We start from the raw sequence: 88,053 nt of genomic DNA, 5'->3' as shown, positions 1-88,053 counted from the left end.
CCCTTCCCAATCCAGCAGGGTCAGCGGAGTGCGGGTGAGGTTGGCCCAGTGCAGGTCCGCGTGCGAGGTCACCCAGGCGCGAACGGCCAGGTCCACTCCTGCTTGGCCGATTTCGGGAAGGTGGGTGGGTAGGCGTTCGATGAACCCGGGGGTGTGGCTGTGTCGGCCCGCAAGGGCGGGGACCTGTTGGAGCTGGTGCAGGGTCGCGCGCAGGCTCGTCCACCAGGCGGAGTCGAGGGCGGGCGGGCCTTGCAGGTCCGGTGTCGGGGACACCGGGAGCGCGTTCAGGCGGGAGAACACCAGCGCTTGGAACACCGGCCCCGAGCCCCACTCGTGTGCGGCCAGCAACCGGGGTCGGGGAATGTGGGCGGGCAAGGTCTTCTCAGCCACGAGGTTGCCCTCCCACATCCGGCCGCCCGGCCGGGGCGCTGACGCCACACGCAGCCACGCCGAGGACCCGTCAGTACGGGTGACGGGGCCGCTCAGGGTCCGGCCGCCCACACCCTGGTGCGGTGTGTGCGCAGGTGGTGTGGTCAGCTCCAGGGCGCTGAGCGCGTGCTGCCAGGCCTGGTGCAGGTGGGGTGGGGTCACTGGTGTCCTTCGCCTCCTGGGCGTCGACTGGCGCCATCGACTGTTCGATGAGGTCGAGGTGGTCTCTCGCTGGTGGGTGGCCCGCAGGTCGCCCTCAGCGACAGGGCTTCGGCCTGACGGTCACGGCCTCAGGGCAGCGGGTGTAGTGGCAGGACGCACACGGCGTACGCCACCACACCTCGCTGGGCTACATCGAAGATGTGAGGGCTCGGTGGTGACCTGTCTTCTTCAAGCCAACCGGTAGACCGACAGCTGCCGATCAGCGATCAACTCGGTGAAGACGTGGCGACCTGTACTCTCGGGTTCGACGGCGGATCCGTTCATTTTTTCGAGAAGCTGAAACCCTTCGGCCGTCACAGTGAGATTGCTCAGAAAGATGCCCTTCTCCGCGTAGGAGTGGACCTGGAGTCGGTGTAGGTGCGTGGAGTCCAGGGTGCGAAGGACCCTGGCTAAGCGCCTTTCCTGAAGTTCTGCGCGTAACCAGCGGGGAACCACGGGCTGGTCCAGGGGGCGGCGGTGACCAGTAGCTGATCGGGTGAACGGGACCGGAAGAAGGCATGCACCTGCCGTCGTCGGCCCGGCCAGCTGACCGCGGTGTTGGCCACATACGCCTTCAACGCGGCCCAGACGCGTTCGGCCGGGTTGTCGTGCGGGCTGTAGCGCGCCCCGAACCACACGTGCAGACCCCGATGGGCGGCCACGAACTGCCGCACCAGGCGGGCATGGTGGATGCTGTCGTTGTCGCAGACCACCACGATCGCCGGAGCGGTCGGGAAAGCGGCCACCACCTGTTCCAGCAGGGCCACGAAGTCGGCCGCGCTCCGCTTCCCCAGCCGGTAGACCCAGGTGCCGGTCCTCACCTCCAGCGCTCCCAACACCGTGATCTGCCGGTTGCGGCCCGGGGTGAGGATGCGGGGACGGTGTCCGCGCAGTGTCCAGGTCGCGTGCAGGGTGGGCAGCAGATGTAGGTGGGTCTCGTCTTCGACCCAGATAACCGCCCCGGCCGGGAGCAGACGCATGCGGGCGGTGAGGGCGGCCAGCACGGCTGCGCGTGCGGGGTCGCCGCGGGCGATGGCTTTGGGTCGGCGCCACAGGGCGACCTGGCGCACCCGGCGGTACAGGGTGCGCGCACTCATGCGGGGTCGGCCCAGGTAGCGCCACAGGCGCATCAGCGTCCAGGGGCCGGGGCGCCTGAGCAGCGCGGTGATCCGCGCGCACAGCCGTGGCCCGCCCAGGCGGGGGCGCCCCGTGCGGGGCCGGTCGGCCAGGCCGCGGATGCCTTCGTGGTTGTAGTGGTTGATCCAACGGCGCACGGTGGCGGGGTCATAGTCCAGCAGGGCGGCGATCTGGGCGGGTGGGAGGCCGTGCAGGGACAGCAGGACCATCACCGCTCGCAGGGCCACTCTCCATCGACCTTTGAGCTCGTGGTGCAGGTGGGTGATGTCGCTGGTGGGGGCTTGGGCGAACACGGTGGGCGGGCGCATACTGATCACGACCTCGCCGGGTGGTCAGACGATGGCTACAACCTCGATCCAACCCCCAGCGAGGTCCTTGTCAACACGCGCCCGCTGCCGCGTTCTGGCCTGGGGTTACGCGCAGAACTTCAGGAAAGGCGCTTAGCATCAGGAGTTCCTCGGCATGTTGACCGGCCTGGTAGTCCCATGAGGTTGGAGGGCACCACGTCTGGTCTTTCATGGGCCCTGTAGTCACGGTGAGCTTCACGCCCTGGAAAAGGGTGGTGAACGATTTGCGTCCTGAGGGATCGGTAAGCGCCTCCGCACCAAGGGCGTCAGCGAAGATGTCCACCGAACGTGTCCGGTCGTCCTGGTCCACCACTGCATCCAGTTGGAAAGAGATCTCCGGCTCTGGCGAGTTCACGTTTTCCATGTACAGGTTGACCGGTGTTGGATACAGCGGGGCCACGGTGTCGAGGAGCTGCGCGGCTGTGTAGATCAACGACAACGGGCTGGGGGTGAACCTGAGGGTGGGAAGGTCCGCAGCACCGTGGGGTTCGCTTGTGCTGGCCTCCTGGCGGGGTTTCCAGCGGTGCTTCTGCCCGGAGGTCTCCCACTGTTTCTGGTGATCGGTGTAGGGCTGTTTGCCATCATCGATGACTTCGACGTTCCGCTCTCCGCCGCATGCGGCAGCTGCGGACTCATAAGAGGAGTGCATCAGCCGGGTGTACTGCTCGTCGGTGACCGTGTCCGGCAGGTTGATGGTGTAGGACCTCATGATTCCTTTTCAGGGTCGGGGAATGCTCTGTGCCCACTGCGTCAGGACGGCGCAGGTTTGGATCAGTTCTGCGTAGAGTTCTTGCGGGTCCTCGGTCGCACGCGCCTCGCACAGCTCCTCGAAGGCCAGGTCCCACCAGGTGAGGCCTTCACCGGCCGTGTCAACCCGAGCCTGGGCCTGGGCGGCCTGGAGTTCGTGTTTGGAGTCGGTGCCCGAGGGCAGGCGCTGGATTCCGTACAGGGTCTGTTGGCGACGGCGTTCATCGGCGATGTCGCCGAGCACGCGGGCCAGAGAACCAGGAACGCCTGCGTCTCCCAGCTGTGTGGTCTGGGGCTCAGGTGAACGGTGTACGGCGTGGGCAGCGTTGGGCGGGTACTGGGAGAACCGGGTGCCCGACAACAGGAGTGCGACAGCCTGGGCGCAGTAATCGACCGTGTCCGCAGGCAGTTTGTGAGCGGGCCACCAGCTGAGGTGCGTGTACTTGTGGGGTTCCCGGTTGACCGGTGTGCCTTGCCAACGTCGACAGACGAAGAAGAAGTGGGCCCAGGCCTGGTCCCGGCTTTCCTGGCTGTGAACGACGTGGGCGAACTGCAGGTCCGATGGCTCAAGAACAACGCCCAGTTCCTCGTGTGCTTGGCGGGCCGCAGCGGACAGCAGGCCCTTCCCGAGCTCAGCCCTGCACGCCACGCTGGCATGCCAGAGCCCTGGGGCATAGGCGTCGTCGAGGGCACGACGCATCATCAGCACCTTGCCGCCATCGAGGAGGAGTACGTGTGTGCTCAACGATGTCGTCGCAGGCCCGAACGGTTGTTTGGCCATGGGCCCATCCTGGCCCGCCCGTGGCAGCGCTGGGTGCGGTTTCCGGAAAGTCCGTGCGGCGTTCCTGGGCTGTGTTGTGAGTCTGGAGGATCACGTGTGGACCAGCCGAGGCCCAGGTGCTGCGCCACGACTCCGGCCAGGATGGATGACCTATTCCGTGGGCATGAGCCAGGCGCCTCTTTTAAGCCCCAGAGCGGCTACGGCATGATCCAGACCTGCACCGGGGAGCAGGTACCGCCCAGAGCTCACCCCACGGGGCTGCACCACGTCCGTCCACAGCTCCATACCCTGGGCACCGATGCGCCCTCAATCCTGGTCTTCCTGAGGGTTCCCACGTTGGAGGGATCTCGGTCGCGCGGCTACTGGGGAAGCAGCTGAGGCTGTTTCCCCGTCCCTGCGTAGCTACACATGCGAGGCTGCCGGTGGCCGCTCTCGGCCGAAAGCCATAACAGTGGGTGATAGGAAAACTACGCTCACAGAGACGTGCTTTTCCGCTTCCAAACCACTGAGGAAACCCCCATGGCAAAGCATGACGACCCGTCCCGCTGGGACGGCCAGAAGGACAAGCCGCCGCCCCCACCCACCCCCAACGATGGCGGCTCCGTCGGCGGCAAGCACGAGCGAGACGACAAGTGAGCGACCCCGACCTCCTGCAGTCCCGCCTCGCCGATCAGATGCCCGCGGCGTGGCGGGACAGCTTTCTCCAGGTGCCCCGCCACCGGTTCATCCCCGACACGATCTGGGTCCGCGACGCTGACGGCAAGCCCGCGCCGCTCTGTCGCGGCGATGATCCCGCAGCGTGGCTGCGCGCCTGCTATGCCGACGCTCCCATCGCCGTGCAGCTCGACGACGGGGAGGACTCCGGGAACGGATACGTCAGTTCCACCGCGTCCATGCCCACCGTCGTCGCCATGATGTTGGAGAGCGCTGATCTGTCTCCTGGCCTGTCCGTGTTGGAGGTCGGCACGGGAAGCGGGTACAACGCGGCTTTGCTGGCGTCGGTGGTGGGAGCCGAGAACGTCACCACGGTGGAGATCGATACCCAGTTGGCCGAGCAAGCCACCGTGGCGTTGGAGCGGGCAGGATGGCCGGTCAAGGTCGTCACCGCGGACGGAGAGAAGGGGTACCCGCCGCGGGCCCCGTTCGATCGGGTTGTGGCGACTGCGGCCGTCGGCACCGTCCCCTATGCGTGGGTGGAACAGACCCGATCAGGCGGGATTGTGGTCGTTCCGTTCGGCACGGCTTTCCACAGTGGGGCACTGCTGCGGCTCAAGGTCGACCGCGGGGTGGCGGTGGGTCGCTTCGACGGCGATGCCGCGTTCATGTGGACGCGGGCCCAACGCCCCCCGCACGGCTCCGTCGAGGACCGGGTACGGGCCGAACACGACGTCAGTGAGGCGAGTACGCGGTTGCACCCCTATGAGCCCGTGGGTGACTTCGACGCCGGTTTCGCGATCGGCCTGCGTGTTCCGGGAATGACGTCGACTCTGGTCTACGACCACGACGATTCCGCCTCTGAGCGGTACACGGTCTACCTGATGGACCCGGGTTCGCGGTCGTGGGCGTCATGGCGCGTCGAACCTGAGAGTGCCGAGTATGCCGTGCGCCAGCACGGATCACGAAGGCTGTTCGCGGAACTGGAGTCGTCCTACCGTTGGTGGGTGGATGTGGGTAAGCCCTCGCACACACGGTTCGGTGTGACGGTCACACCACACGGTCAGCAGGTGTGGCTGGACGCCCCGGGAAACGTGGTTCCCGCGCTAGAAACAGAACGACAAGTACCAGTTCGTCGATCCAGCCACGATCCTGGCAGGTGAGCAGGAGAATCATCGCCACGACCCTCAGTTGCGGTGCCATGGAAAGGGCCCTACGAACTATACGAAAGGGCGTGTTCCTAGCTCCGGGATCCGAGGGAGCCGATCTCGTAGTCTCTCCTCCCATTGCGCGGTGGCGTCATAGACGATCGGTTGCTTCGTCTCACGGGCAAGGAACACGGTGGCGGAAGGGGCGGCATGGAGGCGCGAGGGGAAGAGGAAGGGTACCGGCCACCAGAGGACCCTGCTGGCGGTTGAAGCAGAGAGTGAGGCGCACGCCCTCAGGCCAAAGGGGCCCGGTGCAGTGCCGACGTGGTGTGGCTGGACCAGGAACCCCGAGCGGTGGAGGAAATGGTGATCGCTGAGGTGAGCGAGTGCGGTACCTGGTTCGCTGGCCAGCGAACCCTGTGAACACTCACCGCAGCGGCCCTGGTGCCGAGGCCAAGCTGGGGCCGGATATGCGTTCTCTGGTGAGAACATGGTCCGCCGGGTACGTATCAGGACGAGGCCGACACGCTGTTGTCCGTGTCCCGGATGCGGGGTCGTGTGGACCGGGGTCAGGCGCCCCGAGTGGTGGACCTCGACCACTCCTGGATCGTCTGCTTCGACTCCTCGGTGAGATCGCTGTCCCCAAGCTGGTCGGGCTGCACCCAGCGGTAAGCGGTGTGCTCGTCGGACAGAACGACCTCCGCCCCGTCATAGGGCAGGGCGAAGGTGTACTGCCGGGCCCGGCGACCGCTCCCCGATACGTAGTCGAACACCGACACGAAATCTGGGTCAAGGTCGAGGCCACGGACCCGTCCCACCTCCTCGGAGAGTTCCCGTGCCAGCCCCTCAAAGAGGGTTTCGCCCGCGTCGACACCGCCGGAGGGCAGCTCCTCGATCCCAGGGAGGAAGTCATCCGAGCTGCTGCGCCTCAGGATCAGTACCTGGCCGAGGTGGTGGATGACCGCCCCGACAACGACCTTGCCGATCCCGTCGCGGCGGGCACTCTCCGACAGGGCTTGAACGTCGATACTCATGAGCCTGACACTAGCCTCGCCCCAGCCTGTCCAAGGCGGTTTCCAGGGCATCGACGACCGCTTGGGTGTGCCGATCGGCCTGGTCCGAGTCGTCGGCTGGCACGGCCACGCGCAGGGAGTGGGCGGCGATCCACTCCGCCCCGCTGAGGTCGCCATGACGCGGCGTAGGCGGGTAGGTGGCCACGGGGGAACGCAGCTGGGTGAAGGCCGGGTAGGTGTGCAGGGGACGCATCGCATCGCAATCACTCACGTCGGTGCAACCCAACAGGAGCAACTCGCCGAGCAGGTCCTCACGGGTGAACCCAGCCCGGCCCGGGTCGATGGTGAACACGAAGGCGTACAGCGTCGGGGTGTGCCCAGGACCGACCGGTGTCAGAATCTCGATCCCCGCTCGCCCGGCGAGCACGGCTTCGATCCGTTTGGCGTGCTGGCACCGGTGCTCCAGCCAACCGTCCAGGCGTGACAGGTACACCTCGGCCATCGCCAAGCCGAGCGGGTGCGCCCGGTACTTCAGGCCCAGCCCGGTTTCGGCGTAGCGGTACAGCGGCGAGGCCGTGTCCACCTCGGCCAGGGCGCGCTTGTTGAAGTGTCCCAGCAGCGTCGCCTTCTCGTACACATCCTGGTGGCGTGTGGCCAGCAGGCCCCCTTCGCCAGCGGTGATGGTCTTGCGGCCCTGCAAGCTCCAGCAGGCCGCGTCAGCGAGCTGCCCCACGGAAACACCCTCTCGGGCGGCGCCATGGGCGTGGGAGCAGTCCTCGACGAGGGCGATCGTGTTCTGGTCGCAGAACTGCCTAAGGCGCAGTGTGTCCTGGGGGTGCCCCCACATGTGGGTGATGACCAACGCCTTGGTCCTGGGGGTGAGGAGCCTGGCGGCTTGGTCCAGGTCAACGGTGCCCACGGAGTCCACGTCCACCAGGACTGGCACCGCTCCGAGCTGGAACAGTGGGGTGGCGGTGGCGAAGAAGGTGTAGTCCTGCACCAGCACCTCGTCCCCGGGCCCGATGTCCAGCGCGTAGTAGGCCGAGTGCAACGCCGCCGTTCCCGAACTGGTCAGCAGGGCGAAGCTGACGCTGTGCCGGGCGGCGAAGGCGTCCTCGAAGCGGGCGATGATTCCGGACCGGTCATAGATCGAAACGGTCTCGCCGAGCTGTCGGTCGACGGCGGCACGGACTTCAGCATCCACAGGCGGCCAGGTGAATCCCATCAGGCCGCTCCTTCCATGTGCGTTGTGACAGCGGGAAGCGGTTCGGGGCTGCCCGACCTCAGGGAGGTGTAGGCGGCCTGGATGAGGGAGACGCTGAGCACCCCGATGCGGGCTTCGGAGCGGTCGACCGAGGCGTCCCCCAGGCTGTTGGTGTGGAAGCGCAGCATCTGCGCCCAGGGATGGTCAGCGGCCTGAACCGACATGGTGTGCTCCAGCCCGCCCGGTGCGTGGACGCTGATTCGGGCGTGGCTGTCGGTGATGGTGATACGCCCGTGCTCAGCGATCAGGTCGATCATGTCCTGGCGGTCATCGTGGCGTGAGAGGTACATGGTGCCCCTCACCCCGTCGCTGTGGGCGAGGAGTACGTGCGCGGACTCCTCCACCTCCACGTGGGGACGCCAGGTGGAGGTGGTGGGGCTGAGCGCGTAGACACTGGTGACCGGTGACGGCACCAGGCGGGTGATGGCGTCGGCCGCGCAGATCGAAATCGACCGGGCTGCCGCGATCGTGTTTCCACCTGACCTCGACGCCGTGCCCTTGGTTCTGCTCAACCCGAGGATCATCGATTCCTCACCCGAGTTCGATTCCCAGTACGAGGGATGCTTGAGCTTCTTCGACGTGCGTGGACTCGTGCCACGCCCACGACGCGTCGAGGTGGAACACGCTCTGGTGGGCGGCGGTACGGCGATCACGGTGTTCACTGACGCTCTGGCCCGTCTGGTGGCACACGAGGTCGACCACTTGCACGGGCTGCTTTATACGTCCCACATGCCCGAGGGGGTGGTGCCGATACCGGTCGAGGAGTACCGGGGCACGGGGCAGGCCTGGAGTTATCGACGCGCTTGAGACCTTGGCGGCACGGTTGCGCATCAGACGATGCCGCTGAGGTGGTCCAGGCTGACCAAGCCGCGGCCGCCGGTGAGAAGGATGCGCTTGGCGATTCTCGGCTGGAGTGCGGCCGGGGCGGTCGGTCCCGAAAGCGCACACCTGCCCACGGGTGCCCCCACTGCGGTTTCCTTCCGGTCCTTGCCCGGTGTCGCTGCATGCAAGGGCGCAGGCACACTTTGTGGACACAAGGCTCCATTGCACCCAAAACGCCTGAAGTTCGCGTTATTCATTATTGGCATTATTTCCCCTAGTCGCCTACAGGCCACCACGCGAGCGTCATGGAATGTCCTCGCCGTGCTCTATCGTCCTCGTGCCCGAGGAAAGGAAAAGGTCATGCCACCACGAGGACCCCAAAAGCCCAAAGCAGGGTGTTCTCTCGCAGAGAAACTTCCTGAACTGGCCGTTGAGTGGCACCCCTCTCTGAACAGTGTGACCCCGTGGGATGTCAAGGCCGGCGCTGGCACTCACGCATGGTGGCTGTGCGGCACCTGCGGTCATGAGTGGAAGGCCCGCATCGGTAGCCGCGCTGAGGGGGCAGGGTGTCGGCCCTGTTCCCTCAAGCGTGCAGCAGAGAAGAAGCGCCGTCCTCTCACCAGATCCTGCCTTGCAGAGGAATCGCCTGAACTGGGTAAGCAGTGGCACCCTACGAGAAACACGACCTCACCAGAGAAGATAGGAGCGGGTTCTTCTCAGAAAGTATGGTGGCTATGTTCGTGTGGCGATTCCTGGCAGGCACGCGTCTCAGACCGGGTCCGCAACGGGTGCACCGAAGGCTGCCCCGCCTGCGTAGCAAAGTCCGTTGGCGCCCGGCAGGGTTTGATCACCATAGGACACGATTCTGGGCCTGGTGAGCCGCGCCGGTCGCTGGCCCACACCCATCCGCGTCTGAGCGCCGAATGGGATCTCGTCAAGAACGAGGACTTGAAACCGACGATGGTGCTCCCTGGCTCGAACCGTACCGTGTGGTGGAAGGGCCTTTGTGGGCACGAATGGTCGACCAGAATCTCGCACAGAGCAGTCCAGGGAACTGGTTGTCCTTATTGTGCCAAGCGTCGCCCTCACGCAAAACACAACCTGGCTGTGGCGCATCCGGCTGTGGCGGCCCGGTGGCACCCCACTCGCAACGGCGACGTACGCCCTGAAGACCTCTCACCGCACTCTGGGCATCGTGCTTGGTGGTTGTGTCCAGACTGCGGAAACGAGTGGGAGGCCGTCTGCCGCTCGCAGGCCGAGGGGCGCGGTTGCCCGCGTTGTGGGCGAGAGCGATCCGCACAGGGTTCCCGTATGCCGCGCACTGGCGTGGGGGGCTCCCTGCTGATCCAATCCAGGCCTGACCTTGCTCAGCAGTGGCATCCGACGAAGAATTCCGGCGTGGAGTTGGCGACGGTCGCTGCCTCCTCGAACCTGCGAGTCTGGTGGCTGGGCCCCTGTGGACATGCCTGGGACATGACCATCAGCCATCGCAACAAGGGGCTCGGGTGCCCCTACTGTTCAGGACACCGCACGGGCTTCGGCAACGATCTGGCAACCCTGCGGCCAGACTTGGCGAAGGAGTGGCACCCCACCCGCAACGGTGGGTTGTCCCCGTCCGATGTCGTGCCCGGGTCAGCTCGAAAGGTGTGGTGGAAGGCCGATTGTGGTCATTCATGGTCCACACTTGTCTTCGTACGCTCCAAGGGGTCGAACTGTCCTCGTTGCGCACCAACTCCCAACTCCCGCCAACAGACTGATATGGAACTGGCGCTCTCGCTCGCGCTGCCAGGGCTCGACGTTCACCACCCTTCGGTACGCACATCTGCGCGGCTCTACCGGTGTGACATGGTCTGGCCCGCACAGGGCCTCATCGTGGAGTTCGATGGGAGTTACTGGCACCGCGGTTTCGAGGGCCGGGACCGTGAGAAAGCGACCCATCTCCGAGAGTGCGGATGGCGGGTGGTACGAGCCCGTGAAGAGCCGCTCTTGCCACTGCATGAGGACGATGTCTGCGTGCTCGACGTGCAAACGCATGGGGTCATCAATGCTGCTGAGACGATCGGCGTGCACCTACGGGGACTTGGCTTCCCGGCCGTCACAGGCAAGGATTGGGCCGAGCAGGCCGCCAAGGAGTGCAAGCTCCGCGGTCGGGACTACCACGCCCTGCGCAACCAACGCCCCGTTGCTTCTCCTCCTCCGACAAGTCACTGGGAACAAGGCACACTGTGGCCCTGAAGACACCGGTACGAGGTCACTCGTATCTTCTGGCGCCGATGCCACCCCATGCTGTAGTGGTCGCACGGGGCCGAACCGGGCGGCTGGTCGGGTTTTTCGTACTCGCTAGGGTGTGTCCGGCATAAGAAGCCGCCTTGGTGGTTGGGGAGGTCCTATGATTCGGTCGGTGGTATTCGATGTAGGTGAGACGCTGCTGGACGACACCCGCGAATGGGGGCGTTGGGCCGACTGGATCGGCGTGCCCCGCCACACCTTTTCCGCTGTACTGGGCGCGGTGACCGCCGAGGGTCGCAACAACGCCGAGACATTTGAGTACTTCCAACCGGGCTTCGACCTAGCGGCTGAGCGGCAGCTGCGCGAGGACGCCGGGCGAGGTGAACTCATCGAGGACGAGGACCTGTACCCGGACGTGCGACCGAGTCTGAAAGGGCTGCGGGAGGCGGGCCTGTGGGTGGGGATCGCCGGGAACCAGACGTCCCGGGCTGCCGAGCTGCTGCGCGCCCTGGAGCTGCCGGTGGATGCGGTTGCGACGTCGGGTGAGTGGGGTGTGGCCAAACCCGACCCGGACTTTTTTGCACGCGTGGTCGACATGGCGCCGGGGCGGCCGGAGGAGATCGTGTACGTGGGTGATCACCGTGACAACGACGTGGTGCCCGCCTGCGCGGCCGGGTTGCGCACTGCACTGATCCGTCGGGGCCCGTGGGGGTATCTGTGGGCTGAGGACCCGGTGGTGCGCGAGCAGGCGGACTGGGTGATCGACTCCCTCAACCAACTCCCCGACCTGCTGGTCAACGCTTAGGGCCTCTTCTGGGTTTCGGTGACGGTGCGGGCATCCGGGCCTGGCGGGTGCTTACTGTCAGTACGCAGGCGTGATGCCGCCCTCAGGGCACTGTCCGTCCCAGCTGTTAGGCCAGCCCTTGAAGGCGGCTACGACCTTCCAGTAGTTCGACGATGGCCTCGAACCAGGCCACATCACGACTGAGGAAGGTAGCGCGTGCGCGTGAGTGTTCGTATTCCACCAGCAGCGCCCCGTACCCTGCGGCAGCTGGGTTCCCAACGTGTTCACGCGCCACACGCTACGCAAACGACCGCTCTGGGTGCGCACCCTGCGTGATTTCACTGCATTGGTGTGTGTCGTCGTGCCCACCGTCGGTCGCCTTCGCCTTGTTGAGGTTGCTCCAGGCGTTTCTCCGGATCCCCCGCTCTTGCGGGGACGGTGATTGGTAGGCGTGATCGGTGTTGGTGTGATGCCAGGCACTTACTCCGCAGGTGACACAGGCATTGGGGACAGGAGGAACCATCAGTTGTCCTTCACAGAGGTGTAGCGGACGGGCGCCCTCGGCGATTCGGTCTGAATGATGCAGGGCAAGTGACAAACCCACATCGAACCCAGGAACGCCAGTAGCCAACTGCCCAGAGCCTAGTTGCGTAGGGGGATACCCGTAGTCGTGGTGAACGCCGTCACCGCGGAGCGTTGACAGCTCGATCCCCGCACCAGATCGGTGAGTAGGCTGCGCACCTGCGGGTGCACCCGGGTGTGCTCGGGAGCGGTCTGCCAGGCGCTCTCCAGCGCGGACAGGGCCAGCTCGGGGCGGCCAGTGCTTGCTTGGGCGCGGGCGAGGTCGACGTAGAAGTGGGAGCGGCGTTCGGCGGGCAGCGTCAGGGGAGGCGTCCAGCCGGCCGCGGCGGCGAGGGCGTCAACAGGCTCTCCCGAGTCGACCGCCAAGGTGACCTCGTGGATGCGCACCGAGGCGGGGCCGAACGCGGTCCCGGCGTAGACGCCTTCGGCTGTGGAGGCCGCAGCCTGGCGTGCTTCGGCCAGGTGCTCACGCCCCCGGTCCAGGTCTCCCCCGCGGGCGGCCAGCACGGCGGCGCGCATGTGCAGGGCGCCGTAGGTGGCTTGTGCGTGTGGGGACGCGAGGGTGAGTCGGTCAGCGACGGTGTCGAGGTGACGGCGGCCGAGTTCGAAGCTGTGGGTGGTGAAGAAGGTCTCCGCGCGCACGTAGGCGACCATGGCTTGGACGATCTCGTCGTCGGTCTGGGCGGCGGCCCAGCGCATGATGTGAATCAGGTGCGCCGACAGGTCATGCAGGCCGCGTTTGTCGGCGATGGCGTCCGCTGCACGGTAGGCCTGGACCAGAAGCCGGGCCGCGTGAGCACGTTGGGTGCCGTGGTGGGTGTGCAGAGCACGTGTCAGCTCGGGCAGCACGGTGGGCAGCAGGTCCAGGAGACGCTCGTAGCGCGAGTTCAGGCGGTCTTGGACCACAGCAGCGACGCAACGTCGCAACTGTCCTAGAGGGCGAATCGGCCCGTCCTCAGGCAGATCGTAGGTATGAACAGTCCGTCGCAGTGCCGCGAGTCGTGTGTCCGCTACGACGTCGGTCCCCGTGGCCGGTGGCACTGGAACAGGGTGTGCTGCGTCCTCTCCAGTGACGTCGGCGGTTGGGGCGCCCAGGCCTTCGAGTACGCGCTGTGCCCGGGTTCCTTCCAGATCACGGCCGGACTCGACACGGCTGATCGTGCTCTGGGACAGATCACACATCGTGCCGATGTGTTCTTGAGTCAGCCAGCGCACGCGGCGACGCAATAGACGGATGACCTCAGCAGCTTCGCCTCGCTCTACAGCATGGGTTACGTCCGGTTCAGCCCAAAACCACACGGGGATGCATGCGCACGCTGAAACCGAGGCCTGGTGTGGGCGACCACAGTTGGCGCAGCTGGCCGTCCCCATGTGGGTGACTCCTCCATATGCAGGGTGAACCCTGTTCGGGTTGTGCCAGCGTAACCAGTAGCCTCCGGCCAGGCTCGGGACTTTGGTCCTGAGGATCTTCAGCCGCAGTGTCGAGGCCATGGTGGTGTGGCACGCCAGCACGTGGTGCTGCGTCGCGTTTCACTGAGCTTGGAGGTACGGGTGCAGTGCCGGGATGGTCGTTTTCTGTTCGGTGCTCAACGCCTCGGCGAAGATGCCCTGGGGTCGGCGTCGGGGTGGGCAGGTGAGGGTGCGGGTCGGTGTCACGATGAGGTCGACGCTGGCGTCATGGGGTCCTTCGGGCAGGTCTTCGTCGAGGACTTGAAGGTCGTGCACGGTGGTGACGATCAACGTCTCAGGTCCCAGGAGCCCGGCGTCAGCGAGTAGGCCCATTTCGATGTCGCTGTAGCCGGCGCCCTTGCCGAGGCGGACCCCGGCGGTGTTGACGGCGACGCTTCCGCACACGACCACATCCACGGGGCGCATCTGGGACACCGTCACCCGCGGGGCGTGTTCAGCGGCCCACGCCTTCGTCGCGGAAACCCTCCCCGGCGCTCCCAGGGCAAGGTCCAGGGAGTAGAAGGGCTGGAGGCTGGCCAGGCGGGGCACGGCCATGTACACCTGCTTGCCCGCGTCGATCGCGGCCTCTCGTACTTCGGCCTGGGCTTTGTCGGGGTTGGACTTGACCACGTGCGCGGTGCGCCACCGTTCATGCTTGCTCAGGCGTTGAGCGGCTTGCGGTGCGCCGTGGAAGTCGGGGATCTTGCCTTGGACGCTGCCGGTCCGGCCGGCACCTGCGGTGTCCATGTGTTCCCAGACACGCTGGCGTACCTGCTCCTTGCTGGTGTTCATGTGCTGCTTTCGGTCTCAGGAAGCGAGGAAGATGAACAGCCGGTCGTGGACGTCAGCGACCCAGGGCTCGCGACGCCATGGCCGTAGTTCGCGTGAGGCTGTGGCGACCAGGGGGAGGGCACCGCCAGCCCGAGTGGTTTCGACCATGCCCAAGGCCTGTTGGAGGGACTGTACTGCGTGATCGGGGCGGCGTTGGCGTATGTGGGCCAAGGCGAGGTTGGCGACCACGATGGCTTGGGATTTGACACGCCCGTCCAGTAGAGGAACGGCCTGCTCCAGAAGGGCTTGAGCCCGGTCAGGGCGATCGAGGGCGAGGTAGATGGAGCCGGCCATGCGCAGGCGGCGCCCCGACCATTCGTCGGAGTCGAGGTCGGCTTGTTCCGCGTAGGTGTCGGCGGCATCCAAGTGGTGTTCGGCCTCGGCACGGTTGCCCATGCGGGCGTGGGCCTCGCTGATGTGCAGGGCCACCGAGGCTTGGGTCGCGGGGTGGCCCTCGGCGGCGTGGGAGGCGCGTTGCGCGCTGGCCAGGGCTTCGTGAAGGTCTCCGCCGCTGCTGTAGAGAGGGATGAACGCGCGCCGCAGAAGCGCTTTCGCGGCAACCGTGCGGTTCCTGCTCTCTTGGGCTGCCAGGACCGCTTCGTTCAGGTACATGGCCGCGGTGGAGCTGTCCTTGCGGTGGGAAGCATCCCAGACGAGTTGTCCCATGAGCAGGGCTGACCTGCCTCTGAGACCCAGCAGTGTGTGGAGTTGGGACGCAGAGCTGGTGCTGGTCCTGATGAGGGCGCCGTGGAGTTGTCCGGCCTCGGCGAGCACAGAGGCGGAAGGCAGCACGTCGTAGTCGCGTTCCAGGCGTTGGAGTTCGCTACTGAGCCAGCTCACTGTGCTGGTATCCGCAGAGGTCCAAGGCTTCCATAGAGGGTCGGACTGCTGGGGTGGGGGTGGTTGCGGGGACAGCGGAGTGTGGTCCCAGGCGCCGAGGCCTTCGAGAGCGGTGTGGGCGAGGTTACGGTCGAGGGGGCGACCGCGCTCCACGCGGCTGATGGTGCTCTGGTGGACGCCACACATCCGCGCGATGGCCCACTGCTTCAACGCGGGTACCCGACGGCGGAGTTGGCGGATCACCGCGGCGGCGTCTGTCTCAGCCACAGCACGCGCTACCTGAGGTTCCGTCCAGAACCAGGCGGGGACGCATTCGCACAGCGGCACTGAGGCCTGGCGTGGGCGACCACAGTTGCCACAGATGGCCGTCCCCATGCGGATGACTCCTCCATACGTCAGATCCAACGGTGTGGATGTGGTGCCAGCGTAGCCAGTGCCCACGGGCCAAGATCGGGACCTTGGTCCCGAGGTCACCGCGATACTTGCGTTGCGGCTACTTCGACCTGAGTTCAGGGTTTTGCAGACGGCCGGTGTCCGGGACCTCACTCGAGGTGCGAAACAATGAGCGCGATGGACACCGAGACCTTCGACGTAGCCAGCAGCCTCAAAACCCTTCGCCTCGCGTGCACTGCGGTCGGCCTTTCGATGGCACAGGAGCCTGAACTCATCCGGTTGGGTGAGAACGCGGTCTGGCGCTTGCCTGAGCACCGTCTGGTCGCTCGTGTGGCACGCTCCAGCGATCGTTGCCCCCTCGTGGAACGCGGCGTTCAGCTCGCCCGGTGGATGCACAGTCACCACGTTCCCGCGGTGCTGCCTTCCGACGAGGTGACCAACCCCGTACGCACCGGTGATGATCGTGTGGTCACTTGGTGGACCGAAGTCCGACACCACAGGCCCGCCACCCCCGCACAACTGGGAGCCGCGCTCCGTGCCCTGCACGACATGCCGCTCCCCACCCCCGACCTGGTCAGCCTTCCGGAGGCATCGACCGTCGACAAGGTCGACCAGCGCCTCGCCGCAGTGACCTTGACCGAACCCGACCGGACCTTCTTGCAGAGCATGGCCGCCCACCTGCACAGGCAGTACACCGATCTCACCTACGACCTGCCCTACGGGCTCGTCCACGGTGACGCCCACGCGGCGAACCTGCTAGTGACGTCGGACAGTCAACTGGGATGGGTGGACCTGGACGGTGTAGCGATGGGACAACCGGAGTGGGACCTGGTGCTCACCCCCATCGAACACGAATGCGGCTGGGTCACCTCGGACGCCTGCCAGGAGTTCGTCGACGCCTATGGATACGACGTCACCACCAGCCCCGCTTACCCGGTGCTCCGGGAGATCCGGCTGCTGAGGATGACGTCCTGGTTGGCCCAACTTCCCAGCGCACAGGCTCGTGATGAAGTGACGCGTCGCATTCAGGACCTGCGCGAAGGCACTCCCATTCAAGGGTGGCAGGCGTTCTAACTGGGGAACTCCTGCAACGTCTGTTCCACGTTGTGGCGCAGGCGGCTCGCGACCGGGTCATTGCCGAACGCGACCGTAGCCGAGCTCAACTCCAGCAGGTCTTGACGTACATGTGCGGAGTGGACCGTGGTGGCGGCGTGCAAGAACGGCGCGAAGGCCGCACTTGTGCATGAAGGTCCACCGTCCGAGGGTTAGCGGTAGGTCTGCCACCTCACGGAGGCGTCCCCCGCGCGCAAGCTGGCGAACCGGTGTTCCCACTGGGGACGAATGGTCGGCTGGCTTCGCAGGATCGGCAGAACGCTCGTGACGAGCTTGAGCTCGCGTACCTGCCGCAGTACGTCGAATCCCGGCCAGGTGGTGACGTCGAACCCGTACTCCTGGACCAGCGGCGTGTGAGCGTCGTAGTCGTAGTCCATACGCAGTTTGCCCACCGCGACGGGGGCCAGGTCCCATTCGCGCGGTCCCCAGCACACGGAGTCCAGGTCGCAGATTACGGGGCCGTGGGGGCCGGGGATGAGGTTGCCCAGGAACGGGTCGCCGTGGATCACCCCTGGGGCAAGGACGTAGTCCAGGGTGTGGAGCTGCTCTTCCACTTGGGCGCACCGCTCCAGGAGCCAGTCACGGTCGTTGTCAGCGAGAGCTTCCGCGTCGGAGATGCGGGTCCGTACCTGGGTGAACGGTGACCACTGCGGAAGGGCGAACTCTGGGGTGGGGAGCTGGTGGATCTGGGAGAGGATCTGCCCTAGTCCTGCTCCGGTGGCCTGTGGTCCACTGTCTGGTACCAGGTGCCACAGGGTGGCAGCGTATCCGTCGGCGACCACCGGTTGGGCAACCTCTTCAAGAAGGCGGACCGCGGGTACCTCGTGCTGGGCGAACCACTGCGCGGTCGCGATGACTGTGTCGATGCGCTCACTCACTGCTCGCGATCCGGCGATCCGCACCACGACCGGAGCCGATGCGAGCCGGAAGACCGCGTTGTTGGTGAACTTGATCAGGTGAGCGTCGCGCGGGTCCAGGCCGGCTTGGGCACAGATCCCGGCCAAGACGGCGTGTAGGCGCTCCGGGGTGAGACCTTCGGTGGGAGCTGGGGCCTGGGCCGCTACATGGGAGGTACTCATGGTGAGCGCAGCCTAGCAATCGCTGTGGCCACCTCGGCGAGGTCGGAGTTCGAACGGTGCGTGTGCGCGGCCCGCCGAAGTGGCTCCAGGCGGTCCACCACGCGTGTGGAACGCAGCGTGGTGGCGGCATGGATCGCCCGGTGGGCCACGGTGATTCCTTCATCGGCGTCGCCGCCCATGATGTGGGCAGTGGCCAAGGCCGTCAGCTCGAAGGCCTGGCTACGGCTCATCTGTTGTCCGCGGACTGCTACTGCTCTGCGCAGGCGCGTGGTTGCTTCGTCGTAGGTGGCGGCGGTGGAGGGCAGGGCCGCGCAGGCCACTCCGGTCAGCGCGTCCAGGTCGGCCTCCTGAAAGAAACCGATCCAGGCCGGTGCCCGGTTGGGGTCGGCGCGAGCGAACTCGTCTTCGGCGCGTCCGAGGGATTGACGGGATCGTGCGACGTCCCCGGCTACCGCGTAGGCCCATCCCTCGTTGGCGCACAGCAGGGCCACGGTGAGTTGGCACCCGGAGTCTTGGGCGGCGATCTGTCCGAGTTGCAGGAAGCGCAGTGCTTCGGCCGGCATGTCTCGGTGCAGGTGCAGTCTTCCCATTCGGTAGAGGATGTTGGCGACCAGGGAGGGCTCACCAACGTGTTGGGCTTGTTCGAGGGCGCGGGAGAAGTAGCCGCGGGCGGCACGGTACTGACCGGCGTCGAAGCAAGTCCAGCCGGCAAGGTTGTGAAGATCGGCCAGAGCACGGTACATCTGGCGGCTGACCTGCGTAGACATCTGCATGCCCAGGAACTGTTGGGCATGGTGTAGATGTCCGATGATGGCGTCCAGGCACGCTCCTGACCCGAACTGATAGTCAGCGGCACGCAAGGCTTGGGTGACGGCTTCGATTTGCTGCACATCAGCGGTGGTGATGCGGCGCGGCAAGTTGCTGGGGGCGAACGCTGCCAGAGGGGCGGCCCAAGTACGTGGGTCGATGTCCCCGGCACCCACAGTGACCTGAGCGGCGTGAGCCAGGAGATCACGGACGTGCGTCCGCTCTTGTTCCAGGTCCATGCGGTCCACAGCCATCACCACAGGTTCGTGTTGGCGAAGGTCAGGCCGTGACGCATCGTGGGTACGTTCCCGGGCGCCGAGGCCTTCGAGAGCTGCTTGTGCGAGGTTGCGGTCGAGCGGGCGGCCGCGCTCAACCCGGCTGATGGTGCTCTGGTGAACACCGCACATCCGCGCGAGGGCCCACTGCTTCAAGGCGGGTACGCGTCGCCGTAGCTGACGGATGACCTCGGCGGCGTCTGCCTCAGCCACAGCGCATGACACTTGGGGCTCATCCCAGAACCAGTCGGGAACACAGGTGCAACCAGTCACCATGGTGCTGCGGCTACGGCCACAGTTAGCGCACGTCATTCGATCAGGCTCCGCAGGGGGTTCGGTGGCGGAACGTCGCCAATCAGAACGAAAGTTGGGCAAACAAGGCAATCGCAAGCTCCCTCTGGGAAAGGGAGGGCTGAGAGACGTTGATATCACGTCCAGTGTTCCCTTCTGATGCGCAATCCCATAAACGGATCAACGGCGCGGATCACCCTTCCCGGATACGGCAGCGGCCCTACAGTGACAGGGTGGACGCTCCTTCTTCGCCCGATCTCACAGCCGGCTTCGCTCTCAGCCTCGCCGCGCGGGCAGCCGAGATGCTGGGATGTTCCTCCCAAGGTGCAACAGTGCTCGGCCCGGTGGGAGACAACGCCACCGTGCTCCTGCCCCAGGAACGGACGGTGTTGCGCATCAGCGCCGCCTCCCAGTACGACCGTGCGTGTCAGGAGCTGCGTCTGGCGCGATGGCTGACCGAATCCGGCATCCCCGTCACCCAGCCCATCAGCGGTGCTGGCCCGCTGCGGTGTGAGGGGTGGGTGGTGACCGCTTGGCGGGAGATCACCGGGCTGCGTCCGGCGAGCACCGAGGTGATTGGTGCGGTCTTGGGCCGATTGCACCAACTGCAGGAGCCGCAGTTCGGATTGCCCGAGCTCGATCCGTTGGAAGGAGTGGAGGGTTACCTACATGTCAGCGACCTACCCCAGAGCGACCTGTGCTTTCTTCGACAGACACTGGTGGAGCTGCGCCAGGCATGGGGAAGGCTGGAGTCCGCACTGCCGGTGGGGCCGGTGCACGGTGACGCCCACCGCAAGAACATCGTCCAAGACAGTGCCGGGCATCCGGTAGTGCTGGACCTGGAACGGTTCAGCATGGGCATGCGCGAGTGGGATCTGGTGATCGCTGCGGTGTACGAGCGCCTGGGCTGGTTCAGCCCAGGCGAGTATGCCCGGTTCATCGACGCCTATGGGTGGGACGTACGCACCTGGGAAGGGTTCGAGACCTTGGTTGCGGTGCGGGAGCTGCGGATGACAGCGTGGTTGTGCGCCCGCACCAGGCGCGAACCGCGCTTGTTGCCCGAGGCCCGGCGCCGGGTGGCTTCGCTCCGCTCCCCTGAGGGCTCACGCGATTGGCGTCCTGGGGTGTGAATCAGGAGCTGAGAGTGCGCTCGGTGACATGGTCGCGGAACTCGCGAACCGCCGGCGTTCGGGCGTAGGGCTCCAGTTGCTTCTGGAACCGGTCGAGGTAGGCCTTGACCCGTGCGGACCGCAACCGTCCGGCCTCGTTGAGGACGCGGGTGGCGGTGGCACAGGCCGTTTCTAGGTCGGGGCCGCCCGGGCGCATCAGGTGGGCACCAGCGTGGATGAGACCGGCGAAGGTACGGCTGCGGCGGAAGGCGGCGGGCGCGAGGTCCACGGATTGGCAGGCGTGCTCGGCCGCTAGGGCTCCGTGGCCCAGGTCGTGGAAGCAGTGGGCGAGTTCGTCGGAAAGTTCGGAGGCGTCGAAGTAGGACATCCACGGCGGCTCTTCGTCTTGGTGGATGCGGGAGAAGGCGGTCTCCATCTCCTGTAGAGCGCGCGAGCAGGCGCGCTCTTCGCCGAGAGAAGCGAGGGCTCGGGCTTCCATGGCGGCGAGCATGGCCTGGATGGCGGGGGTGCTGTGCCCTTGGGTGCCGGTTTTGGCAGTGCGGGCGAAGTCGACCGCGGTTCGGTATTCGCCGAGGAAGTTGGCCTGATGGCTCAACAGGGCCAGAGCCTTGGCTCCCAGGAGCCGGTTCGAGGCCAGATGTGCCAGGTTCAGTGATTGCAGAAAGTAGCGCCGTCCCAGGGCGTGCAGTCCGGCGTCGTAGGCCATGGCACCGACCTTGGCAGCGAATCTGGCCGCCGCGCTGAACAGGGAGCGGCCGATTTCGGGGGTGAAGTTACCGTGCAGGAGAGGTGTGACCTCGCTGTTGAGGTACTGGACCGCGGCCGTGCGCGCGTGCCCCCCTCCGAACTCGTGGTCCAGGGCTTCGAACAGGTCACAAGCACGGGTGATCGCTAGGACGTCGTCGGCTCCCACACTCAACGGCGCCTGGTCGTTGGCCTCGAGTAGGGCGGGAGGGGCCACGATCCAGCGCAGCACAGGGGCGCTGAGGTGGTCGGCGGGGGGCAGAGCCCAGGTGAGGGGGTCTTCGTGGTGCAGGTCGGCGCGCCAGAGCCGGTGTGCACTGGTCACAGCGCTGCGGCTGGACTCGGTGAAGAGCTCAACATCCACCAGGGTTGCTGTGTCGGGGCTCTGCGCGGACGGGGTTGGCTCCTGTACCGCGGACAGGGCTGCCTGGCCGGGGGTGGGGGCTCCCAATCCATGCAGTACACCGTGGACCACGTCGGGATCGGTGAGAGGGCGGCCCTGGCCAGCGCGGCTGATGGTGCTCTGGTGAACACCGCACATCCGAGCGATCGCCCACTGTGTCAGGCTCGGTATGCGGCGCCGTAGCTGGCGGATCACCTCCCCGGCGTCGGCGCTCTCCACCGCACGGGCCACTGCGGGCTCGTCCCAAAACCACACGGGAACGCATGCGCATCCTCGTGTGCCATCACCACGGGACCGTCCGCAGTTGCCGCAGATCATCACCCGGTTCACCTGGGCTTTCGTGCTCATAAAGGGGGTGGTATGACGGAAGCTCCCGCGTGCATACCCGTTTATGCACAGGGCATCTCAGAATATGCACAGATGCATAGACCTGGGCATAGCTTTATGCACATGCGCGCGCAACAGTGGCCTCATGACACCTCGGAACAGCCCCTCTACCCAAGGGGATGACACCGGCAGCGACCCCCTGCCCGAGCTGTTGTCCTCGTTTGTCCACCACCATCCCGGTGTGGAAGGTGCTCTGGTTTTCACGCGCGATGGCCTTATTCGTGCCTTTTCGTCCACCATGCCGTTGGAGGACGCGGAGCGGTGGGCGGCGATCGCCAGCCAGCTGTTCTCCATGGCGGGCAGTTTCGCCCGCTACGCACAGCGCGGCACGGTGGAACAGCTGCTGCTGCGTATGAGCGACGCGTTCCTGCTGGTACTGGAAGCAACACCTGCCAGCGGCCTGGTCCTACTCGCCAGCCGCGACACCCAGTTGAAGCAGGCCGCCTTCGACGCGACCCGGCTCGTGGAGAACCTGCAGGATGCTCTGCCCCAGGAACTGTCGTCGAAGGTGGGGGCACCGTTGCTCACCGGAGTGGCCGCATGAACTCTCTTCTCCAAGCGCCTGAAGTTCCGCGCCAGAGCGTGCAGATCCGCTGCCCCCAGGTGCAGGTGATGGTGCACTCGATCGTTGCTCGCATGCCCCGCTCGACGCCGCCTGGTCCGGGCAGCGCCGAGTTGGTCCGCCGTGTCTACGACGCCTGCGCCCAGATCGGTCGCCCGCTCTCAGTCGGAGAACTCGCCGAGCAACTCGCCTGCCCGCCCGCGGTGGTCGGGGTCGCGGTCAGCGACCTGATCCACCAGCACCGCCTGTGCCTGTACACCGGATCCCACCAGCGTCGCACGGGCCCTGGCCGGTACGTGCTAGAGCGGTTGCGCGACCGGCTGCGTGAGCGCGCCCCCTACAGCGCCGACACCGTCAAGTTCGTCGTGGTTGGTGAGGACGACCGCGACGTCACCACCTTTCTCACCCACATCAGCGGTGAGCACCCCTTTCCTGTGAGTTCCCAGGAAGGACGCACCGAGGTCGAGGGCGTGGTGAGCCGCATCGACGCCGACCTGTACCTGGCCGTGTTGGGTGTGCATCAGGTACAGGTGCTGCGCGAGCAATGGCCCGACCTGATGCGCGAAGCCGACGGCGCCCTGCTGCTCACCCGCTCTGATGAGCTGGCCCGCTCACGCTCAGCGGCCCGGCTGCTGGCCAACCAGGCGTCGGTTCCCTACATCACCGTCGTGCACCTGGCCGACGAGGACGACCTCGACTCTCCCCGGGTGCACGAGGAACTGCAGTTGGAGGAGATGGTGCCCGTGGTCATGGTCGACATCCACTCCCCCGCCTCGGCGACCACCGCGCTGGCCGACCTGTGCACCTGGGCCCTGGACGAAGGAGAGCGCCGATGACCCGCATCATGGTCGCCGGCTCCGGCCACGCCGGGTTGGGCGTGGCCACCGGCCTACTCGCCGCCGGGGTGGACGTGGACGTGTTCACCACCCACACCACCGAGGAACTCCTGGGCGGCCACCCGCGGCTGACCCAGCTGACCTTCCCCACCGTGCACGCGGCGGAGAAGAAGGCGGGCCTGGACCTGTGGGAGCAGATCTCCCCGGTCTTTTCCACCATCGGCTTCACCGTGGCTCCGGGGCAGGGCGAGACGCAGTCATTCGTGGGCCACCAGCGCCAGTTGGGCACGGCCGTGGACCACCGGGCCAAGACTGCGTACTGGCTGCAGGAGGTCGAGCGCCGCAAGGGCCGCATCCACGTCAAGACCGTCACCCGCGAGGACCTGTTCTGGTTCGCCAACAGCGGCATGTATGACCTGGCCATCGTCGCCACCGGCGACAGCGACCCGCATCTGGCACCGCTGTTTCCCGCCCAGCCTCAAGAGCGCCCGGCCACCGTGCGCGCCGTTATCCAGGCCCACTTCGAGGGTTCTCCGCCGGGCCCGGACGTGCAGGTGACCACCACCCCGGGCGGGGAAATCTTCTGCTATCCGGTGCTGACCGCGAACGGGTCGGCCACCTACCCGGAGGTCTACCCGGGCACCGCGGTGCAGATCTACGCGCGCGCTGGCGGCCCGCTGGACCCGGCCACCGAGAACATCGAACCGGGACAACGCCCGGAGAACCTGCAGCGGATCGGGGACTTCGCCCACCAGGTTCTGGCCACCTACACCCCCGAACTGGCCGAATGGTGTGCCGGGGCCGACCTGGTCCCGCGCTCCCAGCTGCTGCGGTACGTGCACCCGGTGGTGCGCCAGCCCGTCGTCACCGTAGGCACCACCCCCGTGCTCGGGGTCGGTGACGCGGTGCTGACGGTGGACCCGACCTCGGGCCAGGGCGCCAACGCCTCCACGCTCGCGGCCACCACCGTGGTCGACAAGATCACCGAACGCCTGGCTCAGGGCGGTGCGCTCGCCGACACGCACTTCCTCACCTCGGCCTACGGCGCCTACTACGCCTCCCACGGTCGCTACACCAGCGTGTTCAACAGCCTGGTCACCGACTTCTGGAGCGGTACGCTCCCGCCCCACATGGGCGAGAGGTTCGGCCGCAACTTCGCCGACCAGGCGCAGGCCGACCGCATGGTCGTGGGCTGGGACGACCCCTCCACCCTGGGGTGGCTGCTCAACCCCTAACCCCCCGCCATCACCCTTTTCCATCCCTAGAGCGGCCGAGCCGCCGATTCGAGGTACCCCCATGCCCAAAACACCCCCCGCCACCACCAACGAGGCCAACCCCAGCGTCTACAACCGCCTGGTCATGGTCGTCGTCTACACCATCTGGGTCCACGGGATCTGCCACCCCCTGGCCTGGGGCATCTCCAACCGGTGGATCCGCCACGCCTACCGCGTCTGGTCCGGCCCGGTGCACCTGACCATCGGCCCCGGCAACGGCCGCTTCCTGCGCCACCTGCCCGCGCGGGTGCGGGTGCTGCACCTGATGGACCTCAACCCGCAGTGCCTGGCCATGGGGGCGCGCGTGGCCCGCCGTCGCAGCCGGGTTCTGCACGCCCACTTGCAGGACCTGCTCGCGCAGTGGAAGGACCTGCCCGACAACAGCGTGAACAGCATCGACATCATGATGGTGCTGCACTGCCTGCGCGGGGCGTCCTTCGCCGCCAAGGCCGCGTTCATCGCCGAGGCCTACCGGGTCCTGCAGACGGGCGGGGTGCTGTTCGGCGCCACCATCGTCGCCTCCGGCACCGGGGTGCGGGTCAACCGCTTCGCCCGCCTGCTCATGGGCGTCTACAACGGCGCCAAGAACGTCTTCTGCAACGCCGGGGACACCTCCGACGAGCTCTTGGCCCAGCTGCGGATCCACTTCCCCGACGTGGACTTCCAGGTGCAGGGCTGCACCGCGACCTTCGTGGCGGTGAAGCGATGAACACCTCCACACACCCCGAGGTGCCCGAGTCAGCGGTGGCCGTGGTCGGCATGTCCTGCCGCCTGCCCGGCCACATCCGCTCCCCGCACGCGCTCTGGGACGCGCTGCTCGATGGTCGGGACCTGGTCACCGACCACGCCGAAGACCACCCGCGCGCCGACATCCTGCCCGCGGCCGTCCTCACCGACGACGAACAGGGCTTCGACGCCACCCACTTCGGCCTCTCGCCTACTGAGGTGGCGGCGATGGACCCCCAGCAGCAGATGCTGCTGGAGCTGGTGGATGAGGCCTTCCAGGACGCCGGTATGGCCCTGGCCGACTGGCGCGGGAAGCGGGTGGGGCTGTGGGTGGGCTCCTCCTGCCTGGACCAGGCCCTGCTGCGGCTGGGCCCCGGCCAGGGCGGCACCATGGTCGACACCGCCGGCGCCCTGCCCTCCATGCTCGCCAACCGCATCTGCCGCCACCCCCACTTCAACTGGACGGGCCCGTCCGAGGTCATCGACACCGCCTGCTCGGCGTCGCTGGTCGCCGCGCACCGTGCCCGCCAGGCGCTGGTGTGCGGCGAGGTGGACCTGGCCGTGGTGGGCACTGCCAACACGCTGCGCCTGGACACCCACACCCGCATGTTCGCCCGCTCCGGGGTGCTCTCCGATGACGGGCGTGTGCACCCCTTCGACCGGCGCGGCACGGGGTTCGTGCGCGGTGAGGGCGCCGGGGCGGTGGTGCTGCAGCGCGCCGCCGACACCTCCGCCACCGGAACGCGCCCGCGCGCGCTGGTGGTGGGCAGCCTGACCAACTGCGACGGTGCCGGGGCCCCGATCGGCACCCCTAACGTCGCCGGGCAGGTGGACCTGCTCACCCGCGCCTACGCCCAGGCCGGGCTGGACCCACGAGACGTGGACTACGTCGAGCCCCACGCCACCGGCACCGCGGTCGGCGACGCGGCCGAGTCCCGCGCTCTGGGCAAGGTGCTGGGCCGGGCCCGTGATGAGGACGATCCGCTGCTGGTGGGCGCGGTCAAGCCGAACGTGGGCCACCTGGAGGGCGGTGCGGGCCTCGTCGCGCTGATCAAGGTCGTCCTGTGTCTGGAACACCAGGTCATCCCACCCGTCATCCACCACACCACCCCGCTGCCGGTACTGCGCCGGATGGGAGTGGCCGTGCCCACCACGGCCCGCCCCTGGCCCCTCCGCGGGCACACCCCGACCGCGGGGGTGTCGGCGTTCGGGTTCGGCGGCACCAACGCCCACCTGATCCTCCAGCAGGCGCCCGCTTCGGGCGCTGAGGCCGAACTCACCGACGGGGCCGACCGCTCGCACGTCGTGCCGGTCTCGGCCAGCAGCCCTGCGGCGCTGCGCCAGACCGCGGCCACCTGGTCGGCAGCCGTGCAGGACGAGGTGGCGGTGCGGGAGGTAGCGGCCACCGCCGCGCACCGGCGCGACCACCACACTGGGGCGCGCGCGGCCGTGGTCGCCTCCATCCCACCCCTGGTGCGCTCCGGACTGGACGCCCTGGCCCAGGGCCACACCCACCTGTGCCTGGCCGGACCCCGCCAGCCGGTGCACAAGCCGTTGGTGGTGTTCGTCTACCCCGGCCACGGCGCCCACCCCAGCACCCCGGCCGGCCCCCACGGCATGAGGGCGGAGCCGGTGTTCACCGACGCTCTGCTGCAGGCGCGCACGGCCCTGCTCGTCGAGCGGCTGGAGATCGATCCCGCACCCGGACTGGCGCGGATACAGCCCTCCCAGTGGGCATGGCAGGTGGCCGCCACCGCCCTGCTGGGGTCGTGGGGCATCACCCCGGACGTGGTGGTGGGCCACTCCCTGGGTGAGATCGCCGCCGCCCACACCGCCGGGGTGCTGAGCCTGAAGGACGCCGCCCTGGTGGTGGCCCAGCGCAGCCGCCTACTGGAACAGACCGCCAGCAACGGAGAGCTGTTGGCCACCTCGTTGGATCCGGTGCGAGCGCACGAGCTGGTGCGGTCCTGGCCCCGTGTGGCGGTAGCCTCGATCAACGCGTCCCACGCCACCGTCCTGTCCGGCCCGGTCTCCGATCTGGCCGCGGTCAACGACCACCTCACCACACAGGGGGTGTGGACGCGCCGCATCGCCGACGCCCCGCCCGCACACGGCCCTCTGGTGGCCGAGCAAGCCCAGCAGCTGCCCGACCTGGTGAAGTCCATCCGGGCGCGCCCGGCCAGGACGGCGCTGTGGTCCACTGCCACCGCCGCCCGCGTGCAGGGACAGGAGATGGACGCCGCCTACTGGGGACGCCAACTGCGCTCTCCGGTACTGCTGCACCAGGTCATGCGCCACCTGGCCGAACAGGAACGGCCCATCGTCGTGGTCGAGATCGGTGCCCGATCGGTGTTGGCCGGCGCGCTGGCCGCCACCCTGTCCCAGGCCCAGCGCCGCTACGAGGTCGACCCACCCCTGGTCACCACGGCCGGCCCCCACGCCCCGCGCGAGAACTTCCTGACCGCGCTGGCGCACCTGTACACCTTTGGTCTCAACCCGACCTGGCCCACACCCCGAACCGCGTCCGCTGTGCGGTTGCCGTTGCGGGCCTGGACCCACCAGGACCCCAGCGCGCCCCCGGCGTCGGCTGAGGCGGTTCGGTTGGGTCCGCTGGATCCCGACCAGGCGCGCACGGTCATCGCTGAACAGGTCCTCGCGCTGGTCCGAGGTCTGGTGCCCCAGGGCGGGCCGGACCTGACCGCGGGCACCGTGCTGGCCGAGGTGGGGCTGGAGTCCCTGGCGCGGGCGCACCTGCACACCCAGCTCATCGCCCGCCTGCCCGACCTGGCGGGCCTACCGGCCGCGGCCGTGCACCGGGCCACCACCACGGGCGAGCTCATCGACGCGGTGATCGAACACTGGTCGCCCTCCCACACCCACCTGTCCACCTCCTGAACCGGAAGAACGAGATGACATCCCGGGTCCAGCAGCAGACCGCCACCAACGCGGCGCTCATCGGCATGAGCTGCCGCCTGCCCGGCGCGAGCACCCCGGCCCAGCTGTGGCGGCTGCTGCTGGACCCCACCCAGGCCCACCAACCGGGGGTGGCGCACGGGCCCATCACCGCCGAGCTGCTGCGCCAAGTGGTCGCCGAAGCGCTGGCCGATGCCTCCCTGCCCACCCGCACGCTGAAGGGCTCCCCCACCGGGGTGTACGTGTGCACCCACCCCGACTCCTACGCCGACCCCGATCTGGCCGGGTCCCTGCGCGACTATCTGGGTCTGGCCGGGCAGGCGCGCACCGCCTCCGAGGCCACCGCCGTGGCCCTGCTCCACCAGGCCCACTACGACCTGCGCGTCCACGCCGTGGACCGGGCCATCGTCGTCGCCCTCGACGAACGCGACGACCTCACCCGCGCGATCGCGCTGGTGTTCACCGCCACGCCCCTGGTCGCTCGGCACCGGGCCTACGCCCACATCACCGGCACGTGGAACACCGCCACCCCGCTCCAGGACGGTGGGCACGTGCAGGTGATCAGCCACGCCCTGTACCAGGCCCGGCACGGCTTCGACCGGGTGTGGTTCTGGCACTCCCCCACCACCGACCCCCTGCTTCCCGGTTCGGCCGTCCTGGCCTCCGACCAGCGCGGGCGCCGCCCCCAGCTGTGCGCCCTGCCCGAAGCACTGGCCGTCCCGGGCAGCGTGTCCGGTCTGGTCTCGGTGGCGGCCACAGCGCTGGCTCTGCACCACCGCGGTCTGCCCGTTCCCGACGGCGCGGTCGACGGCGCCGTGCCCCCTCCTTTCGACCCCTGTGAGGTGCATGTGGCCGGGTCCTACGACAACTCTGCCCCGCGGCTGTCCGCGACCGTGCTCACCAGCGCGCCCCGCCTGCCTCTGCCCGCCCACCACGATCCGGTGTCTCTGCCTCAGATGTGTCCCGTCTCTGCCTCCTCCCTGACCGCCCTGACCCAGGCCGCCCGTGCGTGCGCCGAAACCACCCCAGCCGCCGGCAACATGGCCGCGCTGGCCGACACCGCCCTGGAGCACACCGACCACCACCCCCTGCGCGCGGCCGTGGTCTCCGACAATCTCGGTGAGGCGATGCAAGGCTTCCGCTCGATCGAGGATGGCGCTCCCAACCACCACGTGATCGGCCCGCGTGCGGTACCTGCGGTGCCGCCGCGGCTGGTCTACGTCCTGACCGGACTGGCGGACGTGCATCCCAACGCTGGCACCGAGCTCATGCGGCTGAGCGAGTACGCCGAGGCGGTGGAGGAGGGGCGCGCGGCGCTGGCCGAGCACACCAACGCGCCGGTGTGGGGCCCAGGTGAGCGCATGACCACGGTGCAGCACCGCCACCAGGCCACCTTCCTCACCCAGCTGGCGCTCACCGCGGCCTGGCAGGCGCGCGGCCTGGTTCCGGACGCGGTGGTGGGGTGCGGCGCCGGGGAACCGGCCGCCGCCGTGGTGGCCGGGGCGCTGTCGGTGCGCGATGCCGCCCGGGTCGTGGTGGCGCGCAGCACTGCCTTGGCCAGCCTGTCCGCAGCCTCGGTGCTGCTGGTGTACGCCTCGCGGGAAACGGTCGCGTCCCTGCTCGCTCCGGTGCGCGCGCGGGTCCATGTGGCGCTGCATCTGCATGCACAGGCCTGGTGTCTGGCCGGTCCCGCTACCGAACTGACCGCGCTGGCGCACACGCTCCAGAGCCGGGGCGATCACGCTCGGCTGCTGCGGGGGGATGCGGCCCACACTCCGGCCGCTGTGGGGCTCGGCCCTCGGTTGCGGCAGGCACTGCGCGGGCTGCGCCCCCGCCCGGCCGACCGAGCCCACCTGGTCACCGCGACCCCGCGCCCAGCCGGACGCCCCCTGTTGGACGCCGCCTACTGGGCCAGCCAGGTCGCCACTCCCGCGCACCTGGGCGCGGCACTGGGCCTGGCCACCGAGGCCGAGCGCCCCAGCCTGCTGGTGGAGGTCGCCGCCCGGCCCACCCTGTCCCGCGCCGTGCTGGACACCGTCGCAGCCCGCCACGACGTCGTCTCGCTGACATGCGACCCGCGCCAGGTGGCGCACGCCCTCGGCGAGCTCTACACCCGCGGGCACACGCCCCAGCCCGCGCACAGCCGCGCCAACGCCCACCTCGTCCTGCCCCCCGCATCCGGCGCAGCCGACGAAGCCGCTCCACTCCTGGGCGCGCCCGCCCCCGAGCACACGCAGGACCACCTGATGGACCTGGTCAGCCGCATCGCCGACGCCGACGGAACGGTCACCCCGGCCCGTACCTGGGCCGGGCTGGAGCTGGGCGAATACGACCTGGTGCGGCTGGTCTGTGACCTACGCCAAGTCTCGGCCTGGCGTGATCTGACCACCGCCGACCTGGACCCACACCAGCCGCTGGCGGTGTGGGCCAAGGGCTTGGCCACCCGCCTGGAGGCGGCGTGAGAACACCCCTGACCACCTCTGAGAGGGCGCTGACCGTTCTCCCGTGACCCCGGACGGCGCCCCGGGTGTCCTCGCCCCGACGTGGGATCCCGGGGCGAGGACACCCACCACCCACTCCCGCTGGAGGTAGACCATGACCCGGCCCCTGGCCGTGACCACGCTCGTGGTCGGCTACGACCGCACCCTGAGCGCAGAGACCGACCACGCCTACCGGCCGCACGGCGGCCACCTGCGCGCGGTGCTGGCCGCGCACGACGTGGACCTGCCCGCCCAGGTGCTCTCCGACTACGACCAGCACCTGGTCATCTGGCAGCGCCTGGCCCACGCCACCGCTCTCACCGACCTGATCGACCTGGTGTTCACCCGCCACGGCATCGACTGCCCCCTGCCGGTCGCGGAGCTGGCGGTGCAGGTGTGGGAGCGGGCCGGGGACGCCCCGGTCACCCCGCAGGCCGCCTACCTGCTCGCCCGGCTGGCCGAGCAGGGCTACCAGGTGCTGGTGGCGACCAACACCTGCCGCCCCCACACCCAGCGCGCCAAGTCGGTGGCTGACGCCGGGCTGGGTGACCTGCCCCTGATCACCTCCAGCCAGCTCGGCGTGGCCGCCCCCGACCCGGCGTTCTACGAGCACGTCCTGCGCCGCTGCTCCTCGGCGCCGTCGCGGGTGGCGTGGGTGGGCGCCGACCCCATGCACGACGTGGCCGGGCCCCGCGCCCACGGCATGCACGCCGTAGCCCGCCTACCCGCGGACGCCACCGCCGAGCGCCAGCAGGCGATGCGCTGCGGCGCCCACACGGTCCTGGCCGACCTGGCTGAGCTGCCCGACCTGCTCCTGCCGCTCCCGGCACGCCCCTAACCCCCGAGCCCCTTCTCCCCCAGGATCTGGACAGCCATGGACGCACCCTTCACCGCAGAGGCCAAGTGCAAGGACCTAGACCCCGACGCCCTGTTCGTGCGGGGAGCACGCCAACACGACCTCAAGCCCATGTGCCGCAGATGCCCCGTGCAGACCGACTGCCTAGCCGAGGCGCTAGACGGGCGGGTCGAGTTCGGTGTGTGGGGCGGGATGACCGAGCGCGAGCGCCGCGCCCTGCTGCGCCGCCGCCCCGAGGTGACCAGCTGGCAGAACCTGCTGGAGAGGGCACGGTCGGCCTACGAGCAGACCCACCCGGCCCAGACCCGCAGTCCGCTCTCCGCCACCGCTGTCTGAGAGGAGCCGTAGCCGTGACGCCGCGCCCTACCGCCAGGACCCATGTTCGCCGCGTTCCCTCCCGGGGGAGCGCACGCTCGATGCCGACCAGTACCACCACGCCGAAGACCTGGGTGCTGAGTACCCGCACTGGTGGATCCTGTGGGCTCCCTACCTCGCTTTCTTCCTCGGTCCCCACCCCGTGGGCCCGGTGGACGCTGGCACGGTCGAGGAGCTGCGCGAGCAGTTGGCGCGCGCTGAGCACCAAGCTGCCCTACCGCCCGCGGCTGTGTGGCGCTCGGGCCCACAACAACCGCTCGTCGAGGGTGGGTGAGTGGTGATGGCGGGCTTCAACCAACCCCAACGGCACCCCACAACCCCACTGGCCTCCGCCGCCTACCGAGCCGGACTGACCCTGCACCAGGACGGCGGCCAGTTGTTCTTGTCGCGGTTCGGACACCACGTGCGCATCCGCCCGATCGCGGGCCAGTGGTGGATCGACGCTCCCGACGCCCCGAGCAGTAAGGCTGTTGGCCCGATCGAGGACGAGGACGCGCTCATGGTCGCCGCCTCTGAAGCGCTCGCCGCCGCCAGCGCGCGTTCGCGCCAGTCGCTGGTACAGGGCCGGTGACCCCATGACCACGCATCCTGCGCCCGCATCTGGGAGCGCCCATGACCGCCGCGCGGCGGCCCACCAACCTGCCCCGCGCACCTGCCGAGCCGTCCTGGAGGATGCGCGCACGGTGTGGGGCCGCCCTGGCTACGCCGAGGCGGCGCCCCGGTGAACGCGCACACAGCCGACCCCGAGACCTGCAGCGTCGCCGAGGTACAGGCAGCGCTGCTTGGCGCCTCCACCACACCACGCGCCGAGGCCTACGCCCGCATGATGCACCAAGTGGTGCCGCGGGCATGGGGCCTGGCCCATGCCGGACGCGACTGGGTCGGCGCCCTCCTGACCCAGCTCCGCCCCTGGGGCCTGACCCAGGTCGCTGATCTGGGGTGCGGGATGCCCCGCCGCACTCCGGGGACCGCGTCGCACCCGGTCGACACCCACGAGTACGCGCTCGCGGTTCGGATGCGCCGGTGCGCCTACCTGGACATCGACCCAGCTGTGGTCGAACACCGCCGCGCAGGGCTCGCCTCCTACCAGGGCGGCGCCGCACTGGCAGATCTCACCGATCCTGCCCAGGTGCGGGCCGGGCTGGCCGCCTGCGGCATCGACCCGCATCAGCCAACTGCGCTCATCCTGGGATGGGTGCTGGCCCTGCTCGACGACGGTCAGGCGCTCGGCGTGCTGGCTTCCCTGCCCACCCTGGTGGCCCCCGACAGCTACGTGGCCGTGTCCCACCCCAGCGGATATGGACTGTGGTCAGCGCAGATGACCCGCACCACCGGCGCGCGCGTGCAGCCCCGTTCCACCCAAGACCTGCTCGATTTGATGGTGCGAGCTGGGCTGGCCCCACACCAGGGGCCCACCCCCGTGGCGGCCTGGCCAACGCCCGCCTGCCCAACCCCGGGCACCGACGTGCTGTGCGCCCTAGCCCGTATCCGCCCACCCACTGTGGCTGTCGGTGGGAGCGACCGATGATGCCCACCCTGCCTCTACCCCGTCGCGCTGTTGACGGCGGGCCACTGCGGTCCTGCGCTCGGATTCGTGTGAGGGCGCCGCCCCCGGCCCTGTGCCCCCTGTTGGCCACACGCCCTCTTTCCTGGCTCGACGGTCCCGCTCGGTGCCGTTTGCTTTCACTCACACGCATCGCAGAAATGGTTCGATGACCGCTCCCCTTGGCTCCCCTGTCGGCCCGCCCGCCGACCAGCCCGCTGTTCCCGCCACCGCCTCACGCGCGCGGCGTTGGCTTCCGGAGCCCACTCCCCAGACGTTGCTCCCCCAACCCGGAAGGATGGCAGCCTGGGCCGCCTACGCCGGCCTGCTGGTGATCTACGTAGTCGTGTTCAGCAGATCGCTGGGCCAGACCATCACCCTGTTCCTGACGGACCGCCAGTTCGTGTCGATCCCTGCCCCCGGACCCGACACCTACTGGGCGATGGCCCTGCCCGGGTGGATCATGCACGCCGTCCTGCTGGCACTGACGCTGCTGTGGCTGTGGATCGTCACCCGCGTGCTGCGTCTGCGGATCGGCCAGGTCTTCGCCCCCGATCGGGACGAGACCCTCATGGGCGCTCGCCAGCGCCGCGTCCAGGGCTGGCAAGTCTTCACCTGGGCGTTCGTAGCCCTGCTGGTGTGGATGGGCGGGTCCACCCTGCTGGAGTCGCTGCTGCCCACCGAAGCCGTCGGTGGCTTCATCATCGACGACCGCGCCGACGCGGTGTGGACCTCGCTCATGCTCGGCCCCGCTCAGGTCACCACCGCGCTAGTGGAGGAGCCCATCGTGGTGGGCCTGCTCGTGCTGGTGCTGATTGCGGCCCGCCGCCCGGCCTGGGAGATCTACACGGTCGCCGTCGTCGCCAAGGTCGCCTACCACGCCTACTACGGGCTGCCCGTGCTCGCGATGGTCCCGGCGGCACTGGTCATCGTGTGGCTCTACCACCGCACCGGACGGCTGTGGCCGATCATCGTCGCCCACGCCGCCTACAACCTGTGCTTCTCCGCCTTGGTCATCGCGCTGCCCCACCACCTGGGCTAACTCGAACCTTCACCGACAGGACGCCAACGTGAACACCCCACACACCCTCACCGACCGCTCCGTGAGCATCCCCCAGCGCCAGCGCGCCTGGCAGGAACAGGAAGCGGTCAACCCGACCCGCGGATGGACGCACACGCTGGTGCCCGGTATCGCCCAGACTTCCGCCTACACCCGAGGCCTGCTTAGTGCGCGCTGCAGCGAACCGGAGTTGGAGGAAATCGTGCAGGGACGTCTGCGGCGCGGCCAAGCGGTCCTGGACGGCGGACCCCAGCGGCGCTATGTCTTCTCCCAGTCCGCGCTGGACATGCCCTGGCTCTCGGCCGGACACCGACACGAGCAACTGGAGCACCTGGCCGTAGTCGCCAACCTGGCGCACGTGCAGATGCTCGTCCTGCCTGCTTCCACACCGGTGCCCCACGGCCCCTTCATGCTCCTGCGCGAGTGGGTCTACATCGAGGGCCCCGGCGGACTGAACAGGCTGCCCCAGGAGGTCACCGCCGAGTACACGGCGTGCTTCGAGGCGCTGTGCGCCGCCGCCCATCCCTACGCCCTTGAGCACACGCCCGTGACCTGACCGAACCGGCCGTTCAGGCGCGGGGCCCGCCTGCAGGGCTCCGCGCCGCCACTTCAGGAACCCCTTTTGCGATGACTACGACACAGCACGCCTTCCCAGCAACGGACTCGGCCTTGGCACCGGCCGCTGATGTGGTGTGCGCCTTGGACCGAGACGGGGGTGCTCGGTGATGAAGAACGCGCACCTGGTCGACTCGCTGTCCAGCTTGCACCGCCACAGCACAGCCGAGGAACTACGCGCCGCCTACGAGCAGGACGAGACGATCACCATCGACCGGCTGGCCACCGCCACAGGCCGCTCCCCGGCGTGGGTGAGGCGACGGCTGCAGGAGGCCAACACACCGATGCGTCCCAAGGGACGGCGAGCACAAACCCGCACCGACCCCACCCCTTCCCCCACCCCCGCCCCTGCACCCCAGCCTGGGCCTGGGTCTGGGGATCAGCGCCATACCTCCCCTGTTCCAGGCGCCTCCGCCACGGTGCACCATCACCTGCTCACCCAGCGGTTGCGTGAGCTACGCGCCCAAGCCGAACTGACCCAGCTCGATGTCGCACGCGCGGTGCGCGTCTCAGAAGCCACCATCATGCGCGCTGAGACCCCGCAGGCGTCCCTGACCCTGCAGGTACTGCACTCACTGTGCACCCTCTACGCTGCGCCGCAGCCCGTGCGCGACGAACTCGTCGACCTGTGGCGACAGAGCCGCGCCCCCGAATGGTGGGCCCGGCTGCACCTGGACGTGCCCAAGGCGGAACGCCTTGCTGTGGGGCTGCGAGGCGATGCCCGCCGCGTCTACGGCTGGTCCGATCGCATGGTGCCCGAACTGCTGCAGACCGCAGGGTACGCGCGAGCCATCGAACGCCTTGCGATCAAGGACGAGGCCGCCGTCGAGATGGCGGTGTCGGTGCGCCTGGCCCTGCAGCGGCGCGTGCGCCGACGCGGTATCGACCAGCACTACGCCATCGACGAGACGATCCTGCGTAAGTGGTGCGGCGGCACTCAGGCGATGGCCGAACAACTTACCGCCCTGCGCGCGCTAGCCGCTCGTGGACGGCTGCGGGTGCTCTCCCACGCCAGCGGCCACTTCTTCGAATCACCGTTCGAGCTGTGCTCAGTCCCCGGACTCGCTGATGAGGCCCTCTACTTCCCCGGGATCAGGGAAATCCACATCGGTGATCCACCACCTCCCACCTACTCACTGCGGTTTCTGCGCAACGCTCTGGAACGGCTGTGGGGGTGGGCCGAAGACACCCCCGGCAGCGTGGCGTTGATCGACGACGCCCACGCCCGCCTGCTCGCCGCAGGCCCCGTGCCCGCAACCGCTACGACCTGAAAAGAACCATGCCTCACTTCTCCCAGCACCGCACCGTCGACCCCGTGTCCGAATCGCCCGCAGACATCGCCGCGACCACGCACACCACCCTGACTGGATGGGGTGTGCCCACGTCGCAGGTGGAACTCCTCACTGCCCGAGTGCGCACCCTGATCACGCTCCTGATCGCCTGCTCGGCCACGGAGATTCACCTGCACCTGCTCTGGGCCGACGGGCGCCTGCGCACTGAGATCACCACCCCCGCCATGGTGCTCTGCCACCGGCTGCCTGCCTGGCAGGGGCGGCCTGGTGAGGCGCACACACGCTACGCCACCCACGTCGACCTCCAGGTGAGAACCGGCGAGGACGCTGAACCCGGTCCCGTGGTCGCTCAGGACCTCAGGAGCGCGTGAACCACCGCGACGAAGCCCGCCCGGCAGGTCTCATCAGGCGCCCGAGCGCCCCGTACCGAGGAACCAACCGACATGACCCATCCGTCCACACCGGACGCCGACAGCGCGGTCCGCCTTATCCGGCACCTCATCGCCCCCGACCGTGACGCGGCCGTACTGCTCACCGCGCACCCTGGACCGCACTGGACCGCCAGTCTGGCCGCAGCCGTATGGGGTCTTCCCCTGCCTGAAGCACAGGACCGGCTCGACCGGCTGGTCCACTCCGGTGTGTTCATCGCTCACGATGACGGCCGTCACACCATGCCCGTCCAGGTGCGCGCCGCCCTGGAGCGCGCGGGCGCGACGGTATTGCTGCCCGGATGCCGCCGTGCCCGCGCCCGGGTAGTGAACTACTACGCCGAGCACACCATCGCCGCCGACCTAACCCTGGATCCGGGACGATGGCGGTGGCACCCGCCCGTGGTCGAGCAGGTGCGCCGCACCGCTCAGGATCGATTCGACTCCCGTGCCCAAGTTCAGATGTGGTTTCACGACGAACTGGCCAACCTGCACGCAGTGACCGCCCTGGCTCACCGCACCTCCCACCATCAGCAAACTGTGCTGATCGCAGAGGCTCTCAGCGCCTGGAACGAACTGCACCACCCCGGCGGCACACGGCACATCATCGACCTGGGGTTGGCTTCAGCTGAATCCATGGGCGATAGCGGCGCCCAAACCGTGATGCACTATGCGATGGCTTCCTGGCATCTGCACCAGGGTAACCACGACAAGGCGTTGTCCCTGGCCCACTACGCGTTCGCGCTGTGGGCTAGCGAAGAGCCCCGACGCGCCCACCCCTACCACGGGCGAGGGCTCGTGCATCTCTACCTCCTACTCGGTGAGATTTACAGCCACGATGCCTCTTTCCTGCTCATGGCCGCCCGGTACGCCGATCTGGCTCTGGGGCTGAGCGAAAGGCTCCTCCACCGCCGTGACATTGCCCTAGCCCGATACCGGCACGCTCTGGCCCTAAGCGTGAACGACCACTGGAGCGAGGCTGCAGCTCTGTTGCGTTCAGCCTTGCCACTGCTGCTCGAGGATGGTGAGGAGCTGTGGGCGTCGCGCGTGCACCGGCAGCTGTGTGAGGTGTTGCTGGACATGGGCGACTACAAGGCCGCACGCGAACACGGCCTTGCCGCACTTGCTGCAGCTCCCTCGGAAGAAGCGCCGTTGGTGTGCGGGCAGGCTCATGAGTCGCTGGCCTGGCTGGCCGAAAAGCAAGGCCACCTCGAGCAGGCACGTGAGCACTTCGAGCAGGCGCGGTCCTGCTACACCCCCATGGACCCGGCACGGGCCGAGCAGATGCTCGCCACCAGCCACGAGTGCCGTCACCCGTCCACATGAGCGCTCGCTCCCCCCAACGACTCCGACAGGACTTTGGTGTGAACGCGTCCCAGGCCTACGCCGCTCTGTCCCCTGCCGCCCGCACCCTGCACCAACTCCTCACCCTGCTGCCCGGTGAGTCCTTCACCGCGGAGGCTGCCGCTGCCCTGGCAGGCACGCCCAACGCACGCACCCAGCTGCTGCTGGACGACCTCGCCGACCAGGGCCTGCTCACCCGCACCGCGGGCCGCTACCGCCAGCACGCCCAAGCCCGCGCACACGCGCTGAGCACGGGCCATGACCCGCACGCCCCCGACGCCGACGCGGCCCTGCTGCGGCTCCTGGACTGGTACCTGCACACCGCCCGGGCCGCTGCCCAGGCCCTGGATCCACACCACTGGCACACCGAGCTGTCCCCACCTGCGCCACCACCCCGGGTATTCACCGCCCACCGCGCCCGCACGTGGTTCGCCGAGGAACTGGACGCGCTGCACCTGGCGGTGCGGCTGGCCGCCGGCACCGGCCACCTTCGGCTGTGCTGGCACCTGCACGAGGCGCTGGAGCCCTACCTGCGGCTGCGCCGGGCCCACACCCTGTGGGGGGAGACGCTCTCCTGGGCCCGCGGCGCCGCCCGCACGGCCGCCGACCCGGTAGGCCTGGCGGTGACCGCCACCAGCCAGGCCACCCTGTCACGGTACCTACGCCACCTGGAGGGCGCGGCGCAGCACTACGCCCACGCCCTGGAGCTGTGGGAGGCCACCGCGCACCTACCGGGCTACATCAACGCGCTGATCGAGTACGGGCACCTGGAACTGCACGCCGACCGCAACAGCCGAGCCCAGATGAAGCTCACCGACGCGCACGAGTACAGCCGTTCTCTTCCTCAGGACACGCGCACGAACCTGGCGTTGCGGGCGCGGACGGGGCTGGGGCAGGCCGCCCTGGGCCAGGGCCAACCCGGCGTTGCGCTGGACCATTTCCACAGCGTCATCGAAAACCCTGTCGCCTGCCCGGATCTGCGGCTGCAGGCGCTGACCGGCATGGCCAGCGCCCACCTACTGCGCGCCGATCCGATCGCTACCGCGCAGGCCCTGCAACGCGCCGACCTGCTGATCCCGCTGGTCGCGGACCCGGTCGTCTCCGCCGAGCTGAACTTGGTGCGTGCCCATCTGCATGCCCACGACCCCGCGCGTCGGCGCACCCACCTGGTACGCGCCCACAGTGTGCTGCGCAGCGTCGGTGACTGGCGCGCGCATGCCATCCAGGCCCAGCTCGACGCGTTGGGTGCGTGATGCCGATGCCACGCCCCGCACTCACTGGCCCCTACCAGCAGCCGCACTGCACCACCACACAGGCCCCACCGGACCCGACGTCCTCACCGTGGGCCGGCTACTGCACTCTGGCCCAGGCCCGCACCCGGCTCGGTATCTCCCGAGACCAGATCATCACCTGGGAGAGCCAAGGCCTGGTGCGGTGCGCCCGCGATGCCCGCGGCCACCGCCGTGTGTGGGTGGCTGACCTCGATGCCCTAGCTGAACACCAACCTGGGCCGCTGCTGGCCCCCGCCCAAGCCGCGCTCGTCGTGGGAGTGCAAGCCGAGTACCTGACCCGTATGGCCCGGTCCGGACTCGTCGGCTGTGTGGTGCTGCCCAGCGGGCAGCGTCGGTTCGCTATGGCCGAGCTCCAGCGGGTCGTCACACGCCGATCCGTGACCTCCACGCGGGCAGATCACGATCAGGCCTTGGCGCCGCCACCCGCGACGACGCCTGAACACACCCATCTCGTGCCTGGGCTGGCCTGTGCCCCGCACGCCCGTGTCACGCCGAGGAAGGCCAGCTGATGAGCGCGCACCATCGTGCCTTGAGCACCTATGGGCTGTTGCTGGCCACGCTCGTCGTGGTGTTCTTCCCCGCCTGGGCGCTGGGGGTCTGGGGAGTGCTCGCCACCGGCGGTTCCACCACCCTCTACCCCCCGGTCCGAGACGAAGCCTGGCGCGTGCTCGTACCGTTGTGGGCCAGCGAACTCCTTATCGGCGTGCTGGCCGCGGCCGCGATCTGGTGGTGGTGCCGTCGGCTGGGCATCGGCGTGCGCGACGGGCTCGGCCTGTTGCGCCGCCGTTCCCTCCTCCTGCCCGACCACAGCCGCCTGCGCACCGAGATCAGGATCGGTGCGTCCTTCCTCGCGATGGTCACAGCCTTCGCATTGAGCTGGGTCGCCCTAATCGTGGCCGCGTCCTGGTGGCCTGAGCTGGTGCGCGTCGGGTTCGCCATCGGCACCACCCACGAAGCTCTGTGGGCGCTGGCCATCACCGGGCCGCCGCAGGTCATTACCGCGGTGGTCGAGGAGGCCGTGCTCGTGGGTCTGGTGGTGGTCGCCTTGGGCTCCGCGCGCCGCCCCGCCTGGGAGATCTACACCGTCGCCGTCCTAGCCCGGGTACTGCTGTATGCGCCCTACGGATGGGGACTGCTGCTATTTACCCCGGTCGCGGTGGTGGGGGTGTGGGTCTACCGGCGCACCCACCGCTTGGCTCCACTCATCCTCGCCCACCTGTGCGCGAGCTTGCTCTACGCGGTGATGGTCGCGTGGTGGCACTGGATGACAGCCGCCCTCGCACCCTGGCCACTCGCGCTGGCTCGCCTCATATACATCCTCTGAACAACCTGCTTGGCACCTAGTCGCTGCCTATGCGCTGTGCCTTCGTTCTGAACGGTGGGCCCCCACCCTGTCCCAGGAAGAATTCTTCACGATGACCATGCCCTCGGCTTCTCCTGTGTGGCTGCACCCGATGCGCCCCAATCCCGCCGCACCGGTCGCTTCGGCACGCATCGAACTACGCGACCACCAGATCGAAGCAGTTACCAAGGCAGCGCCTCTCCTGGCAGCCGGTGCCTTACGACGCGGCATCCTGACCATGGCCTGCGGTACCGGCAAAACTCTCACTAGCGCTGCAATTGCTGACCAGCTTGGCGCGCACACCACCCTGGTAGTCGCGCCTACACTGACTCTGCTCACCCAACAGGCACACGCCTGGGCACGTTACTTGGGCAGCCAGCTCACCACAGTAATCGCGGTGTGCTCTGAACCCCAGGTGTTGAAGTCACTCGCTGGACCACGGTGTCTGGTCACCACCGACCCGCACTCCCTGGCCTACATGGTTCCCCAACAGCCCACTCAGGGACGCACCCTGGTGGTGGCGACCTACCACAGTCAGCACACGATCGCCGCCGCTCACCAAGCAGGACTCCCCCGGTGGCCATTGATCGTGGCTGACGAGGCTCATTGCACCACCAGCACCCGTCGAGACAGCCGGTGGTCACTACTACACCACGACAACCACATCCCAGCCGACCGGCGCCTCTACGTCACTGCCACCCCACGAGTGGCCAAGGTACGCCAGGCCTACAAGCAAAACGATGACCGCCGCTCTCACGACATCGCCTCCATGGACAACCCAGACGTCTACGGGCCGGGGCTGCACTCGCTGTCTGTGGGGCGCGCCATCGAACAAGGCATCTTGTCGGACTACATTGCGGTGCTTGGCGTGGTTGACGATGACGACATAGCCCGCCTTATCGGCTCCCGAACTGTGGTCCACGTCAACGGCTATGACGTGACGGCGTCCATGTTGGCCGCGCAGATCTCCTTCATCAAAGCCTGCGCTGCCCACCAGGTGCGTTCTGCTCTGACTTTCCACTCCGGAGTCGGCAACGCCCGCACCTTCGCTGCGACGCTTCCCATCGCTTTGGAGCTCATCCCCAAGCATGAGCGGCCCACCCGCCCGGTACGGGCTTACCACCTGAACGGGACGAGTTCGCTCCAGGAACGCGACCACGTGCTGAAACACCTAGGCGCCCCTGAGGGTGCCCTGGTCGTGGTGAGCAGCGCCGACTTGTTGAACCAAGGCGTGGACGTGCCCGCCGTGGATGGGGTGGGGCTCATCGATGCCAGTGAGTCTCAGATCAAGACGGTGCAGCGGCTTGGACGCGGTCTGCGACTTAAACCCGAAGGGCCTGATCGGGCGATGTTCTTCGCTCCCATCTGGTTGAGCAACCACGCTGACGCGGCCATCGCCACAGAGGCCGATACCCCGTTTCGGACAGCGTGGCAGATGATCGCCGGTCTGCGGGCCCACGACAGCCGAGTCGCGGCAGACCTGGACGCACGCTATGCCGCCCGCCAACGCACTGCGGCCAAGGGGCAAGAACCCCTCCAACAACAATTGCCGCCATGGCTGCGCATTCAGGGTGAGACAGAGAAGGTCGACGAAGCGTTCGCCTCTGCCGTCTTGGCGCGCACGGTGGGTGCGACCGCGTCGCCATGGGACGCCACTTACTTACTCCTGAAGCAGTTCCACACTGAGTACGGACACTGCCACGTGCCCGCCTCCAGCGGCTTGACCACCTCTACCGGGGCCAGCCTGGCCTCGTGGGTGGGCTATATACGCCGACAGTACGTTGCAAATGACCGCCGATTGACCGCCACCCGTCGGGCTCTGTTGGAAGAAGTGGGAATTGATGAGCCCAGCCCTAACGACCTGTGGGGACGTGTTGTGCGTGCGATCGAAATGTCCCCTGCAACCCCTTTAGATCCCCAGCTGAAGATGCGCCTGAGGATTTCCCGCGCCAATGGGCATCTGACCAAAGAGAAACAACAATACCTGCGAGAACACGGAATAGATATTGATCCCCCTCGGGGCTACGATCTGCAGATTGAGCGCGTGCGTGAGTTCTTGGACGAGTACGGCCATCTGAGTGTCAGCTCCGAATCAGCAGACCTGGAAGAGCGAGCTACGGCAACTCGTCTGAGCAAACTCCGACGAGCGTTCGGCAGGCGCCAACTCAGCTCTTCGCAAGAGAAAACGCTGTGGGACATGGGGGCAATCCGAGCCCCTAAGGAGTACGCGCTCATTCGCGCGCTCGTCGAAGCACGAAAACCCCTCACCACTTTGAGTATAGAAACGCGCACTTGGCTAAGCAATAGTTTATCTTGTGCAGCTAGGGGTGAGACTTCCCTCGAAAGAACGCGTCTCCTGCTTGACGCATTGGGCACTCTGGACTTCAGTCTGAATGATTACCAGTGGGGTCTGACTCTCGAATCTGTGGTAGCACAAAAGGGCTCTATGCATTCCAGGAGCAAGGAGTTCCAATGGCTATTTAGCCAGCGGAAGAGGTGGGGTTCTCTTACTGATATGCAGCGACGAAGATTGCGCCAAGTTGGCGTGTACCCCGGCTGTGACCTGTCAGCGTTTCGCCGCCCCCGATGCGCGCGCACAGAAAAGAAAAGCACGCAGTAGTGCCGCGCCCTCTATTGGCAAGTATGCATTCTTCCTTTCAGTTGCCCAGACCACGCGGGTCTGGTGCGCACCGAGAAGAGAATAGAACATGATGATTGCGCCTCCCACCGTTCCTTCCCCGGATCCCATGTCTGCCATCAACGCGCCGCTGCGCTTGGCAGTGGTCAACATTCAAAACGGCGGTGCCCAACACCGGCTCGGCCTAGACCACGTGATCAATGAACTGTTCGCGACGGTCCCGGCCGCCCCATCGCTCATCGTGGTCAACGAGGCGCGCGATTGGGACTCAGACGGCACCAAGCTGGGATGGCGGGCCGCCGCCGTCCTTCGCGAGCGTTTCGGGCCGCGCTACCAGATCCGTGTTGGCCACATGGAGCGCGCGCCCGTCCCACCCGCAGTCCTCTGGGACCCCGACCAGCTCGCCCTCACCCGATTCGACACACCGCACACCACCCCCGAGGGGGGCGACGTGTGGAACCGGGCGATCTTCGACACCGCCTGGTGGACGGATCCGCTCACCGTCATGCCGATCCACTGGAACCCGTGGGATCGCGACAAGCGGATGAGTGCGGCCCGCGACCTGTCCGGATTGCTGGGCCCTCAGAAGCGAACGATCGTCGCCGGGGACTTCAACTGCTCCCCCTCCGGAGACCCGGCCCTGTGGCCGTTCACCGACTTCGAGCAGATGCCGGAGCACCTACGCCACCACAAGGGCTGGCAACCCCACGGCGAGGACGGCCCGTGGGAAGCACACACCGCTCCCTTGGACCACCTCATCGGCCGCTGGAACCCCGCCACCGGCACCCGTGTGGGGGGCATCCGGTGGAGCACCGCTTTGGAAGTCGCCTGGGAAAAACTCGGCCGTCCCGCCACACCCTTCCCAGCCACGGTCAACGACGACGTTGACCCGGGTGGCGGGATGGTCATCGATCACGCTCTGCTCAGCGCGGTGCTCGCCGAGACCGTGGTCGCTGAGGAGACTGCTGTCCACCTACCCCGGGGGCCGATGGTCACCGACCACAGGCTGGTCACCACCGCCCTGCGCACTCGGGCCGAAGCCGCCACCCGAAACAGTGCGGACGCGCCGGAGCCGGTGACGCCATGACTACCCCGACACGGCAGGGAACACCGTTGGACACCGCAGTTGGTGTCGACATTCCGTACGCGCACACTGCCCAGGCATTGGCCAATAAGTTCAAAGAGGGTTTCCATGCTTGATCTCCTGACTGATGTGCGTGGCGAATCGTTGAGTCTGGATGCCTACGGCAAGGACTTCGAGCGCCGCTTCAGCACACTGCGCAACGCACATGTGTGGAAGCTGGAAAGACGCCAGGCGTTTCACCAGCCCGAAAGCGCCAGCTGGATGCGCTATCGGGCTGGCCAGACCGACGAGGCCCTACGGATGCTCGAGCTTGACCGCCCTGGGTTGGTCGAACTGTTCTCCGGTTTGCAGAACCGCAACTCTCAGGTACTGCGGGTACGGGTGGTGGACTTCCCACTGACCCCTTACCTGCACTGGGAGCTGCACTCTCTGCACATCCGAGCCCAGTGCGGCGAGCACATCCGCGTGATCGGTCCGCAAACCATCGCGCACCTGGAGGGACAGGAGGAGGTCCCCGAAGTCCTGACCTTAGGTGACCAGGTGACTTACCGCATCTGCTACGACTCCGACGGTGTCCTGGCCGGGAGTGTGCGCTACGCCGACCCGGTCCTCACTAGACGATGCAGCGAGCAGATCGCTGCCCTGTACCGGGATGCCGAGCCTTTGGAGACCTTCTTCCCCCGAGAAGTCGCCGCTGAGGAAAACGACTGTGCTCCCACCAGCAGGTTGGGGTGCGGGTCGATACCGACGACAACTGTGCTGGGGGAGGAGGACCAGTGAGCAGCCTCAACAATTTCACGACGGCACTGGCCGTGACACCGGTGGGTGTGTCCATCCGTCCCACCCCAGCAGGATGGGGATGGGTCATCCTCACCCCGACCTGCCAGGAGAAGGGCGTGTTCTGGGGGGCACGTGCGGCCCTGAGCGCTCACCTGACCGAACGTGCAGACAGCCTCACCGCCCCCCATCCCTGCCTGGTGGTGTGGGCGGGCGTGCGCGGGAGTCTTCAACAAGTGTTGCTCCAAGCCCTGGGGCATCGAGCAGCCCGTCACGACGGCACCGACGTGGACGAACCGCTCCGCGCGGCTGTGCGTTTGTCGGGGATGGCTTACCAGAAGGCCCAGGTCTGCTGGCCACACCGTCTCCACGACGCCGTCGACCTTACCCTCGACCCACCCCTGGCCTGGCCATGGCAACCCAGCGACCAGGTCGGCCGTATCGCCTGCGACGCCTCACGGGATCCAAACAATCTCTGGGGCGGGTGGGCTGTAGTCATGGAGTCAGGGTGGCACGCCGCCGGTAGGGTCCACGACTCCCACGCACAGCTCGACAGCAGCGTCCTTGAGTTCATGGCGGTGTGTCAGGCTGTGCGCCTGATCAATGATCTGCCCTACGGCGTGGACATCTACAACGACAACCAGCCGATCGTGGAGATGCTGCGAGCGGTGAGCACTGCGCCCTCAGCTGCCCGCGCTTACCGATGCGCCCCCCACGTGCCGATCCGGATCATTGACCCCCTGTGGCAGTTTCTGCGGCGCCGCAAGGCACCAACACGGGTGCGGTGGCGGAGCCGCAACAGCACGGCGACGCTGTCCTGGGCCGATGATCTGTCCCGTCAGGCCCGTCAGGGGCTGGTGAGCACGACCGGGACCGTGCTCGACCTCACCGGGGCCCAAGGGCAACTCGACCGGTTCTCCCAACCCCCAGCCCCGGCCATGCGTTTTCTCGACGCAGCCGCTGCCAAGGATTGGACGGTGCAGTCCACGCAGGTACGTCCGGTCGGCGGCGGAGGCCAGCGATGGGCCTACACCGTCGTGCTTGGCCAGGGCCCACGCCAGGTCACCGCGACCTGGACCCGTACCCACGGCAAATGGTCCCAAGGCCGATACCGGGTCGACGACGGCCAGGGCCTTCGGCCCTACACGGTGCCGTGGCAGCAGGCGAGGAGTGTTTTGCAATGAATGAGCTCGTGCACGGACAGTTCCTCGCACTACCCGGTTTCCAGACCTCTTCGAGCGAACACGGTGGCGATCCAGCCACCCCCTCAAACGAGGGGAACAGGCCGTTGGTCAGCGCTGTGGGTGTCGCCGTCGCCCCGCACGTGTCCGGGTCCTGGACGTGGAGCGTGCACACCGACACCGCCCGCTGGCGCGGCACCCACCTCGACGCACGACAGGTCAGCGACCTCGCGCCCCACATCCTGGACCAGATCCACGACCGCTTCGGCGAGCAGGTGTGCATCGTCTGCCCGCCCGAGCTGGGCCTGGCGCTGCCCACCGGGCGGGAGGAGGTGCTGCGCCGGGCCGACGAGCACGCCCGCCGCGCCGCCCAGGATCTGGCCACAGGGCACCTGCGCACCCTGGCGATACGCCGCTTGCCCGAAGGGCACCACCTGCTGCCCGGCCAGGAGTGGACGGTGAGCGTGCACGCCGTGGTGGATGACGACGGTTCGGACTGGGCCTGGGTCACCGGCGCGGGCTGGTACGCCACCGGCCGCTCCTCCTCCCCTGACCTGACGCAGGTGGCGTTCGAGGCCATCGACGCCGCGGCCACCGTTTCCCCGTTGGGTGGGCGGGTGAGCGTGGAATGCGACGAGCCCGTCGCCGTTAAACGAGCCCAAGCCCTGGTGGAGGCCATGCGCCAGGCCCAGCACAGCTCCACCACCGGCATCGTGCCCGACCAGGTCGAGATCGCCCATGTCCAGGTCGACTCCACCCCGCGCCACCGGGCCGCGGTGGATCTGTGCGCCCAAGCCCCCGACCTTGCGCCGGTCAGCGACCGTCCCGGAGAGCTACGCCCCTACCAGCAACGCGGCGTGGACGCACTCGTCCGTGTCTGGGAGAGCGGTGACCGCGGCCAGCTGCATTGGGCGTGCGGAGCAGGCAAGACCGTAGCCTACGCCGAGAGCGCCGCGCGTGTGGGGGCGCGTCGCATGTTGGTGCTGGTGCCCTCGTTGGACCTGGTCGCGCAGATCGCCCAGACCTGGATCAGCCGGTGGGGCGACCGGTTGCGCCAGGTCGTGGCGGTGTGCGGTGACGATGAGACCCTGGCCACCGACACCATCGAGGAGGCAGCCGCACGGCACCGGATCCACACCCTCGTAGTCGCAGACCCCTCAGCCCTGACTGCCCTGGTGGACCTACTGGCCCCGACACTGGTGGTGGCCACCTACCAGAGCCTGCAGGTTGTAACAGACGCACACGCCCAGCACGGCTTGAGCGCCTGGAACACGCTCTACCTGGACGAGGCCCACCACACCGCGGGCGCGGTCACCAATGCATGGACCAGCGCCCATGACGTGCCCGCCCACAGGCGCTGCTACGGCACCGCCACCCCGCGCCGTGTGGTCTCCAGTGACGGCAGCCCCGTGGCGTCGATGGACGACGAAGACCTCTTCGGTCCCATCGCCGACACCTACACCGTGGGTGAGGCCATCGACGACGGATACCTGGCCGAATACCAACTGGTGGGCGCTCTGGTACACGCCGACCAGGTCGCCGAGGCGATCGGGGCGCGCGGCACGGTGACCTTGGACGGTGTCTCGGTACCCGCCGGTGTGGTGGCCGCGCAGATCGCCGTGCTGCGCTCGATCCGGCTGCACGATTTGCGCAGCATCATCTGCTACGCCCCCACTCTGGCCTGGGCCCAGGCGTTCACCGACACCCTGGGGGTCACCACCGACCTCCTGGGCTCCCAGGGGCCCGAGCGTGTGATCACGGCCGTGCACATCAACAAGCACTCGCTTGCTGAGCAGCGCCGCACCGCCCACGCCGCCTTGAGCGCCCCCGGACGAGGGATATCGGTGGTGGTGGTCGTGGGGTGCTTCGGTGAAGGAGTCGATATCCCCGCGGTGGACGCGGTGGCATTGATGGCCTCCAACCGGTCCCGCACCCAGCTCATCCAGCGCATCGGACGAGCCCTGCGCACCGGCGGCAAGAAGAACAAGGTCGCCCGGATCATCGCGCCGATCTACGTGCCCCCTGGCACCGACCCTGAACAGCTGCTGGACACCCCCGCCTACGCGGCGTTCGCCCGGGTCGTGCACGGCCTGCGCTCAGTCGACGCCCGCTTCGCCCACGCGCTGACCACGGCCACGCACACCGTCACCACCCCCGGCGCCCCCGCCTCTACACCGGTGGCCTCGCGATGGCTGCGCGTGGTGGCCGCGCACCCCGTCGCGCCAGCAGTCGACTTCGCACAATCCATCACCACCATCGTCTTCAGCGACGGCGCCTCCCGGTGGTGGCGCAGCTACCGCCTGGCCGAGCAGTGGTTCAACGAACACGGCCACCTGGACGTCGATCCCTGCGTACCCAACGCCAACGGTGCTTCCCTGCGCCGCTGGCTCGGGGAACAGGCTCAACTGTTTCGCCATGATCTGCTCGCGCCCCGCTACTACGACGCGCTGTGCCGGATCGGCATGCAGTGGGACTCCCGCGGTATGGGACCGCTGTGGCCGCGCCTGCAAGCCGCGGTCAGCCAGTGGCACGGCGAGCACGAAAACCTCCTGCCACCAGTGGGTCACCCGCTGTACAAGATGCTCACGCGGACTCGCGTCAAACGCAACGCCGGTGAGCTCACCGCTGAGCAGATCGCCTGGTTGGACGAGCACGACATGGTGTGGGACCTCTACCACGCGCGCCGCACCAGCATGATCCACCGCTTGGGCCACTTCATCGACACCCACGATCGGTTGCCCTTCTTCGAGGAAAAGCACGCCTACCGCATGCTGTACCTGCTACGCGCCGGTCACCGCAAACACCAACTGGACCAGGAGCAGACCCAGCTGTGCCACCAACTGCGTATCCCCCTGAGCGAGGATGACCCCCACGCCCAACCCCCACCGCTGCACGGTCCCCGGCAGATCACGCTCACCGGCTCCACCGGTGAGCACCTGGCCGCGGCCATCGGCGCGGGCGCCACCAAGGACGAACTCCAACAGCTCAGCGGACGCACCAGCGCCTCCATCGAGTACCAGCTCGCCCACGCCGGTTTCGACAGCTTCCTCACCTTGCGCAACCAGGCCATCGTCAACCACGTGCGCCGCGGACACGACTGGACCGACATCGCACGCACGTTCCGCATCCCGGTCCTCGCGGTCGGCGCGATCCTCGCCAAGGCCGAGACAGACCCTCAACCAGAGGTGCCCCCGCCCGTCCCGACAGATCCAGGACAGGAGTGGGTCACGCCCGCCCATGCGGCCCGCATGCTCGACATGCCCTTGAGTGAACTGTCGGCGTGGGCGGCAGCTGGCCATCTGAGCAGCACCACCACGGCTTCCAAACGGGTCCGCTACCAGAGCCGCTCCGTCACCGACTTCGCGACGCTCCTGCAGGGGTACTACACCCTCGCCCAAACCAGCGCCCTGCTGGGCGTGCGCCCTAAGACCGTGCACCAACTGGTCAAGAAGGGACGGCTGCGGCGCCTGCGCGCTGGGCGCCAGGCCAACCGCTACCTCAAAGCCGACGTCGACGCCCGACGGGCGCGCCAAAGCACACAGGTCACAACCACAGAGCGGGGAACAACCACGCCGTAACCGCGACCCGCCTGCACACCGACACCCGCTTGGAGCTCATCCGTGACCTCACTTCCTACGCCTGATGACGGCTCCGCCGCCTCCGACACTGGACTGGACGAGGAACTCACCGCCCCCAAATGGCGGCACTTCGACGCAGAACTGGTGCGCACCAGCCTGTGGACCAAACTCGCCCGTATGCCCGCGCTCACCGCCTCCGCACTGAGCTGGGCGTGGAAGGCCAACCCCCGTGACCTGGTCCTGGCACTGGCAGCGAGCACGCTGGCCGCCGTCTTGGGCGCTGTGAGCCTGGCCTCGGTCACCTGGGTACTCGACGCCCTGCTGGCTGAGGGACCTCTTGCTGAGCGGGTGCGCGCCGCCCTGCCCGCGGTGGCGGTGGTCGCCGCCGTGTCCGCCGTGTCCGGGTCCATCCGCCTGGTCTCGGACTGGGCACTGGCCCGCCTAGGCACCCAAACCGAACGCCTGGTCGAGCTGGAGTTGTTCGACCTCACCACCAGAGCACGTCTGGAAGCCTTCGACAACGAGGACTGGGCCGACGCGATGTATCGCAGCCGCGACCGAGGCCTGTACGAGGTGCCCCACCTAGTCACCGCCTGCCTGGAGGTCCTCTCCGGCGTCGTGGCACTGCTGTCTTTGGCCGGAGTCCTGGCCGTGCTGCATCCCCTCCTGCTCCCGCTGTTGGTGGTCAGCGTTGTCCCCGCTGGCTGGGCGGCCACCCGCGCCGCCCGCATGGAATACGACGCCCAACGCCGCCTGAGCACCGGACGACGCAGGAGGTGGATCCTGGGCGACCGCATGGCGGCCCGCGACTCGGCTGCCGAACTGCGCTCTTACACCATGCGCCAATCTCTGCTCGCCGACTACACCGCCCTGGCCGACCACGAGCGCGACGCCATGCTGGGCGTGGCCTGGTACCAAACCCGCATCCGCGCCCTGGGCGGGACCATCGGTGGAGCTGCCACCGCCCTGACCTACGCCACCTTGGGCACGCTACTGGTGGTGGGGTGGATGCCGCTGGCGGCCGTGGGCACCGCCGTGCTGGCCCTGCAACGCGCCCAGGGACAGATGCACAACCTGCTGCACTCCCTCAACCGGGTCTACGAGAGTGGTCTGTACTACGGCGACTTCCTTGACTTTTGCGACCAGGCCCGCGCCCAGCTGCCCCCAGCCGCCACCGCACCGCCTCCAGCACAGCTGGAGCGGGTACACGTCCGGGAGGCGACCTTCACCTACCCCACCGGGAAAAAGCCCGCGCTGAAGGAAGTGACGGTGCACGTGGACGCGGGCGAGACGATCGCGCTGGTGGGTGAGAACGGCTCAGGAAAATCCACCCTGGCCCGCCTGCTGGGCGGTCTCTACCAACCCCAGCACGGCAGCGTGCAATGGAACGGGGTCGACTACGTCGATCTGGGGCCCGGGGTGTGTGAGCGCATCAGCGTCATCATTCAGGACCACACCCGCTGGCCGATGACCGCGCGCCGCAACGTCACCATGGCCCAGGATTGCGACCAGGCCAGGTTGGAGGAGGCCGCCCGGTTAAGCGGCACCGACCAGGTCGTCTCCCCCCTGGTGAAGGGATGGGACACGCTGCTTGACTCCACGTTCGCCTCCGGCGTCAACCTGTCGGGGGGCCAGTGGCAGCGCATCGCCGCTGGCCGCGGCATATACCGGAAGGCGGATCTGCTCATCGCCGACGAGCCCACCTCCGCCCTCGACGCCAAGGGCGAGGCCCGCTTCTTCACCACGATCCAGAACTACGCCGACCGCACAGGCGCGGCCGTCGTGCTCATCACGCACAAAATGGCGTCAGTCCGTATGGCCGACCGCATCTACGTCCTGGACCAGGGACAGGTCATCGAACACGGCACTCACACGGAGTTGATGGCTGCTCAGGGGCGCTACCACGAACTTTTCACCCTGCAGGCCAGTGCTTACCACGACAACCCCGACCCCACTGTAGGGACCGCGAATGAGTGCGCACTGTCCGCTGAAAATGAGCGCCGTCCACACAACTCCAGTTGTGAGCGCGCAACCGGTCTCACGACCAGCGACAATCCCGAGAGCACACTCCCGGCGGGAGACGGCCACGGAGACGAAGTGCGCACACCCAGCCGACAGGACGAGTGCGCATCAAGCCCGGACGCCGACGTTTCCGCAGGAACCAGTGCGCACGAAGACACGGATCCTACACCCACCCCCACGTCCTGACACTCGGAACGTGCCCACGACGCCCCCTTTGGTTCTTCGAACAGGAAAACACCGCGTGCCCAACACGAGTCTGCGCTGCATGTCTGTCAACGCCTGGCGCTCCGGCATCCACAACCCGGACGGCACCTACGACAACCGACTCCCCGCCCTGTGCGAGTCGATCGCCGCCCATTCCCCTACCCTGGTCGGGTTCCAGGAGGTCAATGAGTGGGCTAAGAACGACCGAAAGCTGTTGCGCGAGGTCGAAGAACGACTCGGCCTCACCGCGGTCGATGACGCGTTCGTACCCGGCCGGTCCACCGGCCTGCTCTATGACCCCGCCGTCATGGAGCTGGTGGAGTGGGAACCGATCACGGGCAGCGAACACACGTGGCAGGGCTTCGGCGGAACCGCGCGTTTCGACATCGGCCTGCCCTTCTCCCTGTCGGTCGTGGTGGTGCACCTGTCCCACCAAAGCGCCCCACTCGCTCTGCACCAGGCGTCCTTGGTCAACGATCGAGCCCGCCGGGTCGCGGACCGCGCCCAACCCCCCGGCGCCATCAAGGCCGAGGCCGCCGTAGTGCTTGGCGACGTCAACCAGCCCCGATTGCACCACCCCGCCGCTCCTCCAGAGCCCCTCCCGCAGGAGTTGCCCGCGGCCAACCTCGCCTACCGGTACATCGGAGCGCCCGGTCATGAGGTCGTCGACCGGACCGTCGCGGAGCTGTTCGCCCGCTGCCGGTGGACCGACCTGGCACTGCACCTCGCGGACCTGACCACCGACCCCCGAGAGCAGGCCGCTCTCCTCGCGCCGACCGGGCAGGGTGGGTTCGCGGTTGACCGGGTCTACGTCACCGAGTCCGTGGTGCCCGCTTCCCGTGGGCTGCGTCAGGTGTCGGTTCCCAGCGACCACAAAGCCCTGGTCTGGGACCTGGTTCCGGTCCTGATCGACCCCTCGTTGACTACCCGGCTGCATCGGTGAGCCCAGGATGCCGCCGGGCGCCGACCCGCGCGGGCTGGATGCCACTCCAGGATGACGAGGGTGTTCTGGCCGCTGCTTTGGCACCCCACGACTGATCCCTGCTCCGGAAAGGGACCGATGACTACCCAGTCGGCAAAAACTGCCCGACACCACAGGTGGAGCACTCAGGCCACCGCTTCGTGTGTGAGGGAGGAACCGTGAACGGCAGCCCATGGTCCTGGTATCAGATGGTCCTGGCCTTGAGGTTTCGCGGGTTTCGCCTCTTTTGGATGGGCAAATCCCTCTCTTATGTGGCCGGGGGCGCTTACACCGTCGCCCTGACCTACTTGGTCTGGAACATCACCGGCCAGGCCCTGCCCACAGCCATGGTGCTCACCGTGCAGTTCCTGCCCACCATCGTGTTCGGCCCCTGGCTTGGAGCCCGCGTGGACCAGTGGGACCGCCGACGGGCGATGATCTGCCAACAGGCACTGAGCGCTGTGGTCTCAGCGACCATGTCCGCCCTGGTGTTGACCGACACCGCCCAACTGTGGAGCGTCTACACGCTGTTGTTCCTCAGCGGTACGCTCACCGCCCTGAGCAACCCCCTCCAGGCCGCGCTGATCACCGAGGTCCTACCCAAGGACGACCCCGCGGGCCGGGGGCAGCCCCGCAAATCCGGGGGCTCGCTGAACTCCCTGTCCTGGCAGGGAGGCAACCTGCTCGGGGCTGGACTGGCGGGGCTGCTCATCCCGGTGTGGGGTGTAGGAGCGGTGATGGCGCTGGCGCCCGTCGCCGCGACGGTGCCCATCGTGCTCCTGGCCCGCATCCGCCCCCAGGACCGCCGCCCGGCCACCACCGCGACCCGCACAGCGCGCGCACGAATCCTGGAAGGCGTGCGGCATGTGAGCGCGGACCCTCATCTGATGGTCGCGCTCGTGCTGGGCGCCGCCGTGAGCATGATGGCCATGGGCTCCCTCCAGGCGGGCGCGCAGCTCCTGGTGCTGTCCGAGTACGCCACCACAGCAGATGAGGAAGCCCGGGTGCTCGGGTGGGCGGGGGCGGCTGTGGCCGTGGGCGGGATCAGCAGCCAACTGCTCACGGGAGGAGGCGGGTACACCCCCTCGGGGCGACTGCTGGTGCGCGTTGCCACCGCCTTGGGGGTGGTGATCGTCGTCATCGCGGTGGCCCCCGCCCTGTGGGGGGTGTTGGTGTTGCTGGCTGTGGCGTCGGTGTGTGCCTACGCCCACCAGACCATGGCCCAGCTCATCAACTTGTCCGCCGCCGGGCAACTCCAAGGCCGCATCGCGGGGTTGTGGTTCGCGTTGGGCAGCGGCGGCAAAGCGCTCTCCGGTCTGCTCGTGGGTGGGTTGGCCCAGGTGTTCGGGGCGCGGATCGGGATGGTGGTGTGCGGTGTGCTCCTGGTGGTGATCGCCGCGCTTACCGCCCTGCTGTACCGGCGAGCACGCCAGCCGGGCACGGTCGCTCCTTCCCCGTAGCTGGAGGTAGGCACGAGAATGTGGGTCTTGGTCGAGGTGGAGGTGGTCGTGGTGGTCGGCGTACCGGTCCAGATGCGCGGTACTACAGGCCTCGCGCACGCCCCGACGGGGAGAGGGGAGTGAGCTGTGGCCGCACGTGTGGGGTTGGTGCGCCGGGCGGGGATCCCGCTGTATCGCGCCGATGACCTGCTGGTTCGTCTGCGCCAGGACGAGCGTGTACAGGTCGACATCCTGACCGTGGGCACGGGCCTTGGGCGGGCGGTGGACGCGCTGCCCACACTCGACTGGCCCGGGGCCCGGTGCGGCTATGACGTGGTGCTCGGCCCGGCCCTGGACAACCCGGTGCGGTGGGAGGTCTACGCTTCGCCCTCACCCGGCCAGGCCCGGCCTGGCCGGGTGGTCGACAGCCTGTTGGGGGATGTGACCCTGGACCGGATCCGGGCCGGGCGCAGCCACCGCGAGCACTACCGCCGCCAGTGGGGCACCGACCAGCGCTCCCTGGTCCTGGTGCTGTGCGACCAGGGGCCCGCTTCCCTGCTGGCACATCAGCCAGACCTGCCACAGCAGCTGGTGCGGCAGCTGCCCGTGGACGAATACCAGGTCGTGGTGGCCCTGCACCCCGGGCTGTGGCACACCTGGGGACCAACGACCATGGCGGGGTGGGCCAGGGAGCTGTTGCGGGCCGGGGCGCTGCTGCTGCCCGCCGAGGCGGGCTGGCAGGCCGCGATCGTGGCCGCCGACCACGTCATCGGCGATCAGGGGCCGATGAGCGCCTACGCCCACCGGATGGGCCGCCACACCATGACGGCCGTGCCCACCCCGCAGCGCCCCGGCCCGGCGTTGGGGGTGCTGCACGCCGGCGAGGCGGTGCACGCCCAGCTCGCCGCGGACGCCACACGCCCCAACGCGCACCTGTTCGAGCACGCGCACCGCCGACGCAGCATGCCTGCCCAGTGGGGTGGGGAAGCGGTCCTCACCGGCCTGTACGCCCACACGGGCTTGGACCCGGATCCGGCGTTGCCCCTGGTGGCGCCCGCCGGTGTGGCCGGGATCGCCCACACCGACCCCGACCGCATCATCCGAGCCCGCATCCCCCTGGTGGTGAGCGCGGAGGGCGATGACCGCGAAGTGGTCCTGCGCCGCTGGCCTCTGGCCGCCCCGCCCCCAGACCTGCACAGGCCGATCGTGGTGATCGACGTCGACGAGCCGCACTCTCGCTACCGGGAGATGGCCGACCTGGTGCTGTGCCCGCCCACCCCCGGCGCGGACCCCTGGCAAGTGCTGGATGCGACGATCGATGCGTTCGCCCACCCCGGGCTGGGCTCTGGGCCACTGGTCGCCGTCCTGCACCAGGACGGGTGCCTGCTGGGGCTGGCGGACACAAGCCGCTACCAGCTCAGCGCTGTGCACAGCGGTGCGGCGATGGACCCGGCGTTGTTGGCCTGCGCGTTTTGGGCGGTACGCCGCTACGCGTACCAGCGCGCGCACGCGCTCACCAAGGAACTGACGCTGCTGGTACGGGCGGGACACCAGTGTGTGCCCGTACGCATCACCCCCGTGAGTACACGCACACACACCTGACGGAAAGCATGGAGCATGGACGTCTTCATCGGCCACCACACCCCGCGCTGGGAGCCGGGGCACACAGTGCTGCACTTCTACGCGATACCCGAGCTCGCCCAAGAGCCGGGCCTGGCTGACCTGGTGGCTCGGGGTCGCCAGGTACTCACCAGCCTGGACGGCCTCGTCGCGCCCGTGGCCGATCAGTGGCTACACGCCACCGTGCAGATGGTCGCAGGGCGCAGCACGGCCTCGGTCACCGAGACAGAACTCGCCAGCCTCATCGCCCAAGCGCGCACAGAGTTCTCACACGTGCCAGTGTTCACCACGACGGCGGGCTCGCACCTGGCCTCCCGAGCAGGGACCCTGCTGGATCTGGGTCCGGACGAGCCGTGGCAGCAGGCCCAACAGGCCGCGGAGCGGGCTATCGCGTCGGTGTTCGGCCCCAACGCGTTGGCCTACCAACCGCCACCACCGCACATCACCACGGGGTATGCCACCCGCGCGGCCGACTCAGGCCCCGTTACCAGCGCGTTGCGCCGCACACGGCCCACGCACGCGACCTGGCGCGTGCGCCACATCCACCTGGTGGATGTGACCCAGGACGCCAACACCCACACCTACCGGTGGCGCCAGATCGCGGCGTTCGCTCTGTCCGAGGAACTGTGACCTCTCGCAGGTGGGGGCGAAGCCGCGGCGCGCGGGTAGCACGAGCTGGCCGTTGCGCACCGCACCCGCCACGAAGCGGGGCCAGCGCCACACCCTAGTCTGGCTACCCGCCCTCACAGGAGGTGGTTGTGTTCCCCGACGCGGTGCGACACGCTTTGCTCGGCCCCTCCCACGACAGCGCATGGGCCCACGCGGTGGAGCACACCGTTGCGTGGCTGCCCCGCGAGCGCACCCACGCTGTGCCGCGGGCAGCCCTGCTGGCACTGGTGCGGTACCTGCACCCCGACCACGACCGTGACGGGGTACTGGGACACATCGCCCGACCGGATCTGCCGGTGTATCTGGAGATGGCCACCGCCCAGGACCTGCCTCCCGCCGCCAGCCGAGCTCTGCGCCTGGTCCGCGCAGCCGACACCTTCGCGGTGGACCCGGTGGTGGGGGTGGCCGCCGACGCGCTGGCCCGCACCTACCTCAGCGATCGCCTCCACGATGAACGACTGACGTCTGAGCACCTTGAGGGCACGGTGTGGGTGCGCGCCCACTTCACACCCCCCGGCCGGGCCCGCGTGCAGGTGGAAACCAGCGAGGATGCGCGCCCACCCCTGTCCAGCGGGGTGTGCGCCGTGCCTCGCGCCGGAATGGTCACGTCCCTGGACCGGGTCTTGCTGCACCACGGGAAACTGCCCTGGCTGGACCTGGTCCGCACCGCCGTACGCGGTGGCGATAACACCCTCGTGGCCTCGATCGATGCCGCAGGAGGGGGGCGTGCGGTCTACCACGCCCCCATCCTCATGCGCTCCCCCAACGACCCCTGGCACGCGGGCAAACTACCGTGGCTGTCCTATCTGAGCGTGTCCCCCTCACGGGTGCAGGCGCGCGTGTGGGCCGGACTCCTTGCCCAGTGGCCTTTCCACTACGTGCGTCAACGCCTCGCCGCCCTACGCGCAGCCTCCACCATCGAAGACGCTCTGTCCCCACACCAGGGCGACGAGATCGACCCGCGGGTACACGATCGTGTGCTAGCCGATACGCCGCTGGCACCGTGGCAGGACCTAGGACCCACGGTGCAGGTACACGAGGGCGAACGGATACAGATCACCGTGCACCCACACCCCTGCGCCGACGAAGGATCCCACCACCGATCCTGACGGCAGCCACCGCCCAAGCTCACCCAGGACGATGGGCACCTGCGCACGTTGTTCCCGGGCAGGGTTTCGGACAGGCCCCTGGGGGTGAAAGGCTGATGCCCGTGCGCGTGCCCGCTTCCCAGAACCCACCGCCGGCCCACCCCTCGCACGAGGCCGTGTGGGTGTCCGTGCGCGTCGATGCGGGCCGTGTGCTCATCCACCGTTTCCCCGCCGCCGTGGACCACCCGACCCTTCACCTCGACGAGGAGCCGCGCTACCTCACCGCGTGGGATACCGACGCCAACCAGCATCTGGTCAGCCTGGCCAGCACGCTTCTTCGCCACACCGACGACCTTCCACGCGACCAAGACGGGTACCGGTGGGCGCAGTCCGTGTTCGCGCACCACGTGGCGACCTTCACCGCCACCTGCTACAACGCCACGGGATGCGTCGGCTACACACGCCGGGGTCAGCGGATGGCCTACGCCCTCCTGCGTGCCCCACACGATTTCGATCCGTCCCTGCTCGCGACCCTGGTCCACATCGCACGCTACGACGCCGACGTTGCCGTGGCACTACACGGATCGCTTCGCGGCTCGGGGGCGGTACCGGTGACGGTCACAACCGGCGCCGTGACCAGCAACCTGCTCATCCAACCGCTGTGACCTACCAAAGACGCGCCCTGCCCTTTCGACATAATCACCCGCCTTCGCGTGTGCAGCAGGAGGGTCTGTTCGAACGCTAGGTCCCCGTCGTCATCGACCGCCCGGTACCTGCCGGTTACTCACCTAACTGACCGCAGTGATGCGGGACGGTCCAGGGAACAGGGACACGGTGGAACAGGTGGCGGAGCTCGTCCCCCGAGCAACGATGCGTGCGTTGCAGGTGTAGGGGCATCTGCTTCCCCGTAGGCCGTCAGCGACGCTGAATGGCCACCGCACGCAGCCAGCTACGGGAACCATGGGTTTCTCCGTCGTCTCTGGGCTCACAGTTGACCAGGTCTGCAAGGTTGATGGGAGAGCGAGGGTCTTTCCCATCCGGGTTACGCTGACAGCCCCGAAGAACCCGCCCCCGAGACTGCTGGGAAAGGTGTTGTTGTGCGCGAGCTGATGGAAGCGCTGGTCTGTGACCAGTGCGGGGAAGCGCTGTCGGCACCAGCTTCCCGTCTGGCCGAAAAAGCTCAGCGCTGCGGGTGGCAGGTGCGGTTCTTGCTCGGTGCGTGGGCCAGCGAGGACGACGGTGGGGAGTTCCGCACCGACCGGTGCCCGTCCCATCCCGCCACTTCCTACGCTGAGGGCGAATGGGAGGTGTGGGCCGTGACGCAAGAGCAGAAGAACTTCGACGCGGCCAGAAAACAGCTCGCCGCCGCGGGGTTTGCACCGACGAGCACCACAGCAGAGCAGGACGAGCATCGGCGGCTGGAGTTGTCCTGCGCTGGGCAGGTTCGCGCTGAGGAAGCGGTGCGGCTGCTGCGCGGTGCTGGTGTGCTCGCCTCGGGCGCACCCGTGCCCCAGCCCTGTAGCTGACACGCCAAGACGCGCCTGTCCTAGACGGGGGCGGTACGCAGCCGCCACACGGTGTGGCTGTGGGCCAGCACCGGGGCCAGCGCCAGCCCGAACACCGCTCCCACCGAGAACGCGGACGCCTCCCCGGTGCTGAGCCATGCGCTCACCCCGCTGGTGAGCGTGTTGAGCGCGACCATGCACCAGGCCAAGCCCGGCCTGAACGGCCCTGGCGCCCATCCCGCGGCCGAGGACGCCTCCAAACCGACCACGCACAATCCCAGGGTCGGGGCCAACACCGCCACGTACCAGCTGCCCATCATCTGCTCGTTGGTGGCGGCGGCACCGGCCGCGCCAAGCAGCGCCACACCCCACGCCCCCACCCACACCAGGGCACGCACTCGGCGGGCAAGAATGGACCACGAGGGCGGCTTTGCACTGGCCAACGGAGGGCTCCTTCGCTTCCTGGCCCCAGGCAGGCACAGCGGGTGATGCCGGGGGTGGCGTTGTGTTGCAAGCCAAGCAGCTCACCGGCCCCAGCGTGGGGGTTTCTCCTCATCCGGTCGCGACAGGACGTGCCGCTACACCGCTTGGCCTCCTGCCAGGGCAAAGGTGACGCAGAGCAGCTGGACCTGTCTTCTCCCGGCATCAGAGCTCGACGTGCTCAAGGAATTTGCAAAAGCGCAAACGAAAGACATCTGAGACATGCGTTTGCGTTAGTGCTAGCGTTCGTTGCAGGCGCAAACGTCATATTCAGTCGCAGGTGCGCACGAGCACGGACCCCGAAGAGCATCAGGCTCGCCCGTTCCCGACGGCCTGCGCATTCCTCGCCTGCCAGCCCCTCCACCACGGAGCCCCCATGACACCTCTCGGCCAACACCCCACCTCTGCGGCTTCCTCCATCACCCTCACCTACGGGCCCTTCACGACGGTGGCGCGCCCTGACCAACTCACGCCGGAGACCATCCTGTGGTTCCGCAACGGGGCCTGCCCGCTCATGGCCTGGGCGCTGGTCCACCAGGCCGCCGAACACGGCTACACCTGGTACCCGGCCATCGTCGGTGACGAGCACGACTGGGGCGACTGGTGGCACATGGGCGCCCTCACCGAAGACCAGATGTTCGTGGACGTCACCGGCGTCCACGACGTGGACGCGGTGTGCCACTGGTGGGAGCAGCACCGCACGAACCGTCGCCATCCCGACAACGCCACCGCCGTCCACACCGTCACCGACCTGTTCTACGCGCTGATCTGGTACGACCCGCGCCAGGTTGACGTCGGCACCCGCGCGGCTTCCCTGGCGCTGGCCGACCAGGTGCTCCTGCGCGAAGGACTCATTCCCGCTCCGACCACCCCGAGCGACGAGGAACGCCCATGACCTACTCCGCGGTGAACGCCGAACTGTGCCAGTGCGGGTGCGAGTACGAAACCCACACCCGGCAGGTGGGCACTCGCCCCACCGGGTGTGCCGAGCACCTGTGGTGCGGCCGCCACCGACCCCCGAGTACCCGGTTCCAGATCGGGCCTACACGGCCCCCGACACTGGCCCCGCCCATCGACTCTGCGCAGGAGGTTCGGTGACCGCGCCGCCCACCCTGTTCACCCTGGCCCAGCTGGCCCGCCGCAGCGGCATCTCCCCGGGATACGCCCGGATGCTCAAGCAGAGCACCCGCCTGCCCTCGCCGGACGCTCGCGACGCCGATGGCGGACCCCTGTGGCTTGCCGAGACCATCGACCACTGGTCCACGACCCCCGTCGCTCCCCGCGACGCCCAACCCGGCGCAGATGGTATCGGCTGGCTGTTCACCGTGCCCGAGGCCACCGAACAGGCCCCCATCAGCTACTGGGGCATCGTCACCCATCCCACGAACTCTGCGCGGCGAGTCCACGTGGTGCGCTACGACACCCCCCACGGCCCGCTGCTGTGGGTACGCGCCCTTGATGACGAAGCCGCAGGATGGGAAGGGCTCGACGACCGCGCTGCGGCACAGATCGCCGCCCAAAAAGTCAGCGCGGCCCTGTGGTCGGATGCGCTCATCGCCGTGCACAACAGCCTTCTGAGTACAAGCGAGCACGAGCCCACGATCCGGCTCTTCCGCTTGGAGGCTGAGACCGCTCCTCACCACGGGGAACCCGGTGAGGAACACCGGACCGGGTTCCTACGCGTGCTGACCGACATGCTGCGCAGCTCTGGACCGCGGCACGAACTACCGGCCACCGCGGCCGTGCGCCCCCGGGCCCGGGTGAGCGCCTCAGTCCTGGCCCCGGCCGACCTGGCCCGCCTGACCGGCACGAACTTCCCCATCTGGCCTGAGGGAACCTGCCTGGCAACGCGCGTCCCAGCCACTGCCCACCACAGCGAAACGCTCGCCCTGACCGAGCCCACCCCCACCTGGAACACCAGCGTGCAACGCCTGCGCACCGCACTACACCACGACCTCGCCACCACCCACCCGGCGGCCTTCGCCCTCCTGATCGCCGACACACGCGATGACCTGGAGGCCGAACAGGCCACCTACGAAAGCCAAGCCACCCGAGGAGAGGGCTGGTACCTGGCCGTGCGCCCCGCACCACCCCGCCTGCCATTGGACGTGGACGCGCAGCTGCCCGCGGACGCGCCCCGCGTGGATGCTGACGCGGTACGCACCGACCTGGCCGACCTGCTGGAGATCGAACCGAAGACGGGCCTCGACCAGCCGATGGGAGAGGTCTACGCCCACACCATCAGCCTGCTCACCCGAGCGTTAAAGGCAGCCGACCCCCACGACCCGCTGCTGTCCCGACGCCCCTACCTGGTCGAGGACTCCTACGCCACCGACAGCGGGGCCGAGGCCACACGCGCCTGGATCGACTCCCTGGACAAGGTGGACACCACCGCGTTGGAACATATCCGCCGCGGGCGGCGCCTTCGCGGTGACCACGCGGAGCCGCCCGTATGGGTGGGGCAGGACCGGGACGGAACACTGACGGCGTTCTACACCCAGCCCGGGGGACAGCGGTATGTCACCGAGTGGCCCGCCAGCTTGGACGTCGTGGCCGAGTGGGGCGAGGACACCCTGATCGTGGCCGACCCCGACCCTCTCCATTTCAGCGGTCTGGTGTTCGCCCGTCACCGATCCGGACGCCTGGACCGCATCCCTCATCCCAGCCGCCACTGCACGTTCCGGTACGGCTATGCCAGCGGAGGTCCGAGCGACCTGTACCGGGCGCTGGTGCGCGCGGCCCTGGAATGCCCCGGATCGGGGTTGTCCTTTGAGGCCCCAGACACCAGCGAGCTCTGGAAAGCGGTGAGCACGCCCCAAGACGGGCTACGCCTACCTTGGCCCCAAGTGCGCGCCTGGGCCGAACAAGACCAAGGAAGCACAGAAAACAGGCCGTGACACCAGACCTGAAGCACCCATATTCCGGCTCCCACCCATGGCTCACACAGGAAGGAGGATCATGGCATCCCAGAGTTTTCCACACCGCATCACCGGAGCCTGGACCGGTGACGGCGACGTCCACGCCGCCCGCACACAGGCCAGCGAACCCTCACGGCTGCACACCGCCTGCCAACGCCGGGCCTGGCGTGTCGCTCTGCGGCGCCCTGCCTACACCCCGGTGACCTGCCCGCGGTGCCATCAGGCACTCAAAGGATGAACCTTCACCGCAGTGTTGCCCTACCGGCGCTCCTGACCCCCTGCGAGGTAAGACCATGTCAACCGTACCCCACCGCACCTTTCCCTGCACCGAATGCCCTTGGCGCAAAGACTCACCACCCCAATTCACCGAGGAGCAATTCGAGCACATGGCGCCCAGCTGCGCCGACCGCGACCGCGGCTACCAACCCGCTATCGGCGACACCTGGTTCGCCTGCCACAAGGGTCAGCCCGGGGACGAATCCACCGATGTAGCATGCGCAGGCTGGCTGGCAACCGAAGCCCACAGCCACATGGGTGTGCGTTTCGCCGTTATCGAGGGGCGGCTGCCTGCCCAGACGCTGGAGCCTGATCAGGGGTGGCCTGAGCTGTACTCCTCCTTCACGCAGATGAGGGAGAGCCCTGTCCGCTCCGAGCGCACCTAGACCACAGCCCCCGAAGACCAATCCTCATCCCCTGGCACCGAAGGCGTGTTCCACACAGTACGGCACGCCTACCGGCGCCTCCACAACCTTTCCGCGCTCCTCCTCGCTCACCGCTGTGCGGTGACAGCCACCACACGCTTCTCGTTCCTGCTTACTGAGCCAGCAGGAACGTCAGACTGGGGCTACGGGGGTGTGCGGGGGCCACCCCCACCCACACTGAGCGATTCTCGGTAGCCAAAACCAGTTGGCGCATGACGCGATCGGCTTGATCATGCTGAAAGCGCAGCTTGTATGCTTTCTCTGAAGCTGCGCTAATTTCGGCGATTTCCGCACCACTGCAGGTCATGAGGCCACCCCTGAAAAGTCAGCAAAAAATGATGCTACGATGCCAAAAGTAGGCATCGCACACATTATCAACATAGACGAGTCTTGTTCTCTCTGCCCTTGGAAGGAAAACGTCATGAAATGGTGGGAGAATCGGCGCGAAAGAAAGATCGAACGCGATATATCCCGCATCATGGTTGCGATCTTGACGGGCAACAACGCGCCCATGGCGGCCATCGAGCTAATGAAAAGGACCGGCCTGGGGACAGGCGCACTCTACGTAGCAATCGCCCGAGCCCGTAGCCAGGGATGGTTGGAACGCATATTGGAGGATCCCACTACGCCCGGGGGTCATCGACGCGCACGGTATGCACTCAGCGAGCGAGGACATGAGCAACTTCCCCACGTGCTGGAAAAGGTCCGCCAGGAGCCGATGCCACGCCGGTGGCGCTGGTCTTGGCTCTCCCGTTAACCGTCATCAGCTATCTCTTGGCCCGGGAGTGTGATGCGATTGCGATATACCACCCACTCTGTAGGTACATGATAGCGGCTGGAATCAGCCAACTCCCCCACCGTTCCACTAAAGGCTGGAGGACAAGCCAGAGGGCCAGGAGGTGCTCGAGGTTTCTATTTTGGTTTGCCTACTCAGTGCATGTAAGATTGTCCCATGACGCCAAAATTCATTTCAGATCTACGCGAAAAAGTAGGGCCCGATCACCTGTTGTGGCTTCCTGGGGTCAACGCTGTGGTTGTCGACCAGCGCAACCATGTCCTTTTGCAGATGCGATCTGATACCCGGGAATGGTCTCTGCTCAGTGGCATTCTCGATCCAGGGGAACAACCAGCGGCGGGGGTCGTGCGGGAGGTCCGAGAGGAGACCGGGGTCGAGGTGGTGCCGGAGTGCCTGGTCAGCGTCACGGTCTCCCCGCCGGTACGGCATCCTCACGGGGATCGCGCCCAGTACCTGGAGTTGACGTTTCGGTGCCGCCCGGCGGACGACGCTCAAGAGGCCTACGCCGCTGATGACGAGTCGCTCCAGGTCGCTTGGTTCGCTCCGGACGGGCTGCCGCACATGCGCAGCCGAGTCCGAGAGCGGATCGAACTGGCGCTCAGCGGCCGCACCACGGCGTGGTTCACTCCTCCTGTGGCTGAACATGTCGTACAAGGGTGAACGCCTCTGCCGCCTCGTGGCCGATCTGGGTACCGCGCGCCTGGGCGTGCACATGGATGCCCTGGTGGGAACGGGGGTGGGGCCAGGGCCGCATCTCCGAGTCGTAGATGTGCAGCGCCTGCTCCTTGAGGTGCTGGGCGGCCGGGGAGAGTGGTTGGAACCAGGTCGGCGCAAAGGGCGTGGCGGCCCACTCGGTGGCCGAGCGGATCTCCCACGCCAGCAGGGTCCGCACGCTCGCCCCGGGCAAGGGGCGGGTGGCCGTCGCGGTGCAGTGCGCCGTGATCTGGTGGTCCATGCTCAGATCGGCCGTGGAGTGCGAGTAGACCCGGGTGGGCCGCCACTGTCCGACGACCTCCTCGATCTGCTGGACGATGCTCAACCGCTCGACGGTGTCGAACCGGTTGTCGGGCAGCGTCCCCAGGTGCAACTCGGCGCCGTACAGGTCGGCGACCTTGCGGGCGCATTCGGCGCGGTGGCGGCCCACCCGGGTGTGGTCGGCGCCGGGGCGGCTGGTGGCGGTGCTGCTGAGGATCAGGATGCACAGCGCATGGCCGGCGGCGGCGTGCATGGCCAGGGTGCCGCCCGCGCCGATGATCTCGTCGTCGGCATGCGCGGCCACGGCCAGGACGCGTTCTGAACTGGTCATGGGTTGTCCCTTCGGATGTGGGTCGACGCGGCCTACCAGGTGTGGTGCCGTGTCCTTGGAAGGTTGAGGAAGGTGTCGTGGAAGACGTCAAGGCCCAGGTGCGCGCGTCGCGTTCAAGCATCAGCGAGCAGGCGCGGATCGATCCCACGGCGGTGATCGTGGCCGATGAGTTGGTCGTGGAGGACGGAGCGGTGGTGGGCCCCGGATGTGACCTGCGGTCGGCCCGGGTGCACCTGGGCGCGGGTGCGTCCGTGGGCGCGGGCTCGCAGGTGTTGGCCGCCGACGTGTTCCGCCTGGGCGAGGGCACACGGTTGGACGCTCACGCGCAGGTGGTGTGCCGGGAGTTGGTGGTGGGCGCGGGCACCTACCTCGGCCCCCGGTTGCAGGTGGGTGCCGGGGCGAGCATGGAAGAGGAGTCGCTGGTGTCGATCGGGGATCGGTGCCAGATCGCCCCGGATGTGCTCATCAATCCCACCCAGCCGGTCAGGATCGGCTCGGACGTGGGAATCAGTCCCCAGGTGGCGCTCTGGACACACGGTTACCATTCGGGGCACCCGGTCCGGGAGGGCCACGCGGCGACCTTCGCGGGGGTCGAGATCGGCGACGGGGTGTGGTTGGGTTTTCGCTCCACCGTGCTGCCGGGGGTGCGTGTGGGCGCGGGCACGGTGGTGGCGGCGACCGCCACCGTGACTTCCTCGCTTCCCTCCCAGGTGTTGGCCGCAGGGGTACCCGCGAGGGTCAAGCGCGCGCTGACCGCCCAGAGTCTGGCCCCGGACGCGCGTGCGCAGGCGGTGGAGGACCTGGTGCACGCCTGGGTGGAGCGTTTGCGCTTCAAGGGGATGGTGGTGGAGCGCACCGAGAGGGGATGGAACATCGACGAGGGCCAGGGCCGGGCCTGGAGCGTGTCCCAGCAGCGCGCCCTGACCAGCATGGTCGGGATCCTCCCCACCCGCCCCCGGTTGGGGGCCGAGGTGCTCTTCGACTTCGGTGAGCCGCTGCGGGTGACGGGCAAACTCGACGAACTGGGTCATGACCTGCGCGACTTCTGCCGACGGGCCACCTGGTACTTCCCCTACCCCATCAACTCCACCGGGTTGGTCCCGCACCGGTTCGCGCGCCTGATGGACTGACCCCACCTGCCCCGGAGGAGCGGGCGCCGACGGCTGTTGCCTCATCACCCTTTCACCCGGCCAGGTACGCGAGTGCGGCGGCCGACAGGTGCACGTTTGCGACCTGCCACGCCTCGCGCACCTGCGCCGGGGTGCGCGCTCCCATGATGGGAATCACCGCGGCGGCGGTGGCCGCACGCAGGTAGCTGATCGCGGCCACGGTGGAAGTGGTGCACAGGTCGGCGGCGACCTCGCGTAGGCGGTGCAGCCGTGCGGTGTTGGCGTCGGTGCGGTAGGTGGCGTGGGTGTGGGCGTCATGGCGGCCGCTGTGGTGGGTGGCCAGGAATCCCGCGGCCAGCACACGGTAGGGCAGTACGGCCAGGTTCTGTTCGATGGCCAGGTGCAGGTGGTCGTCGTCGGCCTCGACCAGCCACGGCTCGCGAACGGGGCGTGTGCGGCGTGCCAGGCTCCACAAGGGCTGGGTGCACACCGGGATCGTCAGGTCGTGTGCGCGCGCGTAGGCGATCCAGGCACGCAGCCGCGGTGTGCTCCAGTTGGAGGCCCCTACCCGCACCGCCGTGCCGGTCCGGGTGATGTGGTGCAGGGTGTGGGCGACTTCGGCGACCGGGACGGCTGGGTCGTCCCGGTGCAGGACCAGTACGTCCGCCGGGCGGCCCAGTCGGTGTGCGGAGCGCTCGGCCGAAGCGGCGAGGTGGTCGGCGTCCAGTACCGCGCGGTCGAGACGGGCCGGGTCCAGTCCGGCCTTGGTCACGATGCGCACCGGTGCGCCGCTGCGTCGGGCCCAGTCGCCGATCAGGGTTTCGGCGTGCGCTCCCCCGTAGGTGGGGGCGGTGTCCAGGAGTTGACCGCCCCGTTCGGCGAACGCATCGAGCAGGGCATGGGTGGCCGCGGTGTTCAGGGTGGAGCCGAATTCGAAGGTGCCCAAGGCCAGCGGGCCCCAGGCGAACAGATCGGACATGGTGGAACCTCCCCTAGGGGCGGCCTCGCCCGGAGGCCGCCCGAGGCGGGTGTGTTACGCGGGCAGGCTGGCCAGTTCTCGTAGCCGGGAGCGTTCACGCCAGGTCTGGGCCAGCGCCTGTTCCCAGGCGCGGTGGGGGATGGACCCGTAGGTGTCGGTGAACAGGCGCGTGTCGGCGGTGAAGGAACGGATCTCGTTGGGGCGGGCGGGGCCGTAGGTGATGTTGCCTCGGCCGACCAGTTCCAGAACTGTTCGGGCGAGCTGGCTCACGGTCGTGGGGCGGCCGGAGCCGAGGTTGACCACAGGCAGCAGGGCGGGCTTGTCCAGGATCCGCTGGAGCATCAGCAGGGCGTCGTCGATGTAGGTCAGATCCCGTGCTTGGAAACCCTCACCCTCGATCGTGAGGTCGACGTTGTTGTCGGCGGCGTCCAGGAAGGCGGGGACGACCGCGTCGGCGCCTTCGGCGGGGCCGAAGATGTTGAAGAACCGGACGACGCCGATCTGTTGGTCGGCGCGCAGCAGGGGTCGGTACACGCAAGCCAGGAACTCGCTGGCGGCCTTGCCGGTCGCGTACGGCGAGCGGGGCGCGCATCGGTAGGACTCGGCCAGCGGGCCGGGCCGGTCGCCGTAGACCTCACAGGTGGAAGCCATCACCAGCCGCCGGGCGGTGGAGGCGGCGAAGGTACGCAGCAGGTGGTGATCGACGGAGAGGTTGTGCGTCAGGGCACCGGGGTCGGTGAAGCTGGCGGGGACGGACTTGCGGGCGGCCAGGTGGACGATGGTGTCGATGCCCTCCAGGTCTTGGGAGTGCAGGGCGCGCACGTCGCGCCGGTCCAGCCCGGCGGGTGGGGACGACAGGCTGGGCACGGACAGGTCGTCCACGGGGTGGACAGTGGTGCCGCGCCGGCGCAGCAGGTCAGTGAGTGCGCCGCCGATGAAGCCGGCGGCGCCGGTGATCAAAACCGGGTTCACAGGTGTGCTTTCTAGAGGGTGTCGAGGAATCGGGCCAGGTGGGGCACGGTGCTGTAGTGATGTGCGCTCAGGCCGAGATCGCGGGCGCTGTGGACCACCACGGCGATGTCGTCGACCAGTGTCAGTTCGTGTCGGCCGACGTGGTGGTGGGCGGCGATGTGGTCGAAGAAGGCCGGTTGGGGTTTGGTGGTGCCGATCTCGTGGGAGCACACGATGTGGTCGAACACCATGAGCAGGTCGCTGTAGCGGCGCTTCCACTCCTGGGCGTGCAGGGTGTTGGTGTTGGAGACTCCGACCAGCGCCCGCACCTGGGGCTTGACGGTGGCCAGGAGGTCAACCAGGGCGGTGTTGCCGGGGCCGTAGATGGCGTTCCAGCCTCGGGTCAGGTCGGTGTCGGACAGGTCCACGTCCAGGAGGTGACGCAGGTGGTCGAGATAGTCGGCGGGGTTGAGTTGGCCGCGCTCGAAGGCGTCGAACTCCTCGTCGATACGCCACCTCTGCACGAGGGAGACGGGGTCGGCGTCTGCGGCCTCGGCCCAGGCCCGCACGGCGCGGTGGAAGGAGTAGTCGAAGACAACTCCACCCATATCGATGACGAGCACCGGGCGGGTGGGGGCGGTGGTCTGGTTCATGACGGGGCTCCCAGGGGTGCGGCTTGTCGGAGCAGGTCGGCGTAGTGTGCGCGCAGGGGGCCGCGGCGGGGTTTGCCCGTGCTGGTGGCCAGCCCGCTGGCTTCGTCCCAGATGTCGCAGAGCACCAGCACCTGGTGCAGGTCGCACCAGGGCAGGGCACCGCGCCGCTGTTGGGCCGCCACGGCCTCGGTGAGGTCCTCGGCCAGGGCCTGGCGGCGTCGGGTGTCCCACGGGCCGGTTTGGGGTGCCGAGACCAGGGCCACCGTGTGCGGCAGCCCTTCACCGATCAAGCAGGCCTGTTCGACGTGGGGCAACGTGGCCAGGTAGGCCTCGACGGGTTCGGGGCTGACCCAGCGCCCGCGAGCGGTCTTGAACGTGCTGGCCACACGTCCGTCCAGGTACGGCTGGCCTCGGTGGAGGTGGGCACCGTCGCCGGTGTGCCACCACTGGTCGTCCGCGACGACCGGCCGGGTGTGGGGCCAGCGTGTGACGTAGCCCGCCGCCAGGTGGGGAGAGTCGATCACCAGCTCCGAGTGGTCGATGCGCCAACGCACCCCGACCGGCACGCCGAGTCCGGGTCGGCCGGCGCGAGGTTGGTGGAAGGCGGGCACGGTCGTCTCGGTGGAACCGTAGGCTCCGGCCACACGTAGCCCCACCCGAGCCAGAGCCCGGGCTAGGGACGGGTCCAGGGCGGCGGCCCCGTTGACGGCCAAGTCGATAGAGCCCAGCGCACGGCGCAACGCGCCTCCGGGGGTGCCCTGGGCGGCGCGGGCCAGGCGGGCCCATACGTGGGGCACGCCCAGGAGCGCCTGAGGGCGGTGGTGGATCAGATCGCCGCCGAGTCTGTGCGGGGTGGAGGTGTGCACGAGGGTGCCGTACAGGCACATCAGGTAGTGGCCCATGATGCGCTGGGCCACGTGGGAGACGGGCAGGTAGCTCACCGTGTTGCGCGGGCGCCTGGCCGAGCGAGGCCAGTGCCGGTTCCAGGCGCCCATACCGTCCAGGAGCCCCTGGTGGGTGAGCACCACCGCGCGGGGGGCACCGGTGGTGCCGGAGGTGAACACCACCGCGGCGGCCGGATGTGTGAGTTCGGCCGCGCGTGCGTGGGCCCGGTCGCGCACCTGCGAGGGTGCCACCGCGGCTGCGGGAGTGGCCTGCCAGGAGTGGACGGTGACGGCGCGGTCGGCCGCCGCCCGGGTCAGGGACGCGGACAGGGGTTGTTCGGTCAGGATCAGCCGGGGGCGCACCGTCTCCAGCACGGTCCAGACGTGGGCGGGCAGCAGTTCGGGTACGACCGCGGGGACAGCTCCGGCCAGCAGCACCGCCAGGTCGGCGATGTGGAAGCCGGGACCGCCCGGGGTGGACACGAGCACGAGGTGTCCGGGCCTGACTCCGTGCTCGAAGAGCTGCTCAGCCAGATGCACGGCCGCCCCCAGAACGGCGTCGAAGGACCACGGTCGCCGCTGCAGGTCGGTCACGGCGGTAGCCGATCCGGGATGGGCCAGGAACCGGTGCAGGAGCGTGTCCATCACAGCTCCGGGGCCGCAGGGCGGCCCAGGAGGGCCGCGCCGGCGAGTTGGCGCCCCCGGGAGGCGACCAGGGCATGGCGGGAGGCGACCAGGCTGTCGCGCCAACACCGTTCCAGGCCGGTGGAGCGGTGTACGGCGCTGCTGCCCGCGGCGTCGAACAGTTCCTGGCACACCTGCCGGGCGGTGGCCGCCATGTGACAGCACGCTGCCCGCACCCGTGCGCGGACCTGACCGTCGACCGTTGCGGTGCGGGCCTGGCCCCAGGCGTGGGAGACGGCCGCCTGCACCAGGGTGTGGGCGGCGTCCAGGGCGGCGTGGGCGTGGGCGTAGATCTGTTGCGGGTGCGCCTGGTCGGCCAAGGCGCCGCGCGCGTGCCGGGTGTGGGTGTGGTCGGCGATGTCTCGGAACAGCGCGAGGGCGCGGTGGGCGGTGGCGTGGCTGACCTGGGCGATGCACGCGGCCAGCAGCCCGTAGAGGGGGAAGCGGTACAGGGCGTCCTCGACCACTGCGGGTTCGGTCAGGTCGAGGCTGTGCGCGGTCTCCACGGTGGTGTCGACCGTCACCGAGCACGAAGCGCTGCCGCGCAGACCCAACGCGTCCCAGTCGTGGTGCACGGTGGCCTGTGCGGCGTCGATCAGGAACCAGCGGACCGTGGGCGTATCGGTGTGGACCCGGGCGGCCATGGCGGCCAGATCCATGTGGTCGGCACCGGTGACCAGTGGCCACGTCCCCGACAGCGTCACCTTGCCCGGTCCGGCGGGGAGGGCCTGCCCCATCGGTGCCGATCCGCCGGCGATCACTACGGTGCCCGGCAGGGCCGGACACACCTGACGCGCCACCTGGGGCCCCACCCGGGCCAGGAACGCCCCGGCCGGGGCGTGGATGGCCGCGGCCCATCCGGCCGCCGGGTCGGCCGAAGCGACCTGGTGCACCGCCTCCAGGATGCGGGGAACCTCCCACTGGTGGCCGCCGTAGTCGGCGGGGACGGCGGCCAGTGGCAGTGGGCTGGCGCGCAGGGCCTGCCATACCTGCGGTGCCAGGGTGTGGTGGCGTTCCCCGTGCTCGGTGTGGGTGCGGGCCTGTTCGCACAAGGTGCGCAGTGCGGTGTCCGACGTGGTGGTGTTCATGACATCCTCATCTGTGTGAGCGGGTCGGTGGCCTGGGGCGACCACAGGTCGCGCACCGGTCCGGCCAGGGCGTCGACGAGTTCGTGGGGCAACCATCCGGGCCCGGTGTGTGCGGTGAGCTGTTCACCGGCGCGCCCCAGCAGGTGGCACCCCAGGGCCGCGGCCTCGGAGGCAGGGACGGTGTGGGCTACCAGGCCAGCGACCAGGCCGGCCAGGACATCACCGGTGGAGTGTTTGGCCAGCGAGGGGTGTCCGTCATGGACCTGCCAGTGCTCGCCGCATGCGCCCACGATCTGGTCGGGGTCACCCTTGGCGACCACCACGGCGTTCAAGTCGTCGGCCAGCGCGACGAGCTGTTCCAGGCTCGGGCGAGCGCGAGGTCCTGCGCGATGGCCGGTCAAGGCGATGGCCTCGGCACGGTTGAGCAGCACCACCTCGGGGGCCAGGGCACACAAACGGTCTCTCCCCGTTACCCCCTCGCCCAGGTTGCCGTCGATGACCACCTGTACAGGCGCGGCCGTGCGCACTCGGGCGAGCGCGTCCACCACCACCGACGCACGGGGGTTGCCGCCCAGCCCGGGTCCGATCAGCCACACCAGGTGACCGTGGGCCCCGGTGTGCTGCATGCGGGTGTGCAGCGCCGTGGTGGCCCGCACCAGCGCGGCCACGTCGGAGCCGTCGAGTTCGACGCCCGCGGCGCGCTGCAGGTGGACCTGGAGTCCGATGGTGGCAGCCGCGGGCACATGCGGTGCCAGTACCCGCGCTGAATGGGTGCCCGCGCGCAGGGCTCCCAACGCCGCCAGGTAGGGCGAGGACCCGTAGGCCTGGGAACCACCGATCACGAAGACGTGGCCGCCATCGCCCTTGATCTCCCCGGGGTGCAGGTGTTGGCGCGCCACCGTGTACGCCCAACCGCGGTCGATGTGCTGTGCTCTCATCGACTGCTCCCGAACCGGCCGTGGAGCGGGGGTGAGGTGGCTACTGTGCTGAGTGCATCCCGGCACGCCCCTAGGAGATTCTCGTGACTACTCGATCCTGGCGAGAGCTGTTGGCCGCGCTGTTGTGCGGCCAAGACCTGACCGAGACCGACACCCGATGGGCGATGGGCCAGGTCATGGACAACGCCGCCGACCCCGCCGAGCTGGCCGGGTTTCTCATCGCTCTGCGCGCCAAGGGCGAGTCGGCCTCTGAGATGGCGGGTCTGCTCGGTGCCCTCATGGCACGTGTGGTGCCCCTGCCGGTGGACGGGTCCACCGTGGTCGACATCGTCGGCACCGGCGGCGACGGCGCCCACACCGTGAATGTGTCCACCATGGCCGCGATCGTGCTCGCCGCGACCGGTACCCGCGTGGTCAAGCACGGCGGCCGATCGGTCTCCTCCCGAGCGGGCTCCGCCGATGTCCTCGAAGCGCTGGGCATCCCCTTGGACCTGAACCCTGCCCAGGTCGCCCGCTGTGTCGAGGAGGTCGGTATCGGTTTCACCTTCGCTCCGGTCTTTCATCAGGGTCTGCGCCACGCTGCCCCGGTGCGCAGGAAACTGGGGGTGCCCACGGCCATCAACTACCTGGCGCCGCTCACCAACCCCGCCGCCCCGCACACCTCGTTGGTGGGCTGCTCCAACACCGATCTGGCGCCGGTCCTGGCCCAGGTGCTGGCCGAACGGGGGTCCACCGCGCTGGTGGTGCGTGGCCAGGACGGGTTGGACGAGATCACCACCGCAGCACCCACCCAGGTGTGGACCGTTGCCGACGGTCGGGTGGAGCGCACCCTGCTCGACACGGCCGAGCACGGGCTGCCCCGCTGTGGTCCCGACGCCCTGTGCGGAGGGGACGCCACCTTCAACGCCAGCGTGGTGCACCGGGTCGTGGAGGCAGAACGCGGGCCGATCCGTGACGCGGTCCTGGCCAACGCCGCCGGAGCCCTGGCCGCCCACCGCGGGTGGCCACACGGGTTGGACACGGCCTTCGCTGAGGCCATGGAGACCGTTTCGGCGGCCGTGGACTCCGGTGCCGCCCACACCCTGGTGCAGGACTGGATCAAGTTGGCCCGGTCCCTGTCCACGTCCTAGGAACCCAACGGGACAGGTCACCGGCTTTCCTCCCGCTGTGCCGCCTCGGTGAGCAGCGGTACCCGCGCGGACCAGGCGCGGACCGCTGCCCACCGAGGGGTTGCTTCGACGTTCTGGATGTCGTTGAGCATGCGCTTCAGGCCACCGTGCCGGTCGACCCCGAAGGTGACGGTCTGGCCTTCGGTGGCCGGCACAGGGATGGGGTAGCACTCCTGGATACGGCGCATCTGCTCGGGCCAGTCTTGGCACCACCGTTGGGCGAGCAGACGCCGCCAGGCCTGACCGATGATCTGGACACGTTGTGTCCAGGGCAGGAAGAGCCCCAGTTCGCGGACCACGTCTGCGGGGTCGTCGGAGGCGTGCACCATCGTCAGCAGGCGGTTGGGGCTCTGGGCCACAGACCTGAGTTGATCATCGCTACGCCCACGGACGGTGTTGGGGCCCTTGAGCTGGTTCATGATGCGGGTGGGCTCGTTACCGGGATGGTGGAGCCAGACCAGCATGCCCGGCCCGAGAGCGACCACCGCGTCCAGCAGCAGCAACCGTTCGGCCGTGGCCCGGTCCAACTCCGACCACCACAGCCCGCGTACACCGGCCCGGTCTAAGGAGGCAGGCGTCGAGGCCAAGACTTCGAACCCTGCTCGACCGATTCGGCTGAGCACCGCGCTCGCGCCGCCCGAGGCGAAGCAGTCCGGACGTACCCACACCAGGGCCGTCGTCGTCGCCAGACAATAGGCCTGATCAGTTCCCACCTGGGCGCGCAGTGACGCCCAACTCTCCCGAAGGTAGGGGTCGTTGCCGTACCTGGTGCGCTTGCCGTGGTCGGCCGTCAGCCTCCACAGCGCAGGAGGGGCCATGTCCAGACTGTGGGAGAGGCCGTGTCGCACCTGGTGCTCACGGCTACGCAAGCCGTACCGTCGGCCCTCCACCGATGGTTGCGCACGATCGACTGTTTCCTGGGTCATGATGCCCTCCAGCGTCCAAGGGGTACACGTGAGGCGGTAGGTCACCCGAGCGAGCAAGACCAGGTCCCGTGCGGCGGGACGTCCTGTGAAGGGGTGGTCCACCAATCGGGCCCGGCGGTGAAGTCTGACTGTGCAGAGGGGCTTACACAGCGTCCTGGGCTCAGCCGATTCTGCGCAGCGGGGGGTAGCGTTCACAATTGCCATGGCGCGACAAGAGGACTTACCACCACGTGGTAAGTCCTCTTGTCTTTTCTCCGGGGTCGGAACGGATTACCGTCAGGGGGTGACCCCCCACGCCCGCGCGAAGATCGCCGCCCGCCTGCGGCAAGAGGCTGAAGACGGTCAGTGGTCTCGCGCGTACCTCGTTCAGCGAATCCACGAACAAGCGCGCACACCAACCGTGCTCATGGCCTGGCGCCTGTCAATGGGTTGGAGCCAGCTCGATCTGGCTTGCGAGATACAGCAGGCTGCCGAGGCCACCGCCGACCCCTGCGCCCCAGCGCCCAGCCCCCACCAAATTTCACGTTGGGAGAGTTCGGGAGGGACGGTCAGCGCCTACTACCGTTCGTTGCTAGCGACGGTCTACGGCGTCACCCCGGGACGTCTGGGTGCCAACGTGTCCGGTTTTCACCCACTCGCCAACCCTGAGGGAGACGACGTGCACCGTCGACAATTCCTGACCACCGCCGCATCCACCGCCGCCGTGGTGCCTTTGGCCGACATCCGACAGATCCTGGATGCACCCCTGCGACGAGTGCTCCCGACCTCCGACATCCAGCACTGGTCCGCAGTGGTCGAGGGACATGTCTCCTCCTACGGAACCACGAAACCGGCGAACCTGATCGAGGCCCTCACTCCCGATCTGGCCGAGGTCAGCCAGCTCGCGAAGAGGTTTCCCCATCAACGCGACCTCCAGATGATCACCTCCCGCCTGTGCGGGCTCACCGGAGCGTTGCACACCGACCTGGACAACAGCACCGAGGCCCAGGGGTGGTTGCGCACAGCCACGGGGTACGCCGAGTTGGCTGATGACGCTGTGATGCGCACCTGGTCGGCGATGGCCAGCGCGATGGACGCCTACTACGCGCACCGACCGGCTGAGACCGTCCGCATATCGGTCAAGGCCCGCGAGAGCATCGGAGATGAGGGGGGCTGTGCCTTGGCGCAGCTTGTGGGGTTGCAGGCACGGGCACATGCGTTCGAAGGCGACAAGGAGGCTGCGGCAGAAGCGCTCCATGCCGCCTGTGACATTCACCAGAGCGCCCCGATCGACGACGGATTCTTCGGCTTCCCGGAGAAGCAGATGGTGGCCTACTCCGCGTCGGTACTCAGCCATACAGGTGATCCTTCGGCCTGGGATGTGCAGGACCAGGCGATCGAACTGCACCAAGACGCCCCGTTGGACCTAGCCGTGTTGCGCCTGGAGCGAGCCACCTTCCAGCTCCTGACCGGAGATGTGGACGCCTCTGCTGTTACCGCGACGGATGCGGTGCGAAAACTGGACCCATCCCAACGCATTCCGCTCTTCCTGGACCAGGCCAGCGCCTATGCCAGCAGGCTAGAGGAACACAGTCCGCAGGCAGCCTCCACCTACCGTTCCCATCTGACGCTGTAAGCCTGCTCTAGAAGTTAGAAGCTCTGTTCGCTAGACAACTCCGGTCAAATTTTGACCACCAAAGCAACGCCTCCTGGCCAATCCCCGGGCCTCCTTGCACCCGCTCAGCCAACTGGCCAAACTTGCCGACGATCCCCTACTTCCAGCGAGGAGCGTCTGGCCGCGGCGCCCACTGCTTACGGTGAGAAGGAAGGCGTGTGCCCTGAGCAACCCGTTGCCGGGCTACGCCTTGGAACCCGCTGTCACGAGCGACACATAGGCGCAACCGTCGAACTTCTCCGTCGAGCAGTGTGTCCGTGGAGCCACCATCACTTTCCACGTCCTGGACGAGCGACCATTACCGAGTACAGACCCACCCAACACAAGACATACCTGCGACCGGTCCCAGGCCCCGACGCAGCTTGGGACAGGTCCACCTATTCTGGGTAGACCCTTTACTGGCGCTTTCCCCTGCTATGGGCGGGCGGGATCGTACGGTGCCGCTTCACCCACCGAAGGGAAGCGCCTGTGTCCATGCCTCTGTCCACCGACCCCACCGACATCGCCCTCATCCAGGGCATCCGGGACCTGGGCAGCATCGCGGCCGCCGCACGCAGCATGCCCCTGAGCCCTGCGGCAGCTGCCCGACGCCTCACCAGACTGGAAAACCATATTGGAGGCCTCCTCGTGAACCGAGGATCGCGCACCACCACACTCACCCCGCTGGGAAAGCGGTACGCCCGCTGGGGCGCCGAGGTCCGCGCCCTGTGGGACTCCCTGCCCGACCATCCTGATGACCCCGGCACCGACACCGTCCACGTCGCGGTCCTGGGCGCCGCCCTGGGCCCGCACGGCGGAGCCATCCTCGAAGAGGTCCGCCACCGCTACCCGTCGGTGCGCCTGGTGGAGATGCCGGTGACCGCCCTCACCATTGGTGACCCCATCGCCGGAGGCGCCGACTTGGTCTTCGGTCAACTGCTCGGGGACGAGGAACGCGAACTGGGCTGGGAGACGCGGGTGACCGGTGAATGGGACCGGGCCGTGGTCGTTCCGGCCTGGAGCGACTACGCCGACGCCGACCGGCTCGCGCCCACCGAAGTGCAAGGCCCCTGGCTGTACGCGCCCGCCGGGGACCGCCGGCACGCGAAATGGATGGACGACACCCCGGTGGCCGAGGCGCCCCGCGACATCGTCGTGGACACCCCCTGGCGGGTGGCTGGCGCGGTGGAGGTCTCCGGCCGCCCGGGCCTGCACACCATGATGGCCGCCCCCTCCATGCGCACCCCTGGCACCGCGTGGGTTCCGCTCCAGGGGCGCCGGGTCAAGATCGGCGTCGGTATCCGCGCCGGAGACGCGCGGCCCGTGGTGCGCACCGCCTTCGACCTGGCGGGCATGTGCCACGGCGCCGCCAATCTCGACGACCTGGACGAGTAGAGGCTGCTCCGCATTCTGTCAAGAGGTCAGCGGCGCACACTGTGCGCCGCTGACAGCTACCGGGCGGCCACAAGCCGTGGTGACCTGGAGATGGCCGCCCGGCCCACTCTCCTCCACCGTCCGGGCGGCCACCCAGGCCGTCACAGACCGGAGGTAGGAACAGGATGCTCGCCGACGCCACGCTCACCCGCACCCACCACACCCACAGCCCCAACGCGCCGACCCTGTCTCGACTCAGCCCGCGGGTGTGGACCACCCGGTGGACCGCGAGCCCCGGCGCGAGCCTGCTGGTGGACCGTCACGCGCAGCTGACCCTGGTCGACCACGGGCTGACCCTGGACGCCGCCGAAGAGCTGCTCAGCGAGCTGTACACGAGCGCGCCGGGGCTGCGCGTGGCCCGGGTGGTGTGGCTGCGCTGGGACCACGGCCTCTCCGAGCGCGTGCCCCAGCGCGTGGAGCTCCTCTACCCCCGCCAGATGCAGGCGTCGGATGCGCCGCCGCCCGCGCCCGCGCGCCCGCAGGACCGGCAGTGCCGGGCCCGCACCCACCACACGCCGCTGATCGGGCTGCCCGATGTAACCCTGCACGCCATCGCCCCCGAGCAGGGCATCGTGTGGGACGCCGCCGACCGCATCCTGATCGCCGGGGACCTGCTCGCGCCGCTGGTGCCGGAGCTGAGCGCGCTGACCCCCACCCAGGCCGCGGCGGCGCTGGAATGGGCGCTGGACCACCAGCCCCGGACGGTGGTGGGCGCCCACGGCACCCTCATCCGCAGTGCCAACTGCATCGAGCGCGCTCTGCGCGCCCGCCTGAGTTACCTGCGCGTGCTGGAGGGCGTGTGCATCCAGGCCCGCCGCACCGGCGCCCCGCCGCAGATCGCGGTAGGCCAGGCGATGGCGGACGGACGCCTGGGCGCCTGGCCGGTCGCGCCCGAGCGGCACTTGGTCAACGTCCACGCCGGGCTCGCCGAGCTGGAGGGGCGGGCGCTGGACCTGCGGGAGGTGGTTGCGGACGTGCGCGCCCTCGCGGCCGCCCGCCCTGGCCGCACCCGGTGAGCCACTGGCCCGCTCTCCTCCTGGAGCGGGCCCTTCCCTGGCGCCATCGTCTCCGGGGCGCCCGGCCCTCGGCGCACCGGCCCGCCGGGGGCCCGCCACGTTCTACCGTCCAGAGGAACGCCAGTGGCCCGGGGCAACCTGCCTGTCCCGGGCCACTGGCGTATGAGACCTCTACCGGATCACTGATGCCAACCAGGCCGTCCACTCCGTGCGGTCGAATGCGAGACCTCCAAGCTCACGGTTTTGGGTATCGCGCACTGCTCGCTCGGCGCCGACCGCGCCCACTTCGATGCACCCTGAGGAGCGCTCGCTGTAACCGGCCTTGCGCCATCCCCATGCGAACGCCCCCGGGCGGTCGCCGGAGGCGTGGCCCTGAACTGTGTGGCCAACGAGGCCGTGCGCCACACGCCCGAGGTGCGTGAGCTGTTCGTGCTGGCCCCGGCCTCCGACCGAGGCCAAGCGCTGGGCAACGCCCTAGCCGTGTGGCACCACGCCACCGGCCAGGTGCCCCGCCTCCCGCTGGCCGCCGACTCCTTCGGCCGCACCTACAGCGACGCCGAGATCAAGATGGCGCTGCGCCGCGAACCCGCCTCCGGGCTGATGGAGCGCCGCCGGACCACGTTCTCCTGGCAGCGTGAGAGCGACATCGCCCGCGTCGCCGCCCAGCTGCTCGCCCACGGGCGCCTGATCGGCTGGCACCAGGGCGGCGCCGAACTCGGGCCGCGCGCGCTCGGCCACCGGTGTATCCTCGCCGACCCGCGCACCCCCGCCAGCCGAGAAGACCTCACCGCCCGCATCAAACACCGCGAACCCTTCCGGCCCTTCTTCCCCGCCGACCAGGCCGACGACTGGTTCACCACGCGGGGTGAACCCTCGCGGCTGTCACCGTTCATGCTCGGCGCACCCCACCTGCGTCCCGCCCGGATCGGGCAGGTACCCGCGGTGGCGCACCTGGACGGCAGCGCCCGCGCCCAAACCGTGGACTCCGCACACGAGCCGCTGTTCGCCACGGTGCTGGCCGAGTTCGGCCGCATCACCGGCGTGCCGCTGGTGCTCTCCACCAGCTTCAACACCCAAGAGCCGATCGTGGAGACCCCCGCGCACGCGCTGGCCACGTTCCAAGCCAGCGACTTGGACGCGCTCTGTATCGGCAACTACCTCGTGCAGAAGGTCCCCACGCGAGAGGATGAACACCATGACCACCACTCCTGAGCTGCGACGGGCCGCCCGCGTCATCGTCTTGGACGAGGCCGACCGCGTCCTGCTGCTGCGCATCGACGACCACGGCCGCGTCTTCTGGGCCACTCCCGGCGGCGCCTTGGAGGAAGGAGAGAGCGAGGAGGCCGCCGCCCGGCGCGAGGTCGCCGAAGAACTCGGACTCGACGGCATCGCCCTGAGCCCGCCGCTGGCCCGCCGGACCAAGGACCACCAGGTCGGTACCACCCAACGCCGCCAGGTCGAGACCTACTACCTCACCCGTGTGAACGCAGCGTCGGCCGACATCGCCACCGGGACGCAGACCGACAACATTCAGGCCCGGCGCTGGTGGCATTCGGCCGACATCGCGGTCAGCGCCGAACCGGTTTACCCGCTCGGGCTCGCCGACCTCGTCCAGACCTACCTGCGAAAGGGAGCGCCGACCTCCCCCATGCAGCTGTAAACCTCCGTGCCCGGACTCGGCCCATCCCGTCCGGGTGCGGAACCCAGCGCCGTCTTCGTCAGGGGATGGAAGACGGCCCCGGGGCCCGCCCGGCTCCACGCCGGGCGGGCCGCCGCGTCAGGTCGTCCCCTCCGCTGAGGGAAGAGCGATCATGAGGGGCTCACCGGCCACGCGCCCGTCCAGGGACCGCCAGGCCGTCACCCAACGCCGGAAGTACTCCTGGTCCCCTCCCAACGAGACTATGAATGCGTTGAGCAGGGTGAACGACGGGAGTTTGTCGCGGCCGCGGGAGAGCGCCTCACAAAACCCCGCGGCCGAGCAGGTGCCCACCCGACGTGCCATCACCCGGTAGGAGGGGGATCCGGCCCAGCGCCGGTAGCGGCGCATCATCTCCACGAACTCCTCGACGGTGCGGGCCCCCAGAGGGTCGGGCCTGAGCTGGTAGCCAGGAACATCGTCGGGCGCGTGCGATTCGGGCTCCCGAGGGGCCGGGGCGGCCCGGGCCGCCGCGCGGGTGGAGCGCACACCCGTGTTCAAGAGAACGGGATCCAGGTTGACCTCCCGGAAAGGCACCACCGGGACTTCCCCCCAGAGTCGGCCGTCATCGTCCACCCGGATGTTCTGGGGGTGGGCGCCGGGCTGGATCATGAAGCGGATGTCGCCGCGTGCGCGGTGGTGGTGGGGTTGGGCGACCATCGCGTGTCCCGGGGCAGGGCACGGCGGGCAACCTGGCCGGCGATACCGAGCGCGGCCGCGGCCAGGAGCAGGGCGGTGGCCACGTCGTAGCCCTGCCGGTGCAGGAAGAGGGCCAGGGCGATCACGGTGCACATGAGCACGATGCGCCCCGTCGCCGTGTCGATGACAAAGTGAGCGGTCATGAAGGAACTTTCGTGAGTGGCTTTCAGATTCGGCTGGATGGCCGCACCGGGCCCCGAAGCACGCGAGGGTGACGAGAAATGGAAGATGCCACGCGCGAGCAGGTACGGGCAGGGATACGGCTGAAAGGCCGATGGGGGAAAATTACCTCACGGGGGGCCAGAGGACTACGGTCTTGCTGGAGGTATGTCCGCCTCTGGCGGTGCTGCTGCCGCAAGTCACCTTCGTGCTGTTTGTCGCCTCGGTGGCACCTTACCGACCAGTACTGTTCGGCGGTGTTCGAGAACGTTCAGAAAAGGGCTCACGCTGTTCTCGTGACGTTCTGGAGCTTTGAAACGCGCGCAGACGGGTAAGCAAAAGCGTGGGTCAGGCCGGAAGGAATTTCCCAGTTTCGGGCATCCGTATTCCTGGTTTAGGGAATAATGGAACCCCGGTGAGAGGCTCGGCTGGATGACGGGGAGCGCGAGCCGGAAGATCTCGCGCTGACCGGTGACGGGCCTCAGGGGCCGGTCCCTGCTCCCCTCCATGAGCAGGGGCCGACCCGCCACCTCCCCCCAACGCTGCCTCCAGGGCCTGCGCTGCGCGCACCAACACCGCGGCCCGCCCGGCGTGGAGCCGAGCGGGCCGCGAGGGACGGGACCTTCACTCCTGCGAGCGAGCCTCCAGAACGCGGATGCTCTCCCGTACCTGGTCGATCCGCAGCTCGTACCCCATCTCCTGGTAGATCTCCAGCGCCCGCCGGTAGGCGGCCAGCGCCTCCGGGCGCTCCCCGCGCGCGGCATGCACCTCACCCAGGGTGTCGCAGGCCGCCGCGAGTGCATTGTCCTCGCCCAGGCGCTCGGCGAGCTCCACCGCGCGCCGCGCCGGCGACAGCGCCTCCTCGACTCGGCCCGCCTGGGACAGGCTCCAGGCGCGGCCGTTGGTCGCCGCGACCTCCAGCGCGCTGCCGGTGCCGTCGTGCTCAGCCAACACCACCCCGTACTGGACCAGCGCCTCCTCATGCTCCCCGGCCCACGCCAGCGCCGCCCCCAGGTGGTAGGCGGCCCGGACGGCGTGCTCGCCCCCCACCCGGGCGGCGACCCGCACCGCCTCGCGGCCGTGCTCCACGGCCTGGTCGTGCTCGCCGCGGCGCCGGTGCGCGGTGGAGAGCACCAGCAGCCGGTCATAGACCGCGGTGTCCTCACCCAGAGCGCGGGCAGCGGTCAGCCCCAGGTGAGCCACCTCCACCACCTGGTCCGCGTGCGGGCCGTGCGGCAAACGCGTGTCCAGAGCCTGGGCCAGACGCAGCGACTGGGCGGGGTCGTCGTGGCGGTAGGCCTGGCCGATGGCCTCCACGACCTCGCCGTGGTGTTCGTCCAGCCACGCCTGCGCGGCCGCCGCGCCGGCGAAGGCGTCGTCGTCGCGACCGTTGAGCACGCCCTCGGCCGCCGCGGCGGTGCGCACCAAGTCCTCGCGCTGGTACCAGGCCGGAGACGGATCGTGGGGCCCGGACGGAATGAAGCCGGTGAAATGCCAGACGGCCGGGTCGAGCCCGTCGGGCGTTACGTACCCGCTGTACCCACCGGGTGGGGGCAGCGGACCGTAGCAGGCGCGGGGGTTGGTGTCCTCGTTCCCGTCGCGCTCGGGAAGGTCGCGCCCGTCCGGCACGACCAGCATCGCGCCCAGGTCCTCCAGGGGCTGGGCCAGGTCCTGGGCGGCGTAGACGCCCTCCAGGGTCGTGCCCGCCAGACAGGCGGGGCCGCCTACCAGGCGCACCGAGACGTACTCGGGGTCGGAGTGCGTAGGGGGTGTGGTGTGCGCGCTCATAGGTCTGAGACTGCCACATAGCGCCAACACACGTGGACGGATCACACAGTCTTAGGATATTCCCGATGTTGGCTCAGCTCAGGAGGGTACTCGGATAAGACGAGGTAACCTCGCCCGCATAAGGGCCCACTTTTTGCTCATATCGGCTTCTGACACCACGAACCCCTATAACCCGTAGCTGTTCCCGGCCGACGAGCCGGACAACCGCTGTGCCTAGGGGAGGTAACTGCGGACGTGCGTGCCCTCCTGGCCATCCGCCCCCGCCGCGTCGGCACCTTCCTCCGGCGCTGGCCTGGTTGGGCCAGGTCCAGCCACGCACGTGACAACCCGTCCGCCTCGGGCTACCGTCCAGGAGACACCCTGTCCCCCGAGCAGTGAGGCATGACCCATGGGCACCCACGGCAACCAGGACAAACCCTCCGACACCGGGCGCGGCAGCGACTCCGACGGCCAGCAGGGCACCAAACACGGGAGCGAGGGCTTCCCGACCCCGTCCCAGGACGGGCAGGGCGGCACGTGAGCCCCGGCGCGGCCCTGTCCCGCGCCCTGACCGCCAAGGGCGCGCTCACCGACCCTGCCTGGCAGCGCGCGGTCCTGGCCGTGGACCGCACCGCGTTCGTGCCCGACACCGTGTGGGCCGCCGACAGCGACGGCTGGTTCGCGCCCCTGCCCCGCGCACACGCCACCGTGCAGCGGTGGATCGGCGAGGACGTCTCCCTCATCACCCAGATCGACGACGGCCACCCCACCGGCGCCGACGGGCGCGGGCGCACCCCCAGCAGCTCGCTGTCCCAGCCCTCCCTCGTGGTGGCTATGCTCCAAGCCCTGCACGCCCGCGACGGGATGCGCATCCTGGAGATCGGCACCGGAACGGGCTACAACACCGCCCTGCTGTGCGAGCGGTTCGGGGCCGACGCGGTCACCTCGATCGAGATCGACCCCGGCGTCGCCGAGCAGGCCCGCGACGTGCTGGACCGGCTCGGCTACAAACCCACCCTGCTCATCGGCGACGGCGCCGCTCCGGCCCCGGGCGACTACGACCTGCTGTTGTCCACGGTGGCGGTGCGCCACCTGCCCGCGGCCTGGCTGGCCGCGCTGCGCCCCGGCGGGACGGTCGTCACCCCCTGGTCGCCCGGCGCCGGGTTCGCCTCCGCCTGCCTGCTGCGCCTGGAGGTCGACGCGCCGGGAGGCGGGCACGGGCGTCCGCTCGCCGACGCCGCATTCATGCTCATGCGCGACCCCGCTCACCGGCCCGAGCCGTTGGGCCGGAATGCGTTCGTGGACGAGGACGCCCCAGGCGTGCGCCAGGGCCTGATCCAGGTCAACCCCCGGGTCGTGACCGACCGCCACCCCGGATGGACCCTGGCCCTGGGCCACCTGGTCCCCGGCCTGGGATATGCCTCCTACGAAGCCGACATCGACGCCAACCCAGTGGCGGCAGGGGAGGCCACGGTCTATGTCTTCGACCGCGATGGCTCCGGCTCCTGGGCGCTGGCCGAGTACACCCCCTCCGGGGCCCCCTTCGAGACGAAACGGTACGGGCCCCGGGACCTGTGGGCGGAGATCGCCGCCGCCCGCGCCGCCTGGCAGGCGGCCGGATCCCCCGGCCGGGACCGGCTCGGCGTGGACATAGACCCCACGGGACACGCCCACCTGTGGGTCGATGAACGCAACAGGCCTTTAGCTGTGTAGGACAGATAAAGCTCACAGAGGTTCCATGGGATGGGATGCACCGCCCTGCAGCCTTGGACCAAAAGCACATGCCGGGTAGCCTCGTGTGGCGACATGGAACCGGCCCCCGCCAACTGCTCTGGCGGGGGCCGGTTCACTTGGTGTTACTGGTTACTGATTGCCTTGAGCCAGGCGGTCCACTCGGCTGCTGGCACGTCCAGCTGGCCCAGGTGCCGGTTCTGGGTGTCCCGAACCCCGGTGGTGGGACCTTCGTGCACCTCCACGCAGCTGCCACTGCCGCTGCTGTAGCTGGCCTTGTGCCACCCGTTTTCGTTGTTCATGCGCCGTCGTCCAATTCCTTCAGCAGTTGGAGGCTGACCGCTTCGGAGTGGGCCTCGCCTTGGAGTAACCCGAAGGAGGTCAGGCACTCTCGGTACCGGTCAGGATCGTTGATCACCGTCTCCCCGGTCATGTACTCCGCTGAGGCCACGGGGGCCTTGTCGGAGAAGGTGTACAGCCGGAAAGGCCCTCCACTGCCGTAGTGGCGCCCGGTGGTCCGGGGGATGATCTGCACCCGTACCTTACCGGTCTCCACATCAGTGATCAGTCGTTGCCACTGGTCGCGGAGTAGGTCTATGCCACGCGCCCCCAGTTGCTGGTGCAAGACACCTTCGGTGATCAAGAAGATGGCCAGCGGTCGTGGATCCTTGTCCAGGAGCTGCTGGCGCTCCATCCTGCCCTTGACCATGCTGTCGATCCGGCGCGCGCTCATACCTGGGAAGATGTCCTCGAACACCGCCCGCGCATATTCCTTGGTCTGTACAAGCCCGGGAACCACCAACGGTTGGTACTCACGGAGTTCCACAGCAGCGGATTCCAGGTCAGGAAGTTCGACGAACCTCGCTGGCGCTGCGACCTGCCGCTTTGCTCTTTCCCAGGCTGCGATTACCTGGCCACCAGCCCTCACCTGGCGGTCAAGGTCGGCGATGACCTTCTCCGAAGGGGCTCTCACCCCGGTCTCCCAGTTCGAGTAGAAGCCGCTCGACACAGACAGCTGCTCGAACACATGTCGCTGGCGCAGCCCGGCCTCCTCACGGAAGCTCCGTAGCGTCCTACCGAAGGCCTCCCACGCTGGATCAGCCCTCCTGTGCCCCATGTACTTCACCTTCGCTATGCCAAAAAATTAACTTTCTCACTAGAATTTTACCTCAGTCGTGAGGATCTTCGCCATGTCTCCAACTCTCCTCCCGTATGGCGAGATGCCTTGAGCTGCTGGTATGTCACCGTCATGGTTGTCATACGCGTCACTTGGCGAAGTCGCATGAAAAATTCGCTCCAGTGATAAAGCGTACTTAAAGGGACACGGGCACAAAAAAGCCCTGGGGCCGGACTTGGGAAGGCGCGGCCACCAGGGCGAATGCCCCACCCCTGGACGACGACGAACGAGGTGAGACGCATGCAGTGTATCGAGCCGACCAATCCCCCGACCACGATCTCAACCGACCTCCGGCACAAGCTCACCGCTCCCCAGGTCGCACCGGCAGCATCGCACGGACAGACTTTTCCCGGGGACCGTGCTTCGGTGGGTGAGGCGCGCGTCTGGTTGGACGCGACCCTGCGGGCGCTGAGGGTCCCCGCTGCGATGACCGACAGTGCCACGCTGGTGCTCTCGGAGTTGGTCAGCAACGCCATCACGCACACCCGCAGCGGTCAGCGAGGCGGTGAGGTGAGCGTGGAGACCCTGGTGCACCATCAAGGTTTGCGCACCGAGCTGACCGTGCGGGTGATCGACGACGGCGCTACCACCGTGCCGCGGCCCCGAGAGGTTTCCCCGGACGCCGAGCACGGCCGCGGCCTGTTCCTGGTCCAGGCCCTCACCCAGGCCTGGGGGAAGCTGAGCGACGGGCGCTGCGGGGTGTGGGCGCGCTGGTCCTGGCCCACCCTGACCGCGCACCCCACCTGGGCGCTCGGATGGCGACTGGATGTATCCGACGACGGCAGCGCCGTAGTCGCCCACCACCCTGGCGAGGACCTCACGCTGGTCGGTCCGGATCTGCCCTCGCTGCGCGAGCGGGTGCGCGCCGTCACCGACGTGCGGTGCCTGCGCGAGTACTATCGCGGCTGGTCGCTGACCTACGACACCAGCCAGGAAGGCCCTACCTCGTTCAGGGCACAGCGACGCGAACGGCTCTGCGCGCCCGGACGCGGGCAGGTGGATGAGTTCACAGCCTCCACGGTGGGTGAGCTGCGGGGACGGCTGTTGGGCCAGGTAGCCGCCGACCGCAACACCGACCGGGCGCGGGTGCGCCCGATTCCCTGAGTTGCCGCCCGGTGCCCTATGTGGCCGCCGGGCGGATACCGACCCCGCGCCGACTCGCTCGTGCGGCGCGGAGGGGAGCCAGTCCTTTGGGGGGAGCTGGCTCCGGGTCTGTCCCTCTTGGGGAAGAGGGACAGACCCCACTTCTCTCTCCTGCCTAAGCCCACGTCTCCACGAAAGGTGAGCGCTGTGCGTCCCGCTGTAGGCCCGACCGCAGCCTTGGCCCACGTCAAGGCGCCGCGTCAGCGGCACCACACCGCTGGGCTGTCTCGGAAAGCTTGCTGCGGCCGCTGCACAGTGCACCGGCTTGGCCGCTCAAGGCAGGCCACCTCGCGGGGCGCCCAGAACGGCGTCGAGCGCTGGCTTCTGACCACCTTTCGCGCCCCTGCGGTGGAGGTTGTGGTCGTGCTGCCGGTGGGCTGTGAGCTTGAGTTCCTCATCCTGATCACCGGCGGGCTGGACACGCTGGTTCAG

Annotated in this window: 81 protein-coding genes and 2 pseudogenes; 55 read left to right on the top strand and 28 right to left on the bottom strand. The window is 68.4% G+C overall.

The features are described 5' to 3' along the window. The 4 genes from ACSIH6_RS16935 to ACSIH6_RS16920 all read right to left on the bottom strand — a co-directional run. A partial coding sequence (locus tag ACSIH6_RS16935) for a phosphotransferase (protein WP_435109265.1) occupies nucleotides 1-591 on the bottom strand: 591 nt, incomplete at its 3' end. 449 nt (nucleotides 592-1,040) lie between these two features. After that, nucleotides 1,041-2,075, bottom strand: a complete 1,035-nt coding sequence (locus tag ACSIH6_RS16930; protein WP_435109269.1) for an IS630 family transposase — start codon at nucleotides 2,073-2,075, stop codon at nucleotides 1,041-1,043. A 70-nt stretch (nucleotides 2,076-2,145) separates the two neighbouring features. Continuing rightward, nucleotides 2,146-2,823 carry a hypothetical protein gene (locus ACSIH6_RS16925; RefSeq protein ID WP_435109264.1) on the bottom strand — a complete coding sequence of 226 codons (678 nt, stop codon included), beginning with the start codon at nucleotides 2,821-2,823 and terminating at the stop codon, nucleotides 2,146-2,148. A gap of 9 nt (nucleotides 2,824-2,832) precedes the next feature. Then, nucleotides 2,833-3,642, bottom strand: a complete 810-nt coding sequence (locus ACSIH6_RS16920) for an NUDIX domain-containing protein (RefSeq protein WP_435109263.1) — start codon at nucleotides 3,640-3,642, stop codon at nucleotides 2,833-2,835. A gap of 632 nt (nucleotides 3,643-4,274) precedes the next feature. Between ACSIH6_RS16920 and ACSIH6_RS16915 the strand changes: the two genes are divergently transcribed. Next, nucleotides 4,275-5,459 (top strand): methyltransferase domain-containing protein, encoded by a 1,185-nt coding sequence (locus ACSIH6_RS16915; RefSeq protein WP_435109262.1) that lies wholly within the window; start codon nucleotides 4,275-4,277, stop codon nucleotides 5,457-5,459. 554 nt (nucleotides 5,460-6,013) lie between these two features. Here the strand turns inward: ACSIH6_RS16915 and ACSIH6_RS16910 are convergent. From ACSIH6_RS16910 to ACSIH6_RS16900, 3 genes are read right to left on the bottom strand one after another with little or no spacing between them, the layout of a single operon-like run. Next, entirely contained in the window at nucleotides 6,014-6,478 is a 465-nt protein-coding gene (locus ACSIH6_RS16910; RefSeq protein ID WP_435109261.1) for an NUDIX domain-containing protein, read from the bottom strand. A gap of 10 nt (nucleotides 6,479-6,488) precedes the next feature. Then, nucleotides 6,489-7,682: a DegT/DnrJ/EryC1/StrS family aminotransferase gene (locus tag ACSIH6_RS16905; protein WP_435109260.1), complete on the bottom strand. Its 1,194-nt coding sequence runs from the start codon at nucleotides 7,680-7,682 to the stop codon at nucleotides 6,489-6,491. Further along, nucleotides 7,682-8,134, bottom strand: coding sequence for a hypothetical protein (locus ACSIH6_RS16900; RefSeq protein ID WP_435109259.1), 453 nt, complete (start codon nucleotides 8,132-8,134; stop codon nucleotides 7,682-7,684). The genes ACSIH6_RS16905 and ACSIH6_RS16900 overlap by 1 nt, the downstream gene beginning before the upstream one ends. Between ACSIH6_RS16900 and ACSIH6_RS16895 the strand changes: the two genes are divergently transcribed. From ACSIH6_RS16895 to ACSIH6_RS16880, 4 genes and pseudogenes are all read left to right on the top strand, one after another. After that, on the top strand, nucleotides 8,118-8,528 hold the full coding sequence (locus ACSIH6_RS16895) for a peptide deformylase (RefSeq protein WP_435109258.1): 411 nt from the start codon (nucleotides 8,118-8,120) through the stop codon (nucleotides 8,526-8,528). The genes ACSIH6_RS16900 and ACSIH6_RS16895 overlap by 17 nt on opposite strands. Before the next feature lie 30 nt (nucleotides 8,529-8,558). Further along, nucleotides 8,559-10,262, top strand: a pseudogene (locus tag ACSIH6_RS16890) (zinc-ribbon domain-containing protein); the annotation flags it as partial. Nucleotides 10,263-10,301: 39 nt separating this feature from the next. Continuing rightward, nucleotides 10,302-10,778: a DUF559 domain-containing protein gene (locus ACSIH6_RS16885; protein ID WP_435109270.1), complete on the top strand. Its 477-nt coding sequence runs from the start codon at nucleotides 10,302-10,304 to the stop codon at nucleotides 10,776-10,778. 166 nt (nucleotides 10,779-10,944) lie between these two features. Continuing rightward, nucleotides 10,945-11,577, top strand: coding sequence for an HAD family hydrolase (locus ACSIH6_RS16880; protein ID WP_435109257.1), 633 nt, complete (start codon nucleotides 10,945-10,947; stop codon nucleotides 11,575-11,577). Nucleotides 11,578-12,198: 621 nt separating this feature from the next. Here ACSIH6_RS16880 and ACSIH6_RS16875 read toward each other — a convergent pair. From ACSIH6_RS16875 to ACSIH6_RS16865, 3 genes are all read right to left on the bottom strand, one after another. Then, complete coding sequence (locus tag ACSIH6_RS16875) at nucleotides 12,199-13,044, bottom strand: transcriptional regulator (RefSeq protein ID WP_435109256.1); 846 nt, start codon at nucleotides 13,042-13,044, stop codon at nucleotides 12,199-12,201. Nucleotides 13,045-13,668: 624 nt separating this feature from the next. Then, nucleotides 13,669-14,379, bottom strand: coding sequence for a 5-formyltetrahydrofolate cyclo-ligase (locus ACSIH6_RS16870; protein ID WP_435109255.1), 711 nt, complete (start codon nucleotides 14,377-14,379; stop codon nucleotides 13,669-13,671). A gap of 15 nt (nucleotides 14,380-14,394) precedes the next feature. Then, entirely contained in the window at nucleotides 14,395-15,444 is a 1,050-nt protein-coding gene (locus ACSIH6_RS16865) for an NsdA family TPR-like regulatory protein (protein ID WP_488186002.1), read from the bottom strand. Nucleotides 15,445-15,828: 384 nt separating this feature from the next. On the opposite strand from ACSIH6_RS16865, the gene ACSIH6_RS16860 reads away from it, so the two are divergent. Further along, on the top strand, nucleotides 15,829-16,725 hold the full coding sequence (locus tag ACSIH6_RS16860; protein ID WP_435109253.1) for a phosphotransferase enzyme family protein: 897 nt from the start codon (nucleotides 15,829-15,831) through the stop codon (nucleotides 16,723-16,725). 191 nt (nucleotides 16,726-16,916) lie between these two features. Here the strand turns inward: ACSIH6_RS16860 and ACSIH6_RS16855 are convergent, their stop codons facing one another. Beyond that, the gene (locus ACSIH6_RS16855) at nucleotides 16,917-17,843 is read right to left on the bottom strand and encodes a phosphotransferase enzyme family protein (protein ID WP_435109252.1); all 927 of its coding nucleotides are present in this window, start codon (nucleotides 17,841-17,843) and stop codon (nucleotides 16,917-16,919) included. Further along, the gene (locus tag ACSIH6_RS16850; RefSeq protein WP_488186000.1) at nucleotides 17,840-19,201 is read right to left on the bottom strand and encodes an NsdA family TPR-like regulatory protein; all 1,362 of its coding nucleotides are present in this window, start codon (nucleotides 19,199-19,201) and stop codon (nucleotides 17,840-17,842) included. The genes ACSIH6_RS16855 and ACSIH6_RS16850 overlap by 4 nt, the downstream gene beginning before the upstream one ends. 248 nt (nucleotides 19,202-19,449) lie before the next feature. On the opposite strand from ACSIH6_RS16850, the gene ACSIH6_RS16845 reads away from it, so the two are divergent. Beyond that, entirely contained in the window at nucleotides 19,450-20,346 is an 897-nt protein-coding gene (locus tag ACSIH6_RS16845) for a phosphotransferase enzyme family protein (RefSeq protein ID WP_435109250.1), read from the top strand. Between the two features lies 1 nt (nucleotide 20,347). Here ACSIH6_RS16845 and ACSIH6_RS16840 read toward each other — a convergent pair whose 3' ends face one another. Continuing rightward, complete coding sequence (locus ACSIH6_RS16840; RefSeq protein ID WP_435109249.1) at nucleotides 20,348-21,724, bottom strand: NsdA family TPR-like regulatory protein; 1,377 nt, start codon at nucleotides 21,722-21,724, stop codon at nucleotides 20,348-20,350. Between the two features lie 160 nt (nucleotides 21,725-21,884). On the opposite strand from ACSIH6_RS16840, the gene ACSIH6_RS16835 reads away from it, so the two are divergent. The 31 genes from ACSIH6_RS16835 to ACSIH6_RS16685 all read left to right on the top strand — a co-directional run bounded on the left by ACSIH6_RS16835 (nucleotide 21,885) and on the right by ACSIH6_RS16685 (nucleotide 59,605). Then, nucleotides 21,885-22,424, top strand: a complete 540-nt coding sequence (locus ACSIH6_RS16835; protein ID WP_435109248.1) for a roadblock/LC7 domain-containing protein — start codon at nucleotides 21,885-21,887, stop codon at nucleotides 22,422-22,424. Further along, nucleotides 22,421-23,278: a GTPase domain-containing protein gene (locus ACSIH6_RS16830; protein ID WP_435109247.1), complete on the top strand. Its 858-nt coding sequence runs from the start codon at nucleotides 22,421-22,423 to the stop codon at nucleotides 23,276-23,278. Before ACSIH6_RS16835 ends, ACSIH6_RS16830 begins: the two co-directional genes overlap by 4 nt. After that, complete coding sequence (locus ACSIH6_RS16825; protein ID WP_435109246.1) at nucleotides 23,275-24,513, top strand: NAD(P)/FAD-dependent oxidoreductase; 1,239 nt, start codon at nucleotides 23,275-23,277, stop codon at nucleotides 24,511-24,513. Before ACSIH6_RS16830 ends, ACSIH6_RS16825 begins: the two co-directional genes overlap by 4 nt. 61 nt (nucleotides 24,514-24,574) lie before the next feature. Then, a complete protein-coding gene (locus ACSIH6_RS16820; RefSeq protein ID WP_435109245.1) occupies nucleotides 24,575-25,261 on the top strand; it encodes a methyltransferase domain-containing protein in 687 nt (228 codons plus the stop codon). Next, nucleotides 25,258-28,173 (top strand): type I polyketide synthase, encoded by a 2,916-nt coding sequence (locus ACSIH6_RS16815; RefSeq protein WP_435109244.1) that lies wholly within the window; start codon nucleotides 25,258-25,260, stop codon nucleotides 28,171-28,173. Before ACSIH6_RS16820 ends, ACSIH6_RS16815 begins: the two co-directional genes overlap by 4 nt. 14 nt (nucleotides 28,174-28,187) lie before the next feature. Then, nucleotides 28,188-30,653, top strand: a complete 2,466-nt coding sequence (locus ACSIH6_RS16810) for an acyltransferase domain-containing protein (RefSeq protein ID WP_435109243.1) — start codon at nucleotides 28,188-28,190, stop codon at nucleotides 30,651-30,653. A 133-nt stretch (nucleotides 30,654-30,786) separates the two neighbouring features. After that, a complete protein-coding gene (locus ACSIH6_RS16805; protein WP_435109242.1) occupies nucleotides 30,787-31,509 on the top strand; it encodes an HAD family hydrolase in 723 nt (240 codons plus the stop codon). Between the two features lie 36 nt (nucleotides 31,510-31,545). Continuing rightward, the gene (locus ACSIH6_RS16800; RefSeq protein WP_435109241.1) at nucleotides 31,546-31,863 is read left to right on the top strand and encodes a WhiB family transcriptional regulator; all 318 of its coding nucleotides are present in this window, start codon (nucleotides 31,546-31,548) and stop codon (nucleotides 31,861-31,863) included. Nucleotides 31,864-32,182: 319 nt separating this feature from the next. After that, a complete protein-coding gene (locus ACSIH6_RS16795) occupies nucleotides 32,183-32,473 on the top strand; it encodes a hypothetical protein (protein ID WP_435109240.1) in 291 nt (96 codons plus the stop codon). 150 nt (nucleotides 32,474-32,623) lie between these two features. After that, nucleotides 32,624-33,430 carry an SAM-dependent methyltransferase gene (locus ACSIH6_RS16790; protein WP_435109239.1) on the top strand — a complete coding sequence of 269 codons (807 nt, stop codon included), beginning with the start codon at nucleotides 32,624-32,626 and terminating at the stop codon, nucleotides 33,428-33,430. A gap of 313 nt (nucleotides 33,431-33,743) precedes the next feature. Then, nucleotides 33,744-34,487, top strand: coding sequence for a CPBP family glutamic-type intramembrane protease (locus ACSIH6_RS16785; RefSeq protein WP_435109238.1), 744 nt, complete (start codon nucleotides 33,744-33,746; stop codon nucleotides 34,485-34,487). A 28-nt stretch (nucleotides 34,488-34,515) separates the two neighbouring features. After that, nucleotides 34,516-35,061 carry a Scr1 family TA system antitoxin-like transcriptional regulator gene (locus tag ACSIH6_RS16780; RefSeq protein WP_435109237.1) on the top strand — a complete coding sequence of 182 codons (546 nt, stop codon included), beginning with the start codon at nucleotides 34,516-34,518 and terminating at the stop codon, nucleotides 35,059-35,061. A gap of 136 nt (nucleotides 35,062-35,197) precedes the next feature. Then, nucleotides 35,198-36,391: a Scr1 family TA system antitoxin-like transcriptional regulator gene (locus tag ACSIH6_RS16775; protein ID WP_435109236.1), complete on the top strand. Its 1,194-nt coding sequence runs from the start codon at nucleotides 35,198-35,200 to the stop codon at nucleotides 36,389-36,391. Between the two features lie 8 nt (nucleotides 36,392-36,399). Further along, complete coding sequence (locus ACSIH6_RS16770) at nucleotides 36,400-36,783, top strand: hypothetical protein (RefSeq protein ID WP_435109235.1); 384 nt, start codon at nucleotides 36,400-36,402, stop codon at nucleotides 36,781-36,783. Nucleotides 36,784-36,855: 72 nt separating this feature from the next. Then, nucleotides 36,856-38,166 (top strand): tetratricopeptide repeat protein, encoded by a 1,311-nt coding sequence (locus ACSIH6_RS16765; RefSeq protein WP_435109234.1) that lies wholly within the window; start codon nucleotides 36,856-36,858, stop codon nucleotides 38,164-38,166. Between the two features lie 38 nt (nucleotides 38,167-38,204). Then, entirely contained in the window at nucleotides 38,205-39,437 is a 1,233-nt protein-coding gene (locus ACSIH6_RS16760) for a hypothetical protein (protein WP_435109233.1), read from the top strand. A 5-nt stretch (nucleotides 39,438-39,442) separates the two neighbouring features. Then, nucleotides 39,443-39,985 (top strand): hypothetical protein, encoded by a 543-nt coding sequence (locus tag ACSIH6_RS16755; protein WP_435109232.1) that lies wholly within the window; start codon nucleotides 39,443-39,445, stop codon nucleotides 39,983-39,985. Then, the gene (locus ACSIH6_RS16750; protein ID WP_435109231.1) at nucleotides 39,985-40,800 is read left to right on the top strand and encodes a CPBP family glutamic-type intramembrane protease; all 816 of its coding nucleotides are present in this window, start codon (nucleotides 39,985-39,987) and stop codon (nucleotides 40,798-40,800) included. Before ACSIH6_RS16755 ends, ACSIH6_RS16750 begins: the two co-directional genes overlap by 1 nt. Nucleotides 40,801-40,891: 91 nt before the next feature. Next, a complete protein-coding gene (locus ACSIH6_RS16745) occupies nucleotides 40,892-43,438 on the top strand; it encodes a helicase associated domain-containing protein (protein WP_435109230.1) in 2,547 nt (848 codons plus the stop codon). A 127-nt stretch (nucleotides 43,439-43,565) separates the two neighbouring features. After that, nucleotides 43,566-44,543, top strand: a complete 978-nt coding sequence (locus ACSIH6_RS16740; protein ID WP_435109229.1) for a hypothetical protein — start codon at nucleotides 43,566-43,568, stop codon at nucleotides 44,541-44,543. 105 nt (nucleotides 44,544-44,648) lie between these two features. After that, nucleotides 44,649-45,320 carry a DUF6879 family protein gene (locus ACSIH6_RS16735; RefSeq protein WP_435109228.1) on the top strand — a complete coding sequence of 224 codons (672 nt, stop codon included), beginning with the start codon at nucleotides 44,649-44,651 and terminating at the stop codon, nucleotides 45,318-45,320. After that, on the top strand, nucleotides 45,317-46,501 hold the full coding sequence (locus ACSIH6_RS16730) for a hypothetical protein (RefSeq protein WP_435109227.1): 1,185 nt from the start codon (nucleotides 45,317-45,319) through the stop codon (nucleotides 46,499-46,501). The genes ACSIH6_RS16735 and ACSIH6_RS16730 overlap by 4 nt, the downstream gene beginning before the upstream one ends. A gap of 104 nt (nucleotides 46,502-46,605) precedes the next feature. Next, nucleotides 46,606-50,076: a DEAD/DEAH box helicase family protein gene (locus ACSIH6_RS16725; protein ID WP_435109226.1), complete on the top strand. Its 3,471-nt coding sequence runs from the start codon at nucleotides 46,606-46,608 to the stop codon at nucleotides 50,074-50,076. A 42-nt stretch (nucleotides 50,077-50,118) separates the two neighbouring features. After that, a complete protein-coding gene (locus tag ACSIH6_RS16720; protein WP_435109225.1) occupies nucleotides 50,119-52,284 on the top strand; it encodes an ABC transporter ATP-binding protein in 2,166 nt (721 codons plus the stop codon). Between the two features lie 55 nt (nucleotides 52,285-52,339). Then, nucleotides 52,340-53,245 carry an endonuclease/exonuclease/phosphatase family protein gene (locus ACSIH6_RS16715; RefSeq protein WP_435109224.1) on the top strand — a complete coding sequence of 302 codons (906 nt, stop codon included), beginning with the start codon at nucleotides 52,340-52,342 and terminating at the stop codon, nucleotides 53,243-53,245. Nucleotides 53,246-53,472: 227 nt separating this feature from the next. Next, nucleotides 53,473-54,723 carry an MFS transporter gene (locus ACSIH6_RS16710; RefSeq protein WP_435109268.1) on the top strand — a complete coding sequence of 417 codons (1,251 nt, stop codon included), beginning with the start codon at nucleotides 53,473-53,475 and terminating at the stop codon, nucleotides 54,721-54,723. 126 nt (nucleotides 54,724-54,849) lie between these two features. Then, nucleotides 54,850-56,304: a hypothetical protein gene (locus ACSIH6_RS16705; RefSeq protein WP_435109223.1), complete on the top strand. Its 1,455-nt coding sequence runs from the start codon at nucleotides 54,850-54,852 to the stop codon at nucleotides 56,302-56,304. A gap of 15 nt (nucleotides 56,305-56,319) precedes the next feature. Beyond that, the gene (locus tag ACSIH6_RS16700; protein ID WP_435109222.1) at nucleotides 56,320-56,952 is read left to right on the top strand and encodes a 2'-5' RNA ligase family protein; all 633 of its coding nucleotides are present in this window, start codon (nucleotides 56,320-56,322) and stop codon (nucleotides 56,950-56,952) included. A 128-nt stretch (nucleotides 56,953-57,080) separates the two neighbouring features. Further along, nucleotides 57,081-58,100 (top strand): hypothetical protein, encoded by a 1,020-nt coding sequence (locus ACSIH6_RS16695; RefSeq protein WP_435109221.1) that lies wholly within the window; start codon nucleotides 57,081-57,083, stop codon nucleotides 58,098-58,100. Nucleotides 58,101-58,195: 95 nt separating this feature from the next. Beyond that, nucleotides 58,196-58,744 (top strand): hypothetical protein, encoded by a 549-nt coding sequence (locus tag ACSIH6_RS16690; protein WP_435109220.1) that lies wholly within the window; start codon nucleotides 58,196-58,198, stop codon nucleotides 58,742-58,744. Nucleotides 58,745-59,176: 432 nt separating this feature from the next. Then, entirely contained in the window at nucleotides 59,177-59,605 is a 429-nt protein-coding gene (locus ACSIH6_RS16685) for a hypothetical protein (protein ID WP_435109219.1), read from the top strand. 20 nt (nucleotides 59,606-59,625) lie between these two features. Here the strand turns inward: ACSIH6_RS16685 and ACSIH6_RS16680 are convergent, their stop codons facing one another. Beyond that, a complete protein-coding gene (locus ACSIH6_RS16680; protein ID WP_435109218.1) occupies nucleotides 59,626-60,027 on the bottom strand; it encodes a hypothetical protein in 402 nt (133 codons plus the stop codon). Nucleotides 60,028-60,440: 413 nt separating this feature from the next. Here ACSIH6_RS16680 and ACSIH6_RS16675 point away from each other — a divergent pair, with 413 nt between their 5' ends. From ACSIH6_RS16675 to ACSIH6_RS16655, 5 genes are all read left to right on the top strand, one after another. Continuing rightward, entirely contained in the window at nucleotides 60,441-60,959 is a 519-nt protein-coding gene (locus tag ACSIH6_RS16675; RefSeq protein ID WP_435109217.1) for a hypothetical protein, read from the top strand. Nucleotides 60,960-61,158: 199 nt separating this feature from the next. Then, entirely contained in the window at nucleotides 61,159-62,961 is a 1,803-nt protein-coding gene (locus ACSIH6_RS16670; RefSeq protein ID WP_435109216.1) for a hypothetical protein, read from the top strand. Nucleotides 62,962-63,022: 61 nt separating this feature from the next. After that, nucleotides 63,023-63,220 carry a hypothetical protein gene (locus tag ACSIH6_RS16665; protein WP_435109215.1) on the top strand — a complete coding sequence of 66 codons (198 nt, stop codon included), beginning with the start codon at nucleotides 63,023-63,025 and terminating at the stop codon, nucleotides 63,218-63,220. A 55-nt stretch (nucleotides 63,221-63,275) separates the two neighbouring features. Further along, nucleotides 63,276-63,644 carry a DUF6283 family protein gene (locus tag ACSIH6_RS16660; protein WP_435109214.1) on the top strand — a complete coding sequence of 123 codons (369 nt, stop codon included), beginning with the start codon at nucleotides 63,276-63,278 and terminating at the stop codon, nucleotides 63,642-63,644. A 991-nt stretch (nucleotides 63,645-64,635) separates the two neighbouring features. After that, nucleotides 64,636-65,139, top strand: a complete 504-nt coding sequence (locus ACSIH6_RS16655; protein WP_435109213.1) for an NUDIX hydrolase — start codon at nucleotides 64,636-64,638, stop codon at nucleotides 65,137-65,139. On the opposite strand, the gene ACSIH6_RS16650 is transcribed toward ACSIH6_RS16655, so the two are convergent. Then, a complete protein-coding gene (locus ACSIH6_RS16650) occupies nucleotides 65,102-65,785 on the bottom strand; it encodes a PIG-L deacetylase family protein (protein WP_435109212.1) in 684 nt (227 codons plus the stop codon). The two genes, ACSIH6_RS16655 and ACSIH6_RS16650, sit on opposite strands and share 38 nt — an antisense overlap. Nucleotides 65,786-65,862: 77 nt before the next feature. Here ACSIH6_RS16650 and ACSIH6_RS16645 point away from each other — a divergent pair, with 77 nt between their 5' ends. Beyond that, the gene (locus tag ACSIH6_RS16645; RefSeq protein ID WP_435109211.1) at nucleotides 65,863-66,915 is read left to right on the top strand and encodes an acyltransferase; all 1,053 of its coding nucleotides are present in this window, start codon (nucleotides 65,863-65,865) and stop codon (nucleotides 66,913-66,915) included. 52 nt (nucleotides 66,916-66,967) lie between these two features. On the opposite strand, the gene ACSIH6_RS16640 is transcribed toward ACSIH6_RS16645, so the two are convergent. The 6 genes from ACSIH6_RS16640 to ACSIH6_RS16615 are packed head-to-tail and all read right to left on the bottom strand — an operon-like array spanning nucleotide 66,968 to nucleotide 73,071. Further along, nucleotides 66,968-67,873: an aldo/keto reductase gene (locus tag ACSIH6_RS16640; protein WP_435109210.1), complete on the bottom strand. Its 906-nt coding sequence runs from the start codon at nucleotides 67,871-67,873 to the stop codon at nucleotides 66,968-66,970. Nucleotides 67,874-67,927: 54 nt separating this feature from the next. Further along, on the bottom strand, nucleotides 67,928-68,845 hold the full coding sequence (locus ACSIH6_RS16635) for an NAD-dependent epimerase/dehydratase family protein (protein WP_435109209.1): 918 nt from the start codon (nucleotides 68,843-68,845) through the stop codon (nucleotides 67,928-67,930). Nucleotides 68,846-68,856: 11 nt separating this feature from the next. Then, entirely contained in the window at nucleotides 68,857-69,477 is a 621-nt protein-coding gene (locus ACSIH6_RS16630) for an HAD family hydrolase (RefSeq protein WP_435109208.1), read from the bottom strand. Beyond that, on the bottom strand, nucleotides 69,474-71,006 hold the full coding sequence (locus tag ACSIH6_RS16625; RefSeq protein WP_435109207.1) for an AMP-binding protein: 1,533 nt from the start codon (nucleotides 71,004-71,006) through the stop codon (nucleotides 69,474-69,476). Before ACSIH6_RS16625 ends, ACSIH6_RS16630 begins: the two co-directional genes overlap by 4 nt. Continuing rightward, nucleotides 71,006-72,133: an acyl-CoA dehydrogenase family protein gene (locus ACSIH6_RS16620; protein ID WP_435109206.1), complete on the bottom strand. Its 1,128-nt coding sequence runs from the start codon at nucleotides 72,131-72,133 to the stop codon at nucleotides 71,006-71,008. Before ACSIH6_RS16620 ends, ACSIH6_RS16625 begins: the two co-directional genes overlap by 1 nt. Further along, entirely contained in the window at nucleotides 72,130-73,071 is a 942-nt protein-coding gene (locus ACSIH6_RS16615; protein ID WP_435109205.1) for an ADP-dependent NAD(P)H-hydrate dehydratase, read from the bottom strand. Before ACSIH6_RS16615 ends, ACSIH6_RS16620 begins: the two co-directional genes overlap by 4 nt. A gap of 83 nt (nucleotides 73,072-73,154) precedes the next feature. Between ACSIH6_RS16615 and trpD the strand changes: the two genes are divergently transcribed. Beyond that, nucleotides 73,155-74,201, top strand: a complete 1,047-nt coding sequence (gene trpD / locus ACSIH6_RS16610) for an anthranilate phosphoribosyltransferase (protein ID WP_435109204.1) — start codon at nucleotides 73,155-73,157, stop codon at nucleotides 74,199-74,201. Nucleotides 74,202-74,218: 17 nt separating this feature from the next. On the opposite strand, the gene ACSIH6_RS16605 is transcribed toward trpD, so the two are convergent. Next, nucleotides 74,219-75,058, bottom strand: a complete 840-nt coding sequence (locus ACSIH6_RS16605; RefSeq protein ID WP_435109203.1) for a nucleoside-diphosphate kinase — start codon at nucleotides 75,056-75,058, stop codon at nucleotides 74,219-74,221. A gap of 391 nt (nucleotides 75,059-75,449) precedes the next feature. Here ACSIH6_RS16605 and ACSIH6_RS16600 point away from each other — a divergent pair, with 391 nt between their 5' ends. The 3 genes from ACSIH6_RS16600 to ACSIH6_RS16590 all read left to right on the top strand — a co-directional run bounded on the left by ACSIH6_RS16600 (nucleotide 75,450) and on the right by ACSIH6_RS16590 (nucleotide 79,249). Then, entirely contained in the window at nucleotides 75,450-76,781 is a 1,332-nt protein-coding gene (locus ACSIH6_RS16600) for an NsdA family TPR-like regulatory protein (RefSeq protein WP_435109202.1), read from the top strand. 513 nt (nucleotides 76,782-77,294) lie between these two features. Next, nucleotides 77,295-78,194, top strand: a complete 900-nt coding sequence (locus ACSIH6_RS16595) for a LysR family transcriptional regulator (RefSeq protein WP_435109201.1) — start codon at nucleotides 77,295-77,297, stop codon at nucleotides 78,192-78,194. Between the two features lie 164 nt (nucleotides 78,195-78,358). Further along, a complete protein-coding gene (locus ACSIH6_RS16590; protein WP_435109200.1) occupies nucleotides 78,359-79,249 on the top strand; it encodes an MBL fold metallo-hydrolase in 891 nt (296 codons plus the stop codon). A gap of 171 nt (nucleotides 79,250-79,420) precedes the next feature. Here ACSIH6_RS16590 and ACSIH6_RS16585 read toward each other — a convergent pair whose 3' ends face one another. Continuing rightward, nucleotides 79,421-79,654, bottom strand: coding sequence for a DUF397 domain-containing protein (locus ACSIH6_RS16585; protein ID WP_435109199.1), 234 nt, complete (start codon nucleotides 79,652-79,654; stop codon nucleotides 79,421-79,423). Between ACSIH6_RS16585 and ACSIH6_RS16580 the strand changes: the two are divergent. From ACSIH6_RS16580 to ACSIH6_RS16570, 3 genes and pseudogenes are all read left to right on the top strand, one after another. Continuing rightward, nucleotides 79,613-79,714: pseudogene (locus ACSIH6_RS16580) on the top strand (hypothetical protein); the annotation flags it as partial. The gene ACSIH6_RS16585 and the pseudogene ACSIH6_RS16580 overlap by 42 nt on opposite strands. 102 nt (nucleotides 79,715-79,816) lie before the next feature. Then, a complete protein-coding gene (locus tag ACSIH6_RS16575; RefSeq protein ID WP_435109267.1) occupies nucleotides 79,817-80,461 on the top strand; it encodes a carbamoyltransferase C-terminal domain-containing protein in 645 nt (214 codons plus the stop codon). Then, complete coding sequence (locus ACSIH6_RS16570; protein WP_435109198.1) at nucleotides 80,445-80,909, top strand: NUDIX domain-containing protein; 465 nt, start codon at nucleotides 80,445-80,447, stop codon at nucleotides 80,907-80,909. Before ACSIH6_RS16575 ends, ACSIH6_RS16570 begins: the two co-directional genes overlap by 17 nt. A 117-nt stretch (nucleotides 80,910-81,026) precedes the next feature. Here ACSIH6_RS16570 and ACSIH6_RS16565 read toward each other — a convergent pair whose 3' ends face one another. The 3 genes from ACSIH6_RS16565 to ACSIH6_RS16555 all read right to left on the bottom strand — a co-directional run bounded on the left by ACSIH6_RS16565 (nucleotide 81,027) and on the right by ACSIH6_RS16555 (nucleotide 83,591). Further along, a complete protein-coding gene (locus tag ACSIH6_RS16565) occupies nucleotides 81,027-81,605 on the bottom strand; it encodes a hypothetical protein (protein ID WP_435109197.1) in 579 nt (192 codons plus the stop codon). Further along, entirely contained in the window at nucleotides 81,554-81,787 is a 234-nt protein-coding gene (locus ACSIH6_RS16560) for a hypothetical protein (RefSeq protein WP_435109196.1), read from the bottom strand. The genes ACSIH6_RS16565 and ACSIH6_RS16560 overlap by 52 nt, the downstream gene beginning before the upstream one ends. A 640-nt stretch (nucleotides 81,788-82,427) precedes the next feature. After that, a complete protein-coding gene (locus ACSIH6_RS16555; protein WP_435109195.1) occupies nucleotides 82,428-83,591 on the bottom strand; it encodes a tetratricopeptide repeat protein in 1,164 nt (387 codons plus the stop codon). Nucleotides 83,592-83,979: 388 nt separating this feature from the next. Between ACSIH6_RS16555 and ACSIH6_RS16550 the strand changes: the two genes are divergently transcribed. Together ACSIH6_RS16550 and ACSIH6_RS16545 are read left to right on the top strand one after the other, a co-directional pair. After that, nucleotides 83,980-84,111, top strand: a complete 132-nt coding sequence (locus ACSIH6_RS16550) for a hypothetical protein (protein WP_435109194.1) — start codon at nucleotides 83,980-83,982, stop codon at nucleotides 84,109-84,111. Next, nucleotides 84,108-85,283: a methyltransferase domain-containing protein gene (locus tag ACSIH6_RS16545; RefSeq protein WP_435109193.1), complete on the top strand. Its 1,176-nt coding sequence runs from the start codon at nucleotides 84,108-84,110 to the stop codon at nucleotides 85,281-85,283. Before ACSIH6_RS16550 ends, ACSIH6_RS16545 begins: the two co-directional genes overlap by 4 nt. Before the next feature lie 143 nt (nucleotides 85,284-85,426). Here the strand turns inward: ACSIH6_RS16545 and ACSIH6_RS16540 are convergent, their stop codons facing one another. Both ACSIH6_RS16540 and ACSIH6_RS16535 read right to left on the bottom strand, forming a co-directional pair. Then, nucleotides 85,427-85,603 carry a DUF397 domain-containing protein gene (locus tag ACSIH6_RS16540; RefSeq protein ID WP_435109192.1) on the bottom strand — a complete coding sequence of 59 codons (177 nt, stop codon included), beginning with the start codon at nucleotides 85,601-85,603 and terminating at the stop codon, nucleotides 85,427-85,429. Continuing rightward, complete coding sequence (locus ACSIH6_RS16535; RefSeq protein ID WP_435109266.1) at nucleotides 85,600-86,418, bottom strand: helix-turn-helix domain-containing protein; 819 nt, start codon at nucleotides 86,416-86,418, stop codon at nucleotides 85,600-85,602. The genes ACSIH6_RS16540 and ACSIH6_RS16535 overlap by 4 nt, the downstream gene beginning before the upstream one ends. Nucleotides 86,419-86,679: 261 nt before the next feature. Between ACSIH6_RS16535 and ACSIH6_RS16530 the strand changes: the two genes are divergently transcribed. Together ACSIH6_RS16530 and ACSIH6_RS16525 are read left to right on the top strand one after the other, a co-directional pair. Beyond that, complete coding sequence (locus ACSIH6_RS16530) at nucleotides 86,680-87,582, top strand: ATP-binding protein (RefSeq protein WP_435109191.1); 903 nt, start codon at nucleotides 86,680-86,682, stop codon at nucleotides 87,580-87,582. 216 nt (nucleotides 87,583-87,798) lie between these two features. Continuing rightward, nucleotides 87,799-88,053: hypothetical protein (locus tag ACSIH6_RS16525; RefSeq protein ID WP_435109190.1), on the top strand; the 255-nt coding region annotated here is incomplete at its 3' end.

The sequence above is a fragment of the Nocardiopsis synnemataformans genome (assembly GCF_965343085.1).
Classification (GTDB): domain Bacteria; phylum Actinomycetota; class Actinomycetes; order Streptosporangiales; family Streptosporangiaceae; genus Nocardiopsis; species Nocardiopsis alborubida.
Note: the sequence above shows the minus strand (reverse complement) of the source record. Positions and strands in the feature narration are given on the sequence as shown.

Bases quoted from the DNA above. Each gene is read 5' to 3' on its own strand.
- ACSIH6_RS16910 (WP_435109261.1), bottom strand. From the start codon at position 6,478: ATGAGTATCGACGTTCAAGCCCTGTCGGAGAGTGCCCGCCGCGACGGG.
- ACSIH6_RS16615 (WP_435109205.1), bottom strand. From the start codon at position 73,071: ATGAGAGCACAGCACATCGACCGCGGTTGGGCGTACACGGTGGCGCGC.
- ACSIH6_RS16855 (WP_435109252.1), bottom strand. From the start codon at position 17,843: ATGAGTACCTCCCATGTAGCGGCCCAGGCCCCAGCTCCCACCGAAGGT.
- ACSIH6_RS16820 (WP_435109245.1), top strand. From the start codon at position 24,575: ATGCCCAAAACACCCCCCGCCACCACCAACGAGGCCAACCCCAGCGTC.
- ACSIH6_RS16905 (WP_435109260.1), bottom strand. From the start codon at position 7,682: ATGGGATTCACCTGGCCGCCTGTGGATGCTGAAGTCCGTGCCGCCGTC.
- ACSIH6_RS16930 (WP_435109269.1), bottom strand. From the start codon at position 2,075: ATGCGCCCGCCCACCGTGTTCGCCCAAGCCCCCACCAGCGACATCACC.
- ACSIH6_RS16630 (WP_435109208.1), bottom strand. From the start codon at position 69,477: ATGAACCAGACCACCGCCCCCACCCGCCCGGTGCTCGTCATCGATATG.
- ACSIH6_RS16650 (WP_435109212.1), bottom strand. From the start codon at position 65,785: ATGACCAGTTCAGAACGCGTCCTGGCCGTGGCCGCGCATGCCGACGAC.
- ACSIH6_RS16690 (WP_435109220.1), top strand. From the start codon at position 58,196: ATGCCCGTGCGCGTGCCCGCTTCCCAGAACCCACCGCCGGCCCACCCC.
- ACSIH6_RS16925 (WP_435109264.1), bottom strand. From the start codon at position 2,823: ATGAGGTCCTACACCATCAACCTGCCGGACACGGTCACCGACGAGCAG.
- ACSIH6_RS16800 (WP_435109241.1), top strand. From the start codon at position 31,546: ATGGACGCACCCTTCACCGCAGAGGCCAAGTGCAAGGACCTAGACCCC.
- ACSIH6_RS16590 (WP_435109200.1), top strand. From the start codon at position 78,359: ATGCTCGCCGACGCCACGCTCACCCGCACCCACCACACCCACAGCCCC.
- ACSIH6_RS16675 (WP_435109217.1), top strand. From the start codon at position 60,441: ATGACACCTCTCGGCCAACACCCCACCTCTGCGGCTTCCTCCATCACC.
- ACSIH6_RS16795 (WP_435109240.1), top strand. From the start codon at position 32,183: ATGGCGGGCTTCAACCAACCCCAACGGCACCCCACAACCCCACTGGCC.
- ACSIH6_RS16825 (WP_435109246.1), top strand. From the start codon at position 23,275: ATGACCCGCATCATGGTCGCCGGCTCCGGCCACGCCGGGTTGGGCGTG.
- ACSIH6_RS16870 (WP_435109255.1), bottom strand. From the start codon at position 14,379: ATGAACACCAGCAAGGAGCAGGTACGCCAGCGTGTCTGGGAACACATG.
- ACSIH6_RS16805 (WP_435109242.1), top strand. From the start codon at position 30,787: ATGACCCGGCCCCTGGCCGTGACCACGCTCGTGGTCGGCTACGACCGC.
- ACSIH6_RS16565 (WP_435109197.1), bottom strand. From the start codon at position 81,605: ATGGTCGCCCAACCCCACCACCACCGCGCACGCGGCGACATCCGCTTC.
- ACSIH6_RS16575 (WP_435109267.1), top strand. From the start codon at position 79,817: ATGGCGCTGCGCCGCGAACCCGCCTCCGGGCTGATGGAGCGCCGCCGG.
- ACSIH6_RS16850 (WP_488186000.1), bottom strand. From the start codon at position 19,201: ATGGTGACTGGTTGCACCTGTGTTCCCGACTGGTTCTGGGATGAGCCC.
- ACSIH6_RS16745 (WP_435109230.1), top strand. From the start codon at position 40,892: ATGACCATGCCCTCGGCTTCTCCTGTGTGGCTGCACCCGATGCGCCCC.
- ACSIH6_RS16560 (WP_435109196.1), bottom strand. From the start codon at position 81,787: ATGACCGCTCACTTTGTCATCGACACGGCGACGGGGCGCATCGTGCTC.
- ACSIH6_RS16540 (WP_435109192.1), bottom strand. From the start codon at position 85,603: ATGAACAACGAAAACGGGTGGCACAAGGCCAGCTACAGCAGCGGCAGT.
- ACSIH6_RS16605 (WP_435109203.1), bottom strand. From the start codon at position 75,058: ATGGCCCCTCCTGCGCTGTGGAGGCTGACGGCCGACCACGGCAAGCGC.
- ACSIH6_RS16835 (WP_435109248.1), top strand. From the start codon at position 21,885: ATGCACAGGGCATCTCAGAATATGCACAGATGCATAGACCTGGGCATA.
- ACSIH6_RS16535 (WP_435109266.1), bottom strand. From the start codon at position 86,418: ATGGGGCACAGGAGGGCTGATCCAGCGTGGGAGGCCTTCGGTAGGACG.
- ACSIH6_RS16530 (WP_435109191.1), top strand. From the start codon at position 86,680: ATGCCCCACCCCTGGACGACGACGAACGAGGTGAGACGCATGCAGTGT.
- ACSIH6_RS16640 (WP_435109210.1), bottom strand. From the start codon at position 67,873: ATGTCCGATCTGTTCGCCTGGGGCCCGCTGGCCTTGGGCACCTTCGAA.
- ACSIH6_RS16865 (WP_488186002.1), bottom strand. From the start codon at position 15,444: ATGTGTGGCGTCCACCAGAGCACCATCAGCCGCGTGGAGCGCGGTCGC.
- ACSIH6_RS16810 (WP_435109243.1), top strand. From the start codon at position 28,188: ATGACATCCCGGGTCCAGCAGCAGACCGCCACCAACGCGGCGCTCATC.
- ACSIH6_RS16660 (WP_435109214.1), top strand. From the start codon at position 63,276: ATGTCAACCGTACCCCACCGCACCTTTCCCTGCACCGAATGCCCTTGG.
- ACSIH6_RS16830 (WP_435109247.1), top strand. From the start codon at position 22,421: ATGAACTCTCTTCTCCAAGCGCCTGAAGTTCCGCGCCAGAGCGTGCAG.
- ACSIH6_RS16620 (WP_435109206.1), bottom strand. From the start codon at position 72,133: ATGAACACCACCACGTCGGACACCGCACTGCGCACCTTGTGCGAACAG.
- ACSIH6_RS16765 (WP_435109234.1), top strand. From the start codon at position 36,856: ATGACCCATCCGTCCACACCGGACGCCGACAGCGCGGTCCGCCTTATC.
- ACSIH6_RS16750 (WP_435109231.1), top strand. From the start codon at position 39,985: ATGAGCGCGCACCATCGTGCCTTGAGCACCTATGGGCTGTTGCTGGCC.
- ACSIH6_RS16770 (WP_435109235.1), top strand. From the start codon at position 36,400: ATGCCTCACTTCTCCCAGCACCGCACCGTCGACCCCGTGTCCGAATCG.
- ACSIH6_RS16700 (WP_435109222.1), top strand. From the start codon at position 56,320: ATGGACGTCTTCATCGGCCACCACACCCCGCGCTGGGAGCCGGGGCAC.
- ACSIH6_RS16755 (WP_435109232.1), top strand. From the start codon at position 39,443: ATGCCACGCCCCGCACTCACTGGCCCCTACCAGCAGCCGCACTGCACC.
- ACSIH6_RS16785 (WP_435109238.1), top strand. From the start codon at position 33,744: ATGGCAGCCTGGGCCGCCTACGCCGGCCTGCTGGTGATCTACGTAGTC.
- ACSIH6_RS16885 (WP_435109270.1), top strand. From the start codon at position 10,302: ATGGAACTGGCGCTCTCGCTCGCGCTGCCAGGGCTCGACGTTCACCAC.
- ACSIH6_RS16570 (WP_435109198.1), top strand. From the start codon at position 80,445: ATGACCACCACTCCTGAGCTGCGACGGGCCGCCCGCGTCATCGTCTTG.
- ACSIH6_RS16625 (WP_435109207.1), bottom strand. From the start codon at position 71,006: ATGGACACGCTCCTGCACCGGTTCCTGGCCCATCCCGGATCGGCTACC.
- ACSIH6_RS16550 (WP_435109194.1), top strand. From the start codon at position 83,980: ATGGGCACCCACGGCAACCAGGACAAACCCTCCGACACCGGGCGCGGC.
- ACSIH6_RS16655 (WP_435109213.1), top strand. From the start codon at position 64,636: ATGACGCCAAAATTCATTTCAGATCTACGCGAAAAAGTAGGGCCCGAT.
- ACSIH6_RS16740 (WP_435109229.1), top strand. From the start codon at position 43,566: ATGTCTGCCATCAACGCGCCGCTGCGCTTGGCAGTGGTCAACATTCAA.
- ACSIH6_RS16735 (WP_435109228.1), top strand. From the start codon at position 44,649: ATGCTTGATCTCCTGACTGATGTGCGTGGCGAATCGTTGAGTCTGGAT.
- ACSIH6_RS16595 (WP_435109201.1), top strand. From the start codon at position 77,295: ATGCCTCTGTCCACCGACCCCACCGACATCGCCCTCATCCAGGGCATC.
- ACSIH6_RS16665 (WP_435109215.1), top strand. From the start codon at position 63,023: ATGGCATCCCAGAGTTTTCCACACCGCATCACCGGAGCCTGGACCGGT.
- ACSIH6_RS16710 (WP_435109268.1), top strand. From the start codon at position 53,473: ATGGTCCTGGCCTTGAGGTTTCGCGGGTTTCGCCTCTTTTGGATGGGC.
- ACSIH6_RS16815 (WP_435109244.1), top strand. From the start codon at position 25,258: ATGAACACCTCCACACACCCCGAGGTGCCCGAGTCAGCGGTGGCCGTG.
- ACSIH6_RS16555 (WP_435109195.1), bottom strand. From the start codon at position 83,591: ATGAGCGCGCACACCACACCCCCTACGCACTCCGACCCCGAGTACGTC.
- ACSIH6_RS16920 (WP_435109263.1), bottom strand. From the start codon at position 3,642: ATGGCCAAACAACCGTTCGGGCCTGCGACGACATCGTTGAGCACACAC.
- ACSIH6_RS16860 (WP_435109253.1), top strand. From the start codon at position 15,829: ATGGACACCGAGACCTTCGACGTAGCCAGCAGCCTCAAAACCCTTCGC.